Genomic DNA, 110,277 nt, shown 5'->3' on the forward strand with positions numbered 1-110,277 from the left:
CTACTAGAGGATCGCTCTTCGGTCGTTTTGAGAGACGCCTTGTACGCCCTGTCGCTCGATCGCCAGCTGATTTCAGGCCCTATTGCACCGCCCTTCTCGGGGTGCTTTTCAGCGTTCGCTCACGCTACTTGTTCGCTATCGGTCTCGAGGAGTGTTTAGCCTTTCCAGGGGATGCCTGGAATGTTCACAGAGGATATCCGACCCCTGCTACTCTGGATTTGACGCCATCCGTACTGACCCATCGTACGGGGTTGTCACCCTGTTTCACGCTCCGTTCCAGGAGACTTCAGATGAGTTGTCGAGATTTGGTTGTCAACCCGAACACCACATTGGTCCGAAGACCTTCGGTTTGGGCTGTGTCGCGTTTACTCGCGGTTACTGACGACATCGCTGTTGCGTTCTTTTCCTGCCCTTACTGAGATGTTTCAATTCAGGGCGTTCCCTATTGCGCGTGGCAATTGTTGAACGGATTCCGATTGGGAGATCTCGTGTTCGTACCCTCCATGCGGGTCCCACGAGCTTTTCGCAGCTTGGCACGTCCGTCGTCGGCTCTCGAGCCGAGCCATTCACCAGCTGGCACAGTAGCCAGTAGTGTGTCAGCCAACTCTCCGAAGAGAGTGCTGACGGTGTCAGAAATACTCGTCAGAGTATTCCGACTGTATATGGTTCACTGACGTTCCACGAACTCGGATGAGTTCAGTGGACGTCTGGATCGCACGTATACACGGTTGTCATTGAATCGCCCCGGGTGTGACGGGGCGTTCGTCGAACCCTTCCCATCCGCGGTTTCCCGGGATGGTGCATCGGTCGTCGTGTTCGATCCGAGTCGCGTCTCCCATATAAGGGGACGGATTCGGACCGAACGGACATGGACTCACTGGGATTCGAACCCAGGGCATCCTCCTTGCAAGGGAGGCACTCTACCGCTGAGCTATGAGCCCACCTTCCCGCGTGGGGAAGGTCTGGTGTGTTGTGTGAGCCGTGGTCGTTCTGCGGTGTCCAAGCCGGTGGGTGGACGGACGGGACACAGACCAGTGCGAATGAGTAGTGACCGTCGTGGTGACGGTCGTAAGGTGAGCCTCCCGTGTGGGAGGTCTCGGGTCGGTGGAGGTGATCCAGCCGCAGATTCCCCTACGGCTACCTTGTTACGACTTAAGCCCCCTTGCGAAGCCCAGATTCGACGTGCGTGGCACGCCTCATCCGGACCTCACTCGGGTGCTTTGACGGGCGGTGTGTGCAAGGAGCAGGGACGTATTCACCGCGCGCTTATGACACGCGATTACTACCGAATCCAGCTTCATGTGGGCGAGTTGCAGCCCACAATCCGAACTACGATCGAGTTTCTGAGATTACCGTCTCCTTTCGGAGTAGGAACCCTTTGTCTCGACCATTGTAGCCCGCGTGTTGCCCAGCACATTCGGGGCATACTGACCTACCGTTGCCCGTTCCTTCCTCCGTGTTAGCCACGGCGGTCCCCCTACTGTCCCCAGCTACCTCGCGGTACTGCTGGCAAGTAAGGGTGCGGGTCTCGCTCGTTGCCTGACTTAACAGGACGCCTCACGGTACGAGCTGACGGCGGCCATGCACCTCCTCTCTGAGGCTCGGATAAGGTCATCAACCTGATCGTCATTACCACAGTCGATGCTGGTGAGATGTCCGGCGTTGAGTCCAATTAAACCGCAGGCTCCTCCGGTTGTAGTGCTCCCCCGCCAATTCCTTTAAGTTTCATCCTTGCGGACGTACTTCCCAGGCGGTCTGCTTAGCGGCTTCCCTACGGCACAGCACCCACTCGTAGTGGGAGCCACACCTAGCAGACATTGTTTACGGCCAGGACTACCCGGGTATCTAATCCGGTTCGAGACCCTGGCTTTCGTCCCTCACTGTCGGATCCGTTCTCGCGACGTGCTTTCGCCATCGGCGGTCCGTCCAGGATTACGGGATTTCACTCCTACCCCGGACGTACCCGTCGCGCCTTCCGGTCCCAAGCCACGCAGTTTCTACCGGGCGCCCACCTGTTGAGCAGGTGGATTTCCCGATGGACTTGCGCGGCCAGCTACGGACGCTTTAGGCCCAATAAGATCGGCCATCACTTGGGCTGCCGGTATTACCGCGGCGGCTGGCACCGGTCTTGCCCAGCCCTTATTCTGGCACCGCCTTAGGGTGCCGAAAAGCACAGGCGCTATGCCTGTGCACTTGGGATCCCCCTATCGCACTGTCGTGCAGTGTAAAGGTTTCGCGCCTGCTGCGCCCCGTAGGGCCCGGAATCTTGTCTCAGATTCCGTCTCCGGGTTCTCACTCTCATGACCCGTACCGATTATTGGCACGGTGGGCCGTTACCCCACCGTCTACCTAATCGGCCGCAGCCACATCCTTCGGCGCCGGAGCGTTTGGCATACCACTCATTCCAGTGGTGGTATGGGATACACTATTAGCCTCAGTTTCCCGAGGGTATTGTGTTCCGAAGGGTAGTTTGGCCACGTGTTACTGAGCTATTCGCCACGAGTGTGAACTCGTGCGACTAGCATGGCTAAATCGGATCCCAATAGCAATGGCCTCCGGCAGGATCAACCGGAATGAATATCCTTCAGGCCTGATTCCCGGCCTGAAGGGGGTGTTGGCGGGTGTCAACGTAGTGTTGACACACCATTGCATTGGTCTGTGTGGTGTCCGGGCCAGCCAGCGACTTGGATGACACCGAACGACCACGGCTCACATCAGATCACCGCTTACGCCGGAGCGCAGGGGGCGTGATCCTCATCTCTCGCGGACCTGAACGTACCGGGCGACGGGTCATAAACCCATCGGAACGGTACGGGTCCAGCGAAACCGGGCCGGGTTGAACGGCCCGAGTCCGCGATGCGTTCTTCGCATTTCTTCGAATGCCTGGGTTGTACTTAACCCCGTCGAACTACCGGCGCCACGTCATGCGATTTCATGCCGGAAGAGGCGGGATAACTGACCGGATCGATCCGGAACGGAGAGGGATCTGTCTGAGACAGCGTCTGTGGGTCGACACGGTGATCATGTCCGGGGCGTTCCGGTCACTCGGCGTCGAAAACGAGAGATCTGGATCGGAGCGCCCGGAGAGCTACTCCTCGTCGATGTACTCGATACCCTGCTTCGAGACGTTGGCCTTGGTGATGTCGTCGAGGTCGTTGAGCCAGAACTCGTCGTCCGCCTCGTCGACTTCGGGGGCGCTGTCCTTCCAGGCCCACCCCTCGTACTCGTGGACCTTCTGGGTCCCCTTCTCTCGGAGGCGGAGCGTCGTTCGCTGCGCCTCCTCCTCAGAGGGCGCCGGTTCGAGGGTTCGAGCCGCTTTGAGCGCCGCCTGACGCGGCATGTTTCCCGAGAACTCGCTCGGTTCCGATCCGTCTTCCTCTCGAAGGGCAAAGTTTCGCTTACCGTCTTCACGTACCATGGTTTTGCCTCCGTGTGACACCAGCACACAGTGTGTAATAAATATATCGGGGAAATGAAAGCTGTGAGCCACAATTTTTATATACTACCTCGGCGGCGGCTGGCGGTTTGGGGCCCAGCGCGGGAGGGAGACGGTCGATCGACGGCGATTCGCAGGAGCGTTCGGCGCGCGCGACAGGCCAGTTCGGGGTTCGGGCGGGGATTTTCGAGGCACGCGCGCGACTCGCCGGAGCCCGAGTACGCGTAAACAACACTTATGTGTCTGCTATGGCGAAGGGCGACAAGCACACCCGCGATGGTCCGCAAAAAGAAGCTCAGCCCCAGTGGCGCCAAGGACGACGACGGGGAGTACCACAACGTCCACGTGAACCTCCATGAAGACGAACTCGCCGTCGCCGGCATGGAGATCGGCGACGAGGTGTTCGTCCGGGTCCGAGACGGGAAGATAATCATTCAGAAGGCGGACGCCAATCCCGACCAGCTCGAACACGACTTCTGACGCGGACCGCGGGAGTTCGATACGGTTTTACCGCCGAGCGACCGCCACGCGGACCGCTGTCGGCGGATTAATTGTCGCTCGTGACGAGGGTCAGACGATGGGCGCGTACGACCTGTTGAAACCGGCGCTGTTCCGGCTTCCGCCGGAGACCGCACACGGACTGATTCATCGACTGCTCGGCGGCGTTCAGGGGACGCCCGTCGGCTCCGCGCTCGCTGATCGATACGTCGTCGACGACGAGCGGCTCACGGTCGACGCGGTCGGGTCGTCCTTCCCGAATCCGGTCGGTGTCGCCGCCGGGTTCGACAAGAACGCGCGCGTCCCGCGGGCGCTGGCGTCGCTCGGCTTCGGCCACGTCGAGGTGGGCGGCGTCACCGCCGAGCGACAGCCCGGAAACCCGCGCCCGCGACTGTTCCGACTGCCCGAAGACGAGGCGCTCGTCAACCGGATGGGGTTCAACAACGAGGGGGCCGACAGGGTCGGTGAGCGCCTCGACCGCGACCCCCTCCCGGAGGTGCCCGTCGGGATCAACATCGGGAAGTCGAAGTCGACGCCCCTCGACGAGGCCCCGGACGACTACCTGTACACGTACGAGCGCGTCGCGGACGCGGGCGACTACTTCGTCGTCAACGTCTCCAGCCCGAACACCCCGGGGCTCCGCGAGCTACAGAACCGCGAGGCCTTGGAGCGAATCCTCGGGACGCTCGACGACGCCGGCGCGGATCCGCTGCTCGTGAAACTCTCCCCCGACCTCCCGGAGCCGGCCGTCGAGGACGCGCTGGGAGTCGTCGACGACCTCGGCCTCGACGGAGTCATCGCCACCAACACGACGACGTCGCGGCCGGACTCGCTTCGGAGCCACAATCGGGCCGAACGCGGCGGCCTCTCGGGGAAGCCGATCGAGTCGCTCGCCACGGAGCGGGTCCGGTTTGTGGCGGAGCGCACCGACGTGCCGGTGATCGGCGTGGGCGGGGTCTCCGACGCCGCGGGCGCCTACGAGAAGATACGGGCGGGCGCCTCGCTGGTCCAGGTGTACACCGGACTCGTCTACGAGGGACCGGGACTCGCGCGCGACGTCAACGAGGGACTCGTCGAACTGCTCGAACGCGACGGGTTCGACTCCGTCGAGGACGCCGTCGGCGCGGACCTGTGACCGAGGGAGAAACCGAAGAGAAGGGGGGGGGGATCTTACGCGTCGTTGCGGACGATGACGACGACGTCGTCCGCCTGAAGCAGCTCGCCCTCGCCCCGGTACTGCCGCTCTTCCTCGACCGCGAACTCGTCGTCGACGAGCGTGACGCCCGCAACGTGAAGCTCGTCGCCGTCGATCTCGTACTCCCCCTGCGCTAAGGCGGCCTCGATGTCACCGACCTGGTCGCCGTACTTCGGCCCCACGGTGGCGTAGTCGAGGTCGATGCCCGTGATCACCGTCTCGACGGGCGCGTCGCCGTCGGGGTGGACCGCGAGGTCGTCGACGTGCATCACGCCGGTGATGTCGTCCTCGAACCCGCGCACGTCGGCGTACACCTCCACCGCGTCGAGCGCGGCGGTGAGCGGGAGCTGGTTCTCGCTCTTGTACTTCCGGAGCGCGCCCACGACGGCCGTGGCGGCAGTCCCCGCGTCGCGGTCGGCCTCGATCCCGAGCGGCTCGGGCCAGTCCGTAAGGTGGATCGACTCGCTCGCGCCGTCGGCGAGGGCGGTTGGGTCGGCGTCCGCGGCGGTCGCGTCCGCGGCGGTCGCGTCCGCGACGGCGTCGGCGTACATGTCGTGCCACAGCTCCTCGGTGACGTGCGCGAGGAGGGGGGCGAACAGCTTCAGGAACCGGCGGTGGGCGGTCCGGAGCGCGTACGCCGCGGCGTCGTCCTCGCGCTGTTTCGCGATCTCGAGGTAGTCGTCGCAGAACGTGTTCCAGAAGAAGCTCCGGAGCTCGTCGCGCGCCTTCGAGAACGCGCGGTCGTCGAGCAGCTCGGTGAGCCGCTCGACCTCGGCGTCGAGCTCGGCGAGCAGCCAGCGGTCGAGCTCGCGGAGCCCGTCGTCGGGCTCCTCGGGGAACGGCTCCGGCGCGAGCGACTCGACGAGCTTCGAGGCGTTCCACAGCTTCCGGATCAGCTTCTCGCCCGCGCGGAGGTCCTTCTCCTTGAACGGGAAGTCGTCGCCGACGGCGGTGCCGGCCGCCCAGTAGCGCGTGGCGTCGACCGGGAACTCATCGAGGACTTCCTCCGGCTCGACGACGTTGCCGACGGACTTCGACATCTTCTCGCGGTTCTCGTCGAGGACGTGCCCGTTGATCATCGTCTCCTCGAACGGGACCTCCCCGGTGTGCTCGTAGCACTTGACGAGGGTGTGGAACAGCCAGAAGCTGATGATGTCGTGGCCCTGCGGCCGGAGGTCGAACCGGTACAGCTCGGGGCGCTCCATCGCGAACTCCTCCGCTTCCTCGTCCCAGTCCCAGCCGGCGTTGATGAGCGGGGTGAGACTGGAGGTGGCCCACGTGTCGAGCACGTCGTCCTCCGGCTCGAACGCCTCGTGTCCGCACTCGGGACACGCGTCGACCGGCGGGTCGTCCGAGAGCGGGTCGACCGGCAGGTCCGCCTTCTCCGCGATGATCTCCTCGCCGCAGTCCTCGCAGTACCACACGGGGAACGGGATGCCCGAGGAGCGCTGGCGGGAGATGAGCCAGTCCCACTGGAGCCCCTCGACCCAGTGTTCGTACCGGGTGAACATCTTCTCGGGGGACCACTCCATCTCCCGGCCGACCTCGAGGTACTCGTCCGTCTTGTCGAGCATCTCGACGTACCACTGCTCGGTGACGAGGAACTCGACGCTCGTCCCGCAGCGCTCGTGGACGTTGACGGTGTGGGTGATGTCGCGGCGGTCTAACAGCGCGCCCGCCTCTTCGAGGTCCTCGACGATCGCCTCGCCGGCCTCCGAGGAGTGTAGTCCCTCGTACCCCTCGGCGACGTCGGTCATGTGCCCGGACTCGTCGATGGCGACCCGGAGGTCTAAGTCGTGGACCTGGTACCACTCGATGTCGTTCTGGTCGCCGAACGTACAGCACATCACGACCCCGGAGCCCGTCTCCATGTCGACGCGTTCGTCGGCGATGATCGGGACTTCGTGGCCGAACAGCGGGACCTCGGCGGACTCCCCGACGAGGCCCTGATTCTCGTCGTCGTCCGGGTGGACGAACACGGCGACGCAGGCCGGGAGGAGCTCGGGGCGCGTCGTCGAGATGGTGAACTCCTCGTCGCTGCCGGACACGCCGAAGGCGATGTCGTTGAAGTGGCTGCCCTGCTCGTCGTCCTCGGTCTCGACCTGCGAGATGGCGGTCTCGCACTCGGGACACCAGATCGCGGGGGCCTTCTCGCGGTACTCGCGGCCCTGATCGTAGAGGTCGACGAACGACAGCTGGGAGACGCGCTGGACGCGCGGCTCGATGGTCTGGTACGTGTGGTTCCAGTCGACGGAGACCCCGAGCGACTGGACGTTCTCGGTGAACTGCTCCTCGTACCCCGCGCAGACCTCCCGGCACTTCGCCTGGAACTCGCGCCGCTCGAACTCCTGGTGGCGAATGTCGAGTTCGTCCTCGGTGAGCCGTTCGGAGGCGATGCCGTTGTCGTCGTAGCCGAACGGGAAGAACGTCGAGCCGCCGTTCATCCGCTCGAAGCGGGCGACGAAGTCCTGGAGGGTGAACCCGTACAGGTGGCCCATGTGGAGGCTCCCCGATACCGTCGGCGGCGGGGTGTCGATGGAGAAGACGGTGTTCGGATCGGTCGGATCGTCGTCGTCGTAGGCGTACGTCTCCTCGTCGACCCACCGCCGCTGCCAGCGCGGCTCGACGGCGTCGGGGTCGTACTCACCACTGGGCATTTCACGCACACGTTCCGCCGGTTCCCCCTTAACGGACTCGGTTGTGTGGGGCGGCTTTGCGCGGTCAGGCGCGGCGAGGTGCGGTGAGGTGCGTGGAAAGCCGGTCAGACCGTGTCGTCGAGGTCGTGTTCGGCCGCCATCTTCGACGCCTCGGACGCGAACCGCTCGACCTCGTCCGCCGGGCTCTCGCCCAGCGCGCTCTCCTCGACCTCGCGGCCCGCGGTGATCCCGTCGCCCGTGACGAGCCGCTGCTCGGCCAGCTCCTTCGTGTGCATCCGCTCGCCGTCCTCCGTGGCGTAGGTGAGCCGCACGAGCCCCTTCGAGTCGAACTGCCGGTCGACGAGCCAGACGGTGGGCATGGGCGAGGATCGGTCCCTGCGAGATTTAAAAAGGGCGGTCGACGCGCGCGAGACCGGTAGTACGTCTCGCGATTGACTGACAAACCGAATGCGGTGGCGCGTGCCTGCGAGCGGCCGGAGCGAAGCGGAGGCCGTGAGTCGCACGCGCGAGGGACGCGGTGAGTGAGGGGCGACCGGAGGGAGCCCCGAGCGAGCCGCGAGGCTGGGGAGGCGTGAGGTGCGGTGTGGGGCGGGACTCAAAGGGGCGGTTCTCCGGTGGCCTGTCAGCGAATCCAAATCGACCGGACTTTCGCCCCTCTCGTCGCCACCGCTTTGTATCGGCTCGCCGAACCGGTGGTCATGTACGTCGAGTTCGACCGCGACACCTGCGTCGGGATGTTCCAGTGCGTCGCCGAGTGGGACGCCTTCGAGAAGGACCTGAACGACGGGAAGGCCGACCTGAAGGGGAGCACCGAGGAGGAGGAGGACCTGTTCGTCGTCGAGGTGCCCGACGGCGAGGAGTTCGACGCGAAGTTCGCGGCGCGCGTCTGCCCGGTCGACGCCATCGAAGTGTACGACGACGACGGCGAACAGGTGGTGTAGAGGGTTCGAGATCCGAGAGGTTGCTGTGTGTCGAGGGAGAACACTTCCAAAGCCCCAGCCACGACGGCTCGCGCGGCTCGGTGTCGTTCGAAAGGCGCTCCGCGCCTTTCGTGATGTCGTCAGAACGCGGAGCGTTCTGACTGCTAGCCAGAAATCTCCGATTTCTGGCGATGACGAGACGCCTTCGGCGTCTCGAACCACGCTCCTCGGTCGCTCGGTCGCTGACGCTCCCTCGCTGCGGTGCTTCCGTCGCCGTGCTTCGCCCTCGCGGCTGCCCCTTTGAGTCCCGCCCCGCGCCGCTCCGCACAGCACCTCACCCCTCCCCAGCCTCGCGGCTCACGCTTCGCGGCTTCGCCGCTCGCGTTCGCCGCGTCCCTCGCACGCGCTGCTTCGCGGCCTCCGCTTCGCTCCGGCCGCTCGCAGGCGCGCGCCGGGGTGAATGATTGAGGAAGCGTGTCGCCCTTACTCGGCTCTATTTACAAGTGATCGGCCACGTCCTCGGCGAAGTACGTGACGATCAGGTCCGCGCCCGCGCGCTTGAGCGCGGTGAGCGACTCAAGCGCGGTCGCCTCCAAGTCGAGCCACCCCTTCTCCGCGGCGGCGTGGAGCATCGCGTACTCGCCCGAGACGTTGTACGCGGCGATGGGGCGGTCGAACTCCCGCCGGAGGTCGCCGACGACGTCGAGGTACGGCAGCCCGGGCTTCACCATCAACACGTCGGCCCCCTGCTCGGCGTCGAGCCGCGCCTCCCGGAGCGCCTCGCGGCGGTTCGCGGGATCCATCTGGTAGTGTCGGCGGTCACCGAACGCGGGCGCGCCGTCGGCCGCGTCGCGGAACGGGCCGTAGAAGGCGGACTCGTACTTCGCGGCGTAGCTCAGGACGGCGACGTCCTCGTGGCCCGCGGCGTCGAGCGCCTCGCGGATCGCTCTCACCTGTCCGTCGGTCATCGACGAGGGAGCGACCACGTCCGCGCCCGCGTCGGCCTGCGAGACGGCGGTGCGCGCGAGGAGGTCGAGCGTCTCGTCGTTCTTGACGGTGAGCGTCGGGTCCGACTCGGCGGTCTCCTCGATCACGCCGCAGTGACCGTGGTCGGTGTACTCGCAGAGGCAGACGTCGCCGATCACGGTGACGTCCGTCTCGGCGGAGAGACGGCGTGTCGCGCGCTGGACGACGCCGTCGTCGGCGTACGCGCGGCTCCCGGACGCGTCCTTCGACTCCGGGACGCCGAAGAGGATCACGGCCTCGACGCCGGTCTCGCGGATCTCCGCGACGCGGTCGACCGCCTCGTCGACCGGGACGCGCTCGTGGCCGGGCATCGTCTCGATGGGCACGCGCTCGTCGGTCGTCGCGTCGACGAAGACGGGCGCGACCAGGTCCGACGCCGAGAGGTCGGTCTCGGCGACGAGCGGGCGAACGCCGTCGGTTCGAAGGCGGCGCGGCCGGTCCGTGAGGTCCATACCGACCGGTTGGTCCCGCGCGGCCTTTTAGCGTTCGTCTCGGCTCCGGTCGGCTCGGACTCGGCCGGCTCGGCGGTTGCTCGACGGTGAGAGGGGTCGCTCGACGGGGAGGGGATCCGGGCGCCGCGGCTACTCGGACGACTCGATGTCGATCCGGTCGCGGAGCGCCGTGAGCTCGTCCGACTCCGCGAGCTCCTCGACGCGCTGTTTGAAGTGGGACTCGCAGAGGCCGACGACCACGCCGCGCTGCTCCGCTTCGTACGTGGCCTCCCGGTCGCAGTAGTGACACCGCATACGCGCCACTCCGTTCGGGGCGGGCTTAATCCTGTTCGTCGGAGGCGGCCGGGGCGGGAGGGTCTCCGGCCGCGAGCTCCTCGACCGAGACCGGCTCGGGCAGTCGCTCGCGGACGGGGTCGAACGCAGAGACCGTCAGGCCGGCGACGCCGAGCGTCCGCTCGTGCGCGTCGGTCCCGCCGGTTCTGAGCAGATCGTTCTCAGCGGCGAGGCGGTCGATCCGCGCGTCGTCGACCGCGCGGTCGTACGGGTAGAAGCGCTCGACCGCCTCGACCGCGTCGCGGTCGCGGGCGACGCCGAGCGCCTCGTCGACGCGGTCGTACCGGAACGGGTGCGCGAGCCCGACGAGGGCGCAGGCGTCCGCGAGCAGGTCGAGCCCCTCGTCGAGCGGCGTCACGTCGCGGGCGACGTAGCAGGGACCGTCGTTCCCGATCAGCTCGTCGAACGCCTCGGCGTAGTCGTAGGGCGCGTCGGACGCGTCGATGGCCCGGGCGATGTGCGGTCGTCCCAGTCCGGCGCGGGGCTCGACGTCGAGGTCGACGCCGAGACGGTCCTCGACCGACTCGAGGATCGCGGCGCCGCGCTCCCGGCGGTCGCGCTGGAGGCGGTCGATCTCCGCGTCGAGCGCGTCGGTGTGCTCGACGCCGTACCCGAGGAGGTCCAGGCGCTCGAAGCCGGCGTCGACGCGGAGTTCGATCCCACGGGCGATCCGGACGCCGTCGCGCTCGACGACCGGCGCGTCGAGACCGGGGTGGATCCGGTCGTGGTCGGTGACGGCGACCCAGTCCACGCCCGCCTCGCGGGCGGCCGCGGGCACCTCGTCGAGGGTCAGAGTCCCGTCCGAGACGGTCGTGTGCGCGTGAAGGTCGGCGACGACGGGATCGCCGGGGGCGTCGGAATCGACGGAATCGACGGGCATGAAGGCGAATAGCCGCGCCCGACACTAAGCGGCGGCGGTCCCGACCGCGGCCGGGAAAGATCGAATATAAGGCAGTATAAGGTATTCCCTCCGACTAAGGTCGTACATGGACAATCATTAAGAACCGTCGGCGGTTTCCGTCCGTTGATGCGCTTGAACGGCGTCGACGACCGACTCGAACGGCACCAGTACCCGACCACCTCTGAGGAGATCATCGCGGCTCACGGCAACGCGACCGTAGAGCTCGCGAACGGGTCCGAGCGGCTCGGCGACGTCTTGGAGCGGTTCGGCGATCAGACGTTCGAGGACGCGGAGGACGTGTTCACCGCGATCCGCGCCGGCGTCTGTCACCGCGGCGTCGGTCGCCGGTTCTACTCGGACCGCGACCCGACCACCGACGCGGAGGAGGGGCCCTCGCCGGTCTCGTTCTGACGCGCCGAACCGACCGGAGTCCGTACCCCCGTTTTCGAAGGCCGATCGCGGAGCGTCCCGTCCCGCAGAGCGACGCGGCTACGGGTCGAGGTCGACGGCCCCGGAGAGGTCGAGCGGGACCGACCCCTGCTGATACCCTTCTATCGAGCCGCCGGGGTCGGCGCGGTAGACGACCGCTGGCTTGTGACGGACCGCGGGCTCGGCCTCGCGCACGGCCGCCCACTCGTCGGCCGGGAACGACGAGCAGTCGACGAACAGCGTGACGCCGCCCGCGTGGGCCGCGAGCTGCCCGCTCGTCTTCGTCTCGACGGTGTCGCGGACGGCGGCGACGGGGTCGCTCGCGGAGCGCCCGGCGGTCGGCTGCGGGCGCGTCACCTCGACGAGCCGGCCGGCGCCCGTCTCGGGGTCCGTCGCGCGGAAGTCGAGCGAGTGGCCCGTCGTCACCTCGATCTCCGGGGTGACCTCGTAGCTCGCCTCGGTGAGGATCCGGGCCGCGGTGAACTCGGCTATCGCCGCGCTCATCCGGACGAGGTCCCGCGAGGCGGAGGTGCCGAGCTTCCCGGCCATGACCTCGCGGTAGTCGTCGAGCGTCCCCGGCCGGAGGGTCTCCTCGACGAATCCGGTCCCCGACTCGCGGGTCGCGTCCGGGAACCCTGCCGCGTGCTCGCGGAAGAACGCACGGCTCGTCTCCGCGCCGTCCTTCGAGCAGAACACGGGCAGGAAGTACCACGAGACGTGCGGGTAGTCGGCAAGCCACGGCTCGTCGTCGTGGAGCCCGGCGAGCAGCTCCCGCTGGGCCCACCGCGAGACCGGGTACGGAACCTCGTCGAAGCCGTACTTGTCCGTCCGCCAGAGTTCGCTCGGCGTCTCCGTGTTACCGAGCCAGTACCCCGTCGGCCCTCCGTCGGCGTCGGGCGGGGGGTCCGCGTCGTCGCCGGTCCAGCAGAACAGCGCGAACGACCCGTCGTCCATGTCGAACCGGCGCGCCTCGTAATCGGGGGGCGGCGCGAACCACGGGGCGCCGGCGGTCGCTCCGAGGCTCTCGTCGAGCGGTCGGCCGATCTGCGAACGGACTCGGTCCGGACCCCACCGACCGGGCGAACGCCTGAAACGGAGCGGTTGTGCCACGGACGTGTGGTATCACGCCCCGAGGTTAATCGATTCCGGTGGGCGGACCCGGACGTTCACGGTTTATGATGCTTTTGGCGACAGGTATATTACAGGAAACGGCCAAGTGTGACTGTACCATGTCAATAGGTGCCTATGATGAGGCGGAACACGAGCGTCGCGAGAAGAAGACCAGCGAAGTCGACGCCGACTTCGACGCGGAGCGGCCCGAGTACTCCGGGTCCCTGACATACGATTCGGGCGACTCGACGGAGGCACTCCTCGACAAGTTCGAAGAGCTTCAAGAGAAGTGACGCGGCCGCTGGGGCGCCGCGCCTTCTGATTCCGTTCTCGAACGCCGCTAGCGACGACTCGACTCTCGATAGCGATCGATAGCGATCGGTCGAACGCCGCCGGTCCCGACGCTCGCGAGCGACGTCGTGATGCTCACGAGAGGAGGATGGCCGCCGTACAGACGACCGCGACCGCGACGACGTGACCCACCACCGCGCCGAGCAGCACCGGTTCGGTGAGCAGGAACGGCACGAGCGCGAGTTGGACGGCCGAGAAGCCGATATTCTCGGCGTCGAGTCGACGGACCGTCGACCGCTCGTCGGCCGGGAGGTCGACGTGGACCGCGCGCCACAGCGCGACGACAGCGCTCCACCACGAGGTGCCGATACGGTACGTGAGATCCCAGAGGACGAGCAGCGTGAGGTAGACGACCGGAATCGGCGGATCCGGGCCGAAGAGCCGATCGATGAGTGTGCCGTCCCACGCGAACAGGTACGTCACCAGCGCGATGAACGCCAGCACGCCCAACACGATCTCGATGCTCGACCCGAACAGCAGCCGCTTGTGTTCGGGGGGCGTCCCGAGCAGCCGGTTTTTCGCGCCCAGTCGGTGCATCTCGACGCTCCCGACGGCGGCGACGACGACGGCGACCGTCCCGGCGGCGACGGCGTTCCAGGTCCCGTAGTACCAGCCGAGCGTCACCACCCCCAGTTCGAAGAGGGCAAACTGGATCGCGACCGCCAGCGTCCGGGAGATCCCCAGGCCGGGGATCCCGCCGACGAGGCTCTCGTACACCCACGTCTCGCCGTAGTTGCGGCTCACGAGGAGACCCCGGGGAGCGCGCTCAGTCGGGATCGCTCGGAACCTCGCGACTCGGTCAGCGCCCGCGCGACCGCGAGTTCGAAGGGGGTCCGCTCCACGGCGACGAACTCGCGGATCCGATCGTCTTCGACGATCACGGTGTTGCGGAGCCCCTCGACCAGCGAGCGGGCGAGGTACGGGTTCACGTCGGTGACGAGTCGAAGCCACCGGGCGGACAGCCCCGGGCTCAACACCGGCACCCTGACGATCCGGAGCCCGCCCCCGAGCTGTCGCCTGGTCCGGCGGAGGATCTCGGCGTACGTCAACACCTCCGGCCCGCCGATCTCGAAGGTCTCGCCCGCGGTCTCGGGGACGCCGAGGACGCCGGCGAGGTACGCTATCACGTCCGCGACCGCGATCGGCTGACACAGCGTGTCGACCCACTTCGGGGTGACCATCACCGGGAGCCGTCGCGCGAGCCCGGCGATCACCTCGAAGCTGGCGCTGCCGGCGCCGATGATGATCGCGGCCCGGAGCGTCGTGAGCGCCGGGTCGCCCTCGGCGAGGATCCGCTCCACTTCGCGGCGCGACCGGAGGTGCTCGGAGAGCTCCTCGCGGTCCTCCCCGAGCCCGCCGAGGTAGACGATCCGGTCGATCCCCGCCTCGGACGCGGCCGCGGCGAAGTTGGTCGCGCAGTTGCGGTCGCGCTCCTCGTACCCGGGGCCGCCGTCCATCGAGTGGACGAGGTAGTACGCGGCGTCGACCGCCTCGCCGTCGAGTTCGAAGGCGGGCGGGAGCGTCTCCGGTTCCAGGAGGTCGCCCTCGACGACCGAGACGCCCTCGGGCGCGTCGTAGCCGTCGGCGTCGCGGACGAGCGCGACCACGTCGTGGCCGCGCGCCAGAAGCGTCGGGACCAGTCGGCTCCCGACGAATCCGGTCGCGCCGGTGACGAGCACTCGCATACCGTCTCGTGGGGCGGAACGACCATAAGCCCCGGCCCGCGCGGAGGGCGGTCGGAGCCACACGCGTCGGGAGGCGAGACGCGAGGCGGAACCCCCTGTGGACCGGACCGCGGACCGATCGCTAGAAGTGCCCCCGGGTTCCTCGTCCGGTATGCGCGCAGGCGAGTTCGAACCGGTCCGGGGCGTCGAGGACCTGTACGTCCACGACACCGGCATGTTCGACACCGACGAGTACGGCGCCGTCTACGTGTACGACGCCGAGCGACCGATCGTGATAGACACCGGGACGGGGGCGAACCGGGAGGCCCTCTTCGAGAGCATCGAGGCGATCGGGATCGACCGCGAGGAGCTCGCGTGGATCCTGCCGACTCACGCCCACCTCGACCACGCCGGGGGGGCGGGTTACCTCGCGGCGCGGTACCCGAACGCGGCGGTCCGGGTGCCCGAGAAGGGCGTCCGGCACCTCGTCGACCCGGGGGCGCTCGTCGACGGCACCAAGTCGGCGGTCGGAGACCAGTGGGAGTACTACGCGGAGCCGAAACCGATCCCCGACGATCGGATCGAAGGGGTGAGCGGGGGCGACCGGATCGACCTCGGCGACCGCGAGCTCGTCGTTCACGACGCGCCCGGTCACGCGCCCCACCACGCGATCTATCACGACCCCGACGCCGGCGTCGTGTTCGCCGCCGACGCCGCCGGCATCTACGTCCCCGAGGTCGACGCGGTGACCCCGACGACGCCGCCGCCGCAGTTCGACTTCGAGGAGTGCCTCGACGACATCCGACTGATCGAGGAGATCGACCCGAACACGCTCTGTTTCGGCCACTTCGGCCCGCGGGACTGCGACGCGGACCTGATCGGCGAGGCGAAGCGGGCGTACGTCGAGTGGGTCGAGCGCGTCCGCGAGAAGCGCGCCGAACTCGGTGACGACGAGGCGGTCGTCGACCACTTCGAGGCGGCGAGCCGCGACGTCGACTACTGGAACCCCGAGCGCGCCAGGGCGAACACGAGCCTGAACGCGCGCGGCGTGTTGACGTATCTCGATCGGGTCGACGGCGAGGAGTGACTCGCCGGGGAGACGCGACGGAGATTCGACTACCGCCGAGACGCGACGCGGACCCGCCGAGAGAAACGCCCTAAACCCCGCCGTCCGTAGTCCAGACCAGATGGGCATCTTCGACACGATCCGGGCCGTGCTCGGGACGAGCGCCGAGACCGACGCGACCCGCGACGCGGACCCCGAGGACCTCTTCGGGATGTCGACCGCGTACATGACGATGGAGGCTGACCTCCGGTACGACCACTGCGGGGAGGCCGCGCTCTGCTTCTCCGGGATGGACAGCACCCGCTTCGACGAGGCGGTCGAGACCGTCGAGGCCATTCTGGACGCCGGCGAGATAGAGACCGGAACCGGCTTTCACCGCCACGAGGACGACCACGGCTACCAGTGGTTCGTCTTAGAGGACGACGACCCGGAAGACCTGGTGACCAGCGTCCACTTCGCCGCCGACCAGTTCATCGAGGAGGGGTTCGGGTCGCGGCTGCTCGCGGCCGTGTTCGGCTTCGAGAACGACGACGGTCCGGCCTACTGGATCTACTCGTTCCGGCGCGGCGCGTACTACCCGTTCGCGCCGCGGGGGACGAACGACCGGAACCAGCGGATAGAGTTCAAACTCCAGTCGGTCCTCGACGGGGAGCTCGGCTTAGAGGACGACGAGTCCTACTGGTACCCCCTCTGGCCCGACGCGCCCGGGAACCACCCGTGGGAGTGAGCGCCGATTCGACGGGGGTGACCAGATGAGCGACGAGCGCGACCCGAGCCCCGAGCCGGACCCCGTGGGCGGAACTGACGCAAGAGGGCGAAACACCCCGAAGAAGCGACTGCTGCGCGGGATCGCCGTCCAGGCCACGGTCGTCGCCGCGGCGGTCCACCTGCTGTGGGCGTGGCCGCGGCTGGGATCGCCGCCGGACGCGCGTCCCTACTTCTTCCTCGCGGGGAGCGCGCTCGCGGCCGCGGTCGCCGTCGCGACCCTCCGGGGCGGGGAGTACCGGCGGCTGTACGCGCTCGGCGCGGGGACGCTCGGGGCGTTCCTCGGCGGGTTCCTCGCATGGCACGGGGGCGACGCGGCCGCGGCGCTGGCGGCGGAGCCGCTGGCGGTCGTCGCGGTGATCGTCGAGATCGTCGGCGTCGGCGCCTACCTCGCGCTCTACCGCCTCGCGCCGCCGACGAGCGTCGCCGTCGAGCGGCGGCGAGGAGAGGAGCCGGACGAGAGGGAAAAGAAGGAAGCCGAGGAGGAGCCGTCGTGACCGGCGCGTATCGGACGGTGGCCGAGCGCGCGACCGCGCGGTTCGAGGTCCGCGGCTCGGAGTTCCTCGGGCACGTCGCCCCCGTCGACACGGTCGACGCGGCGGAGTCGTTCGTCGCGGACATCCGCGAGGAGTACGGCGACGCGACCCACAACGTGCCCGCGTACCGGGTGCCCGCGGGCGAGCCCTCGGAGCGCGCACCGGGCTCGGAGCCGATGCTCAGGGAGTACTCGTCGGACGACGGCGAGCCGACCGGCTCCGCGGGCAAGCCCGCGCTGAACGTCCTCCAGCAGCGCGAGGTCCGGAACGTCGCCGCGGTGGTGACGCGGTACTACGGCGGGACGAACCTCGGGGTCGGCGGGCTCGCGCGCGCCTACTCGCGAGCGGTGAAGGAAGGGATCGACGGCGCCGGCGTGATCGAGGAGCGGCCCCACCGCACTCTCGTCGTCGAGACCGAGTACGACGACTCCGGGACGGTCAGGGGCGTGATCGAGTCGACCGGCGTCGAGTTCGACGCCGACTACGGCGAGCGCGTCCGGTTCGACCTTCGGGTGCCGGTCGCGGAGGTCGACCCGCTTCGCGAGCGCCTCAACGACGCGACGAGCGGGCGGGTAGAGATCGACCGGTAGCGGTCGCGGGCGGCTCGGAACGCGGCCCGGCGGACGCGCCGCCCTACGAGAACTTACGGACCGTCATGTCGAGGGTGTCGAGGTCGAGGATGGGCGCGTAGCCGGCGTCGGGGTCGATGTTGACGGACTTCTGGAAGTCGGTCTGTGCCTGCCAGCAGCCGGAGTTAACCGCGAGGACGTTGTGGTACTTCCCCCAGCCGAGCTTGTGGACGTGGCCGGTGTGGAACACGTCGGGCACGTCCTCCATGACGAGGTAGTCGCGCTCCTCGGGCGCGACCCGCGTGTGGCCCCCGAACTGCGGCGCGACGTGGCGCTTCTTCAACAGCTGGTACATCGCCTTGTGCGGCTCGTCGTAGCTCGCCTTCTCCTCGGGAAGCTCCGCGATCACCTCGTCGAGCGAGACGCCGTGGTACATTAACACCTCGACGCCCTCGACCGAGACGGTGGCCGGGTTCGAGACAATCTGCGCGTCGTGGACGTCCAAGATCTCTCGGATCTCGTCGTCGAACCCGGGCTGCGGCTCCGCGAGGCGGACCGCGTCGTGGTTGCCCGGGATCATCACGATATCGGTGTCGGCCGGCACCTCCTTGAGGTGTTCCGCGAAGACCTCGTACTGCTCGTAGATGTCGACGATCTCGAGCTCCTCGTCCTGGTCGGGATAGACGCCGACGCCCTCGACCATGTCGCCCGCGAGCAGCAGGTACTCGACCGGGTCGGCCTCGGGCGTGTGGAGCCAGTCGGTGAAGCTGTGCCACGCGTCGGCCAGGAACTCGTCGCTGCCGACGTGGATGTCGGATATCAGCGCGGCCTGGACGTGGCGGTCGGCCCCGCCCGGACGGTGAGTGCGGGGAACGTCAGGGAAGTGGAGCGAGTCCGCGAAGAGGATGCCGGCGTCGTCCGCGAGCGTCCCCTCGACCGCGACGCACTCGTCTAACAGGATCTCGTCGACGACGTCGGCCATGCCCTTGTCCTTCATCACGAGGGCGGGGAACGTCCCGGTCGTGTCCTCTAACTCGATCAGCCAGTGGCCGGACTTCGTGGAGCGCACGTCGTTGACGAGGCCGATCATCGCGGCGTCGCTGCCGCCCGGCATGTCCGCGATCGCCTCCGCGGGCCGGTGGTTGACGCGGCCGCGGAGGATCTTCGAGAGCCGCTCGTAGCGGTCGCGGAACGTCGTGACGAAGTCGGCGTACTCGCCGGTCCCCGTGCTCCGGCCGGTCATGTCGTTGCCGACCTCCAGGTCGCGCAGGTCGGGGTCGCGGGAGCGCTCGGAATCGTCGGTTACGGGATCGGCGGGCGGGGAGTCGGCGGTCGCGGCGTCGGCGGGCGGGGAGTCGGCGGCCGCGGCGTCGATAGCGTTGTTCGTCGCGCCCCCCGGGGCGGCCTCGGTCTCCGGGGATTCGGTCTCCGCAGACCCCCTTGTTTCAACTGGAGATCTTCCGTTTCTGTCGGTGGACGCGGTCGATTCGCCGGTCCCGTCGATCGCATCGCGGACGTGGTCGGCGGTGATCCGGAGAGCGTCGTCCGGGGCGCGGTCGACGGCGGCCGCGACGGCGGCGCTCGGGTCGGCCGCGCCCGCGAGGAGGGTGACCGCCTCGCGCTCGGCGTTGTAGCCGCGCTCGGCGAGGGCTTTCGCGATCCGCGCGTTCGACTCCAGCGGCACGATACCCGAAAGGAGGGTCGCGGGCAAAACCGTTCCGGAGGCGTCGGAGGGGCGAACGCGCGGGGCCGCGAGCGAGGGCGAATCCGCGCGACCCGGAAGCTTATGAACGGAACCCTCCAAAGGCGACGTAATGGACGAAGGGGATCGGCCGACAGACACCGACTGGTCGGCCGGTCGAGACGAGCGGACCGAAGATCACTCGGGGGCGACATCCGATGGGTCGGATGACGGGGTTCCCGACGAATCCGACCGCGCGGTCTCCGGTGGCTCGGGCGACGGTCCCGAGACCGGGCGCGAAGTCGACCTCGGGGACGAGCCCGAATCATCCGGGGGAGCCGTTGTTTCCGGCGAATCCGACATCGGGAGCGAAGCGCAGGGCGCACCGGAATCGGTGGGAGGTCCCGCGTTCGAGACGGAAGAGACGACGACCGCCGACGAGTCGCTTCTACACCGGTTCCGTCACGACCGGGAGGGCGCGCTGATGTGGATCCGGGAGATGTTAGCGAGCGTCGGTGTCGTCCTCCTGATCGGACTGTTGCTGTTCGGCGTCAGCGGCGTGTGGCCGCCAATGGTCGCCGTCGAGTCGGGGAGCATGGAGCCGAACATGCGGGTCGGCGACCTAGTGTTCGTCACCGAGCCCGGCAGGCTCGCGCCGGATGCGGCCGAAAACGGCGTCGGCGTCGTCACCTACCAGGTGGGCCAGGAGGTCGACTACCGCACGTTCGGCTCCTACGGGTCGGTGATGATATACGCGCCTCCGGGGCGGACCGGGTCCCCGATCATCCACCGAGCCATGTTCCACGTTACCGAGGGCGAGAACTGGTACGACCGCGCCGACGAGCGCTACCACGACGCCATCGGCTGCGGATCGCTCGCTAACTGTCCGGCGCCGCACGACGGGTACATCACGCTCGGGGACAACAACGGGGCCTACGACCAGGCCAGCGGTCTCTCGCCGCCGGTCAAAGCGGAATGGATCAAGGGGGTGGCCCGCCTCCGGGTCCCGTATCTCGGATACATCCGGCTGATCGCGACGGGGCAGGTAGAGCTGAACGAGGCGATAACGCGGACGGTCGGGAGCGCCCTCCCGGCGGTGAGACCTGGCCTCACGGCGTCGAGCCCCGCGGCGTAGCGCTCGGTGCGTCGACCGGTGTCAGTTGTCGAACCGGGCCTGAACGAACGGCTGCGCGTTCTCGATGTCGCCGAGCCGCGAGTCCGACAGGAGCACCGCCTCGGTCTCTTCGACCGGCACGGAGAGGCCCATCTCCTTCGTCCGACCGTAGCGTCCCTTCGAGACGACGACGGCGTTGACGATGCCGAGCATGTCGAGTTCGCTGATGAGATCGGTGACGCGCCGCTGGGTCAGGACGTCGGCGTCGATCTCCTCGCAGAGCCGCTTGTAGATGTTGAACACCTCTCCGGTGTTGATGTTGTGGACGCCGTTCTTTTCGAGGAGGATGACGGCGAACAGGACGATCTTGCTCTGGGTGGGGAGGGTGCGGACGACCTCGACGACGCGGTCGAGTTCGATCTTGTCCTGGGCCTGTCGGACGTGTTTCTCCGCGACGATCTCGGCCTGCGAGCGCTCCGCGAGCTCGCCCGCGGTGCGGAGGAGGTCGAGCGCGCGTCGCGCGTCGCCGTGTTCCTGCGCGGCGAAGGCGGCGCAGAGCGGGATCACGTCGTCGGTGAGCGCGTCGGGTTTGAACGCGGTGTCGGCGCGGTGCTGGAGGATGTCGCGGAGCTGGTTCGCGTCGTACGGCGGGAAGACGATCTCCTCCTCGCCGAGGCTCGATTTGACGCGGGGGTCGAGGAAGTCGGTGAACTTCAGGTCGTTGGAGATCCCCATGATCGAGATCCGAGAGCGGTCGAGCTCGGAGTTCATCCGCGAGAGGTTATACAGCGTGTCGTCGCCGCTCTTCTCGACGAGCTTGTCGATCTCGTCGAGCATGATCACGACCACGCGCTCGTGGTAGTCGACCGCCTCGAAGAACGTGGAGTAAACGCGGTCGGTGGGCCACCCGGTCATCGGGACCTCCTCCATCTCGTCGGCGTCGTCTTCGAGGGTTTCGATCCGGTCGTCGAGCTCGTCGACAGAGTCGAACTCCGTGGCGGCGAGGGCGGCGGTGGCGTCGCCGATCGGATTTCCTTCGGCGTCCGTCGCGTCCTCGCGGAGGCCTTCGAGCCGCTCTAAGCGGTCGGCGATCACCGCCTGGTTCTCCTCGATGAACGTGTTCGCGAGCTGGGCGAGGACGCGGTACTGGGTGTCGGTCACCTCGCAGTTGATGTACTCGACCTCGCAGGGAACGTCGTACTTCTGGGAGGTGGACTCGAGCTCTTGGGAAACGAACTTCGCCGAGGCGGTCTTGCCGGTCCCCGTCTTCCCGTAGATGAGGATGTTCGACGGGGTCTCGCCGCGGAGCGCGGAGACGAGGATGGTCGCCATCCGGTTGATCTGGTCGTTGCGGTGCGGGAGCTCGTGCGGGGTGTACGAGGGACGAAGGACCTCCTTGTTCTCGAAGATCGGTTCACCGGAGAGGAGGTCGTCGAACAGGCCCTGACTGTCCTCGTCGTCGTCGAGGACGACGCCGTCGAAGTCGACGTCGGGCGACGACCGGTCGCGACCGCCGTTGTCGAGCCCCGCCGTTTCGGGTCGAGCGTCGCTCGAGGAGTCCGATTGGTCCAGATTGTCGTCTGATTGGTTCAGGTCGGTGCCCGATTGACCGAGTTCCGATCCCGCGTCGGTGTTGCGGTCACCGAGGTCGCGGTCGGATCCCGTCGGATCGTCGGGGTGGAAATCTTCGAGGTCAGGGTCGTCGGTGTCGGAGTTACCGACACCGGAGTCGCCTGGGTCGGAGTCGCTGCTGTGATCCGTCTCGTCGTCGTCCGGATCGGTGCCGCCGTCGGCCCGCGGTGTGTGATCTCCTTCGTCCATGTGAACCCCTCTGTTTCAGGTGGAGACGGTCGAGCAGGACGCTTGAGAGGCCGTCTCCGGTCGGAAATACGCATTCGCGGTCGGATTCGAGACCGACCACGTCCAGTTGATACAGTCGAACCAGATGAAGAGACGGTACAAAAGTGTTCCTCTCTGGAGTTGAAACGTCCCTCTCTCACGAGATGTCGAGGCAGTCGAGAGGCGGTTCGGGTCTACCGAGGGGGCGGTCGAACGGGTCGAGAGGGCGTAGAACTAGAAACGACGAGCGACGAGATCCCGTTCCTCTTTGACTAAGATCACTTGATATAGCGACTTTTAACCCCTGACACGGCTGATTCGAAGATCTTGCGATCGCGTCGTGACCGTTGGTATCCCGACTGCGAGGTCCGCCGATCGGTTTCGACTCCCCGGCTCGGGCCCACAGTCTCCGAGTCCGGCGAGGCGGTTCGATCGGGTACACCCCCACACCCCTTCGTTTCGGGTGGAACGGCAGACGGGTGGGTGGGGGTCCTGAGCTGTGAGTTGTATACCGGTGGTTTTATTACAAATACAATATAACAGTACCCTCGACAAACCCTCTAATATTATATTTGTTGTGGCATAATTGTTTTATTACTAATCTTTCCTTGAATTATCTGGGGCGCCTAGATCCACCGCGAATACCTATCGACCACCCCGTCGCTCTTCGCGGTTCCACTCGAAACGAAGGGGTGGGGGGAGGGCTCCCGATCGGCTTTCGGGAGATCGACGGCCGATCCCTCCTGGCTTCCTGACAACGTCTGACTACTGCGCCTCCGTCCATCGAAGTGGGTCCAACGAATATCACGGTCGACGCCGATAGTTTTACCAATCGGTAAACAAACCGTACACACACCTATGAGACGATTCCGTATCTCGGACGAGGTGGCTCGATGACCGATACCGGCGACACCGACACTGGCGACACCAACACTAGCGACACCGGAGCCGACGACACTGGGGCTAACGACACTGGCGACACCGGAGCCGACGACACTGGGGCCGACGGTCCCACCGGCGGCGGACGGATCCTCGACGGCGTCACCGTTCTCGACCTCTCGACGTTCGTCACCGGTGGCTTCTGTTCGGCGATGCTCGCGAATCAGGGGGCGGAGGTCGTCAAGATCGAACAGCCCGGCTACGGCGACGCCGTCCGCCACTCCGGCCCGCCGTTCATCAAGGGGGAGTCGCCGTACTACTGGACCCTGAGCTACGGGAAGAAGAGCCTCGAACTCGACCTGAAGAACGACGACGCGAAGGAGGCGCTGTACGAACTCGTCGAGGAGGCGGACATCTTCATCCAGAACTTCCGCCCGGGCACCGCAGAGCGACTCGACGTCGACTACGACACGCTCACCGAGCACAACGAGGACCTGATCTACCTCGCGATCTCGGCGTTCGGACAGACCGGACCGTGGCGCGAGCGGTCCGGGTACGACCTCCTCATCCAGGGGATGAGCGGGATCATGAGCGTCACCGGCGAGGCGGACCGCCAGCCGGTGAAGGTCGGCCTCCCGATGACGGACCTGATCACGGCGATGTGGGCGGCCTTCGGCGCGACGACGGCCCTCTACCGCAGAGAGCGGACCGGCGAGGGCGAGTACATCGACCTCGGGATGCTCGAGGCCACCCTCCCGTGGCTCACGAAGCAGGCCGGGATGGTGTTCGCCGGCGAGGAGACGAAGCGGATGGGGACGAAAGACCCCGTCCTCGCGCCGTACCAGACGTTCGAGACGAAAGACGGGTTCATCAACATCTGTATCCTCAACGAGAAGCTCTGGGGCGAGCTCTGCGAGGCGCTCGACCGGCCGGACCTCCCCGAGGACGACCGCTTCGAGCAGAACGCGGACCGCGTGGAACACCTCGACGAGCTCGAAGCCGAGATCGAGGCCACCCTCGCGGACAAGACGACCGACGAGTGGATCGAGGTCATCGCCGAGGACGCGGGCGTCCCCGCCGGCCCGGTGTACAGCGTCGAGGAGGCGCTGAACAGTCCCCAGATCGAGGCCCGCGGCACCATCACCGAGATCGAACACCCCGAACTCGGCGACGTGCCCGTGATCGAACACCCGCTCAAGTTCCGCAACGCCGAGAGCGGCTTCGAACTCCCCCCGCCGCTTTTAGGCGAACACAACCGCGAGGTGTTCCGCGAACGCGGCTACTCCGAGGCCGAGATCGACCGCCTCGCGGAGCTGGGCGTGTTCGGCGACGACGCGGACGACGGCGAGACTCCCGACGACGCAGACAGCGGCGAGACTCCCGACGACGCGGACAGCGGCGAGACTCCCGACGACGCGGACGAGCATGACGACTGAGGTCCGCGTCGGCGGCGTCGGCATGACGCCCTTCGAGAGCGACTCGGGGCGTTCGCTCACCAACCTGGCGGCAACGGCCGCCGAGCGCGCCCTCGACGACGCCGCGGTCGACCTCAACGACGTCGACGCGCTCCACTTCGGCAACGCGCTCGCCGAGGCGCTCGACGAGAGCGCGGGGCTCGCGAACGCGCTCGCGGCCGCCCTCGGCCTCGACGGCGCGTCCGCGGACCGGATCGAGAACACGAGCGCGACCGGCGCGAGCGCCTTCCACCGGGGCGTCGACCGCATTGAAAGGGGCGAGGCCGACGCCGCGCTCGTCGTCGGCGCCGAGAAGATGTCCGCGGGCGACACGCGGAGCGTCACCGAAGCGATCAGCCGCCTCGTCCACCGCCGCGAGTACGCGCAGGGGATCACGCTCCCCTCCTTCGGCGGGCTCGCCGCCGGCGCCTACCTGGACCGCCACGACGCGCCCCGCGAGGCGCTCGCCGCGGTCGCCGCGAAGAACCACGCCAACGCGGTCGACAACCCCGTCGCGCAGTTCCGCAAGTCGATCGACGTCGAGGACGCCCTCGACTCCCCGGTCGTCGCCGCACCGCTCCGGCTGTACGACTGCTGTCCGATGTCGGACGGCGCCGCCGCGGTCGTCCTGACCCGAGCGGGCGACGCCGACGCTGACGCCGCCACCGCCGACACCGGTCACCCGCCCGCGCCCCGCGTCGCCGGCGTCGCAAGCGCGACGGGCACCCACGCCGTCGCCGAGCGGCCGGACCCGCTCTCGATCGACTCCGTCCGGACCGCCGGCGAGCGCGTCTTCGACCGCGCCGGGATCCGTCCCGACGACGTCGACGTCGCCTGTATCCACGACGCGTTCACCGTCCTCGAACTGATCGAACTGGAGGAGCTGGGCTTCTACGACGCCGGCACCGCGTGGGAGGCGACGCTCGACGGCGACACCGCCCTCGACGGCGACCTCCCTGTCAACCCCGGCGGCGGGCTCAAGGCCCGCGGCCATCCGCTCGGGGCGACGGGCCTCTCGCAGATCGTCGAACTCGTGTGGCAGCTGCGGGGCGACCTCCCCGCGGGCCGCCGTGTCGACGGCGCGGAGACGGCGTTCGCGATCAACGTCGCCGGGTTCGGGAACAACAGCGTCTGTACGGTGTTGCGCGCGTGACGGATCCGGACAGCGAAGTCCCGGAGAACGGCGCCCCCGCGGACCGCGACCTCCCCGCGGACGACCTCCCCGCGGACGACCTCCTCGCGGACCGGGAGCTCCCCGCGGACCGCGCCTTCGTCTGCGACGACTGCGGTCGCCGCTGGTACTACGACCGGCGCCGCTGCCCGGACTGCGGCCGCTCGTCGGCGGACGCCTCGACGGTTCGACTCGAAACCGGGGCGGTCATGGCGACGACAACCGTCGAGACCACGCCGCCCGACGTCCGCGCGCCGAACCACCTCGCGCTGGCCCGGTTCGACGAGGTTCAGCTGATCGCACAGGCCGCCGACGGCGACCTGGCCCCCGGGGATACCGTTCGGTTCGACGGTTCCCACCGACTTCGCGACGGACGCGAGCGAACCGATCCGCGGCTCGTCGCGGTCGACGACTCCTGACGCCGGGTCAGACTTCGGCGGGAAACGCCGGGTCAGACTTCGGCGGGAAACGCCGGGTCAGACTTCGACGGGAAACGCCGGGTCAGACTTCGACGGGAAACGCCGGCGGAAAAAGGCGACCCCTCGGCTACTCCGTCCGTTCCAGCGACTCGAAGATGAACTCGTCCATCGCCTTCCGGGCCTCCTCGGGCGCGTCCTCGTGACCGAGCGAGATCCGGCGCCCGCGCGCGGCGTGGATGACGTCGGTCACCAGCTGGCCCATCCGCTCCGCGTCGACGTCGCGGAAGACGCCCTCCTCGATCCCCTCCTCGACGACCTCGACGATGCTGCCGCGGATGCGCTCGTAGTGCTCGTTGAACACCTCGCGGTGGTCGCCGTCGTTTTGCGCCTGCGTGTACAGCTCGTGGTACACCTTCATCCGGTCCCAGTGGCTAAACTCCTCGAACTCGGGGCCGAACAGGCACTGGTCGACGCGGGCGCGGAGCTCGGTCCGCGGGTCCGCGTCCCCGTCGACGACCACGCTCCCCTCGTACTGGTCGATGATGTGTTCGAGGAACGAGGACATCAGGTCGTACTTCCCGTCGAAGTGATAGTGGATCACCTGCCGCGTGAGGTCCATCTCCTCCCCGATGTCGCGCATCCGGAGGTCCTTGTACCCGTGCTTGCTCAGCGCGCGGAACGTCGCCTCCATGATGACCTCCTTCGTGTCCTTCGAGGACACCGTCTCCCCGCCGGACTCGTCGGCGGGGTCCTCTGCGGGAGGGCTCCCCTCGGAGGGCCGCTCCCGGGAGGCGTCGTCGCCGCCGTCGGTCGGGGACTCGACGGATTCGCCCGCCGATCCGCCCTGTGATTCGCTCATACCCACACTCTACGGGTGAGGTACATAATACGATTGGCTCTCACTGCGTTTACCGTCCGGTAAAGTTTTAACCTCTTGGTCAAACCCTATTATCGAACATGACACAGACGATCGTTCGAAACGGGACCGTGGTCTCGCTCGACCCGGACGTGGGGGAGTTCGAGGAGGCCGACGTCCTGATCGAGGACGGCGAAATCGTCGAGGTAGGCACCGGACTTGCGGCGTCGAACGCGGAGGAGATCGACGCTTCCGGGAAGATCGTCGTCCCCGGCTTCGTCGACTCGCACATCCACCTCGCGCAGACGCAGGTACGCGGTATCGCCGGCGACTGGTCGCTCATGGGCGAGTACTTCGACCATATGCTCGGTAACATCACCGGGCTCTATCAGCCCGAGGACATGTACCTCGGCGGTCTCTACGGCGCCTTCGAGAAGCTCTACACCGGGACGACGACGGCGCTCGACTGGTCGTACCCCAACACGCTCGAACACGGCGAACGCGCCGTCGACGCGCTGAAGGACACCGGACTGCGCGCGGTGTACACCTACGGTCCGCCGGGCGACGACGCGGCGAAGTGGTGGTACGAGAGCGACGTGGGCCTCCCCGAGGAGAACATCCGTAGCCTCCACGAGGAGAAGATCCGCGACGACGACCTGCTCACCCTCGCGCTCGGGCTCCGCGGCCCCGACTTCTGCGTCCCCGAGACCGCTCGCGCGGACCTGGAGCTGGCGCGCGACCTCGGCGTCCTCTCGACGATCCACATGGGCGCCGCGCTGTGGCCGTCCTCCGAGTACGGCGACGACTACCAGGGCTTCGGCGCCATCGAGGACATGCTCGGCCCCGACGTCAACGTCGCCCACGGGAACCACTTCACCCAGGAGGACATCGACCACGCCGTCGAGCAGGGGGTCTCCTTCTCGTCGACGCCGGAGGTCGAGATGCAGATGGGCCACGGCATCCCCGTCACCGGAAAGGTGCTCGAGGCCGGCGGCCGCCCGGCGTGGGGCGTCGACGTCTGCTCGAACGTCAGCGGCGACATGGGGAGCCAGATGCGCATCGGGATGCAGCTCCAGCGCATGTTCGACAACCAGGCGGTGTTAGAGGGCGACGAGGAGGTCACCGAGGTGAGCATCTCCGCGCGCGATACCCTCGAAATGGCCACCATCGAGGGCGCGAAGGCGCTCGGCCTCGACGACGAGATCGGGACGATCACGCCCGGCAAGCGCGCCGACCTCGTCCTGTTCGACGCCGACGACTTCATGACCGCCCCCAGCCACAACCCGGTCCAGACCGTCGTGTTCCAGACCGATCCCTCGCACATCGACACCGTCCTCGTCGACGGCGAGGTCGTCAAGCGCGACGGCGAGCTGACGAACCCGAAGGTCGACGAGGAGTTCGACCGGTTCGTCGCCTCCGGCGAGCGCCTCCTCGACGAGGCCGGGATCGACCTGTAACACCGGCCGACGCGCCCGCTTCACCGACCGAACTAACCTCTCGACTCACTACTCACCTCACATGCGAATCGGACAATACCGAACGACGGACGAACAGACACCGTGGCCCGGCGTCGCGACCGACGACGGCGTCGTCGACCTCGCCGAGGCCGGCGCCGCCGCCGGCGTCCACGTGCCCGACCGAACCAGCGACCTCCTCGCCGACTGGGAGTGGCGCCGCAAGGCCGACCTCGCGGTCGAACACGCCGCGGAGACGGGCGTCGGCGTCCGCGACCCTACCGACCTCGAGCGCGCCGCCCCCGTCGACGACCCGCGGAAGGTCGTCTGCGTCGGACTGAACTACCGCGACCACGCCGAGGAGGGCGACAACGAGATCCCGGACGAGCCCGTCCTCTTCTCGAAGTTCCCCACCTCGGTCGTCGGCCCAGACGACGCGGTCCGATGGGACCCCGAGTACACCGAGAAGGTGGACTACGAGGCCGAGCTCGTCGCCGTCATCGGCGAGCGCGCCCGCCGCGTCGACCCCGAGGACGCCCTCGACCACGTCGCCGGCTTCACCGTCGGCAACGACGTCTCCGCGCGCGACCTCCAGCACGGCGACGGCCAGTGGGTCCGCGGGAAGAGCCTCGACACCTTCGCCCCGACCGGCCCCGACCTCGTCACGACCGACGAGATCGACGACCCGCACGACCTCGAGATATTCGCCGAGGTCAACGGCGAACGGCTTCAGGAGTCGTCGACCGAGAACCTGATCTTCGGCGTCGACGAGCTGATAGCCTTCTGTAGCCGGGCGTTCACGCTCGAACCCGGCGACCTGGTGTTCACCGGCACGCCCCCCGGCGTCGGCGTCTACCGCGACCCCCCGGTGCTGCTCGGCGACGGCGATTCGGTCACTATCGGCGTCGAGGGCGTCGGCGAACTCACGAACGAGTTCGAGACGGAGTAGGACCGCCCTGTTGTCGAATATTTATAAGAGATTACCAGCGTCGCGACTTCCGTTGAAATACTACACTCTAGACGCATTCTCGCCGGAAACGGTTGGTCACCAAACGCTGATTTTTGATCCAGTGCGGGAGTACGTGTAGTACGTCGTGAGTGGGATCATTTATAAACCAGAGTGCGGTATTGCTGTCGGCTGTTTATAAATGACTAACGCTGCTGAGATGGCGGTCTCCAAAGCCCCAGTCGCGACGGCTCGCGCGCCTTGCTGCGCTCCTCAGTCGCTCGTTTCACTCGCTCCTTGCGGTGCTTGCTGCGGCGTGCTTCGCCCTCGCGACTGTCCCTTTGAGTCCCGGCCCGCACCGCTCAGTACCGCAGCCTCACGCCTCCCCAGCCTCGCGGTTCGCGCTCTCCGAGCGCTCACCGCGTCCCTCGCGGGCTGGCTCGCGGCCTCCGCTTCGCTCCGGCCGCTCGCAGGCGCGCCACCGCCGGCTATTTCTAAGTGTTTGTCGCCGCCGATAGCGTCTTTTTAAATATCGAATCGCTGCTACCGATCTGCGATACCCACTCCCGTTCTCGCTCGTCGCTGTGTTCGTACAGACCGGAACGACTCGCAATATACCACTTTTTGAGGATAATATGCCTGAAAAATCGGACTCTAACCGTGGCAGTCCGTCCTAATCGACTCATTTCATCGGCAGAGTTTTCAGACCGTTTCTTAATAAGAATAGTATGCCTAATAAGAAAGAGACAATCTCGATCGAACTGCGATATCCGTTTCCGGAGGATCGGGTGTTTCGATACCAAGCGATGGAGGACGTTCTTGCGGTCCTCATCGATCAGCCGTACGCGGCGTACTCGATGAGCGAACTCGCGAGTCTCACGGGAGCGAATCAGGGGACGATCTCGAAGGCGGTGAAGCTGCTTTCCGAGCTTGATGTCGTCGAAACGGCACAGGACGGTCGGACCCGGCAGGTCCGGATCAACCGCGAGCGGCTCACGAAACCGGATCCGATTCTCTCGATCCCGCAGAGCGAGTTTCACCACCCGGTCCGGGCCTTCCTCCAACGAGCTCAAGAGGAGCTGGACGAGGTAGTCGGTGTCGTCCTATTCGGCAGCGTCGCTCGGGGGGAAGCGGATAGGACCAGCGACATCGACCTACTGGTGGTCGTCGACGGGGACCGAACGGCCGCTCGTCGGACCATCCAGTCGATCGTCAGCGACCTCGAGGACCGACGGTTCGAAGGGAACCGCTACACCTACCAGCCGCTCGTCGAATCGACGGACAGCGTCAGCCGAATCGGCGACGAGCTCCGTCCCCAGTTCGACGACGGCATCACGTTGGTCGATTCCGACCGCCTCTCAGAGCTCCGAACTGAGGTGTACAGCGATGAATGACGATATCCGGGATCGATTGGCGGAGGCCGAGCGGAGCTTCGAGGGCAGTCCCGGAACGATCGAAGAGGGTCTGGACGTCGACGACGCGGAGCTGGTCCAACTTCGCCGTGCCTGCCGGCTGTTGGAGGTCGGATCGAACCTCCTCGACCGAGGGTACTACACGGTCGTAATCGAGTCGGCGTTCGTCGCCATCGAGCGCACGATTCAGTTCCGGCTGATCCACGACGGAGCGATGTCGCCCTCGGAGGTCATCAGCAGCCACCGGCGGCTCTACCAACGCGGGGCCGAGATCGGTCTCTACGACGACGCCTTCGGGGACGACCTCGCCGAGCTGTGGAACCGGAACCGAACGGAGACCTACTACAGGCTTGGAATAGCAACGAAGGAACAGGCCGAGGCAATGTCCGGGCTGGCCGGGGGTATCCACCGACACCTCGTCGACGTGACTCGGGTGTCACACGAGTGTCTCTGTCGGGGGTAGCTCCCTCGAACCGCAGTCCTCGTCGCTCTCTTCGTTCGCGACCCGCTCGCACGGTCGTCTCACGGCCGGCTCCCGGGCACACACGGAGGCGTGTCGCGCCTCTTAAAGACGACTCAGAGCCGCCGGCGATGCCACCATACCGTGAACTCATTTAAATAGCCTACTCCGCCAGCCCGAACACGTCTCGCGGGTTCTCGTACACGACGGTCCGGATGTCGTCGACGTCGATGCCGTACCGGTACAGCTCGAACATCGCGCGCTTCACCGCGTACGGGTCCGTGCGCAGCACGTTCGCGGTGTCGGTGTCGATCATGACCCGCTCGGAGCCGTACTCGTCGATGGCGTTCGCCACGTCGGCGGCGTCGACGCCGACCAGCCACGAGTGGCCGATGGTGTAGCTCAGGTAGCAGTCCGTCTCGGTCATCAGGTACTCCGTGTTGTTCGCGTCCGCGTGCGAGGCGACCACGCGCTCCTCGTCGAGGCCGGCGTCCGCGGCCGCCTCGACGTCCCGCTTTACCGCCTCCAGGGCCGGGTTCTCGCCGTCGAGGACCGGCTCGGTACCGAGCCCGGTGTTCTTCTCGTACCCCGGCGTCACGCCGAGGTCGTCGCGGTACTCCCGCTTCGCGTCGGGCGTCGTGTTCGGCGTGTGGAGCAGGACGGGGAGGTCGTGGTCGGCGGCCAGCTCCATCTGCGCCCCGACGACCGCCTGCTGCTCGTCGACGTCCCAGCGCTCGACGTGCTGGCTCGGGACGACGCCGGTCTCTCCGACTGCGACGACCTCGTCGAGCGCGCAGTAGTCGTCCATCGCGGCCAGCAGCTCGTCGGGGTTCTCGATCCGGACGCCGGTGTGGACGCCGAGCCCCAGCTTCGCCTCGAAGAAGTGGTTGCGCTCGATCGCCCGCCGGCGGTTGATCGCGTCGTCCCAGAGGAAGCGGATGTCGCTCGCCTCCACGGGCTTGTAGGGGGTCCAGTGGTACCCCGACGACACCATCACCATCGACCGGCAGCCCGAGAGGGCGTACCGCTCGCGGTCCTCCCACGAGAGCGTGTGCGCGTGGTTGTGCGGGTCGATCCACGGAATGTTCAGCAGTTCGGTCGGGAGGTCCGGGTCCGAGCCGTCGAGGAACGCGGCGTCCGTCGGGCGAACGGTGGCGTGTGGCGCGGTCATGCCTCCACCGTCGTCCCCCGGCCACTTAGCGTTTTACAGATTGGTAAAACTTTATTATGCGTCCGACTGACTTCCGAATATGACACTGTTGATCGGGACAGACTCGGGGCTGTACCGAACGGACGACGTCCCCTTCGAGCGCGACGAGCTCGACCCCGTCCTCGACTGCGGGGTCGTCACCGCGGTGAAGTCGTGGGACCACACCGAGGGCGTGTTCGTCGCCTCCTCGACGGGCGCGTACCGCTCGCTCGACGGCGGGGAGACGTGGACCGACCTGGAGGTCCCCCTCGGCGACCGCTTCTGGCACGCCGGACAGAGCGAGGTGTGGTCGATCCTCGCGACCGCGGACGGCGCGCTGTACGCCGGCACGAACGACCCCTACGTCTTCCGCTCGGTCGACGGCGGCGAGACGTGGACCGAGCAGAAGGGGTTCCGCGAGCTCCCCTCCCGCGGCCACTGGGAGTCGCCGATCGACCCGCACTACGCCCGGCTCCGCGCGCTGGAGGCGGTCCCCGGCCGCCCGGAGCACCTGATCGCCGGGGTCGAAGCGGGCGGGATCCACGTCAGCCGCGACGGCGGCCGCACGTGGTCCGACCACCGGGACGCCATCGTCGACGACGTCCACCAGGTTCTCCCCATCTCGGAGGACGTCTGGCTGGCGGCGACCGGCTACCTCGACCACGACTTAGAGAACCTCGGCCTCGGCCACGCGGTCGGCGAGGGCGGGCTGTGGCGGACGACCGACGCGGGCGAGTCGTGGGACCGGCTCGACGTCGGCAGCGACTTCTCGTACATCCGCCGGGTGTTCGTCCACGACGGTCGGGTGATCTTCTGCGGCGGCGAGGAGGCGCCCCCGGCGTGGGTGAACGACGACCACGAGGTCGCGCTGTTCGAGTCGACGAACTTCGGCCGCGACTTCGAGCGCGTCGACTTCCCCGGCGAGCCCCACGAGATAATCGAGACGTGGGCGGTCCACGACGGCGACGTGGTCTGCGGCTCCGGCCTCTTCGACGTGCCCGACGAGCGCGACGACGTGGCGGGCCGGATCATGCGGCGTCTCGACAGCGAGGGCGACGAGGGGCCGACCTACGAGACGGTCGGTCGCGTCGACGCGAACGTCAGCCGGATCGAGGTGGTCTGAATGGCGGACGAAGCGGAATCGCCGGCCGGACCCGACGACGCCGACCGCGACGCGCCGTCGCTGCTCGGCCGCTCGCTGTACGGCGGCGTCCTCGCGTACATGGCCGTCGACGGCTTCAAGAACAACGACAAGCGGGTCTCGGTCGCCGAGGAGAAGGGCGTCCCGATGCCGGACGTCCTCGTCCCGTTCGTCACCGGGATGCTGCTGGTCGCCAACCTCGGGATCGTCCTCTGGCGCCTCCCGCGGGCGGCCGCGGGCGCGCTCGTCGTCTTCTTCCTCGGGACGACGCCCGCCATCCACGACTTCTGGACGATGGAGGGGAAAGAGCGCCACGGCAACAAGATCAACTTCCTGAAGAACCTCGCGCTTCTCGGCGGGGCTATCGTCTTCCTCGACGCCGCGAGCGAGAGCGACGAGGGAGTCCGAGAGGGCGACGGGGAGTAGTCCCGGTCCCCGAATTTCCGGTTCCTCCGGCGCCGACGCTCCGGATCGGAGATGTCTGACGCAGTTCTTAAGTGAGAGCGGCGAGGAGCCTACCGTAATTCCCCGAACGGGCGTCGAGCGCTCGGATCGAACGGCGCCGCGAAACGACCGCGGTGTTCGGGAAAACCACACGGATTGGAGGTCAGGATGGGACTGCTCACGAACCTCAGAGACAGCATATCGCGGGTCACGGACGGCCTGTTCGCGGCCGACGAGCCCAAGCGGATCGGGATCTACGGACCGCCGAACGCCGGTAAAACGACCCTCGCAAACCGGATCGCACGCGACTGGACGGGTGACGCCGTCGGCCCCGAGAGCCACATCCCCCACGAGACTCGCCGGGCCCGCCGGAAGGAGGGCGTGGAGATCGAACGCAACGGGCGCAAGGTCACCATCGACATCGTCGACACCCCCGGGGTGACGACGAAGGTCGACTACAAGGAGTTCTTGGACCACGACATGGAGAAGGACGACGCCGTCCGCCGGTCGCGCGAGGCGACCGAGGGCGTCGCGGAGGCGATGCATTGGCTCCGCGAGGACGTCGACGGCGTCATCTACGTGCTCGACTCGACGACGGATCCCTTCACCCAGGTGAACACGATGCTGATCGGGATCATCGAGTCGCAGGACCTCCCGGCGCTGATCCTCGCGAACAAGACGGACCTGGAGGGGTCGGACGTCCAGCAGATCGCGAACGCCTTCCCGCAACACGAGACGATCCCGCTGTCCGCGCTGGAGGGCGACAACATGGACGAAGTGTACACCAAAATCGCGGAGTACTTCGGCTAATGGCCGGCCCGAAAGCCAACGTCGACGCCGCGGACGACCCCGACGATCCCGACGACTCCGGCGACGGCGTCCGGATCGACATGATAAGCGGCGCTCGGATGGAGGGGCTCACGACCATGGAGAAGATCCGGCTCATCCTCGACGGCGTCCGCGACGGCAATATCGTCATCCTCGAGGAGGGGCTCTCCCCGGACGAGGAGTCGCGCCTCATCGAGGTGACGATGACCGAGATCAGTCCGGACGACTTCACCGGCATCGAGATCGAGACGTACCCGAAGGCCGAGGCGGGCGACCAGAGCTTTCTCGACAAGCTGATGGGCCGCGAGTCGACGCAGAAGCTCACGGTGATCGGCCCGGCGAACCGCATCGAGACGCTACACAAAGACGAGAACCTCATCAGCACGCTCGTCTCCCGCAAGTAGATGCCCCACCAGTGTACCTCCTGCGGGCGGACGTTCCCCGACGGCTCCAAGGAGATGCTGTCGGGGTGTCCCGACTGCGGCGGGAACAAGTTCCAGTTCAAGCCCGCCGGCGCGACGGACGAGACCGCGTCCGCCGGAAACGACGCCGGCTCCGGCGGCGACGAGGGAGGTCCGGTCGCCGGCAACGAACCCGACCGGTCGCCCTCGACCTCGGACGATCGGCCGACGCCGGACGACGGCGCCGCAGACCCGAACTCGAGCGAGCCCGCGGACGCGACGCCGTCCGAGGCGGCAGCGGCCGACGCGTCGGGGCGGGTCGACCCGTCGTCCGCGAGCGAGGCGTCCGAGAGCGTCGACCCGCCGTCTCCGAGCGACGGCACGGAGCAGATCGCTGACCGGAGCGACGAGGACACCGCGCAGGCGAGCGCGCGTTCCGAGGTGGTCTCGTCGGACGAACTCGACCGCGCGAGCCGCGAGGTCGACCCGGCCGACACCGCGGAGCCGCCGGCGGAGGGGGAACCCCAACCCGGCATCGACGCCCTCCGAGACGAGCTCAACGAGCAGTTCGAGAGCATTCGGATCGTCAGCCCGGGGCAGTACGAGCTCAACCTGATGGAGCTGTACGACAGACAGGAGTACATCATCTCCCTCCAGGAGGACGGCCGGTACGTAATCGAGATGCCCGACGCGTGGGGCATCGAGGACGAGTAGTCCGTCCCCTCGTCCCGACCGACCACGGCGTCCCGCGCTCCTCGCCACCCGGCCCTGTTGTCGGTGATCGATAGTCCGGTTTTCGTGGCCGCTCGGCGGCCGTTTCGGGCGATCCGGCGCTTCGGGCGACCCTTGTCGAAGAAGATACTGTTATCCGGCTTCCTCCGCTACGGGGTCGCATGTTTACCGATCGCTTCCCCCGATCCGGCCGGCGTTCCGGCCTCGATCCGGACCGCGCTGTCCCGACCGCCCCGCGTCGACCTGATGGTGACCGCTCTGATGGAGACCGATCTGAGGGGGACCGACCCGCCGGAGACCGACTCTCACGGGCTCCTGACGAGGTAGCCATATGCGCGTAGTCGCGAAGTTCGGCGGCACGAGCCTCGGCAGCGGCGACCGGATCGAGCGCGCGGCCGACTCGGTGGCGAGCGCGGTCGCGGCCGGCCACGAGATCGCGGTCGTCGCGAGCGCGATGGGGTCGACCACCGACGACCTCCTCGACGACATCACCTTCGAGACGGACGACGCCGACCGCGCCGAGATCGTCTCGATGGGCGAGCGGACCAGCGTCCGAATGCTGAAGGCCGCGCTCTCGGTTCGCGACGTCGACGCCGTCTTCCTCGAGCCCGGGCATCCCGACTGGCCCGTGGTCACGGACGAACTGGGCGAGGTCGACGTCGAGGAGACGAAGAAGCGCGCGCGGAAGATCGCCGCCGAGATGGACGGCGTCGTCCCGATCATCACCGGGTTCCTCGCCGAGGACCACGACGGAAACGTCACCACGCTCGGGCGCGGCGGGTCGGACACGACCGCGGTCATGCTCGGCAACTACATGGACGCCGACGAGGTCGTGATCGTCACTGACGTGGAGGGCGTGATGACCGGCGACCCGCGGGTGGTCGAGGGCGCGCGTAACGTCGGCCAGATAACCGTCGACGAGCTGCGGAACCTCTCCTTCCGCGGTGCCGAGGTGGTCGCGCCCTCCGCGCTCTCGTACAAGCACGAGGGGCTCGCGGTTCGGGTCGTCCACTACCAGCACGGCGACCTCCTCCGCGGCGGCACCCGGATCGAAGGCCAGTTCGAGAGCCTGATCGACATGCGCGAGGAGCCGCTGGCGTGTCTCACCATCGCGGGCCGAGCGATCCGGAACCGCCCCGGGATCCTCTCCGAGCTGTCGAACGCGCTCCGCGCCGAGGAGATCAACATCGACGCGGTCGCCTCGGGGATGGACTCGGTCACTTTCTACGTCGACGTCGACGTCGCCGAGACCGCCGAGGCGCTGCTCCACGAGGCGGTCGTCACCGACGAGGCGCTCTCTTCCGTCACCGTCGCCGATCCCATCGCCGTGATCCGCGTCACGGGCGGCGAACTCCCCAACCAGTCGGGCGTCATCCAGGACATCATCGCGCCCATCGCCGAGGCCGGCATCAACATCATCGACCTGATCACGAGCGCGACCTCCGTCGCGGTGTTCGTCGACTGGAACGACCGCGAGGAGGCGCTCGAAATCGTTCAACAGCGGTTCGACTGATCCGAACGGCCTCGTCCGACGCTCGGACCCCCGGATTCGCCGTCGTCGAAACCTTCCAGCTCCCGTGACAAAAGGCCGCTCAGGACGGCCGTCGTCGCCGCCGAGTCGGGGTTACCGCCTCGCTGTCCTCAGCCCAACGGACGGAGTTCGCTCCGGGACTCACCACCGGTGGCCGCCGATGTCCACGATCGAATGACACCGGGCGCACTCGGAGACGACGAGGGGGTCCGACGAGGACTGGTTCGTCACGTCGTCGTCCGGACCGGTCGGGCCGCCGCACCGCTTACAGACCATCGTACGATTCGCTTCCATCAGGGTCGCTCAGACGCGCCCGGCGGAGATAACTCATGCCATTTGGCATCAACCGGCTCGCCAGTCGAGCGGTCCGTCCGGATTCGACTCCGGCGCCGACGCCGTGAGAGGCGCACGCGCCGTATCCGATATATCCGCGAAACACAGCCCTAACGGCGCATTTCGACGAACCCATGAACCGGATTTTCAGGCCGCTCCGGGCCTCAGCCTTCCGGATCGAACCGGTACCGCGTCGTCGACGCGCCGTCGATCCGCGGCCCCGAGCCGACCGCCTCGAACCCGATCGACTCGGACGCGTCGGCCGCGGTCCCGTCGGTCGGCAGGACGGCCTCGACGGTCATCCCCTCCCGGGTCGCGAACCGCACCGGCTCCTCGAACAGGCGGCGGACCGCGTCCGGGTCGCCCTCGACGTTCGTCACGTGAACGGCCCCGTCGCGCACGTCGAACGAGACGAACCCGCTGACCGCGTCGACGGGAGTGTCTTCGCCGTCGTCGTCCGAATCGCCTTCGGACGCGACTCCGCCCGTCGTCGCGACGCGCACCGATCGGTCGTGGATCATGTTCCGGACGACGCCTTCCGGGCGACCCGTCATCGACGCCAGGGCCGCGGCGTCGGCCTCGACCGCGTCACGGACTCGCATACCGTTGGACTCTCGCCCGCCGACATAAAATCGCCGCACGCTCGCCGCGGACCGGATGATTTTAACGACCGGCGGACGCAGGAACTCGCATGAACAAATCGACCCAGATCGTCGTCGGCACGGTCGGCGTCTCGGCCGTCCTCTCGGTCCTCATCATCCTCTCGTACGTCTTCGCCTGATGTTCTCGCCCCGGCCGCTCGACGACGACCTCGCGGCGGTCCGCGACCGGTACGCACCGGAGTCGCCCGTCCTCGACGTGGACTCCGACTTCGAGACGCTCCCGCCGGCCGCCGCGGAGGACCTAGGTCTCTTCGTCGACGGGCTCGACCCCGCCTCGTACCCCGCCGAGTGGCTCCCCGAGGCGGTGCCGGACCTGCTCCGGAAGCACGCCGGACCCGCGTTCACCGTCGGGCTCCCGGGCGACGGGACGGTCGTCCGGACGACGCAGACCGACCCGCCCGCCGTGCTCGTCAAGCGGCGCGCGGAGGGGACGCCCGACGACTTCCTCGCCTTCCTCGTCGCGGAACGGCTGGTTCAGATCGGCCGCGAGCCGGGGCCCGGCACCGTGGGCGGCGAGAACTCGGGCGGAAGTGACGCGCCCGGCCTCCCGGAGTCGTTCCTCCCGTTCTTCGGCGATCGCTACCGCGACCTCGACGCGGCGATCCGCCGCCCGGACCCGGAGACGGGAGCCTCGACCACGGGCTTCGGCCCGACCGACGTCTTCCAGGTCGCGAACGCGCTGTTCGACGCGTGGGTCGGCCTCCGCGTCCGCGACGCGTTCGCGTCGTGGGAGGGCGAGTACCCCCGGCTGTTCGACGCGTGGATCGACGCGGGCGAGCGGCTCTCCGGCCGGCTCGGCGACCTCTCCGGCGAGGTCGCCCGCGGGGAGACCGACTTCGCGGCCGCGACGGAGTACGCCTGCTCGGCGGTGAAACACGACCTCGACCTCCCGGCGCCGTACGGCGCGCTCGACACGACCGCCTACCGGGATCGCGGGGCGGACTACGCCGTCGCGTGGGCGGAGAAGACGTTCGCAGCGCTCGTCGACGACGAGGAGTGAAACGGCGACCGCGGCCGAAATCGCGCTTCTCAGCCGTCGAAGGTGACGTTCCCCTCCCCGTCGAGCCCGATGACGCCGTCGAACAGCTCGCGGAACCGGTCGAGCGTCGCGACCTCGTGGACCTCCTCCGAGAGGTGGAAGATGCCGACCGCGTCGTGCTCGTCGAGGAGGGAGAGGATCTCGGCGGCGGCCTCGTACACCGCGTCGTCGTCGGCGTAGTAGGCCATCTCGGTGAGCGAGTCGACCGAGACGCGGCGCTTCCCCTCGTTTTCGGTGAGGAACCGCTCGACGCGGTCGACGACGCCGTCGAGGTCGTCGGGCGCGGAGACGTAGTACACGTCGTCGCTGGAGCGCCGCGAGTACCCGCGCTCGACGGAGAGCGTGTCGAGGATGGTCGCCTTCGTCTCGTCGACGTCGTAGTACTCCAGCTTCTGTTCGACCTCTCGGGCGGTGGTTCGCGTCGAGACGACGAGGAACGCGTCGGTGTCGGTCTTGAGGAAGTCGGTGTCGATCCGGTCCGTCTCGCCGATGCTCGGGTGGACGAGCAGGAGTCCGGTCCCGCCCGGTATCGTCTCCGGCCCGTTCTCGACGGCGAGGGAGTAGTCCATGGGATCGGAACTCGCCCGACTGACTTAACGGTACGGTCGACGGGGTCCAGACCGGCGGACGCGAACGGCTCCCTCGCCCCGCGTCGGGTCGCGGGCGCACTCCGCCCCGTCGCTACTCCCCCACCGTTTCATCTGGAGATCGCGACACGTACGCGCCCGGACTCGGTGAATCGACGCCGCCCGCGGACGCGGCGGTCGGTTTTTTTGCCCCGCCCGCCGTCGGTGCGTTCGATGCCCGGGCACGACACCGCGCGCGACATCTACCGGCAGGCGCTCCCGGTGATCGCGGTCAGCCTGATCGCGGGGCTGTTCGCGGGGACGATACTCGGCTCGGAGACCATGCGCGCGAACATCGAACAGGTCCCCGGACTGCTCCTGTTGCTGCCGGCGTTCCTCGCCACCCGCGGCGGGGTGTACGGCTCGCTCGGCGCCCGGCTCTCGACCGGGCTCCACCAGGGGATCATCGAACCCCGGTTCCGGCCGGACCGCCGGCTCACGAACGCGGTCGTCGCCTCCTTTATCAACGGGATGAGCGTCTCCGTGTTCATCGCGGTCGTCACCTACCTCACGCTCGTCCTGTTCGGTGACGGCGGGAGCCTCTTCCAGTTGGTCGGCGTGATGGTCGTCGCCGGCTTCCTCTCGGCGGTGCTCATGATCACGGTGTTGATCTCGGTCATCTTCGTCGGCTACCGGCGCGGGCTCGACCCCGACAACGTCATCGGCCCGGTCGTCACGACGCTCGGCGACGTGTTCGGGGTGTTCTTCCTCCTGGTCGGAGTGGCCGTCGTGGGGGCGGTGTCGTGACCGATCCCGCGCCGACCGGGATCGACGAGTGGTCGGTCCGGCGGATCGTCCGGACGATGATCCCGCTTCTGGCCGCGCTGTCGGTGCTCCAGCTCGTCTCCGGGACGGTGTTGGAGAGTTACGAGGAGATTCTGCTGCGGTATCCGGCGCTCCTGGTCCTCGTGCCCGTCCAGATCGGGACGGCCGGCAACCTCGCGTCGATAACCTGCTCGCGGCTCACGACCCAGCTCTACCTCGGGACCTACGAGCTCAGCCCGTCGAACCCCGCCCTCCGGGCGAACGCGGGCGCGGTGTTCGGACTCGCGGCGACCGTCTTCGGCGCGGTGGGGATCGCCGCGTGGGGCATCGGGCTCGCGCTCGGCGGGTCGCTCGCGCTCGGCCGGGTGCTGCTGATCTCGCTGGTCTCCGGCATGGCGCTCGCCGCGCTCGTCGTCGTCGCCAGCGTCGCCGCCGTCGAGGTGTCCTACCGCGTCGGGCTCAACCCCGACGACACGACGATCCCCGTGGTGACGAACCTCTGTGACGTCGCCGGCGTGTTGATCCTCTTCGCGGTCGTCTCGGTGGTGTTGTGAATCGATTTCCGGGAGCGTGGGCGCGCCGACCTCAGAACACGCTGTCAGCGGTCGCGGCGCCGACGACGCTGAACACGGCGCCGACCGCGACGGCCTTCGCGGTCGTCGCCACTACCGCGCCGTCGCCGATCCCGCCCTCGACGAGGAACGTGTGGGGCGCGTCGAAGATCAGCGCCAGCAGGAGCACGGAGCCGAACGCCACCGTCATCAGCGAGACGAAGCGGGTCGGGACCCCGACGAGGTCCGGCTCCTCGTCGACGTCGCGGCCGGTGTCGGCCCGGTACAGCGCGGCGTACCCGATCAGCGCCACGAGCCCGGCGGTCACGGCGGCCTGGACCCAGTTCATCCCCGCGGCGAGTTCCCACACCTCCGCGGTGACGACGAACGGCCCCGCGAGCAGGAAGCCGCCGACCGACTGCTGGGCCATGTCGGCCACCCGGAAGTTCGGGCGGCGGAGCGCTCGCGGGCGTTTCATGTCCCCCGTGGGGGGCGGAGCCGGTAAAACACCGCCGTTTTTCACCGCTCTCCCCGTCCGGCCGGTATGAGCGTTCGCGAGGAGTTCGACGAGTGGGCGGCGAGCGGGAAGGACCGCGGGATGGAGGACCGCCACTGGCACACCGCGAAACACGTCTTGGCGCGGATGCCGGTCGAGGACGGCGACGCCGTCCTCGATCTGGGCACCGGCTCGGGCTACGTGCTCCGCGCGCTCCGCGAGCGCGGCATCGGCCGCGGCTACGGCCTCGACGGCGCGCCCGAGATGGCGAACAACGCCCGCGGGTACACCGACGACGGCGCGGTCGGGTTCCTGGTCGGCGACTTCGACGAACTCCCCTTCGCCGACGACGCCCTCGACCACGTCTTCTCGATGGAGGCGTTCTACTACGCGAGCGATCCCGTCCACACGCTCGAAGAGGTTCGTCGGGTGCTGCGCCCGGGCGGCACCTTCTACTGCGCCGTCAACTACTTCGCGGAGAGCGAGACGACCCACGCGTGGCAGGAGAACATCTCCGTCGACATGACGCTGTGGTCGCGCGAGGCGTATCGGGCGGCGTTCCGCGAGGCCGGGCTGTACGTCGCCGAGCAGGACGCGATCCCGGACCGCGAGACCGAGATTCCCGACGCTTCGGAGTTCCCGACCGACGGCTACGAGACGCGCGAGGCGATGATCGATCGGTATCGGACGTGGGGGACGCTGTTGACGGTCGGCGTCGCTCCCTGACGTAATTGATGGGTTATTTATTTATATCCGCTCAGTAGAAACGTTCGCGTAATCCTACGCATCAGATAATTTAAAAATTAGCACTCTCAGATGAGAGCTGAGACAAAAGTATGAACACTAACATTAATTTATACACACGTAATGAACTCAAGCAAGCAGCTCCCGGCAGTCCATTTATCTATCCAGGATTTGAAAAACATCCAGGAATTACTGAGAGAAAACACGACTAATTGCCAGATAACAGTTAATCTGTCACTTCCTGGTGGGGTGGAGAAAGAATATCACTCACACAATGAAATCAACACCACTACATTAGACAACATCGGTGGATCGAACTCTTACGTTCTGTCTGTTATCGGCGAAGAAGGAGAATGTACAATAGCCGGTGAGAGTGATGGAACGGAATCTCACGTACTGTACTGTGACGGGGATCCTGATTGGGTGGAAATGGTCCTGTCTGAGATATCTGAATATATCAAATCAATTCAAACAGCAAAGAGTCATCTCAGAGATCAGTTGGTGGGAGAAAAAGTGGCAGTGCTGGCAACGCTGGCTGCGTTATTTGCTGGATGGGCACTGCCTAGCATAGCCCCACAGCCTGTTGTACACTACTTCCCAACTTTATCAGACGGATTTACATTTGCCATTGGACTGTTCGGTCTGTCTGTTTTGCGGTTTCGTAACTGGATACACCCATACGTCCGAATCAGTTCTAGTCACTCCCATCCAACTGAACGAAGACTAACATCGCTGATATTCTGTGTACTCGCATTCACAGTCTTTGTCTTGCTGGTGAGGTTCCTGTTGGGTCCGGGACCGCTTTTGAACTAGTATCAAAGACTGGAACCGACTGGTGAGAACACCCCCGAAGCCCCGGCCGCGAGGCGGGCGGACACTCGCTGTGCTCCTCGGTCGCTCGCTTCGCTCGCTCCCTGCGGTGCTTACGTCGTCTCCGCCCGCCTCGCACCCGCCCCTTCGAGTCCCGCCCCGCACAGCGACCGCACCTCACGCCTCCCCAGCCTCGTCGGCCGGCCTCCGCTGCGCTCCGGCCGGCCGACTCCCTCGCGCGTGCTCCTCGCGGCCGCCGGTGGCGGCCGCTCGCAGGCACGCGCCACCGCGGATCTATTTATATATAAGCGTCGCCGTCGGCGGTCGCGGTCGTGCCTCCCGTCTCCCGCCATAGCGCTCTTCCGACGGTTTAAATCGCGTGGGGACCCCACGGATGTGTAATGGAACCGAGTTCGCTCTCCGGGCTCCCCGCGGGCGTCGGCGAGGCGCTCGAAGCGGAGGGCGTCGCGGAGCTGTACCCGCCTCAGGAGGCGGCCGTCGAGGCGGGCGTCGTCGACGGCGAGAGCCTCGTCGCGGCCGTGCCGACCGCGTCGGGGAAGACGCTGATCGCGGAACTGGCGATGCTGTCGTCGATCGAGCGCGGCGGGAAGGCGCTGTACATCGTCCCGCTGCGCGCGCTCGCCAGCGAGAAGAAGGCCGAGTTCGAGCGCTGGGAGGAGTTCGGCGTCACGGTCGGCGTCTCCACGGGCAACTACGACTCCGACGGCGAGTGGCTCGCGAGCCGCGATATCATCGTCGCCACCTCGGAGAAGGTGGACTCGCTGATCCGCAACGGCGCGCCGTGGATCGACGACCTCACCTGCGTCGTCAGCGACGAGGTCCACCTCGTCGACGACTCCCACCGCGGCCCCACCCTCGAAGTGACGCTCGCGAAGCTCCGGAGGGTGAACCCGGGGCTCCAGACGGTCGCGCTCTCCGCGACCGTCGGCAACGCCGACGTCATCGCCGACTGGCTCGACGCCGAGCTCGTCGAGTCCGACTGGCGCCCCATCGAGCTGCGGACGGGGGTCCACTTCGGCAACGCGATCGAGTTCGACGACGGCAGCCGGCGCGAGGTGCCCGTCGAGCGCGGCGCAGACCAGACCGCGGAACTCGTCGCGGACGCCCTCGACACCGAGGAGGACGGGCAGGGCGGCTCCTCGCTCGTCTTCGTCAACTCCCGGCGCAACGCGGAGTCGTCGGCCCGCAAGCTCACGGACGTGACCGGCCCGCGGCTCACCGGCGACGAGCGCGACCGCCTCCGCGAGCTGGCCGAGGAGATCCGCGGCGTCTCGGACACCGACACCTCCGAGGACCTCGCGGACGCGGTCGAGGAGGGCTCGGCGTTCCACCACGCCGGGCTCGCGAGCGAGCACCGGAGCCTGGTCGAGGACGCGTTCCGCGACCGCCTGATCAAGTGCGTCTCCGCGACCCCGACGCTCGCCGCCGGCGTCAACACCCCCGCCCGCCGGGTGATCGTCCGCGACTGGCGCCGCTACGACGGCGAGTTCGGCGGGATGCAACCCCTCGACGTCCTCGAAGTCCACCAGATGTGCGGCCGCGCGGGCCGTCCCGGGCTCGATCCGTACGGCGAGGCGGTGCTGCTCGCGAGCGACGCCGACACCCGCGAGGAGCTGTTCGACCGGTACGTCTGGGCCGAGGCCGAGCCGGTCCGCTCGAAGCTGGCGGCCGAGCCCGCCCTCCGGACCCACGTCCTCGCGACGGTCGCGTCCGGCTTCGCCGCCACCCGCGAGGGGCTGCTCTCGTTCCTCGATAACACCCTCTACGCGACCCAGACCGACGACGAGGGGCGCCTGGCAGCGGTCACCGACACCGTCCTCGACTACCTCGACGTCAACGGGTTCGTTGAGCGCGACCGCGACGGCGGGAGCGAGGGCCTCGCGGCGACGGGGATCGGCCACACCGTCTCCCGGCTCTACCTCGACCCGATGAGCGCGGCCGAGATACTTGACGGGCTCCGGACCGTGGCGGACGGCGCGGACGACGAGGGCGCCGCCGGCGACTTCGTCCCCGCCGACGGCGCCGGTCCCGCCCCCGACGCGGGCGCCGAGGCCGACGCGGACGACTCCGGGTTCACGACGTACACGCGAGCGGACGAGGAGGGAGGCGACCCCGCCGCCGAGGCGGGGGAGCCGGACGCCGCCGCCGCCCCCGCCGTCACCCCCCTCGGCCTCTATCACCTCGTCAGCCGGACGCCCGACACCTACGAGCTGTACCTCAAGTCCGGCGACCGCGAGGAGTACACCGAGGTCTGCTACGAGCGCGAGACGGAGTTCCTCGGCGACGTCCCCTCCGAGTACGAGGACGTGCGGTTCGAGGACTGGCTCGCCGCGCTGAAGACGGCCCGCCTGCTGGAGGACTGGGCGAACGAGGTGGACGAGGACCGGATCGCGGAGCGCTACGGCGTCGGCCCGGGCGACATCCGCGGGAAGGTCGACACCGCCGAGTGGCTCCTCCGCGCCGCCGAGACGCTCGCGCGCGACGTCGAGGGGGTCGACGGCGACACGGTCGTTCGGGTGCGCGAGGCCCGCAAGCGGCTGGAGTACGGCGTCCGCGAGGAGCTGCTCGACCTCGCGGGCGTCCGCAACGTCGGCCGCAAGCGCGCCCGCCGCCTCTACGAGGCCGGCATCGAGAGCCGCGCCGACCTCCGCGAGGCGGACAAGGCGGTGGTGCTCGGCGCGCTCCGCGGCCGCGAGCGCACCGCCGAGCGGATCCTGGAGAACGCCGGCCGGGAGGACCCCTCGCTCGACGGCGTCGACCCGGACCGGTCGGCCTCCGCGGCGGCGACCGCGGGGGCGGACGCCGACGGCGACGGCGACGGACAGGCCAGCCTGGGTGATTTCGGATGACGGAGCCGTCGGGGGGCTCGTCCCGCGGGCCGTCAGCGACCTCGCCCCGACCGCCGGCGCCAGATCCCGCCGTCAGGCTCGTCGCCGGAACCTTCGCGATCGACGACCTCGACGCGTTCCTCAGCGACCTCGACGACGTCGGCCGGGAGACCGGCGCGGTCGTTCAGGCGTTCGACGCCGACCTCGTCGTCTCGACCGCTCACCTCCGGGAAGCGGTCCGGCTCGCCGCGCGAGCGATCGCCCGCGGCGAGGCGGTTGCGCGCGACCCCGGCGTCGAGGTCCTGCTGTACGCGGCCGGGCGGCGACAGATCGACCGCGCCCTCGAACTCGGCGTCTCCGAGGGAAGGCGGCCCGCGGTCGTCCTCCTCGCGGACTTCGGCGGCGTCCCCAGCGTCGACCGTCCGACCGCTGATCTGGACCGGGCCGTCGAGTCGATCCGAGCGCTCGCGGTCGATTCGATCGCGAGTCCGGACGGCGACGGGCTCCCCGTCGCCTTCGACGAGAATCGCGTCCGGGAGTTCTACGGCGTTACCGATCGCGAACTCGCCGCGACGAACGGCGACCTCGTCGACGTGGTTCGCGAACGCGTCGCGCTGCTCGACGTCGAGAAGTGACAGCGGGTCGAGAACCGCCGGATCGTACCCCTTCGTTTCCACTGGAAACCGCTGGACGTGGATCCCTCTGGGTTCCAGTTGAAACGGCACGGAGCAGAAGTAGTCCATCCTGGATTCGAACCAGGGTCGAAGCCCCCAGAAGGCTTCAGGATTGGCCACTACCCCAATGGACTGCGCACTTATCGGTAGCCAGTACGTCTTTGTAAGCGTTGCGCGTTGCGGTCGCCGTGCGATCGGTTGACGCTCCCCGTCCGCGTCGGCGCCCCTCGCCGGCGTCGCGGTCGCGACGGCGGCGATCGCTTCCCGCTGTCGGATCGCGTTCGTGGACATATCGACGCGTTTTACACGACCGAATCCGCACGAAGCTGTATGTACGTCGGACGATTCGTCGTCGTCGCGCCGGGAGTCGGCGGCTACCGCGTCTCCTCGCGCTCGTTCCCGAACCGTCGCGTCCGCGACCGGGGCCGGACGCTCACTGTCGGTCCGACGCCGGACGCGCCGGAGACCGACAACCCATACGTCTCGTACAACTGCGCGCGCGCCGTCGAGGCCCCGACCGGGGCGCCGCTGGCGGCCCTCGGAAACGGCTCGCACGTCGACCCGATCGCGGAGAAACTGGAGCGCGGCTACCCGCCCCGCGACGCGCTCGCGTCGGCGCTGCTCGCGCTCGACTACGAGAGGGACGACTACGACACGCCTCGCGTCGCCGGGATCGTCGGCGCTGCGTCCGCGACCATCGGGGTCGTCCGCCGCGACGCGCTCCTCGTCGAGGCCGTCGACGAGCCGACGGTCGTCGCGACCTACGAGACGGACTCCCCCGAGCCGTACGACCTGACCGCGACCGACGCGGGGTCGGTCGCGACCGAACTGCTGGAGTCCGACCTCGAACACCCGGTCTGTGCCGCGGGCGCGACCGTCGACGACGGCGGCGTCTCGCTGGCGTTCGACAACGGCGACGACTGACCGCTGAGGGACTCGGAGCGCGGAGGCGCTCGTCCGCCTTTCCGGCTCCCGACGGCTTTTGAGCCCCCCGTCCGAGTGACTTCCATGGAGCGCGTCACCGCGGCCGACTACCACGACATCGCGGTCCCGTCCGATCCCCGGATCTCGCCGGACGGCGACCGCGTCGCCTTCGTGCGCCGACAGCCGAACGACGACGACAGCTACGAGGCGACGGTGTACCTCGTCGACGTCGCGGGCGACGACGACCCCCGACGGCTCACCCTTCCCGAGGGATCCGACGCCGAACCGCGCTGGAGCCCCTCCGGCGACCGGATCGCGTTCACCTCCACTCGCGGCGCCGACGACGACCGCCAGCAGCTGTGGGTCCTCCCGGTCGGCGGGGGCGAGGCCCGCCGCGTCACCGACGTCGTCGGCGGCGTCTCGTCCATCGCGTGGTCGCCAGACGGGGAGCGGATCGCGTTCGTCCAGTCGGTGACCGCCGACGACCGCGAGGCCGACCGCGACCTCGCCGTGCCGGACGGCTACGAACCGGACGAGCATCCCGACCCGCGCGTCATCGACCGGACCGTCTACCGGGCGGCCGAGCGCTACTTCGACGGGCGGCGCCCCGGCGTCTACGTCGTCGACGCCGACGCGACCGTCGGGGGCGTCACGGATCCGGACCCGGCCGAGTCCCGATCGATCGAACGGGTCACCGACGGGGACGCCGACTTCGCCGCCCCGTCGTGGGGCGACGCCGACACGCTGTACTACACCGAGGCGATCGGAGACGACCCCGACGACTCGGTCGAGATCGCGATCCGCGCCCACGACTTCGCGGCCGGCGAGGCCGAGCGCGTCCACACCACGACCGGGTGGGGCGCCGACCTCGCGGCGACCGCCGACGGCCGCGTCGCCTTCACGCACGCCGAGCCGGAGCGGGTGTCGATGCAGCCGACGGACCTCCGCGTCCTCGACGCCGAGTCGGGGGCCGTCACCGACCTGACCGGCGGCCTCGACCGCGGGCTCGGCCGGGGGACGACGCCGCAGTGGGGCCCGGACGAGGCGACGCTGTACTTCGCGACGCCCGACGAGGGGAAGACGGCGCTGTGGCACGTCCCCGCCGACGGGAGCGCCGACCCCGAGCGCCTGCTCCGGCCGGGAACCGTCTCGGCCGCGACGGTCGGCGGCGAGGCCGGTACCGGACCCGAGTCGGTCACCGTCGCGTACGCCGCCAGCGAGTGGGACCACCCGGGCGACGCGTTCGCCTACGACGCCGACTCCGACGCGCCGACCCGCCTGACCGAACTGAACGCCGACTACCTCGCCGGGCGGGCGATCGGGGAGCCGGAGGAGCTCCGGTTCGAGTCCGACGGGGTGGAGATCCAGGGGTGGCTGTTGACGCCGCCGGCGGGGACCGGCGGCGACGCGGCCGAGTCCGCTGACGCCGACGAGCCGTACCCGCTCGCGGTCGAGATCCACGGCGGGCCGCACGCGATGTGGTCGACCGCGGGGACGATGTGGCACGAGTTCCAGACGCTCGCAGCCCGCGGCTACGCCGTCTTCTGGTCGAACCCGCGGGGCTCGACCGGCTACGGCGAGGCGTTCATGAAAGCGATCGAGCGGGACTGGGGCGCGGTCACCCTCCGCGACGTGATGGCCGGCGTGGAGACGGTCGCCGACCGCCCGGAGATCGACGCGTCGAACGCCTTCGTCACCGGCGGCTCGTTCGGCGGCTTCATGACCGCGTGGGCGGTCGGACAGACCGACTACTTCCGCGCGGCGGTCTCCCAGCGCGGCGTCTACGACCTCACCGGCTTCTACGGCTCGACCGACGCCGCCTACAAGCTCGTCGAGGGCGACTTCGACGCGGTCCCCTCCGAGGAGCCCGAGTGGCTCTGGGAGCAGTCCCCGACCGGCCACGCCGACGCGGTCGACACGCCGACCCTCCTCGTCCACTCCGAGGACGACACGCGCACCCCGATCTGTACGGCGGAGCTGTACCACCGGATCCTCCGGAAGAACGGCGTCGACACGCGGTTCGTCAGGTACCCCCGCGAGGGCCACGAGCTCTCGCGGTCCGGCGAGCCCGCGCACGTCGTCGACCGCATCGAGCGGATCGCCCGCTGGTTCGACGGCTACTCCGCGCACCACGACGCGGACCGCGCGCTCGACCGCCCCGAGGACGACGGGCTGACCGCGGGCGAGGGAGACGACGAGGCCGAGGAGTAGGCCCCTCGCCCCGCGAAACGCTCAGCGCTCGTCGGGCTCGAACGCGTCGATGGCGTCGTGGACGTCCGTCACCCACTCGTCGAGGGCGTCGTGGAGGCGCCGCTTGGCCTCCGGGACCGGGATCGCAGTGTACTGGTAGACGTAGCCGCCGGAGTCGAGCAGCCGCCGCCGGCGCTCGACGAGCCCCTTCTCGCGCAGCGTCGACAGCGACCGGTTCACGTTCGATCGGTCCCGGTCGAGGGCGTCGGCGAGCTCCGAAACGGTGCTGCCCGGATGCTCGAGCAGCGCGAGGTACGCGCGGCTCTCGTGGTCGCGTACGCCGAAGACGCAGGAGAGGACGTGTTCGAAGGACGGGGAGGCGTCGCCGACGAGGTCCTCGATCTCGGGGTCGCTCATACGACCCGATTCACGCGCGGCGACGTTAAATGTCGGTTTCGCCGCTCGGCGGTCTCACTCCTCGGCCGCGTAGCCCATCTGGTCGATACAGCCTCGCATCCCCGACTCGTCCGCGTGTCGATGGAGGTTCGTCGGCGTGTCGCAGTGGTACGTCTCGCCGTCGTAGCGGAGGGCGACCTCGTGGGTGGCGCCCGCGACCTCGACGTCGACGAGGATCCGCCGCCCGTCGTTGAGCGCGTCGATCAGTTCGTCGACGGCCAACTCGCCCGCCTCGACCCGGAGTACCTCGCTCATGGGTTCGATTCGGCCGTCGGTGAGTTAAAAGCGACCGATGCGTCTCGGCCCGCGGTGCCCGCGTGTCCGGTGCGGCCGCGGTCGGCGGCCTCGGCGGTCGCGTCGCGCCCGCTCACGTCTTGGTCGAATCCGGTCCGCCCTCCTCGGCGGGCGGCTCGACGCCCTCGGCGGCCGCGACGTCCTCGGTCCGCTTCTCCGCCTCGACGTGCCAGCGGTCTATCTCGGACTCGTAGTCGTCGAGGACCGCCGACACCTCGGCCTTCAGTTCGTCGTCGTTGACGTTCACCTCGAAGACGAACGTCTCGCCGTCCTCGGCGCGGGCGACCTCCTGGATGTTGGCGCTGACGAGCTCGTTGTCGAAGTAGTACGGCGCCATCTGGGTCATCACGTTCCGGTAGACCGCGTCTTCCACCTTCCGGAGCGCCTTCCGGCTGGCCGAGTCGGCCGCGCGGGCGACGTGTCCGATCGACTCGCCCCAGCTCTCGCGGGCGCTCTCGGTGTCGTTCTCCTCGACCTTCTCGTAGGACTCGGTGAGCTTCTCGCCGGCCGTCTGGAGGTCGTCGCCCGGCGACTTCCCCGCGCGCTCGCCTTTCCCCTCGTCGACGGAGGCCTGCGCCGCGGTCTTCTCCGAGACGTCCTCGTCGATGCGCTCGTGGGTCTTCGGGCGCCACTCGTCGAACTCGTAGTAGGCGTCGCCGTCGACCCCCACCTCCCGGAGCGCCAAGGCGATCCGCTCGCCGTGCTCGACGACGTCGCCCCAGTCGCCGCGCATCTTGAAGCCGGAGATGCTCTCTTCCATCGGTTGCCCCCGTTACGGAGCGAACGCGTATAAGTCTCTCCGCATTGGCGCGACTCGCCGGGGGCGGCTCGGCCATCGGGCCCGCGGTGGGGGACTACTTCCCGTACGCGACTCGGCGCGCGAACGCGTCGAGCCGCTCCTTGAGGTCGCCGAGGTAGCCGGCGGGGGAAACACGCCGGACCGACGACTCGTCGACCTCGATCCGATCGCCCCGGAACGGATCGCGCTCGGCCCGCTCCTCCGGCGTCTGGTCTTTCGCCACCGCTCCCACGACGGTCGACATCGAACAGCGCCCGCACGCCTCCGCCTCGACGGGCTCGTCGGCGTCCGTCCGGTCGGCCTCTTCTGTCATGATCGTTCACCGTGGGATACGGCGTCGCGGGACTTAAATCCGCGCCTCACGCGCGAGCGACGCGGGTTCGCCCCGACAGCCCGAAAATCCACGCCCCGAGCGGCGTCGCGGTGTGGTCCCTCGAGCCGGTCGCCGACGCCCTTTTTACCCGCTCCGTGGAATGTGCTCGCATGGGATATCGCGTCGTGGACGTCGACGCCGTCGAACCGGAACCGGACCGCCCCTGCGAGTGTCGAAAGCTGTCCGAACCGGGAGGGCTCGACGCCGCGGCGATCAACCGGTTCCGGGCGGCGCCCGGCGAGCAGCTGCCGCTCGCGTACCACCACCACGAGACCCAACAGGAGGCGTTCTACGTGCTCGATGGAACGCTCGCCGTCGAGACGCCGGAGCGAACCTACGAGGTCCCGGCGGACGACCTGTTCGTCGTCGACCCCGAGAGCCCGCAGCGCGCGTACAACCCCGCCGACGCCAACGGCCCGGTGACGGTGCTGGCCGTCGGTGCGCCGCCCGCCTCGGGAGACGCCGTGCCGTACGACCCGGACGACGCCGGAGCCGACGACGATGAGTGAGAACGCGACCCCCGGCGAGGCACCTCGCCGCGACCCCGAGGAGCTGCCGGCGGCGATCCGCGAGGCGGTGCCCGACTACGACGACGAGTACCTCGACCGCGTCTCCGACCGGCTGATGTACAGCTACGACCTCGACCGCGACGTCGTCGTCGACGGCGAGCGGTTCGAGATGACCGCGGAGATGCGGGTGCGCAACCAGAAGCAGTTCCTCCACCCGGCGCTGAGCTACGCGGACCACGACCTGATGGAGTACGTCTTCGCCCGTCGCGTGTCGACGCCGAGCGTCGCGGCGGTGGAGCGGCTCGTCGAGTTCGCTCACGACGTCGCCGACGAGCGGGTCGACGCCCACGAGGAGCACTACGGCACCGACGTCACCGTCGTCCTCGTCGCCGACCGGATCCCGGACGACGTCGCCGCGTTCGTCGACGGGTTCCGCGACCGCACCCTGTTGAAGTTCGGCTACTACGGCCACTACGAGGTGAACCTCGTCGTCGTCGCCCCGGAGCGAGAGGCGCTCGTCGCCAGCGAGAGCGCCGACACCGCCGCCGCCTTCCGCCTGTGGGAGCGGGTCGAGCAGCCGGACGAGGGGTTCTTCTCGCGGTTCGCGAAGCGCTTCTGGCGGTGAGGAGTCACCCGGGCAGCGGCGCTCTCGGATCGAGCGCGGTCGAAAAAAGCGGAACGCGGAGTCAGTCGTCGCTCGGTTCGGCCGCCGGCTCGCCGCCGCTCCGCACGCTCGTGATGTTGCCGTAACCGATCCACACGAGCGACAGCGCGAGGTAGATGAGGACGAACGCGAGCCCCATCTGAACGACGGCGGATATCTGTCCGCCGAGTCCCGTGACGCCGCCCTGGATGAGCTTCTGATAGAGGTTGTCCCACAGCGCGACCCACGACAGCCCGAGCACGGTGATCGTCACCATGATCGTCATCGGCACGCCGGTCGAGACGAGCTGCTTGGACTCGTCCCAGTTGGCGAGCCAGACGGTCGCGGCGAGCAGCGCCAGCGCCGCGAGCAGCTGGTTCGCGCCGCCGAACAGCGCCCACAGCGTCACCCACTCGCCGGAGATGACGAGCAGGTACGCGACGAGCGACTGGACGATCGGGTTCGTGTACCGCCCCTTCGCGAGGCTGCTGAGGTCGGTCGAGAAGCCGGTCGTCGTCCCGCTTCCTCGGGTCCCGACGATCTCCTCCATCATGTACCGCCCGAGCCGCGCGGCGGTGTCGGTCGAGGTGAGCAGGAAGCTCACCAAGACGAGCGCCATGAACGGCGCACCGAAGCTCTGCGGGATCCCGAGGCTGGTGAGGATGATCCCGCCGCCGGTCGCGAAGTTGGGCAGCGCGCCGCCGATGCCGCCGCCGGCCGCCGCCGTGGTCGCGCCGGCCACCGCGAGCGTCGAGATCGCGACGGACGCGAGCAGGCCCTCACCGAGCATGCCGCCATAGCCGATGAGGCGGGCGTCGCTCTCCTTGTTCAGCTGCTTGGCCGTCGTCCCCGACGACACCAGCGAGTGGAAGCCGCTGATCGTCCCGCAGGCGATCGTGACGAACAACAGGGGGAACAGCGGCGTTATCCCTCTGGTCTCGATCGCGAGGTCGCTGCCGAAAAAGCCCATGTACGCCCCGATCGAGGGGTCGATGGTCAGCGGCTGGGCCGAGGTGCCCAGCAGCGTCCCGACGATGATCGCCAGCAGCGCCCCGCCGACGCCCGAGTACAGCAGGAACGACGACAGGTAGTCCCGCGGCTGGAGCAGGACCCACACCGGGAGCGCGCTCGCGAGCGTCGCGTACACGAGGATCACCGGCACCCACGCGGCGACGTTCGGCTGGAGGATGGCGCTGGTGCTCACCACCGCGCCGGGCAGCCAGGCGCCGTTCCCGAGGAACTCGAAGAGGACGATGGTCCCGGCGGGGTAGACCCCGGTCTCGACCGCCGGGAACAGCGCGAGCGGGTACTGGATCCCGAGCCAGACGCCCGCGAACACCCCGGCGACGAACACGACCGTCCCCGGGAGGAACGGGCCGTCGAGCTGGTAGAGGTAGACGCCGAACGCGAACGCCAGCGCGATGTACACCAGGCTCGCGGTCGCGGCCGACGGGAACGCGTTCAACACGATCCCGACGACCAGGGCGAACACCGCCACCACGAGGATGATGGTGAGGAACGCGAACCACAGAAGCATGTTCTTGCCGCGCTCACCGACGTACTCGCCGATGATGTAGCCGATCGACTTCCCCTCGTGTCGCATCGAGCCCGAAAGCGAGATGAAGTCGTGAACGGCCCCCATCAGCGGGTTGCCGATGGCGACCCACAGAAGCGCCGGAACCCAGCCCCAGATGGCTCCGGCGGTGATCGGGCCGACGATCGGCGCGCCGCCCGCGATGCTTGAGAAGTGATGCCCCAGTAACACCGGCTTCTTCGCCGGTACGTACTCCTGGCCGTCCTCGTACTTGTGTGCCGGCGTCTCCCGGTCGTCGTCTATCTCGACGAACCGAGAGAGGTACCGCGAGTACCCCACGTATCCCACGGTGAACGTACTGAGCACGGCGACGACGATCCAAATTACACTTGTCATAAGTCCCTGCCTCGTGGTATCGATTCACCATGTCAGACTTAAACGTTACTTTCGTTCATGATATTCGAGGTGTATACGGGGAGACCGACCGAACTCACCGCCGGAACACAGTTTTTTTCTCCACACTCCCCGGTAAAATTCGCACTAATCGGTCGCCGATACCCCTCGCGCGCGCTCATGACGGGGCGCGCTCCGGATTCGAGCCCCTACGGCTCCACGTCCAGCGACGCGGCGACGTCGGCTAGCACGTCCCCGCGGACCTCGGTGGTGCGCGACTCTATCTCGGCGACGAGCGGTGGGTCGAACCCCTCGCGGACCTGCGAGAGGCGGTCGCGCTCGGTCTCGACCTTCTCGCGGAGGTAGCGTGCGCCGCGTCCCGTCTCGTCGTCGTCGGGCGACGGCGTGAGCTTGTTCGCCACGAGCCCGCGGACGCGCAGGTCGCGGTCGGTGAACTCCTCGATCGCTCGCGCCGTCTCGTTGACGGAGAGCTGGTCGGGGTTGAACACGAGGAAGAAGGCGGCGTCCGACCGCATCGTCTCGCCGGCGAACTCGAAGAACTCCTTGCGCTCCCGGAGCCGCTCGATCACGGGGTCGCCCTCCAACAGGCGCCGCGGCTCCGCGTCGCCGATCGCGGCCTTCTCGAACAGGTCTATCGACTGCTTCCGCTTGTACAGCAGGCGGTCGATCCAATCGCCGAGGAACTCGGGCAGCCCGAGCAGCCGCAGCGTCGACCCCGTGGGAGCGGTGTCGAACACGACGCGGTCGTACGGCTCGCTCTCCGTGCGCATCACGTCGACGAACGCGTCGAACAGCGCCGACTCGTACGCGCCCGGCGTCCCGTGGGACATCTCCAGCTGGCGGTTGATCTCGGAGACCATCGCCGCCGACACCTGCTCGGAGAGCGACTCGCGGATCTCGTCGAGGTGCCGCTGCATCTCGTCTTCCGGGTCGATCTCCATCGCGTCCAGCCCGTCGACGCCGTCGACCGACTCGGGCTCGTCGCCGAACCGCTGGTCGAACACGTCCGACACCGAGTGGGCCGGGTCGGTGGAGACGACGAGCGTCCGGGCGCCGTCGCGCGCGCAGCGGTAGGCGTACGCACACGAGACGGTGGTCTTCCCGACCCCGCCCTTCCCGCCGAAGAAGACGAACTGCTCCCCGTCGGCGGAGGCGTGAAGCTCCGTCATCAGAAGTGGTACTGCTGGCCCTTCCGCTCGATGAGACTGTCGCGGTCCCACAGCCGCCGCTCCCACGCCTCGAACTCGTCTTCGAGGTACGGCAGCAGCTCGGCGGTGTAGTACGACACCGGCGACGGGACCCCGAACGCGTCCGGGAAACACGCCAGCATGAACTCGTCTTCGGTGTCCTCGGCCTCCTTCTCGATCTTCTCGTAGGCCGGGTGCGTGATCATCCCGTGGTACAGGCCTCGGAGCCACTCCTCGAGCGCGGCTCGGAACGCCTCGATCCGGTCGGCTACTGTCATTATTCCTCATGACGACGCTCCGGCGTTAAAAGCTATCGCGGCCGGGTCGTCGAGACGCCGATCCGCTGTCAGTCGCCGGGGCGCCGATCCGCGGGCGGGTCGCGCGCGGAGCGCGGGGCGTCAGGCGAAGCTCCCTCCGAGTTGGGCGTCAGGCGAAGCTCGCTTGTAGTTGTGCGTCAGGCGGAGCTCCCTTCGGTGAGCTCCCCCGACGCGTCGTCGGTCTCGGCCTCCTCGGCGTCGCCCAGCTCCGGTCGGTCTCCGTCGTCGGGACTCGGGCTGTGGACGTCGCTGCCGAGCGCTCCCCAGACCAGGTACAGCATCGCGGCGACCATCAGCACCGTCATCGTGACGCTGACCAGCGACACGGCGGAGGCGGACAGAACCATGTCCCGAGTTCGACGACCGCAGCCTATCAACGTATCGGCTCGGGCCGGCCCGGGGCGGGTCCGAGGGGTCGCTCGCTCCGGCGCGCCGCCCGGGGGTTGAATAGCGTCGTGTCCGATCCGGCCGTATGGACGACCGCATCCCGGTGACCGTGCTCTCGGGGGGCCTCGGCGCGGGCAAGACGACGCTCCTGAACCACCTCCTGCGGAACGCCGGCGACCGCGACCTCGCGGTCCTCGTCAACGACATGGGCGACGTCAACGTCGACGCGGAGCTGATCGCCGAGGAGTCCGAGGTCGGCGTCGGCGGCGTCACGGAGCTGTCGAACGGCTGTATCTGCTGCGAGCTACAGGACGACCTGGAGTCCGCCGTGGTCCGTCTCGCCGAGAACCGGTCGTTCGACGCGCTCGTCGTCGAGTCGTCCGGCATCTCCGAGCCGGCGCCGGTCGCGCGGCTGTTCACCGCCGAGTCGCGCGCGGCGGCCCGCTACCGGGTCGACGCGCTGGTGACCGTGATCGACACGCGGCAGTTCCTCGACGCGTTCGCTGGCGACGGGGCTCCGGAGCGGCGCGTCGACCCGGACGCCGGCGACGCGAACGGCGGGGACGCCGACCGCCCGCTCTCGGACCTCCTCGTCGAGCAGGTCGAGGTGTCGAACCTCGTGGTGTGTAACAAGGCGGACCTCTGCACCGACGCGGAGGTCGACGAGGCGGTCGAGCTCGTGGGGGCGCTCCAGCCCGGCGCGGAGACTGTCGTCACGGAGTTCTCCGCGGTCGATCCCGACCGGCTCCTCGACGTCGGGCTGTTCGACGAGGGCGAACTCGGCGACCTCCCGGGCTGGAAGCGCGCGCTCGCGGACGACCACCACGGGGACGGAGAAGACGACCACCACGGGGACGGAGAAGACGACCACGCCGACCACCGCCACCCCGACGAGGTGTACGGCGTCACCTCCTTCACCTACCGCCGCCGCCGCCCGTTCCACCCCGACCGGATCGCCGCCGTCCTCCGCGACCTCCCGTCGGGCGTGGTCCGCTCGAAGGGGACGCTGTGGGTCGCCGGTACGGAGCAGCGCCAGCAGGTCGGGCAGGCGGGCCGGTCGGTCCGGGTCACCGCGCTCGGTCCGTGGATCGCCGGCGTCCCGTCGGTCGAGCGCGACATGCTCCGCTCGAACCGCCCCGGCCTCGACTGGGACGACGAGCGCGGCGACCGCCGGACGGAGTACGTCGTCATCGGCACCGAGGTCGACGAGGATGCCCTCGTCTCGCGGCTCGACGACGCGCTGTTGACCGACGCCGAACTCGCGGAGCTCGGCGACCCGGGCGTCGGGGACGACCCGGCCGACGCCGACCCCGCGCCGTTCCCGACCGAACAGGGGAGCGAGGTCGCGCTCCGGGAGCCGTAGGGCCGTTGCGAAAAGGAATCGGTCCGCCGTTCAGCAGGCGCAGCCGCTCCCGGCCGCGCGCTCGAAGCGCATCGCGTCGCCGCAGTCGGGGCAGGTCGGCGTCCCCTCGTCGTCGCGATCGAGCCCCTCGTCGTCGACGTCGACGTCGCGGACGCGGACGCCGCAGTCGTCGCACCAGTACGCCCCCTCGGAGCCGTCGTTCCCCGCGGTGCCGGGCGCCTTCTGCGTCGAGCTCGCCAGCGCGTCGGTCACCGTGTCGAAGATGCCCATACCGTAATTATCCGCATCGATCATCTTAGTCTCTCGGTGTCGTGCGATCGATTCGCACAGCCGCCTCGCGGCCCCGAGTCGCCCGCGCCGCTCGGCTCCTCACAGCAGCGGGAGCGTGAGCGCGACGAAGACGATCCCCAGCCCGATACCGGCGTACAGCAGCCGCTCGAACCGGAGGCCGACCGGGAGCGTCCCGGCGTCGGCGGGCGGCGCCGACCGGACGAGCTGTCGGTACGCGAGCCACGCGACGCCCGCGAACCCACCCGCCGACGCCGCGAGCGCGACGGGCAGCGACAGCCCGTACGCGAGCCCGTAGAGCGGCCCGAACGAGAAGACGAGCGTGAACGTCAGCCCCGCGGTCACGAGGAAGGGGACCGGGTCGATCGGCTCGCCGCGGCGGTTGCGGAGGCGGGGCGCTCCGACCATGACCGCCGTACGTCCCGAACGGACAAGAGCTAAGTGGCGCACACCCGCCAGTCGGCGTATGAGCGCCGAGGGGAGCGGTGAGGAGAGCGGCGAGGGGGACGGCCCGGGAGTCCGCGAGGGCGTCGAGCGCTCCTCCGGGGACCCCAAGGTGTTGCTCGCGATGAACGCCGTGCTCTCGACGTGGTTCGCCTGGATGGTCGTCTGGGGACTCGACTTCCTCGGCGCGGCGTCGCTCACCGCGGTCAACGTCGCGACGCTGGCGATAATTCTCTTCGGCGTGACGTACGTCGTCGCGCTCCGGTAACGGTCCACCCGCGTCGCGTCGGTCTCTCGCCCGCCGACCGTGCGATTCGCCACATTTTAAGCCCGTTCCGGTCGGGATTCCGGACAATGACGATCGAAGACCGAGACGACGCGTACCTCATCACGCACGCGCTGGCGACGGACACCCTCTCGCGGCTGCGCGACGTCGAGACCGAGCAGGTCGCGTTCCGAAAGGGCCTGGTGAAGCTCGGCCGCATCTGCGGCTACGAGATCATCGACGGCGCCATGGAGACCGAGTACGTCCCGGTTCAGACCCCGCTCGAGGAGACGACGGGCGAGCGCGTGAAGGGGCTCGACGACGTGGTGATCATCAACGTCCTCCGCGCCGCGACCCCGTTCGTCGAGGGGCTGTTGAAGGCGTTCCCCCGCGCGAAGCAGGGCGTCATCTCCGCCGGGCGCGACGAGGCGGCCGGGATGACCGCGGACGGCGAGTTCCCGATCAGCATCGACTACGTGAAGCTCCCCGAAATCCGACCCCGAGACACCGTGATCGTCGCGGACCCGATGCTCGCGACGGGGTCGACGATGGTCGCCGTCCTCGACCACGTCCTCGACGAGGCCGACGACTTCGAGGACCTGTTCGTGCTCTCCGCGGTCTCGGCGCCCGCCGGCCTCGTCCGCGTGAGCGAGGCGGTCCCCGAGGCGGACCTGCTGACCGTCGCCATCGACGACCACCTCGACGACGACGGGTTCATCGTCCCCGGCCTCGGCGACGCCGGCGACCGGGCGTTCCGGACGGTCTAAGCGGCCGCGTCCCCGCCCGGGCGCCCCGACTCCGTCGACGTACTTTTAAGAGCCGTCGCCGCGACCGGTACGACATGAGCGACGCGCCGACGACCGAGCCGTGCGACGCCTGCGGCGACGCCACGACGGACGCGCTCGCGCGCACCGTCCGGCTGAGCGTCGACCGGGCGAACATCGACACCCAGCGCCTCTGCCCCGACTGCTTCGCCGACTGGATCCAGCGCTACCAGGACCGCCTCGGCTCCGGCGGCGACGAGGGCGACGAGAGCTCGGAGATCATCGTCGACTGAGGCCCCCGGCCGGACCGGGGAGATCCCGCGACCGGCCGAACACCTTCGTTTCGGGCGGCAACGTCCGTTCCGACCGCCCGTCTTAAGCCGCGGCGGAACGGAGTTCGACGTAATGGACCTCGCCATCGACGCCGCGGCCCCGGCGGCGCCAGACTGCGCCGCCGACGGGACGTGGCTCGCGTGTATCGAGTGCGACGAGACGTTCGCCCCGTTCGACGACGTCCGGTACACCTGCGACGACTGCGGCGGCCTGCTGGAAGTCCGGTACGCCGACCCGCCGACGTTCGACGAGTTCGGCGCGGGCGCGCCCTCCGACGGCCCCGACCGCGGCGTCTGGCGCTACCGCGAGGCGCTCCCCTTCGACCTCGGGGTCACCCTCCCCGAGGGCGACACCCCGCTCCACCGCGTCCCGCGCATCGAGGAGGCGGTCGGCGTCGACGCGCTCCGGATCAAACACGAGGGGATGAACCCCACCGGCTCGTTCAAGGACCGCGGGATGACCGTCGGCGTCCGCGTCGCGAAGGAGCTCGGCGTCGGCGCGCTCGCGTGCGCCTCGACCGGCAACACGTCGGCCGCGCTCGCCGCGTACGGCGGGCGCGGCGACATGCAGACGCTCGTCCTCCTCCCGGCCGGGAAGGTCGCCGCCGGGAAGGTCGCGCAGGCGAGCCTCCACGGCGCGCGCATCCTGGAGGTCGACGGCAACTTCGACGCCTGTCTCGACATCGTCCAGGAGCTCGCCGCGCGCGGCGAGGCGTACCTGCTCAACTCGCTGAACCCGTTCCGCCTGGAGGGCCAGAAGACGATCGGCTTCGAGGTCTTAGAGGAGTTCTACGCCGATTACGGCGCGTTCCCGGACCGGATCGTCCTCCCCGTCGGCAACGCGGGCAACACCTCGGCGCTGTACAAGGGGTTCCGCGAGCTCGTCCAGTCGGGCGCGCTCGCCGTCGACGAGGTCCCCAAGCTCACCGGGGTCCAGGCCGAGGGCGCCGCGCCGATGGTCGAGGCGATCGAAGAGGGGAACGACGAGATCCGGCGCTGGGAGGACGTCGAGACGCGCGCGACCGCGATCCGCATCGGCAACCCGGTCAACGCTCCGAAGGCGATCCCCGGCATCCGCAACACGAACGGCACCGCCGTCGCCGTGAGCGACGACGAGATAACCGCCGCGCAGCGCCACCTCGCCAGCGAGGGCGTCGGCGTCGAGCCCGCGTCCGCGGCGAGCCTCGCCGGCCTGAAGAAGCTCCGGCGCTCCGGCGTCGTCGACGACGACGAGCGGGTCGTCTGCCTCACCACCGGCCACCTCCTCAAGGACCCCGACGCCGCCTACGAGGCCGGCGGCGATCCCGAGCCCGTCCCGAACGACGCCGACGCGGTCCTCGACCACATCAGAGGGTAACCGCCGACTGCGGCTTCGGATTCGGATCCGGACTCCGATTCGTGCTCGGCGCCCACGCTTGACGCTCGACGTTCGACCCTTGACCCTCGACGCTCGGGCGTCCCACCGCGCCGGGCCAGCTATCATATACACAAGCACATACACAAACACGAGATGCCAACGAAAACGATCGGCGTCCGCGAGGAGGTGTACGAGCGGCTTCGCGCCCGGAAGCGCGACGACGAGAGCGAGGGGGACTGGCGCGACGGGTTCGGGTCGCTGTCGACCGCGGAGACCGACTCGCTCCGCGAGGCCGCGAGGCGGTCGCGGGAGCGGTTCGACGAGTCGGCGGGCACCCGACAGGCCGCGGCGATCGATCGGATGGCGGACGCGGGCGACGACGAGCCTCCGGACGGCGGCGCTGCCGCCGACACGAGCGACGACGGCACCGACGCGAACGACGTCGATTCCGATGAGACGAACGACGCCGACGGAGGATCGGCATGACCCGGTACCTGCTCGACACCACGTTCCTGATCGACTACCTCGCCGGTACCGACGCCGTTCGGGAGTTCCTCGAAGCCCACGAGGACGGCGAGTTCGCGACGACCGCGATGAACTACAAGGAGGTCGCGGTCGGGCGGCGCCTCGACGGCGACTTCGACCCCGAGCGGCTCGCAGCCGCGTTCGCGTGGCTTGACGTGGTGCCGATCACGGGCGAGCACGCCCTCGCGGCGAGCGCGTTCGAGGCGGACCCGTACCGCTCCGACGACCACACGAGGCGGGCCGTCGACGCGGCGACCGCGGACCTGCTCATCGCCGGAGTCGCCGACGCGGAGGGAATGACCGTCGTCGCGCGGACCGTCGACGACTTCGAGCCGTTCGTCCCGGTCGCCGCGTACTGACCCCGACTACTCGTCGGGCCGCTCGTCGGCGCCGTCCAGCGTGATCTCGGTGATCTCCACGATCCGGTCGTCCGCGAGCAGCGTCTCGATCGCGGCGTCGGGGACCGCCGAGTCGAGGTTGTAGACGGTGAGCGCCTCGCCGCCCTGCGTCTCGCGGCCGTTGAACATCCCGGCGATGTTCACGTCGTGGTCGCCGAGGACGGTCCCGATCAGCCCGATGACGCCCGGCTCGTCGGTGTTGCGCGCGACGAGCATGTGGCCGTAGGGGACCGCGTCGACGCGGAACCCGTCGATCCGGACGATGCGGGCGTCCTCGCCCGCGAACAGCGTCCCCTCGACCGCGATCTCGTCGTCGCCGTTGCGGACGGTGACGCGGACGAGGCTCTGGAAGTCCTCGGTCTGTCGGGTCTTCGACTCGGTCACCTCGATGCCGCGCTCCTCGGCGAGCCGCGGCGCGTTGACGGCGTTCACCTGCCACTCCAACGGCTCGAAGACGCCCTTCAGGGCGCTCGCGGTGACGAGGTCGACGTCCTCCGCGGCGATGTCGCCCTCGTAGGTCGCCTCGACCTCGGTGATCCGGCCGTCGAGCAGCTGCGCGGCCACCTTCCCGGCGGTCTCGGCCACGTCGATGTACGGTTCGATCCGCGGGAACGCGCTCTCGTCGACGGAGGGGGCGTTGAGCGCCGTCAGGACCGGCTCGTCGTTGAACGCTGCCAGCACCGCCTCCGCGGTGTCGACCGAGACGTTCTCCTGGGCGGCCTCCGTCGAGGCGCCGAGGTGCGGGGTCAAGACGATGTCATCGACGTCGAGCAGCGGTGAGTCCTCGGGGAGCGGCTCCTCCGCGAAGGAGTCGAGCGCGGCGCCCGCGAGGACGCCGTCGTCGACCGCCGCGGCGAGCGCGTCCTCTTCGACGATGCCGCCGCGGGCGCAGTTGATCAGGTAGCCGCCTTCGAGTTGAGCCAGCTCGGCCTCGCCGATCATCCCCTCCGTCTCGGGGAGGAGCGGGGTGTGGATCGTCGCGAAGTCGCCGGCCGCGAGCGCGTCGTGGAGGTCCTCGACGAGCTCGGCGCCCATGCGGTCGGCGCGCTCCTCGGAGATGTACGGGTCGTAGACGACGAGGTCCATCCCGAGCGAGTCGAGCCGCTTCGCGACCTCCTGGCCGACGCGGCCGAGGCCGACGATGGTGAGCGTCTTGTTGTTCACCTCGGTGCCGAGGAACTCGCCTTTCGCCCACTCGCCGTCGACGAGTCGCCCGTGCGCCTGCGGGATCGAGCGCGCGACGGCGAACGTCATCGCGACGGTGTGTTCGGCGGCGGCCCTGACGTTGCCGTCGGGCGCGTTCGCGACGATGACGCCGTGGTCGGTGGCGGCCTCGATGTCGATGTTGTCGACGCCGATGCCGGCGCGGCCGACGATGACGAGGTCGGAAGCCGCCTCGAAGACGGCCTCGTTCACGTCGGTTCCGGACCGCACGATCAGCGCGTTGGCGTCGGCAACGGCGTCGAGCAGCGCGTCGCCCTCGGCCTCGTAGTCGGTAACGACCTCGTGGCCGGCGTCTCGGAGTCGGTCCAACCCCGGATCCGCGATGGGGTCGGTCACGAGTACCTTCATGTCGAAACGGACCCGCGGCGCGGGGTTAACGCTTTCCGAATCGCGCCGTTTTGCCGCCCGGTCGGATCCGCGCTCGTGAGTATCGATCCCCCTTTCGTCGACGGAGAATGCGCGTTCGTGGGTACCCTCGCCGGTGGTGGCCCTTTTATACCCGCCGCACGTGACGGCACGGAGTTCACGATCGCGGTCGCCGGCGCCGAGAGGCACGCGCTCCGCGGCTCCCGGATCGGCGTCCCGACCGACGCCCGCGGTGACCGCACACACATAACCCAACATACATGAGCCTCGGACGGGTCCCACGAGGTACGTTTCCGATCATGATGAGCCGTTGGACGTGTGGCCGGTGTGGGTTCGTCGCGTGGACGCGGGACCGCTCCGAGATGCGCGAGGTGACGGGATCACACCTGATCGCGCACCACTCGGACGCGCTCTCCACGTCCGACTTCCGCGTCAGCTGGGACTGCCCGTACTGCGCCACCGCCAAGACCGCCTACGACACGGACGGCGCGGTGGCCGAGTTCGAGGCGCACCTCCACGACCACGTGACCGACCGCGTCGCGGACGGCGTTCACGTCGCCGATCACGTCGACTGGAACGGCGTCGTCCGGGTCGACGCCTCGGCCGTCGGCGACGAGGCCGACGCGCTCAGGGCGCACTTCCACGGCGCCGCCGGGCTCGTCGTCGCCGTGACGCCCACGCCGGAGCGGCTGGTCCGCGCGCTCGACGAGCGACTCTCCGCGTGGCCCCGCCGGACGGTGATCGTCAGCACCGGCGAGTACGACTTCGAGGCGACGCCGGACGTCGACTTCGCGGGCGTCGACGTCGAAATCGTCGAACTCGATCCCCGGCTCTCTCCCGACGACGTCGGTGAGACCGTCTCGCGCATCCTCGACGCCAACCACGAGCCGGGCGAGCGCGTCTCGCTGGAGGTGAGCGTCTTCGGCCAGATCGTCGCCGCCTTCGACGTCGAGCGCGCGGTCGCGTTCGTCCGCATGCTCGCCGCACGCCTCGTCGACGCGGGAGGCGTGCTGCAGCTGTACGTCGACGCCGACGCGGACCGGAACGTCGCCACGGTCCTCAACTTCCTCGACGAGACGATCGACCTGACGGTCGCGGTCGACGACGACCGGTTCGTCCGTCGGTCGTAGTCGCGGCGCCCGACGCCCCCCGCTGACCCGTCTCCGCTACCCCTCGTTACGCTCCGTGTAGTCCGCCGGCCAGCGGACGTACACGTACTCGACGTGCCGGTCCGCGGCCGTCTCGACGACCGCGCGCTTGAACCGTCGCAGCACCGCTCGAGCGCGCTCGCGGGCGTCCTCGGCGGCGGTCTCGTCGCTCGCGAGCTCCCGGAGCCTCCGCTCGACGTCGACGCCGAGGGCCGATCGGTTGTCGTCCGTCGCGTCGCTCTCCGCCCCGACTCCCTCGTCTGACTCGTTCGCGACGATCCGCGGCAGGTACGCCGCCGCGAGGTCCGCCACCAGCCGGTCGCGGTGGTCGAGCGCGTCGATCAGCCACTCGACCGAGGCCGACCGGTCGGTCGCGGTCGGGTCCGCGGCCTCGAGCAGTTCGCAGCACAGCCACGCCGCGTACCGCCGCGTTTCGGCGTCGATGCTCGCTCCCGCCTCGGCCGATGCGCTTCCGCCCGCCCCGCTCCGGTCCGCTCCGCTCTCCTCGGCCCCGATCTCGTCCGGTCCGGGTCGCTCGCTCGCCGTTCGCTCGGCGGCGACCGCGCGGAACGCGGCGAGCGGGCCGTCGCCATCGAAGGGGCGCTCCGTCAGGAGCCGGTCGCGCACGTCGCCCGCCGACACCGCGCCCGCCCTCGCGATCACCGTCGTAATCGACGCCGCGGCGGCCCGACGAACCCGCTCCGCGGGGTCCCGCAGCGACCCGATCAACACGCCGGCGGCGTCCCGCCGGTCGAGCGCTCCGAGCCGGCGGACGACCGTGAGCCGGAGCCGCTCGTTCCCTCGCCGCGCCGCGAGCGCGAGCAGCTCCGTCGCGTCGTCGCTGTCCATCGCGACGAGCGCGTCGGCCGCGGCGCCGCGAACGAGGTCGTTCGGCGCGTCCACCAGCGGGCGGACGGCGTCGACCCGCTCGCCGCCGACGCGGGCGTATCCCCTGACGGCTCGGGCTCGGACCCGCGCGTCGCCGTCGTCGAACGCCTCTCGGAATCGGGGCGCGTCGCCCTCGTCCCCGACGACGGCCAGCCCGGTCGCCCCGACCATCCGGTACGCGGCCCGGTCGTGCTCTACCCACCGGGCGAACGCCTCGGCGACCCGCCCCCGCGTCGCCCGTCTGCCGTCCCCCGTGCCGCCGGCGCTCCGCCGTTCGGCGATCCGCCGCGCCAGCCGGTCGACGTGGTCGTCATCGTGGAAGTACAGCGACTCGATCGCCGCCGCACGGACCGCCTCGTCGGGGTCGTCGAGGGCGGTCCCGAACAGCGCCTCGACGATCCGATCCTGCTCGGCGCTCATCGAGCCGGAGGGGTTGCCGAGCGCCTCGGCCGCCTCGCGACGCGTCGACGCGTCGAACCGCCGGCCGAGTCGCGCCAGCATCGGGGGGCCGTCGCCGCGGTCGCTCCGCTCGGCGGCGCTGGCGCTGCGATCGCCGCGTTCGGCGCCGCCGGCGCTCCCCGCCGACTCCGCGGTCTCCTCGGTTCCCGGCCCGTCGTCCATCTGTGAATCGCTCACCGATCCGGTACGTTAAACGTACGCCCGCGGCTATCACCGGTGAGAATTCGCCCCGTCCCGCGAGCCGGAGCCCGTCACTCGAGTTCGAACTCCCGCACGGTCTCGTACTCCGGGCCGGACGCGGTCAGCGTCGATTTCATCAGTCGGACCTCGTCGACCGAGCACGACCCGACCTCGACCTCCCCGTCGTCGAGCGCGTCCCGGACCGCCTCCGCCCCGGCCGCGTTCTCCACTCTGGCCAGCGTGACGTGCGGCGTGAACGCGTGGTCGGCGGGATCGACGCCGAGCGCGGTCGTCTCCGCCTCGAGGGCGCGGTGAAGCGCGGTGAGGTCGTCCCCGCCGCGCTCGATCCCCGCCCAGACGACGGACACGTAGTCTCGGTTCGGGAAGACGCCGAGACCGCCGACCGCGCAGTCGAACGGCGCGACGCCCGCGCGGTCGACCGCCCGCTCGCCGGCGGCGATCACGTCGTCGAGGGCGGAGTCGTTCGGGGTGCCGTCCTCGTTGCCCCTTACGACGTCGCCGAGGAACTTCAGCGTCACGTGCGCCTGCTCGGGATCGACCGGGTTCACGCCGTGGGCGTCCGCGAACGGGGCCTGTGCCGCCGCGACGCCGGCCGCGAGGGACTCCGGGAGGTCGACGGCGAAGAACGCGCGCATCTCGATTGCGGGGTCGGCCCAGCGACGGATACGGCTTGGGGTGGCCGAGCCGGCAAGCCATACGTAAATACTCCCGTATCAGTCCGGCACCAAACCCACCACGGGCGCGGTCGTAGTCACCGTCGATGGCCCCCACCGACTCCGCGCGGCCGGAATCGACTCCGGAGCGTCGGACCCCGGAGCGTCGAGCACCGAGCGTCGTCCGCCTGGACGACGGCCGCCGGATCGCGTACGCGACGTACGGCCCTCCGACCGGCGATCCGCTCGTCTTCTTCCACGGGACACCCGGGTCCCGCCGACTGGGGGCGCTCCTCGAACCGGCGGCGCAAGCGAACGACGTCCGCGTCATCGCGCCCGACAGGCCCGGCTACGGTCGGTCCTCGCCGCACCCGGGCCGGACCGTCGCCGACGCCGCCGCGTCCGTGCGGCCCGTCTTGGACGACGCGGGCGTCGAGAGTGCGCCTCTCGTCGCGTTCTCCGGCGGGGCTCCCTACGCCCTCTCGACGGCGGCGACGGCGGGCGAGCGGGTCACCGGCGTCGACCTCGTCGCCGGGGCGACGCCGCCATCTTTCACCGACGACACGCCGGCGGTACAGCGGTTGCTGACCGGCCTCGCGTCCGCGACGCCCTCGGTCCTCGGGGCGCTGTTCCGCGGACAGGCGTGGGTCGCGGACCGGGCGGACCCGTCGTTCGTGGTCGGGCAGTACGCCGCGGACGCGGACGCCGTCCCCGACGACGTCGCGGCGACGGTGAAAGCGGACTTCCTCGCGGCGTTCGAGCGTCACCGGAGCGGCGCGGTCACCGAGTTCCGCGACGCGGGGGCCGACTGGGGGATCGACCTCGACGCGGTCGACATCCCGGTGCGCCTGTGGCACGGGACGGCCGACGCCAACGTCCCGATAGCCGGGGCGGAACGACTGGCCGAGGCGCTCCCGACCGCCGACCTCCGCGCCCTCGACGGCGCGGACCACCTCGGGACGCTCCTCCGGGCCGCTCCCGAGGCGCTGGCGCGTCCCGGTTGACCGCTCCGGCCCGCTCCCCCTCCCCGTCCCCGCTGACCGCTCCGGCCCGCTCCCCCTCCCCGTCCCCGCTGACCGCTCCGGCCCGCTCTCCCTCCCCGTCCCCGCTGACCGCTCCGGCCCGCCCCACGTCTCGAACCCGTGCCGAACCCGCGCCGAACCATGCGGATTGATGTGTGGGAGGGTCGAACGGCGAGCGACCGCCGAATGAAACGGATCAGGTTCTCGGCCGCCTACCCGGAGCGGCTCCGCCACCCCCTCCACCGATCGATCGTCGGCGAGTCCCCGATTTCGCGCGCGGAGCTGCTGATGTGGAGTCCGACGGCGGACGCGACGACGCTGCTCTGGTTCGACGGCGACCGCGACGCGACGACCGCCGCCGTCGAGGCGCTCGACTCGCTGGTCGCGAGCAGCCTCGTGAGCGACGCGGACGGGACCTACGCCTTCCTCCGACAGGACGAGTACGAGTTCCCGGCGGCCCTCCTCGACACCGTCGCGGCGTCGCGGGTGATCTTCCTCCCGCCGGTCGTCTTCCGCGAGTCGGGCGACGTGCGGTTCGAGGCGGCGGGCGCGACCGCGGCGCTCAGCGCGTTCCACGACGACCTCGCGGCCCTCGCGGACCTCACCATCGAGCGGGTCCACGAGTTCGAGCGCCGGCGGACGCCGTCGCGGCTGACCGACCGACAGCGCGCGGCGCTTGAGACGGCGGTCTCGGTGGGGTACTACGAGGTGCCCCGCGAGGGGACCGTCGCGGACGTCGCGGCCGCGCTCGACTGCGCGACGAGCACCGCCGGCGAACTGCTCCGCAAGGCGGAGGCGGCGGTCGTCGAACGCGCCGTCGAGTCGGCGTGACGGCGTCCGCCGCGAGGGAGCAAACCGCGGCTACAGCCGTTCCCGAAGCGTGTCGGCGGTCGCGTCGCCCACGCCGTCGACGTCGGTGAGGTCGTCCCGGGAGGCCTCGCGAACGCTCTCGACCGACCCGAACCGCCGGAGGAGCCGGCGGCGAGTCTCGGGGCCGACGCCGGGCACGTCGTCGAGGACCGTCGCCACCTCGTCGCGGACGGTCTGGTGGTAGGAGACCGCGAAGCGGTGCGCCTCGTCGCGCACGCGCTGGAGCAGGTGGAGCTCGGGGGCGTCGTCGTCCCAGCGGCGGGTGCCCGTCGGGGTGACGACCAGCTCCTCGGCCTTCGCGAGCGCGACGACGGGGGGGTCCCACCCGGTCTCCGCGAGCGCGTCGCGGGCGGCCCCCAGCTGCCCTTCGCCCCCGTCGATCAGGAGGAGGTCGGGGTCGGGTCGGTCGTCCTCGCCGGCGAGCGCGCGCTCCGCGCGCCAGCGGATCAGCTCGCGCATGTTGGCGTAGTCGTCGTTGCGCTCGGTGAGCTTCTTCCGGCGGTAGTCCGCGGTCTCGGCGCTCCCGTCGACGAAACAGATGTCGGAACCGACCACGGCGGTCCCCTGCGCGTGGCTCACGTCGAACCCCTCGATCCGCTCGGGGCGGGCGATCCCGAGCCGGTCCCCGAGCGCGCCCACCGGGTCGTCGCGGCCGCCGCGCTTCCGGGCGTTCTTCAGCGCGAGCTCGACGAGTTTCGCCTCGCGGCCGGCGCCCGGGACCCGGACCGCGACGCCCTCGGCCTCCAGCCAGTCGACCACGTCCGAGTCGGACGGTCGCTCCGCCAAGAGGACCGCGTCGGGGAACTCGCGCTCGGCGTAGTACTGCGCGAGGAACGCGGCGAGGACGGCGGCGGGGGTGTTGGCGTCGGCGGAGTCGCCGCGGCCGTCGTCGCCGGTCGATCCCCCGTCCACCGCCGCCGCGTCGAGCCGGTGTCGGCTCCGGTCGACGAGCTGGCCGCGCTCGCTGTGGAGCCGGGCCACGCGGGCCGTGTCGCCCTCGACCGCGGCCGCCAGCACGTCGACGGTGCGGTCGTCGGTGCGGTCGCTGACGGCCTCGCCGCCCTCGCCGTGGAACGCCTCGACGGCTTCGAGCCGGTCGCGGAGGTTCGCGGCGCGCTCGAACTCGTTCGCCTCGGCCGCCGCCTCCATCCGCCGCCGCAGCGGGTCCGCGAGCGCGCCCGTCTCCCCCTCGAAGAAGCGCCGCGCGGCGGCGACGTCCTCGGCGTAGTCCTCGGGCGATATCTCGCCGGTGCACGGCGCCGAGCAGATGCCCATCTCGTAGTCGAGGCAGGGGCGGTCGCGCCCGTCGTACTTGTGGTCCGAGCAGCCGCGGAGGCCGTACACCTCCCGCACCGCCTTCACCACGGTCTCGACGCGCCCCACGTCGGTGAACGGACCGTACGCGACCGCGCCCGCCTCCGGATCTCGAGTCACCTCGATCCGGGGCACCTCGTGGTCGGAGAAGGCGACCAAGGGGTACGACTTGTCGTCCTTCAGCCGGACGTTGTACCGGGGACGGAGCCGCTTGATGAGGTTCGCCTCCAGCAGCAGCGCCTGCGTCTCCGTGTCGGTGACCGCGAACTCGATCCGGTCGGCGCGCTCGACCATCCCGCGGATCCGCCCCGAGCGGGGGTCCGCGTACGACCGCACCCGGTCCCGGAGGTCGAGCGCCTTCCCGACGTACAGCGTCGTCTCGCCCGCCCGGAACTGGTAGACCCCCGGCTCGGTCGGGAGGTCTCGGGCCCGCTCGCGCACCGCGTCGGCGTCCATCGCTCTCGGACCGACGTAACCGCCGAACGCGTTTGAACGCTGCGGGCCGCGGCCTCCCTCCGGCTCACCGTCCCCCGAGACCCGCCGTCACCCCCGATTATCAGTTCCGAACACTGGGGCGCGCCGTTTATAATCCAGGTTCAGAGAGTTGAAGTAGACTATGACGGGACTTCGCGAGCGTCTGCGGAGCGTGTTCGGGCGGGGGGGCGACTCCCGGTCGGTTCCCGACGGCGGCGTCGTCGTCGAGGACTCGCCGGGAGCGGACGCCGTGACGGCCGCGGCCGACGAGTCCGGCGCCCCGGCCGACGGGGCGCACAGCGTCACGGAGGCGGACGGCGCGGACCGGAGCGGCACCCTGGCCGGCGCCGGCTTCGCCGAGGCGTTCAACGCCACGGGGGTCCCGACGTTCATCCTCGACACCGAGGGGAACGTCGCCGAGTGGAACGAGTCGATCGCGGCGCTCACGGGCGTCGACCGCGGGGACGCCCTCGGTCACGGCTACGCCTCGGAGCTGTTCTACCCCGACGGTCGGCGCGCCGACACCCTCGCGGACAAGGTGCTCGACGCGCCCGAGACCGCCGACGAGGCCTACGACCTCGAACGGTGCGGGAGCGCCCGGACCCGCTATCGCGACACGAGTACGATGGTCGACCGACACGGCGACGAGAAGCACATCGAGTTCACCGCGACGCCGATGTACGACGGCGACGAGCTCGTCGGCGTGACGGAGGTCGTTATCGACCGGACCGAGAACGTCAACGAGCGGGAGGCGACGGCGGAGCTGGTCGCCGAGATCCGCACCACGGCCGAGGCGATCGGGGAGGGGGACTTGGAGGCCCGCGCCGTCTGCCGCGAGGAGTGCGAGATCCTCGACGAGGAGCTGTTGAGCGTCATCGACGTCGTCAACCGGATGGCCGAGAACCTCGAGGACCTCTCCGAGAGCGTTCACGAGAAGGCGCGCGACCTCGACGCGACGGTCGAGGAGGCGAGCGCCGCGGCCGCCGACATCGCCGAGAACGTCGACGAGCAGAACGAGCTCTTAGAGGAGAGCGTCTCGGAGATGCAGTCCTTCTCCGCCGGGATGGAGGAGGTGGCCGCGACGGCCGACGAGGTGGACACCGCCGCGGTCGCGGCCGCCGACGCCGCCGACGAGGGGCTCGACGCCAGCGAGGACGCCCGCGAGGCGACCGAGGACGTCGTCGAGATCGGCGACGAGCTCGTCGAGAGCGTCGGCGCGCTCTCCGAGCGCATGGACGACATCGAGGAGGTGATCGAGGTCATCTCCGACGTGGCCGAGCAGACGAACCTGCTCGCGCTCAACGCCAACATCGAGGCCGCCCGCGCCGGCGAGGGCGGCGACGGCTTCGCGGTCGTCGCCGAGGAGGTGAAGAAGCTCGCGGACGAGACCCGCGGCTACACCGAGGAGATCACGGAGAGCCTCGACAAGCTACAGGCGCAGTCCGCGGAGACCACGACCGCCGTCGAGCGCTCTCACGAGCGGATCGAGGACGCGGGCACCGAGATCGAGACGGTTCTCGACTCGCTCGAGGAGATCGCCGACGCGGTCGACGAGGCGGCCGCGGGCGTCGCGGAGGTCGCGCGCACCACCGACGACCAGGCCGCGACCGTCGAGGAGCTCACCTCCTCGCTGGAGGCGGTCCGCGAGCGCTCCGACCGCACGGAGGACGCGACCGATCGCATCGTCGACGCCACCGACGACCAGGAGGCGGCCGTCGACGAGCTGATCGCCCGCGTCGAACGGCTCGACGCGCGGTAACTCCGTCCCGTTCTGGTCCGTCCCGTCCCGTTCTGGTCCGTCCCGTCCCGTCCCGTCCCGAACCCCGACGCGTTTCGCCCCTGTTCTCCCGTCCTCGGCCGTCCGCTTCTCCTGTCCCGCCGAACGTTTAACCCCGCTCAACCCCCAGAAATCGTATGTCCGTTACGCCGCCAGGACCGCTCGGCGACCCCCTGTTCGGGAACGGTCGCCAGTTCGCGGACGACCCGTTCGGCTTCCTGCGCGCCTGCGCCGACAGCTACGGCGACGTGGTGCGACTGAACCTCGGCCCGAGAGAGACCTACCTGCTCACGAACCCCGCCGACGTCGAGCGCGTCCTCGTCGCGGACGCCGAACGCTACCGCAAGCCGCAGTTCGACGACGCGATGGACACGCTGCTCGGCGACGGTCTCCTCATGAGCGAGGGGGAGACGTGGAAACGCCAGCGGAAGCTGGCGAACCCCGCCTTCCACAACCGCCGGATCGGCGCGCTCGCCGGCGTGATGGCCGACCACGCCGAGTCGCACGTCGCCGACTGGGACGGCGGCGACGTCGTCGACCTCCAACTGGAGCTGGCCCGGCTCACCGTGAAGATCATCGTCACGGCGATGTTCGGCGCCGACATCTCCGACGAGGAGGTGAAGACGGTCCAGGAGAACCTCGAACCCCTCGGCGCGCGCTTCGAGCCCGACCCCCGCCGGTACCTGATCCCGGACTGGCTGCCGACCCGCGAGAACCGCGAGTTCGACGCCGCCATCGACACGCTCGAATCGGTGATCGACGACATCGTCGCCCGCCGCCGCGGCACGGAGCGCGACCCGAGCGTCGACCCCGCCGGCCCCGACGGGACCGGCGTCCGCGGGCCGCCCGGCGACCCCGACGCCGACCTCCCGATGGACCTGCTCTCCGTCCTGCTCCGCGCCCGCGACCGCGGCGAGCAGACCGACGAGAACCTCCGCGACGAGCTGGTGACGATGCTCCTGGCCGGCCACGACACCACCGCGCTCGCGCTCACCTACGCCTTCTACCTCCTCTCGAACCACCCGGCGGCCCGCGAGCGGGTCGCCGGCGAGGCCGAGGCGGCCGTGAGCAGCGGCCCCCTGACCGCGGGCGCCGTCCGCGACATGGAGTACACCGAGCGCGTCCTCAACGAGTCGATGCGCCTCTACCCGCCCGTCTACACCCTGTTCCGCGAGCCGAAGCTCGACGTGAAGCTGGGGGGATACCGGGTCCCCGAGGGCTCCGCGCTGATGGTCTCTCAGTGGGTGATCCACCGGTCCGACCGCTGGTACGACGACCCCGAGGCGTTCGACCCGGACCGCTGGACCCCGGAGCGCCGGAGCGAGCGACCGCGGTTCGCCTTCTTCCCGTTCGGCGGCGGCCCGCGCCACTGTATCGGGAAGGCGTTCTCGCTACTGGAGGCGAAGATCATCCTCGCGACGGTCTGCTCGCGGTTCGACCTGGACTACGAGGGGCCGAGCCTCGCCCTGCGCGGGTCGCTGACGATGCACCCGGACCACCCGGTGCCGATGCGGATCCGCGAGCGCTGAGGGATGACCGACGACGAGGCGGCGTCGTACTGCGCCCGCTGTGGCGAACCGCTCTCGCTGGGCCTCGTCGCGGGCCAGCAGCGCGCCTGCTGTCTCAACGCGACTCCCATCGCCGGCGTTTGTCCGACGCACGGCCCGGTGGGGCCGCACCACGCGGTCGACGAGCTGAGTGAGAGCGACGGGACGTAGGCGGCCTCGACCGTCGCTCATTTATAAACTACCACCCTTGTGGTCGGCGCGTGCCTCCGAGCGCCCCACGGGCGCGAGGAGCACGCGCGAGGGAGTCAGCCGGCCGGAGCGAAGCGGAGGCCGGCTGACGAGGCTGGGGAGGTGTGAGGCTGTAGTGGCGTGCGGTCGGGCGGGATCCAAAGGGGCAGCCTCCCGGCTGGGGCTTTGGAGATGTTCACCGCCGATCTACGATTTCTCATTTATAAATAAGCGGCTGGCGTTTTGAAACACGCACCGTCGATCGGCCGTCTGCCGGTTATCTGTCGCCCCCGATATCGAAAACGAGTGAGATGCGGTCGTCGGCGTAACTGTTATTCGTACACAATTTCAACACAGACGTATGTCAGAAGCGAGTTCGTCGCCGGAGAAGACGACGGTCAACATCCGAATGACGGAGTCGTTCCTCGCCGACGTCGACGCGACGTGGAAGGACCTCGGATACAATAGTCGGAGCGAGTTCGTGCGCGACGTGCTCCGCGACGCGGTGAAACACCCGGAGTTCGATCGCGCCGACCTCAAGGCGGTCGCCGCGAGCGAAGTCGACATCCAGCAGGGCCGCACCCGCGACAGCGACGCGATCAAAGCCGAGTACGGTAGCGACGGCGACGGCGATCGATGAGCGACGGGTGGGACTGGCGGTTCACCGACCGGTCGGAGCGACAGCTTGCGGCGCTCGACGACCACGCCCGCGACCGGATCCTCTCGAAGCTCGACGAGGTCGTCACCGACCAGTGGCGGGACCCGACCGATCACCTCGAACCGCTCGCCGGCGCTCCGCACCAGAAACTCCGGATCGGTCAGTTTCGGCTCGCGTGTCGGGCAGACCGCGACCGAGAGATACTGTTCGTTGTCGCCATCCGGAAGCGCGGCGGCGACGCGTACCGAGACGACGATTGAACGTCCGGCGCGATCGCCACGAGCGAGGCATCTAGATTTATAACTTTACGCTCGCCGCGACCTCCCGGAACTCCGGGTCCCAGGCGTCGAGCGCGTGGACGCGCCACCGGATCGGGTCGAACTCGGCGCCGACGAGGCCGGCGACCGCGCCCGGCTCGGGATTCCCGCCGCGAGCCAGCGTGATGTGGGGTACGTACTCGTCGCCCTCGATCCCCTCGACCGCGCCGAACGCGTCACAGAGCCGCCGGTGAACCCGGACCAACTCGTCGCTCTCGACGGCCAGGTACACGACCGGCCGCGACCCCGACCGCGGCGCGTCGAAGACGTCGACGCCGGTGACGGCGACCTCGAAGGGGTCGACCCCGGCGAGCGGCCGGCGAAGCCGCTCGCGCAGGCGGTCGACGGCGGCCTCTCTGTCCGGGACCTCTGGCCTCTCCGCTCCCTCACCCTCCTCGCTCCGCACGTCCGCGACGCCGAACCGCTTACAGACGAGCGTGTGGCGCTCGCGCACGCGGTCGAACCCCGACAGTTTCGGGTGGAGATCGGCCGCCAGCCGCTCCACCGCGGTCGGGAGCGGGACGTTGAGGCTGAACACGTCGACCGTCGCCTCAGATCCGGTCAGTCAGGTGTAACGCGATCAGGACGACGAGCGCGATCCCGATCAGCGTCGGCAGCGCGTCGAGCAGCCAGAAGGCGACCTCGAGGACGGCCCCGACGATCTCCACCAGAAGCCACACGACGACGAGCAGCAACACGACTTTCAGGAGGTCGTCGGTGTCGATCTCGGCACGGTTCATGCTCGGACGAGGGCGCGGCAGCGGTAAAAAGTCGGTGGGTAGCGAAGCGTCCGTTACGCGATCTTCTCGTACTGCTCGGAGAGCTTCTCGGCGGCCTCGTCGAGCAGCTCGGTCTCGTACTCGTCGAGGTCCCACTCGACGACCTCCTCGACGCCGTCCGAGCCCAGCTTCGCGGGCACGCCGAGCGCGGTGTCCTCGTAGCCGTACTCGCCGTCGAGCACGACCGAACAGGGGAGCACCTCGCCGGTGTCGTTCAGGATCGCTTCGACGGTGTGCGCGACGCCGGTGGCGGGCCCCCACTGCGTGGCGCCCTTCCGGCTGATGACGTCCATCGCGGACTCCTGAAGATCCGCGAGGATCTGCTCTTTCTCGTCGGCGTCGAACGACGGGTCGCGGCCGTTCACGCGGACCTTCGAGAAGACGGGCGCCTGCGCGTCGCCGTGTTCGCCCAGGATCGTCGCCTCGACGTTCTTCACGGGCGCGTCGAAGCGTTCGGAGAGGACGTAGCGGAAGCGCGCGGAGTCGAGCCGCCCGCCGAAGCCGACCACCTCGTGCCGGTCGCGGTCGCCCGCCTCGTAGAGGTGGCGGTTCAGTAGGTCGACCGGGTTGGAGGTGGTGACGGTGACGAAGTCGTCGTTGTGCTCGGCCAGCGACGAGCCGATGTCCTCCATGATGGGGGCGTTGTCGCCGGCCAGGTCGATGCGGGTCTGGCCCTCCTGTCGCGGGATGCCGGCGGTGATGACGACGACGTCCGAGCCGGCGGTGTCCTCGTACTCGCCCTGCCGGACGGTCGTGTTCGAGTCGTAGGCGACGCCGTGGTTCGCGTCGGCGGCCTGTCCGATCGTCGTCTCGCGCTGGTCCGGAATGTCGACGAAGACGAGCTCGTCGACCACGTCGCGCAGCGCGAGGTTGTAGCCGGCCGCGGCCCCGACGGTCCCCGCCGCACCGATAACGCTGACCTTTGTCATACCGTGTACACTCGCGTCCGGGCGGCGAGTAAACGTTTCGGAACCTCAGCAACGTCCGTGGCGGTCGTCGCGAAACCCCTAACTCCCGCCGCGCCGAAGCGTCGCCTCGTGCCGACGTTCCGCTACCCGTGTCCGGGCTGTCGGACGACGAACAGCCTCCACGACGCCGACTGCGAGTTCGAGGGCGTGAGCTGGCCCACCGTCGAGAAGGCGTACACGGACCTCCTCTCGGTCCTCACGGCGGAGCCCGAGGGCCTCTCGGAGGCGGCGCTGCGAGACGCGATTCCGGCGGAGTGGGGCGGGCTCCACAAAGCGGCGCTCGGCGCGCTCCGTCGCGACCAGCGCGTCGTCGAGGACGGCGACCGCCTCCGACTCCTCACCGCCGCCGAGTTCAAGGAGCGCGTCTCCGAGCCCACCCGCGACCCGATGCGGACCGTCTACGAGCACGGCTCCGTCCCCGGCTGTCACGACAACGCCGTCTTCGCGATGGTGGCGTGGTACGAGATGGTCGGCCTTTCGTGGCCCGAGACCCGCGAGAACGTGATCGAGTGGCTCCGCGAGTCGGGCGCGTGGGACCGCGGCGGCTTCGAGGAGTCGACGCCGGGAGAGCTCGTCGACGCCAAGCGCCACGTGTACGACGAGGGGTACGGCTGGAAGGAGAAGGGCCAGGCCGCGAAGCGCGTCATCGAACGGCATCTGTAGCGCGGTCCGCTTCGGATCTCCTCTCAGGTCGGCGGTCCGTCCTCACGACCGCGGCGTTCGGACGCCGAACCGGACGACGGACCGGCGGACCGCGTGAGCAACTGGCGGCCCGTCGTCGCGCGACAGTTTTACGCCCGCCGTCGCCGTCGTTCCCACGTATGGCTCTCGACCTCGTCCCGGCGTGGCCCGCCGTCGGCTCGCTCGCGGGCGGGGCGGGAGCGCTCGCGCTCGCGTGGGCGATCCGCGAACACCGCGGCCGTCCCGGGGTCGACTGGTTCCTCGGGGTGTTCGCCGCACAGGCGACGTGGTGTTGCTCCTACGGGGTCGGGCTGCTCGTCACCGACCCGACGCTCCGCGCCGCACTGGAGGCGACGATGTGGCTTGGCGTGATCTGGACCGGGATCGCCTTCCTCGGCTTCGCGTTGGAGTACACCGGTCGGAGCGACGTGGTCCGGAGCCGCCTGTTCGGCGCGATCGTCGGGTTCGGCCTCCTCTCGTCCGCGCTCGTCGCCACGAACCCGCTCCACGGCGCCTTCTGGACCGGCCTCGCGCCCGACCCCGCCTTCGGCGTCGAGACCGTCTCGTACGCGTTCGGGCCGTGGGCGTACCTCACCGTCGCCGCGGAGACGGTCCTCGTCGCCAGCGCCGTCTTCCTCCTCGTCGACACGCTCCTCAGCTACGGGCCGCTGTACCGCCGCGAGAGCGCCGCGGTCGCCCTGAGCTCGCTGCCGCCGGGGTTCGCCTTGGTCGCGTGGACGCTCCAGATCGGCCCGGTCCCGCAGCTCCAGCTCGCGCCGCTGATGTTCGTTCCGCACATGATCCTCGACGCGTACGCGTTCGACCGCGCGGAGATGTTCGACCGGAACCCGACGACCAGCCGCGCCGCCGAGCGCACCGCGATCGACGACCTCCGGGACCCCATTCTCGCGCTCGCGCTCGACCGCCGCGTCGTCCGGCTCAACCCCGCCGCCGAGACGGTGCTCGGCGTCGACGCCGAGACCGCTCGCGACCGCCCGCTCGCCGAGTTCCTGGAGCTGCCGGTCGCCGTCGGTGACGGCGCCGACGCCGCCCTCGTGACCGGTGGGAGCGATCCGGACGACGGCCCCGGCGACGAGACCGATTCCGCCGGTTCCGAGCCCGGGGACGGCGGCTCCCGCGAGACGGTCGAGATCGACTCCGCGGCCGGAACGGGGCGGCGAACCTACGCGGTGTCGGTCTCCCGACTGACCGACCCGAACGGGACCCACGTCGGCTACACGGTCGTCCTCTCCGACGTCACCGAACGCGAGCGCCGCCGCCAGCAGCTGGAGGTTCTCAACCGAATCCTCCGCCACAACCTCCGCAATGACGCCGGCGTCGTCCACGGCTACGGCGAGATCCTCCGCGACCGCCTAGAGGACCCGGAACTGGTCCGGATGGCCGACGCCGTCGAGCGCCGTGCGGGCGCGCTGGCCGCGCTCGGCGAGAAGGCGGGCACCGTCGAGCGCCTCCTCGCTGACAACGATCCCGTCGCTACCGACGTCCGCGAGCTCGTCGACTCGGTCGTCGCCGACGCCCGCGAGCGCGACGACGCGGCGCCCGTCGAACTCGCCGTCGAGGGCGACGACGCCGCGGAGAGCGACGACGCCGGAGACGGCGACTGGACCACGCGGGTCAGGCCGGACGCGCTCCGCGCGGTCGTCGAGAACACCGTGGAAAACGCGATCGACCACCACGACGGCGAGGGGGCCGAGCGCGAGGACGGCGAGGCGTGGGTGCGGGTCGCGCTCCGCCGGGAGGGGGGCGACGGCGAGGGAACGACCGCGGGCGACGCCCGCTTCGTCCTCACCGTCGAGGACGACGGCCCCGGAATCCCGGACCACGAGGTCGAGGCGGTCGAGTCGGGCCGCGAGACGGCCCTCGAACACGGGTCGGGGCTGGGGCTGTGGGTCGTCGCATGGGGCGCCGCCGCGGTCGGCGCCGATGTCGAGTACGCCGACCGGGAGCCGCGCGGGACGCGGGTGACGGTGTCGATTCCGGTCGTAGACGATTTATAAAGCGTGTGCCTCGCCGTACGCCTGTGCCTTCAGGCGATCGTAGCGCTCTCGCGAGTCGAGCACCCACTTGTACTCGAACCCGGGCGGCGGGTTGCCCATCCAGTCGAGGAACGAGCGGGTCTCTTCGACTCCAAAGCGGATCGTTTCGCGGTTGTACGTTGGAGAGAGATCGACCTCCTCAAACAGATTCAAAAGGAATTCCTGACGCTCGTCTCGGTTCCGTATCCGTATCGCGGCTCTAGGCTCACCGTTCTCTTGAACGTCGAGACACCCGTCACAGACGTACCACATCTTCGCGATCCGTGGCGTGAGCGATAGGCTCTCTGGGAACCGCTTCTCGCCGGATCGGTACCATTGACGAAGTGACCGCATGAACGGGTGGGAGCGCGATATGACGGTGTACATATCGTGATAGTTCTCAGCCCTCGCATTTGGGCTGAACCCCGATTCACGGTTATTCTGCGCCAGTTCCGCTGCCGTCTTTTTAAGCGAGACACCGGTACTCAATATCCCTATCTCGTGGTCGAACCACTCCAAGAATTGCTTGTTAACCATCGGGAGACGGAACAGGCCGTGAGAACCGTCGTTCGTCTTCGGGACGGATCCGTCACCCATGAGACAGCCGATGAGGATCTCGCGAAGGTACGTGGGAATCTCGGGGTAGTAACAGCTTCCGCGTGCCCAGTGACTACCGACCCGCTTGAACGACTTTCCGCATCCTAGACACGTTTCCCTCGGCAATTTACTCGCTCTGAATGCGGGGGGCTAGCATATACGTTGCGTTCCCCAGCCCCTCCGCGAAGCCGTAGTGGAGCTTGACGGGGAACTCCTCGCCGAGCTCGACGGTGACCTCTGCGTCGGAGGGGATCGCCTTGTTCATGTCCTTCAGGTAGTCGAGGCTGAACAGCGAGTCGGCGGGGCCGGCGGTGAGCGCGATGAGGTCCTCGCGGTCGAGCTTGAGGTTCACGTCGTCGGTGTCGCCCTCGGCCTCGATGAAGAACGCCTCGTCGGTCTCGTCGACGCGGAGGCGGATGTGGTCGGAGACCATGTCGGCGGCCTTGATCCCGCGGTCGAGCTGGGCGCCCTCGACGACGATCTCGGAGGCGAGGTCGAGGTCCGGGATGTCCGGCTCCTGGCGGATCGAGTCGGGGTCGATGAGCGCGAGGGTGTAGGATAGGCCGTCGATCTCGATGTGGAGCTTGCGGGTCTCCTCGTCGAGTTCGAGGTGGATCAGGTCGCCCGAGTTGGCCATGCCGGCGATGTCCTCCAGTCGGGCGAGGTTGACCCCGATGACGCCGCCGTCGGCGTCGTAGGATTCGAACGCGGCCGCCTCCAGCGTGAGGTCGACCATGCCGACGTTGGCGGGGTCGACGGCCCGGATGGAGAGCTCCTCCTCGTTCAGGCGGATCTTACACTCGTCGACCAACACGCTCACCGAATCGAGCGCGTCCTGAAACGTCGACGCGCCCACGATGGCCTTGAACATATACGTTCAACTTGGGCGGTATCACCTAAAAAGGCACCCGATCGGAACGGCGACCGACCGCTCAGAGCGACCGGACGAGGCGGGCGACGACGACCGCGAGCGTGACGACGGTCCGCCACAGTCGGAGCCGTTCGAGCCGGTATTCGCCCGCGTCGGATCCGTCCGCCTCGTCGCCTTCGTCGTCCGGTCCGCGGTCGCGTTCACAGGTCGCGTCGCCGTCGGGCCGGTCGGGCGGCGGGTCGGTGGCTCGGTCCGGTTCCTCCCGCGGGTCCCGGCCGGACGCCGCCGGCTCACGGGACGGATCAGCCGCGTCGCGGTCGGGTGCCTTTCGATCGGTCGCGTCGTGACCGCCCGCGTCACCGCTCGCGATCTCGTCGGCTGAGTTCGATTCCGCGTCGATGCCCTCGGCCGCTGGCAGTGGCTCGTCGATCATGTGGGCTTTCGGCCGGGGTAGGCCGTACGTGACGATACGAGGTTAATTTATAAATAAACGAGCCGAACGCAAGGCGAAACTGAAACTCGTCCGGGCGGACGGTCCCGGCCGGTCACCGCCCGCCGTTCGGGTCCGGCCTCAGATGAGCGGTTCGACGAGGTCGCGCCCCTCGGCGAGCAGGTCGCCGACGGCGCCCTCGGAGTCGGCCTCCGCGTACACGCGCAGCTTCGGCTCGGTGCCGGAGGGGCGGACGAGCAGCCACGAGCCGTTCTCCAAGAGGAGCTTGAACCCGTCGAGGGTGACGACCTTCGCGACGGGGGAGCCGCGGACGGACTCCGGGATGTGGTCTTCGAGCTCGTCGAGGACGCCTTCCTTCCGGTCGTCGGGGCAGTCGAGCGACACCTTCCCGGCCGCGATGCGGCCGTGCTCGTCGAGCAGGCGGTCGACGCGCGCGTCGAACGGCTCGGCGGCGTGGGTCGCGGCCGCGAGCAGCGCCATCAGCACGCCGTCCTTCTCGCGGACGTGGCCGCGGAGGGTGAACCCGCCCGACTCCTCGCCGCCGAACAGCGCGTCGTGCTCGCCCATCGCCTCGGCGACCCACTTGAAGCCGACCGGCGTCTCGTACACGTCCTCGCCGTGCGCCTCCGCGATGCGGTCGACGAGGAACGTCGTCGAGACGGTGCGGACCGCGGGCCCGGAGTCGGCCTCCAGGAGCCGGTCGTAGCAGGCCGAATAGAAGAGGTTGGCGTCGAGGACGCCGCGCTCGGGCGTGACGACCGCGATCCGGTCGGCGTCGCCGTCGTTGGCGACCCCGAGGTCGACGTCGCTTTGGGGGTCGGTCACGCGCTCGGCCAGTTCTCCGAGGTGTTCGGCCGACGGCTCGGGGGAGTCGCCGCCGAAGGTCACGTCGCGCTCGCAGCGCAGGCGGACGACCTCCGCGCCGGCCGACTCGAGGAGGGCGTCCGTGACGCCGCGTCCGCTCCCGTGCATCGCGTCGTACGCGACCGTGAGCCCGGAGAGGTCGACCGCGTCGCCCCCGTTCCCGCTCCCGGCGACGCGCCCGACGACCTCGCGGGCGGCGTCGGCGTGATCGCTCACGAGGTCGACGCGCTCGATCGCCCCGCGTTCGCTTTCGGGGAGCAGGTCCGGCTCCGCGAGCCGCTCGACGACGTCCTCGGTCACGTCGGGGAGCGCGGGCGCCCCGTCGTGCGGGATGAACTTCACGCCGTTGTACTCGGGCGGGTTGTGCGAGGCCGTGACCATACACGCGCCGGCCAGGCCGCGGGAGACGATCGCGTGAGCGATGACGGGCGTCGGCGCGTCGCGCTCTGGGAGCAGTACGTCGAAGCCGTTGCCGGCGAGCACCTCGGCGAGGCTCTCGGCGAACCCCTCCGAGGTCTCGCGGGCGTCGTACCCCACGGCGACCGGCTCGTCGCGCCCCGCCGCGTCGAGGTGGTCCGCGACCGCCTGCCCGACGATCCGCACGCGCTCGTCGGTGAAGGTGTCGAGCGTCGCGCGCCAGCCGTCCGTGCCGAAGGCAATCTGGTCCATGTCGCCCACGTCGGCGGCGGGGACAATAATGCCCGGTGTCGGTCGCGAGGCTTGCGCGAGTGAGCCGCCACTCGCTATTTATAAACGAACGGCGGTGGCGCGTGCCGACGAGCGCCCACAGGGCGCGAGTCGCACGCGCGAGGTCGTCGGGCTTCGCCCGACTGCCAGAGGCGCGTCGCGCCTCGCTGTCGCCGGCGCTACGCGCCGGCTGCCAGAGGGACCTTCGGTCCCTCGCTGGAGTCAGTCGCCGGAGCGAAGCGGAGGCGACTGACGAGGCTGGGGAGGCGTGAGGTGCGGTCCCGTGAGCGACCGGAGGGAGCGAACGGGAGCACGGAAGTCGTAGCCCCGCAGCGAACGCAGTGAGCGAGCAGGACCGTCTTCCGGCGGTCGCTGTGCGAGGCGGGACTCAAAGCCCCAGCCGTGAGGACGACGCAGGCGACGTAAGCACCGCAGTGAGGGAGCGGTAGCGACCGAGTGAGGAGCGCAACGAGCGTGCGTCGTCCTCACGGCTGGGGCTTTGGAGATGTTCGCCGTCGGTCCGTAGTCGGTTAGTTATAAATAGCCGACTGGGTTTAAAAAAGCGAAACGCTCCCCCCAGAGCCGTGGACGAACCGTCGGCAACTGTGATCTCGTTTCTGGACCGCTTCGATCGCCTCCGTTTTTTTATTACTCGCCCCAGAACCCGGATTATGACCCGAATCGCGGCCGTCTCCGGCAGTCGGAGCGCGGACAGCACCACGCGGGCCGCGCTCCGCGTCGCGCTCGACGCCGCGGCCGACGCCGGTGCCGACACCGACCTGATCGATCTGGCCGCCGCCGACCTCCCGCTGTACCACCCTGAGGAGGACGCGCAGGGGGACAGCGAGGAACTGAAGCGCCGCGTTCGCGAGGCCGACGGCGTCCTCGCCGGCACGCCCGTCTACCGCGGCTCCTACTCGTCGACGTTCAAGAACTTCCACGACTTCTGCGGCTCCGACGAGTACGCGAACACGGCCGTGGGGCTGCTCGCGACCGCGGGCGGTGGGTCGTACGGCGGCACGCTCGAACACCTCCGGTCGACGTTCCGCAACGTCCACGCGTGGACGGTGCCCCACGAGGTCGGGATTCAGGGCGCCTCCTCGAAGGTCGAGACGGTCGCGGCCAGCCCCGACGGCGAGCCGCGGATCACCGACGAGGACCTCCGCGGCCGCACCGAGCGACTCGGGCGAGTCGTCGTCGAACACGCCGAGCGGATGCGGGAGTGACGCGCCCGCGGTCGCGCCCGCTCCCGGCGCCCCGCGAGCCGTCGGGCTTTTGCCCCGCTCGCCGCTACGACGCACATGACCGAACCGGGTGACGACGACCGTGTCCGCTAACCGGAAGGGGGACCGCCGCGAGCGCGAACTGGTGAACGCCCTGGACGAGGCCGGGTTCGCCGTGATGCGCGCGCCGGCCAGCGGCTCCGCCACGGAGCGGGAGCTGCCCGACGTGCTCGCGGGCGACGGCGAGACGTTCTACGCCATCGAGGCGAAGTCGAGCGCGGGCGACCCCATCTATCTCACCGGCGAGGAGGTGGAGGCGCTGCTGTTCTTCGCGCGGAACTTCGGCGCGAAGGCCCGGATCGCGGTGCGGTTCGACCGCGAGGACTGGTTCTTCTTCCACCCGGGCGACCTCTACACCACCGACGCCGGCTCGTATCGGGTGAAGAAGGAGAAAGCGCTCGCGGACGGCACCGACTTCCCGGAGTTCGTCGGCGAGACGGAGAAAGTGACGCTCTCGGAGGTCGGCGAGGGCGACGAGGGCGGCGACGACGCGACCGACCCGGAGACCGAGGAGCGCCGGACGATCCTGGAGGCCGTTCGGGACGGCCACATGCCGGTCGAGGACGCGCTCGACGTGTTGTAGCCGGACGGAGCGGCTCTCAGTCGGACTCCTCCCTCGCGTCCGCGGCGTATTCGTTCAGGTCGTCGGCCAGCGTCTCCGCCTGCTCGGGGGTCAACCGAACCCGGTCGGCGTGCGGCGGCACCGCGTCGACGCCGACGGTGTCCAGTTCGACGCTCAGTACGACGCGGTCCGGCGACTCGTCACCCACGGCGACGTCCACGACCCCGTCGAGCGACAGGGCGGTCTCGTGGGTCTCGACCTCCGCGGCGACGAGGTCGAGCGTCGTGTACGCGTTCACGGTCGTGATTCTGTTTGACATAGGGTTGGTGCTGTGGCGGCTCCGTCCTCAGTCGTCGGCGGTCGGCTTGGTCCGGTTCGGCTCCTCGGCGCCGACCTCGTCGGCGACCGGCGCAAGCGCGACCGCGCACTGCTTGTAGTTCGGTTCGTTCGACCGCGGGTCGGTGGCCGAAAGCGTCAGCTCGTTCGTCTCGGCGCGGTGGATCGGCAGCCAGACCGTCCCGGTCGGGACGGCCGCGTCGGCGGTCACGCGGACGCGGATCGATCCGCGCCGCGAGGAGAGGCGCGCGGTCTCGTCGGGTTCGATTTCCGCCTCGTCGGCCGACGCCCTCCCGTCGTTCACCGCCGCGACCGTGTCCGGGTTGACGCGCGCGCCGACCGGGGAGTCCGCGTCCCCGTCCCGCGACCGGATCCCGGTGTTGTACCCGTCGGGCTCGCGGCCGGTCGTCAGCGTGAGCGGATACGACTCGTCGACCGGCTCCGGCACCTCGGCGTGGGTCCCGGTCGAGAACCGCGCGCGGCCGGAGGGCGTCCGAAACGACCAGTCGCCGTCGTCGCGGTAGCGGTAGCCGCCCTCCGACTTCGCCGACGGAGCAGGCCAGCGGACCGCGCGCTCCTCTCGGAGTCGGTCGTAGGAGATCCCGGAGCAGTCGGCGTCCGTCCCGGCGGTCAGCGCGGCGAACTCGTCGAACACGGCCTCGGGCTCCGTCGCCGGGAACAGCCCGGGAACGAGCGCCTCGCCGACCGACGCGACGATGTCGAGGTCGGTCCGCACGGCCGGCGCGAGCTCCGAGGCGGGCCGGACGCGCGAGACCTGTCGCTCCATGTTCATCGCCGTGCCGTCGGACTCCCCCCACGTCGCGGCCGGGAGGACGACGTCCGCCAGCTCGGTGGTGTCGGTGTGGAAGGCGTCCTGGACGACGAGGAACGCGTCCCGGAGGCGTTCGCGGGCGGCCGACGCGTCCGGGAGCCCCGCGGCCGGGTTCGTCGCGACGGCCCAGACGGCCTCGACGGGCCCGTCGTCGATCGCTTCCGCGATCCCCACCGGTCCCGGGCCGGCGTCGTCGGGGAGGCGCTCGACGGGCACGTACCACGCCTCGGCGATCGTCCGCCGCTCGTCCGGGTCCTCGAAGGCGCGCATCCCCGGCCACGACCCCTTCGACGAGCAGACGCGCGTGCCCATCGAGTTGGCCTGTCCGGTCAGCGAGAACGGGCCGCTTCCCGGGCCCATGTTGCCGGTCGCGAGGCAGAGGTCGATCAGCGCGCCGGCGGTGGCGGTCCCCTGCGCGCTCTGGTTGACCCCCATGCCCCAGTAGACGAGCGTCGGGTCCCGGAGCGCATCGGCGAGCGCGTCCACGGCCGCGAGCGGGACTCCTGCGGTCGCCGCGGCCTCCGCCGGGTCGGGGAGCTCGGCGCGGAGCGCATCGAAGCCGGTCGTCGCTCTCTCGACGAACGCCCCGTCCACCTCGTCGCGCTCGACGACGCGGGCGAGGACGGCCCGAGCCAGCGCGAGGTCTGTGCCAGGCTCGGGCGCAACGTGTCGATCGCCCTCCGCCGCGGTCTGCGTCTCGACGGGGTCGACGACGATCAGGCGGCTCCCGTCCTCCGTCGCGCTCTCGACTATCCAGCGGAACAGCACGGGGTGGGCCACCGCCGGGTTCGCGCCCCAGACGACGTGGGTCGTCGCGCCCTCGATATCGTCGTACGTCGGCGGGGGCGCGTCGCTCCCGAACGCGTCGTCGTACGCGGTCACGGCGCTCGCCATACACAGCGTCGTGTTCGCGTCGTAGTGGCGCGTCCCGAAGCCGCCCCGGGCCAGCTTCCCGAGCGCGTAGGCGGCCTCGTTCGTCTGCTGTCCGCTCCCGAGCACCGCCAGCCCGTCGCGGTCCCGCTCCAGCACGTCGCGGAACTCGTCGACGACCCGCGAGAGCGCGACGTCCCACGTGGTGCGGCGGAGCTCGCCGCCGGCCCGGACGTACGGCCTCGTCAGCCACTCGCCGTCGGGGTTCTGCGTCTCGTCGATGCCGCGGGCGCAGGCGAGGCCGCGGTTCGTCGGGTGGGCCACGTCGCCCCGGACGCCGTCGATCCCGTACCCCGAGTCGACCCGCCCCGTGAGGTGGCCGCAGCCGACCGCGCAGCGCATACAGGTGGTCGGGACGGGGTCGTTCACTCCGCACCCCGCTCCGTCTCGTCGCCGGTCGGCTCCGCCGGGAACAGCTCCGGCGCGACGTCCATCGACGCCACCGGGACGGTCGCGTCGCCGCGACCGCGCGACCGCTCCGGCGTCGCCTCGCCGGCGCGGTCGCGGGCGCGCTCGGCGGGCCTCTCGGCGCTCCGGTCAGTCATCGCTCTCCGTCGCCGTCGGCGTCCCGTCGGCGTCGGTCGGCGCGGGCCCCTCCCCGTCGGCGAACGGGTACCACGACCGCTTCGCGTCGTGGAGGCAGGGGTCCTCGTAGTCGGTCTCCTCGGGCTCGGCCAGCTCGACGAGCGCCGCCTCGCCGGTCACCTCGACCCACTCCCGGAACGTCTGTCCCGCCTCGCGGTCGGCCGCGAACGCGTTCAGGAGGTTCCGCAGCAGGCCCGGCACCTCGTCGGCCGGGACGCGCTGCCTGATCCACTCGACGAAGGAGGGCTCGGGGCCGATCCCGCCGCCGACGCCGACGTCGATGGCCTCCACCATCTCGCCGTCCTTCCGCGCCCGCATCCCCTGGAAGCCGATGTCGGCGGTCATCGCCTGCCCGCAGTCGGCCGTGCAGCCCGAGTAGTGGATCTTGATCTGCTCGACGTCGTCCGGGAGCTCCACGTTGGCGCGCAGCCACCGGAGCATCGCCGCCGTCCGGGCCTTCGTCTCCGTCAGCGCCAGCGAGCAGAACTCCGTGCCCGTACACGCCATCGCCCCGCGGGTGAACACGCTCGGTTCGGGGCTGTGGGTGTCGAGCAGCTCGGCGTCGAGCAGGTCGTCGAGCTCCGACTCGGGCACGTCCAAGATCAGCGGGTTCTGCCGCCGCGTCAGCCGCATCTCGCCCGAGCCGTGCGCCGCGGCGAGGTCGGCCAACCGGACCGTCTCGGCGGCGGTCAGGCGTCCGATCGGTACCGCGAGGCCGACGTAGTAGCGCCCGTCCGTCTGCTCGTGGACGCCGACGTGGTCGTGTTTCCCCTCGGACGGCGCCTTCCCCGCGTTGTACGTGTACTCGTCGCGGAGGTCATCGCCCGCGCGCCGGAGGTCGAAGTCGACGTACGACGCCTGGAGGCGCTCGCGGATCGCGTCCGTGCCCCGCTCGTCGACGAAGAAGCGGCTCCGGTTCTTCTGGCGGTTCTCCCGGTCGCCGTGCTCGAAGTACAGCTCGACGAACCCCCGCACCACGTCGTACGCGTTCTCGGGCGTGACGAACACGTCGAGGCTCCGCGCCCGCCGGGGCTCGCGGCCGCCGAGGCCGCCGCCGACGCGGACGTTGAACCCCCGCACCGCCTCGCCGTCGACCGTCTTCTCGGCCGGTTCGAGGCCGATCCCGTTGATCGAGTCCTGCGCGCACCCCTCCCGGCAGCCGGTGACGCTGATGTTGAACTTCCGGGGCATGTTCGCGAGGTCGTCGTCGGCGCGGAGCTTCGCCGTGATCTCGTCGAGCACCGGCTGCGCGTCGACGAACTCGTGTTCGTCGCGACCGGCCACCGGACAGCCCGAGATGTTCCGCATCGTGTCGCCCCCCGACGAGCGCGACGAGAGGCCGACGCCTTCGAGCTTCTCCCAGATCGCCGGGACGTCCTCCAGCTTGAGCCAGTGGAGCTGGATCGACTGGCGGGTGGTGAGGTCGATCCACGCGTCGCCGAACTCCGGGTTCGAGGCCGGCCCCCGCGCGTACTCCGCGGCGACCTCGCCGACGGCGCGCAGCTGTTCGGCGGTGAGCTGGCCGTTCGCGTTCGCCAGCCGCAGCATGAAGTAGCTCTCCTGGCCGGAGCGCTGGTGGAAGACGCCCCAGAACTTGAACCGGGAGAACCACATGTCGCGCTCGTCCTCCGGGATCGACTCCCACCCGGCCTCGGCGAACTCCAGGATCTTCTCCCGGACCTCGTCCCCGTACATCCCCTCCTTCCACGTCTCCTTCTTGTTCGTCACGCGGTCCCACCCGAGTTACCGGTCCGAGCCATTGACGACGAATTTCCAATTATCTTCGTCATTTGTCTGAATATCGCATAGGTATCGCCGCATAAAGTGTTGTATCTTTAATAAAAACGAAAAATACGCGCGCTCTCTTCAGAGTGCGGCACTTCGTCCGTTCGCGACGGATAATTGCGGAGTAAGAGGTACGAATTTATAATTCTCGGAATTATTTGGGTTAGAAGAACTCGGATCGGAAATCCGAGATCGAACGCCGATATTGGGTAAGGACATCTAATCGATAGGGAGACCTTCCATCTTTGTCGCGTAGAACCCACCAGAAACGCGATACAACGCGGTCTTTGATGACAGACAACAGTTATCCGTCGCACAGGCCATCGTGTATCCAGTCGAAATGATTCCCGACGACGACGCCAATGGAAACGACGATCGATCAGTTCCGCCGCCCGCATTATGACCGAGCGGCGACCGACCACTTGTATGCGCTGCGCGGTCGGCTGCGGCTACCGCCAGGAGGCGGCGGACGACGACCGGCGCGTCGTCGACGTCTCCGGGGACCCGGCCCACCCGGCCACCGGCGGCCGCACCTGTCAGCGCGGGGTCAGCGAGACCGTCGACCCCGGCGCGGACCGGCTGACGCGGCCGCTGATCCGTCGCGGCGGGTCGCTCCGACCGACGGACTGGGACACCGCCCTCGGCGTCGTCGCGACCCGGCTCATCGAGGCGATCCGGGAGAGCCCGGACAACGTCGCCGTGCTGGGGAGCGGGCAGCAGACGAACGAGGCCGCCTACGCGCTGGGGAAGGTCACCCGCGGCGCGTTCGGGACGCGGTACTACGACGCGAACACGACGCTGTGTATGGCCTCGGCGGTCATGGCGTACCATCAGGCGTTCGGCAGCGACGGGCCGCCGCCGACGTACGACGACGTCCCGGCGGCGGACACCCACGTCGTCTGGGGCGCGAACCCCGCCGTCGCCCACCCGGTCCTCCACTCGTGGATCGAGAACAGCGCCGCCGCGGGCGACGGCGACCTGATCGTCGTCGACCCGGTGGAGACGCGGACGGCGGCGGCCGCCGACCGCCACATCGCGCCCGAGCCGGGCACCGACCTCGCGCTGGCCCGGGCCGTCCTTGCCCGCGTCGTCGAGCGCGGTGCGGTCGACGAGCGGTTCGTCGAGCGACACACCGAGGGGTACGCCGAGGCCGTCGAGTCGCTCCCGGCCGCCGCCGACGCCGCGGCGACCGCGGACGTCCCGCTCGAACGGGTCGACGAGATTGCCGGCGCGCTGGCCGCGGACTCGCTGATCTACTGGGGGATGGGCGTCAACCAGAGCATCCAGGGCACGGGGACGGCGCGGGCGATCATCGACCTCTGTCTCGCGACGGGCAACATGGGGCCGGGGAGCGGCCCGTTCTCGCTCACGGGACAGGCCAACTCGATGGGGAACCGCGTCTGCGCCTCGAAGCGGACGTGGCCGGGCCACCGGCCGTTCGACGACCCGGACGCCCGACGCGACGTCGCGGACGCGTGGGACGTGCCGCTCGGGCGCCTCCCCGACGATCCCGGGCCGGGGTTCGTGCGCATCGTCGACGAGCTCGCCCGCGGCAACGTCGACGTCTGCTGGACGGTCGCGACGAACCCGGCCGCCGGGATGCCCGACGCCGGCCACGTCGAGCGCGCGCTCGACGAGGCGTTCCTGATCGTCCAGGACGCGTTCCGGTCGGACACCGTCGCCCACGCCGACGTGGTGTTGCCCGCGGCCACGTGGGGGGAGTCCGAGGGAACGACGACGAACATGGAGCGCCGCGTCTCGCGGGTCACCGCGGCCGCCGATCCCCCGGGGAAGGCCAGGCAGGACCTCGACGTCATCGCGGCGATCGGCAACCGGATCCACCCCGGCCTGTTCGACGACCCGCCGCTTGACCCGGGCGCGGTGTTCGACGAGATGCGCGCCCTCACCGCCGGCACGACGGCCGACCTGTCCGGGATCTCCTACGATCGGCTCGCCGACGAACTGGCGGTCCGCTGGCCCGCCCCGAGCGCGGACGCCGAGGGCGGCTACCGGTACCGCGACGGCGGCGACTGGTCGTTCGAGACGCCGTCGGGCCGCGCCCGGTTCTCGACGGCCGCGCACGCCGAGGTGCCGGAGCCGGTCGACGGCGAGTACCCGCTCACGCTGACGACGGGCCGGGCCGACGGCGTCTACAACACCGGCGTCCGGACGCGCGACGGCGCGGACGGGGCCCCCACGGCCCGGATCCACCCCGAGACGATCGCTCGCCACTTGGAGGCGTTCGACCGGGGGGAGACGGTGATCGCGTCCCGGCGGGGCGACGTGCGCGTCGCGGTGAGCGCGAACGACGACGTGCCGCCCGGAATGATCTGGCTGCCGATCCACAACGGGGCGATCAACGAACTCACGCTGTCAGCGGTCGACCCGGACTCCGCCGAACCGAATCTCAAGCAGTGCGCGGTGCGGATCGCGGCGCCGGAGCGACGCGGGCGCCGGGACCCCGAACCGGTCGCCTCCGAGTGATCTCCGGGCGCGCCGTTCCGGTAGTACGCGCCTCGTTGCCGGAGACGCGCTCCGCCGTTCTCGCTATTCTGTCCATGTAATGAACGATCATACGGTAGATAAATTTAAATCATGGCTTTTGACGGCGCTTATTTCTCACTAAGAAAAATTCTCTTTCTAAAATAAAGAATAAAATGGGCTCGAAGCGTGGGAGTTTGCTATTACTCATTCTATCAACTATCGACGTACATATGTCCATCAGTTATCTTATTAACGTCGGGTTCATGCCCTTTCAACGTGAATTACCGTACGTTCGAATGCTTCGAGGCGCAGACGGATGAGAAACCGACAGTCAGCGAGGGCGATCCGCACGGGCGGGCGCCGACCGGCGAGGGGTGGTGCGCGTGAACAGCCCGATCGAGATGACGAAGTACCGGACGCTGCTGCTCGCGACGGTCGGGTTCAACTTCTCCTTTTTAATCTGGTTCTCGTTCGCGCCGTTCACGGGGCCGATGGCCGAGGAGTTCGGGCTGTCGCTGGCCGAGATCGGGGTCTTGGCGAGCGCGGCGATCTGGCTGGCGCCGTTCGGACGGGTCCTCACGGGGTGGCTCTCGGACCGGTTCGGGGCGCCGACGATCTTCGCCATCGTGCTGGCGTACGTCGGGGTCTTCTCGATCTGGAGCGCGTTCGCCGAGTCGTACGCGACGTTCTTCGCCGCGCGACTGATCGTGGCCACGGCGGGGATCACGTTCGTAATCGGGATCCAGCACGTCTCCGAGTGGTTCGAAGCCGAGGAGCTCGGCACCGCTGAGGGGATCTACGCGGGGATCGGCAACGCCGGCGCGGCGGGCGGGGCGCTCGTGCTCCCTCGGGTGTTCTCGACCGGGTGGGAGGGACCGATCTTCGCCACGAACTGGCGCGCCGCGTTCTTCTACACCGGCGTGGTGTCGATCCTGCTCGCGGGCGTCTACTACGCGTTCGGCGAGGCCGCGAAGAGCAGCGAGAAGCGCGCGGCGACGAGAGAGAGCGCGAGACTTCGAGAGTGGCTCTTCACCGCGACCCGGTACGGCACGGTCGTGTTGGCGCTCGCGTACGTAATGACGTTCGGGCTCGAACTGTCGATGAACGGGTGGCTCGCCACCTACTACCGCGAGGGATTCGGCACGCGGAACCTCGTGCTCGCGTCGACGTTCGCCGCGACGTTCTCCGTCGCCGCCGGACTGCTGCGCCCGATCGGCGGCTACGTCAGCGACCGGCTGGCGCGGGCCGAGCGGAACATCATCCCGCTGTTCCCGGGCCGCTACCGCGAGCAGTGGACGTTCGTCTCGCTGTGTTTCGTCGTGCTCGCGATGTTCGGGATGACGCTCGCGGGGCTCTCCGGCCGGGTGCTCGTCGCCGTCGGCGCCGGGTTCCTCGTCGGCATGGGCTGTGCGTTCTCCGAAGGGGCGATCTTCGCGCAGGTGCCCGCCATGTTCCCGGACAGCTCCGGCGCCGTGGCGGGCGTCGTCGGCGGCGTCGGCACCGTCGGCGGGATCGTCTACCCCCTCGTGTACGCCGCCCCGCTGCTTCCGAACCTCCACGTCGGGTACGCGGTCGTCGGCGCGTCGATGATCCCGATCGTGGCGCTGGCGGCGTGGGTGTTCCAGCCCCGGATCGCCGAGCGGGCGACGGACGACGGGTTCGTGAGCGAGGGCGAGGCGGCGCCCGTCGCCGACGACTGACGGCGCGCGGGGGGACGCCGCCGCCGACCCCCTCGCTTATCCCTCGCGGCGCCGAACCCTGCCACGAATGAGCGAGGACTTCGGCCTGCTCGAACCCGCGGACCAGCCCGGCGACGAGTGGGAGCAGCTCGACGTCTCCGACACCGAGGCCGACCGGATCGCCCGGCGGCAGGACCGCGAGTTCGACGAGTTCCGCAAGCGGATCAAGGACACGGAGCAGTTCAAGCTCCAGGAGTCGGTGTTCGACGACGCCACGCTGGCCGCGGTGTACAAGCTGGTCCAGGACGGCTACGTCGACGCGTTCGGCGGGCCGGTGTCGACCGGGAAGGAGGCGAGCGTCTTCGAGGCGCTCGGCGGGCAGGCCGGCGAGCGTCCCGAGCCGGGTTCGGAGGCGGCGGGCGGCGGGCCGGAGGGCGTCACCCCCGAGCGCGAGGTCGCGGTGAAGGTGTACCGGATCAACTCCTCGAACTTCCGACAGATGCGCGACTACCTGGAGGGCGACCCGCGGTTCGAAGGGATCGCGAGCGACAAGAAGGCGGTCGTGCTGGCGTGGACCCGCAAGGAGTTCGCGAACCTCGAACGCGCGCGCAAGGCCGGCGTCCGGGTGCCAGAGCCGATCGCGGTCCAGCGCAACGTCCTCGTGATGGAGCTGGTCGGCCACGCCGAGGACCGCGCCCGGCGGCTGAGCGAGGTCGACGTGGAGAACCCCGAGACCGCCTACGAGGTCGTCCGCGAGTACATGCGTCGGCTGTACGGCGCCGGGCTGATCCACGGCGACCTCTCCGAGTACAACATGATCATCCACGAGGGCGAGCTGGTGATCATCGATCTGGGACAGGCCGTGACGGTTCACCATCCCAACGCCGGGGAGTTCCTGAGGCGCGACTGCGAGAACGTGTCGGCCTTTTTCACCCGGCAGGGGATCGACGTCGACCCCGACGACCTCCGCGCGTACGTGACGGAGCCGGAGCCGGACCCGAACGGGGAGCCGGGAGAAGACCGAGGGCCGGGGTCGGGCGGACGGGACGACTCCGGAGAGGGGTCCGACGAGTAGATCGCGGCGACACGGCCCTCAAGAGGCTGGAGACCACCGTCACGCGGCCACACACCGCCCGCGGCGGAACACCCTTAAAAGGCTCCGCCGGGTACTCCGTGATATGCAACACGTGACGGTTCCGCAGGACCGGATCGGCGTCGTCATCGGCGCCGGCGGCGAGACGATGCGGGAGATCGAAGAGCGGGCGAACGTGCGGCTCGACATCGACTCGGAGTCGGGGAGCGTCGCCATCGAGGAGCGCGACGACCCCGTCGCGGCGATGGTGGCTCCCGACATCATCAAGGCGATCGGCCGCGGCTTCAAGCCGGAGACGGCGCTGTCGATCCTCGACCACGACCTCCGGACGCTCGACCTGATCGACCTGTCGGAGCACACCCGCAACGACAACGACCTCCAGCGCAAGAAGGGCCGGATCATCGGCGAGAACGGTCGCACGCGAGAGCTGTTAGAGGAGCTGTCGGGCGCCAACGTCGTCGTCTACGGGTCGACCGTGGGCGCGGTGGGCCAGCCCGAGGAGCTCGAAGTGGTCCGGCGGGCGGTCGGGATGCTGCTCGACGGGGCACCGCACGGCGCGGTGTACTCGTACTTGGAGCGCATGTCGAACGAACTCGACGACGACGTGAGCTTCAACGCGCCGCAATAATCGGCAGAATTTCTCGGAGTCGCGGGCGGCGTCGCTGTTTGTCTATAAACTGCTGTTATTGGTGATGTGGAGAACTCCTCCAAAGCCCCAGTCGCTCGCTTATAAGCACCTGACCACAGATCGACGGCGAACATCTCCAAAGCCCCAGCCGGGAGGCGGGCGCACGCTCGCTGTCGTTCGAGACGCCGACGGCGTCTCGTGATGACGAGAGTGCTTCGCTCTCTCGAACCACGCTCCTCGGTCACTCACTTCGTTCGCTCCCTGTGGTGCTTGCGTCGTCATCAGAACGCTTCACGTTCTGATTGGCTCGCGAGAGCTTCGCTCTCGTGAACGCCTGCGCCCGCCTCTCGGCAGCGTGGCGGTACGCGCCACGGGCAACCGGCGGCGGAGCCGCCGGTGACTGCCCCTTTGCGTCCCACCCCCACAGCAACCGCACCGCACCGCGACCGCAGCCTCACACCTCCCCAGCCTCGTCGCTGGCACCCTCCGCTTCGCTCCGGGAGCCAGCGACTCCCTCGCGCGTGCGGTTCGCGCCGCGGTGCGGCGCTCACCGGCACGCGCCACCGCAGTCCGTTTATAACCTATTTGCGTCCAGCAGTTGATCTGGAGTTCTATAAAAAGGGCCGTGTGAACGCACCGCATACCGGTCGATACTCCCCCACCGTGTTGCGGTTTCGCACGATACGAGCGAAGGATTTATATAGAATCACAAACAATCAATGGTCGTAATGTCACAGCGTCAGCGGATGGGCAATCAGCCCATGATCGTACTTTCTGAAGAGTCGCAGCGTACCTCCGGAAAGGACGCGCAGAACATGAATATCACGGCCGGCAAAGCGGTCGCGGAGTCGGTCCGCACCACGCTCGGCCCGAAAGGGATGGACAAGATGCTCGTCGACTCCGGCGGGTCCGTCGTCGTCACGAACGACGGCGTCACCATCCTGAAGGAGATGGACATCGACCACCCGGCGGCCAACATGATCGTCGAGGTAAGCGAGACGCAGGAGGAGGAGGTCGGCGACGGCACTACCTCCGCGGTCGTGGTCGCCGGTGAGCTCCTCGATCAGGCCGAGGAGCTCCTCGATCAGGACATCCACGCGACGACCCTCGCACAGGGGTACCGCCAGGCCGCCGAGGAGGCCAAGTCGATCCTCGAAGACGAGGCCATCGACGTCTCCGCGGACGACCGCGACACGCTCGTCGAGATCGCCGAGACGGCGATGACGGGCAAGGGCGCGGAGAACTCCAAGGACCTCCTCGCCGAGCTCGTCGTCGACGCCGTCCTCGCGGTTCAGGACGACGACGGCATCGACACGGAGAACGTCTCCGTCGAGAAGGTCGTCGGCAGCTCCATCGACGAGTCCGAGCTCGTCGAGGGCGTCATCGTCGACAAGGAGCGCGTCGACGAGAACATGCCCTTCGCGGTCGAGGACGCCGACGTGGCGCTGTTCGACGGCGCCATCGAGGTGAAGGAGACCGAGATCGACGCCGAGGTCAACGTCACCGACCCCGACCAGCTCCAGCAGTTCCTCGACCAGGAGGAGGCCCAGCTCCGCGAGATGGTCGACCACCTCGTCGACATCGGCGCCGACGTCGTCTTCGTCGGTGACGGCATCGACGACATGGCCCAGCACTACCTCGCGCAGGAGGGCATCCTCGCCGTCCGCCGCGCGAAGTCCGACGACCTCAAGCGCCTCGCCCGCGCGACCGGCGGCCGCGTCGTCTCCAACCTCGACGACATCGAGACGGACGACCTCGGCTTCGCCGGCTCCGTCGCCCAGAAGGACATCGGCGGCGACGAGCGCATCTTCGTCGAGGATGTCGAGGAGGCGAAGTCCGTCACGCTCATCCTCCGCGGCGGCACCGAACACGTCGTCGACGAGGTCGAGCGCGCCATCGACGACTCGCTCGGCGTCGTCCGCACGACGCTGCTCGACGGGAAGGTGCTGCCCGGCGGCGGCGCCCCCGAGGCCGAGCTCGCCCTCCAGCTCCGCGACTTCGCCGACTCCGTCGGCGGCCGCGAGCAGCTCGCCGTCGAGGCGTTCGCCGACGCCTTAGAGGTCGTCCCGCGCACCCTCGCCGAGAACGCGGGCCTCGACCCCATCGACTCGCTGGTCGACCTCCGCTCCCGCCACGACGGCGGCGAGTTCGGCGCCGGTCTCGACGCCTACACGGGCGACGTGATCGACATGGAGGCCGAGGGCGTCGTGGAGCCGCTCCGCGTCAAGACCCAGGCCATCGAGTCCGCCACCGAGGCGGCCGTCATGATCCTCCGCATCGACGACGTCATCGCGGCCGGCGACCTCAAGGGCGGCGGCACCGACGACGGCGGCGACGAGGGCGGCCCCGGCGGCGCGCCCGGCGGAATGGGCGGCGGCATGGGCGGCATGGGCGGTATGGGCGGCGCGATGTGAGCTTCGCGTAGGCCACACCACCCACACCGACCGCAGCCGCTTCGCCGAACCGTCCGCAGACCGACCGTCGCGCGCCCCCTACGGGCCCCGACGACACGCGACTTTTATCGACGACCGACCGCGTAGCGGTCCGCTCGTCGCTCGCCCGCGTCTCCCTTCGCCTCACCGCGCACCGCGCTACCGACCCTCACATTCGGCTCGTGAGACACGAGGGTAACACCGGCGTAACCACCGGACGGCGGTGTCCGCGAGCGGTTAAGTGACTCCCGGCCCTCCGATCTATCGACGAGGTTCTCACGTTCACCATGCCACAGCAGAAAGCCGACTACGCAGACGAGACGGAGATCGACGCGGAACTGGACGGGCTTCCCGACGACGAGACCGTCGAGGAGACGGTCGCCAATCTGGAGGAACGCGGCTTCGACGTGATCGTCGTCGACGACGCCGACGAGGCGCTGGCAACCGTGAAATCTCAGATCCCCGCCGGCGTCTCCGTGATGAACGGGCACTCGACGACGCTCGAAGAGATCGGGTTCGACGAGTTCCTGAGCGAGGGCGACCACGAGTGGGAGAGCCTCCCGGACCAGATCTGGGGCATCGACGACGACGCGGAGCGACAGACCGCGCGGCGCGAGTCGCAGACGGCCGACTACTTCCTCGGCGGTATCAACGCCATCGCCCAGACGGGCGAGCTCGTCGCCGCCGACCTCTCCGGCAGCCGGATCGGCGCGTACCCGTTCGCGGCGGGGAACGTCGTCATCGTCACCGGGATCAACAAGATCGTCCCGACGCTCGACGACGCGTTCGACCGGCTGGAGTCGGTCGCGTACCCGCTGGAGAACGAGCGCGCGCAGGAGGCGTACGGCGTCGAGTCCGCCGTCGCCAAGCAGCTGATCTACCGCCGCGAGACCGAGGAGGGTCGGACGACGGTCGTCCTCGTGCGCGAGCAGCTCGGGTACTGAGCGGTTCGATTCGACGCGTCACACTCTCTCCCCCTTTTGACGTTCGTGAGCGCGGGTCAGTCGCACCCGTTGGGTGCGACGAGATTTGAATCACGCCCAGACGTGCTCGTTCGCTCCGCTCACTGCGCGCGACTGGCTGCTTCGAATCCCTCCTGACCGGTTCACTCGACGGTTCGCGTTGCTCACCGTCTCGTTGTACGGGCCGGGAGGGATTCGAACCACAGTCACTCCGCTTCGCTCCGTTCCTTGATTCGAATCCCTCCCTTTTCGACGGCCTCGCGGCTCGCGGAGTGCTCGCCGCGAGGAGTACGGGCCGGGAGGGATTCGAACCCCCGACCGTCCGGTTAAAAGCCGGACGCTCTCCCTAACTGAGCTACCGGCCCAGACGAATCGCTGTACGGCCAGCCGACGGATAAACGTTTAGAACCGCGATAGCGGGACGATCGACACCCGAAACGGTTTCCGACCCCCCGCCCTCGCCGCGAACATGGAGTTCGACATGCGCGCGTTCGCCGCCGACTGCTGCCGGCACCGCTCGACCGCCGGCGAGGAGGCGCCCGCGGCCGCGTTCGTCGCGGAGCGACTCGCTGACCTCGGCTTCGAGACGCACGCCTGGGACGCCGATCCCGCCCTCCTCGCGGACCACCCCTCCTTTCCGGACGACCTCGACGCGACGGCCGTCGAGGGACGGCGCAGCGTCGCGGGCGTCCTCGAACTCGGCGGCGCGAGCGACGCGGGTAACGGTGACGGCGCGGGCGGCGCGGTCGGCGAAGACGACGACGATCCGGTCCCCACCCTCGTCCTGAACGGACACCTCGACGTCGTCCCCGCAGAGCCGTCCGAGTGGTCGAGCGACCCCTTCGAGCCGGTTTGGCGCGACGCCGAGGGACGACTTATCGATGACGCCGCCGGCGGGGACGGGGTCGGAGAGACCCTCACCGCCCGCGGCGCGGCCGACATGAAGTCCGGACTCGCCGCCTGCGTCGGCGCCGCGGTGGACGTGCGGGCGGGCGTCGCGGACGGGTCGATCGACCTCCCGCCGTCCGGGCTTCGGCTCGTGGTCGAGGCCGTCGCGGGCGAGGAGGACGGCGGCTACGGCGCGGCGACGGCCGCGCTCGCGACCCCGTACCCCTTCGAGCGCGACGCGGCGATCGTCGCGGAGCCGACGGAGCTCCGACCCGTCGTCGCCTGCGAAGGGTCGCTCATGGCTCGGCTGGAGATCGACGGGCGCAGCGCCCACGCGGCCACTCGCTGGCGGGGCGAGGACGTGCTGCCGCGGTTCGAGGCGATCCGGGAGGCGTTCATGGAGCTGGAGGCGGAGCGCGGCGAGTCGGTCGACCATCCCCTGTACGAGCGGTTCCCGGTCCCCTGGCCCGTCGTCTGCGGCCGGGTCGAGGCGGGCTCGTGGGCGTCGACGGTCCCGGCGACGCTCGGCGCGGAGTTCCGGATCGGCGTTGCGCCGGGCGAGACGGTGAGCGAGGTCGAGGCCGCGTTCCGCGATCGACTGGAGCGCGTCGCGGCCGACGACCCCTGGCTGCGCGAGCGCCCGCCTCGGTTCGAGCGGTTCTCCGTCCAGTTCGAACCGGCCGAGATCGCGGTCGACGAGCCCGTCGTCGAGGCGGTCCGCGCCGGACTCGTCGCGACCGGGCTCCCGGACGTCGAACCGCGGGGCGCGACGTACGGCGCCGATTCGCGCCACTTCGTCGCGGCCGGGATCCCGGCGGTGCTGTTCGGTCCCGGCACCATCGACGAGGCGCACTACCCGGACGAGACGATCGCGTGGGGGCAGGTCGTGCGGGCGAGAGAGGCGATCGCGGCCGCCGCGGAGCGGTTCGCGAACGACGCCGCGGCGTAGCCGTCGGCGGGTCGAGAGCGACCCGCCGGAGTCGGTCGGGGCCCGCCGTTCGCTACTCCGAGAGGTACTCGTCGAGCGCGTCCGCGACGAGCGCCCCCGGCTCGACGTTCTCCATCGAGGCGCGGCGGCGCAGTTCGACGTACGTCTCGGGCGGAAGTCGGAGCTGGAGGCGACCGAGCTCGACGCCGGCGTCCCGGACCGCGGTCTCGATGTCGGCGCCGTCGTTGACCGCGGACGCGACCGCGCGCACCTCCCGGACCGTGAGGTCCCCGTCGACCGCCGCCCACGCGAGCAGGTAGCGGTCCCGACCGCCGAGCCGCGCGACGTGCTTCGCGGCGCTCGGCGCGATCCGCCCGTTCGCGACCTGTCGCCGGACCGCCTGCGGGAGGTCGTGAACCCTCGCCCACTTGCGGATGAACGCGACGGAGACGCCCTCGCCGGCCCGCTCGGCCGCCTCCTTGTACGACCCCACGCCGCGGACGAGCGCCGCGCAGGCGGCGGCGCCGCGCAGCATCAACACGTTGTCGTCGTCGCCGACGTCGCCGGCCGCGAAGCGGGCCACCGTCTCCGCGGCCTCGGCGACGCTGTCCGGATCGCTCGGGTCGAACCCCACCGCGTCGGCGGCCCGGTCGCCCGTCACCGCCGGGTCGGCCCGGACCACCGGCTCGCCGACGGGGGAGCGTCGGTCCGCGCGTGACTCCTCGGTCATACACGTCTCTTCGGGGCCGCGGGTATAAACGCCGGGCACCGGGGCGGAACTCGCCAGCGCGTCGGAGTGCCGACGCGTCGACGGGCCGTCGGCGCCCGACCTACTTCGCGGTCCGGGCCGCCGCGTCGTCGTCCCCCTCGCTCGCCCCTCTCGCGTACAGGACGTACGAGTACCCGACGGTGATCGCGGCGGTCGCGAGCGCCGGCCCGACGAGGAAGTACACCGCGTACTCGCCGGAGAAGAGGCCCACGACCGCGACCGCGGCCGAGAGCTTGAACAGTCGGGCGCCGAGCGCGTGGGTGCGGTCCCACACCGCGTCGTCGCTGAGCGTCCACGGCGTTCGGATCCCGACGAACCAGTTCGGCTCGACGTGGGGGAGCAGCGTTCCGACGTAGTAGAACAGCGCGGCCGCGCCGGCCACCGCGATCGTCGTCACGTCGACCGCGTAGCCGAGGTTGACGGCGAGTACCGCGAGGTGGACGGCGACGAGGAACGCGGTGATCACGACGACGAACCGGTCGTAGTGGACCCGGAACGCGGCGACGTTCTCGCGGAGGGGATCGATCCGCGGGAGCAGCGCGAAGAGGCCGATCAGCCCGGCGGCGAGGCCCGGAACGAGCCACATCCCGGCGGTCCGCGGGAGCGTTCCGGTCGGGTCGCCGGCGGCGTTCCACCGCGTCACCATCCGTTCGGGGAGGCTCGGTGCGACCGCGAGGCTGGCGAGGGCGCCGACGGCGACGAGGAGGGCCGCGACGCCGAATCGAAGCCGCGTGGACAGTCGGGACTCGGAGGGCATACGCGTCGAGACGACGCCCGCGGCAATAAAAGACTCCCGGCCGTGGGAATCGCCCTCGAAGCGCCCGGTGCGACGCAACCCTTACGCGTCGCGGCAGCCAATCAGGGGGTATGACCGACGAACGCGACGACGACGGCCACGAGTTCTCCTCGGGGCAGGGCGTCGACGCCGACTACGACGCGTTCACGCTGGACCCGCCGGAGCTCGGCGAGGACCCGAGCCGCGTCGACCCGGTCGACTCCCGCGTGTTGACCGAGGAGCTCGACCGCCGGAACATCGGCAGCGAGGACGTCGATGTCAAGCAGCTGATCGACGTCGGCCTCTCGTACATGGGGATCAACCGCTTCGAGGAGGCGACGGAGACGTTCGAGCGCGCCGCCCGTTTCGCCGAGGAGGACTCCCTGGAGGCCCAGGAGGCGTGGGTGAACAAGGGCGCCGCCCACGCACAGCTGGAGGAGTTCGACCAGGCGATCGGCGCGTACCAGGAGGCGCTGCGGATCGACGAGGAGTCCGAGCACGCCGCGACCGCCGAGACGAACCTCGCGTACGCCCTCTGGGAGTCCGGCCGGAGCGAGCAGGCGCTCGAGCACGCCGAGCGCGCCGTCGAGACCGACCCGCGCTTCGCCGAAGCGTGGTACAACCGCGGGTTCCTCCTGGTCGAGCGCGGGCTCGCAGAGGACGCGGTCAAGTGCTTCGACAACGCGATCCGCCTCGGCTACCGCGACGCGGGCGTCTTAGAGGAGAAGGCGCGGGCGCTCGAGGAGGCCGGCGAACACGAGCAGGCCGAGGAGGTCGCGGACCAGGCCGAGGAGCTCCGCCGCGAGACGGAAGAACAGCTGATCGAAGAGCAGACCGGCCAGGCCCCGGGTCCGGGCGGTCGCGGCGGTCAGCCCGGTTCGGGCGGTCGCGGCGGGCAGGGCGGTCAGCCCGGTCCGGGCGGTCGCGGCGGGCAGGGCGGCGGTCGAAGCGGGCAGGACGGCGAACGCGAGGGACCGGAGCGAGAGCTCCAGGGCGAAGGGCCAGAGGGCTTCTGAATGCTCCTTCGCGAGCGCGAGACCCCCGAGGGGCGGCTCGTCTCCGTCTGCGACGCCGACTGCCTCGGTGAGACGTACGAGGACGGTCCGGTGACGCTCACCGTGAGCGAGGAGTTCTACGGCGGCGACGGCGCCGTCGAGGCGACCGAAGCGGAGGTGATCGCCGGGCTCCGGCGCGCGCAGGTCGCGAACATCGTCGGCACCGAAGCGGTCGGCGTCGCCGTCGAGGCGGGCCTCGTCGACGAGGAGACGGTCCTGGAGTTCGAGGAGACGCGGCACGCGCAGCTGCTCTGGCTGTGAGGGCGGTGCGGCGTCCGCGGCCGTCTCGTCGGGATCCGATCCGGCTAAGGGCGCGCGCGACGAGGCGAATCCGATGAGACGACTCACGCGGAGCGAGTTGGCGTCGCGGGTGGGGCCGCGACCCCCTTCGGACGCCTTCTGGCGGCGCGCGATCGACCGGGGCGAGGCCGCGCTCGGCGTCGGCGCGGACGCCGTCGGGGGAGCGCGCGACAGAGACGCGGAGCCGACCGAACCGCTCGACACGGGCGATATCGTCGACGTCGACGACCACGCCTTCGTCGTCGTCGGAGCCGAACGGACCGAGGCCGGCGGTCGGATCTACCGGATCGAACTGGTCACCGATTCCGACGCGGAGTGAGACGGGAGGGACTGGGGCCGGCGTGGGGCCCGAGACCCCGATCAGAGCCCGGCGACGTCCTCGATGGCGTCGGTGAGCTCCGTCACGCTCTCGACGGTGTGCTCGCCCATGTGGCCGATCCGGAACGTCTCCTCGCCGAGGTCGCCGTACCCGTTCGAGAAGGCCATGTCGTACCTCTCGTTCACCGCTTCGATGGTCGCGGCCACGTCGATCCCCCGCGTGTTCTCGATGCAGGCGACCGTCTGCGACTCGTACCCTTCCTCGGGGAACATCGCGAAGTGCTCGGCGGCCCAGTCGTGGACGTACTCGGTCATCTCGCGGTGGCGCTCGTCGCGGGCGCGGTGGCCCTCCTCGAGCATGCGCTTCATCTGCTTGCGGTACGCCAACATGATCGGGATCGCGGGCGTCGAGTGGGTCTGGCCCTTCCGGTCGTAGTAGTCGATGGTGCGGCGGAACCCGCCGTACCACGAGGAGTCGCCCTTCTCGACCTCGCGGTCGTAGGCGTCGTCGCTGACGACGCAGACCGCCAGGCCCGGCGGCATCGCGAACGCCTTCTGCGTGGACGCGAAGATCGCGTCGATACCGTGCGCGTCGATGTCGACGTAGTCGCCGCCGAGCGAGGAGACGGCGTCGACGGCGAAGTAGGTGTCCGGGTACTCGGTGAGCACGTCGCCGATCTCCTCGATCGGATTGCGGACGCCGGTCGAGGACTCGTTCATCACGCCCGCGACCATGTCGTACTGGACGTCGGCGGTCTCGATCGCCTCGCGGACGTCCTCGGGCTTGACCGCCTCGCCCCACTCGTACTCCAGTCGGTCGACGTCCTTCCCGAGTCGTTCGGCGACGTTGGCGTAGCGCTCGCTGAACGCGCCGCAGGTCGGCACGAGGACGTGCTCGTCGACGAGGTTGAGCGTCGTCGCCTCCCAGAACGCCGTGCCGGAGCCGGTGAGGATGACGACCTCGTTGTCGGTGCCGAGGAACTCCTTCGTGTCCTCCACGATGGTGGTGTACAGGTCGGTCATCCGGTCCATCCGGTGGCCGAACGTCGACTCGGTCATCGCCTCGATCACGTCGTCGGGGACCTCGGTCGGGCCGGGGATGTACAGCGTCTTGTCGTCGTAGTCGTCGCGGTATTCGCGTTTCTTCGTCACGGGATCCACCTGTTGGATCGTACCGCGTCGCGAGACGGTATGGTCCTTGTGATACGCTCAAAAACGAGACCGGCGGCGTTGCCCGGATCAATCGGGTTTATACGAACGGAGAAACGAAAGAACGTATGATACACGCCCGGAGAGTTACAACCGCCCGAGGTGGGCCGCCGTGAGCGGCGACGAGGAACTCGCGAAGGACCTCGGCCCGCTCGCGGCGCTCACGATCGGGATCGGGACGATGATCGGCGCCGGCATCTTCGTCCTCCCCGGCACCGCGGTCGCCCGCGCCGGGCCGCTCGCGGCGTTCACCTTCGTCCTCGGCGGCGTGATCGCCCTGTTCACCGCGCTGTCGGCCTCCGAACTCGGGACCGCGATGCCGAAGTCCGGCGGGGCGTACTTCTACGTCAACCGCGCGCTCGGCCCGATGTTCGGCTCCGTCGCGGGCTGGGCGAACTGGCTCGGGCTCGCGTTCGCCTCCGCCTTCTACATGTACGGCTTCGGCGAGTACGTCAACGCGCTCGTCGGGCTCGAACCGGTCGGACTCGGGATAGTGACGCTGGAGGCGGCACAGGTGATCGGCCTCGCCGGCGCGCTGCTCTTCATCGCGGTCAACTACTTCGGCGCGAAGGAGACGGGCGGGCTTCAGATCGTCATCGTGATGTCGCTTCTGGGTATCCTCGCCGTCTTCACCGTCGTCGGCCTGCTGAACGCCGAGATGTCGTCGCTGCGTCCCCTCGCGCCGCCGGGCACGACGAGCCAGGTGTTACCGGTGACCGGGATCATCTTCGTCTCGTACCTGGGATTCGTCCAGATCACCTCCGTCGCCGAGGAGATCAAGAACCCCGGGCGGAACCTCCCGCTCGCGGTCCTCGGCTCGGTCGTCATCGTCACGGTCGTCTACGCGCTGTTCCTGCTCGTGCTGCTCGCGGCGGTGCCGAACGAACTCGTCGCGAACAACGAGACTGCGGTCGTCGACGCCGCCCGCCTCCTGTTCGGTCGGTACGAGGTGTTCGGCTTCTCGCTGGGCGCCGTCGGCGCCGGCATGCTGCTGATCGGCGGGCTGCTCGCGACCGCCTCCTCCGCGAACGCCTCGATCCTCTCGTCGTCGCGGATCAACTTCGCGATGGGCCGCGAGAAGATCGTCACCCCGTCGCTCAACCAGATCCACGAGCGGTTCGGCACGCCGTACAAGTCGATCGCGCTCACCGGCGCGCTCATCGTCGTGTTCCTCCTCGCCGGGAGCGTCGAGTCGCTGTCAACGATGGGGTCGGTGTTACACCTAGTGGTGTACGGCCTCCTCAACCTCGCGCTCATCGTGATGCGCGAGTCGGCGGTCGAGGGGTACGACCCGGACTTCGAGGTGCCGTTCTACCCGGCCGTCCCGATCATCGGCACCGTGTCGTCGTTCGCGCTGATCTACTACATCGACCCGACGATCATCCTGCTGTCCGCCGGGCTCGTCGTCTTCGCGCTGCTCTGGTACCTGCTGTACGCCCGCGGGAAGGTCGAGGCGCGCGGCGTGCTCGGGACGTGGATCCTCGACCGGTCCGACGAGCTGCCGAAGGCGGCCGTGTCGGCGGCCACGTCGGTCCAGCCGAGCGGCGACGACTACCGGGTGATGGTACCGCTCGCGAACCCCAAGACCGAAGAGCACCTGATCACCCTCGCGTCCGCAATCGCCAAGCAGCGGAACGGGACGGTCGTCGCGGTCAACATCGCGAACGTCCCCGACCAGACCTCGCTGGAGGCCGCGCGCGACCGCGGCGCCCACGAGGCGGCCCACGGCCTCCTCGACCGGGCTCGCGAGGACGCGGAGACGTTCGGCGTCGACGTGGAGACCCACGTCGTGCTCTCGCACCGCGTGTTCGAGGAGGTGTTCGACGCCGCGCGCACCTACGGCGCCGACATGACCGTGATGGGCTGGGGCGAGGACTCCCACGGGGCGCCGGGGCGCGCCGAGTCCGCCGTCGACGAGCTGGCGTACTCGCTCCCCTCGGACTTCCTCGTGTTCCGCGACCGCGGGTTCGACGCCTCGCGCATCCTCGTGCCGACCGCCGGCGGCCCGGCCTCGGACCTCTCGGGCGCCGTCGCGAAGATGCTCCAGGTCGAGTTCGACGGCGAGGTCACGCTGCTCCACGTCACCGAGGCCGGCGAGGAGGAGGCGGGCCGGACGTTCCTCTCCGAGTGGGCCGACGCGCACGACCTCTCGGACGCGGCGCTGCGGATCGAGACGGGCGACGTCGAGACCAGCATCGAGCGCGCCGCCCGCGACGCGTCGATGCTCATCATCGGCGCGACCCAGAAGGGGCTGCTCTCGCGGCTGGTCCGCGGATCGCTCGTCTTGGACGTGCTCGGCGAGGTGGAGTGCTCCGTGCTGCTCGCGGAGCCGAAGAGCGACCGCGGCATCCTCGCCCGGCTGTTCGGCAGCGGCGCGCGGTCGAACGACGTCACCGACGCGACGGAGACGGCCGCCGACACCGGCGTCGAGCCGGAGCCGTCGACGCCCGAGATCGACGGGGGATCGGACGCGGGCGAGGAGTCGCAGGCGGACTGACGCGACGCGTTTCCTCCTCGGTCGCCGCGGGCGCGGACTCGAAGTCGAGCCGTGTCAGCCCCAGTGCCAGAAGTGGTTGCCGTCCGTTTCGACCGGGTCGGTGCGCTCGCGGAGGTCGGCGACGTCCTCGGCGGTCGGCTCGTGGTCGTCGGGGAGCCGCTCCATGCACTCGAAACAGAGGAAGAACTCCGAGTCGTCGGTGAGTTCGAGCGTGAGTCCCTGCGTCGACTCGAACGCGAAGTTCCACAGATCGCCGATCCCGCCGGCGATCCGCACGGACCGCTCGCAGACGTCGCACGCCTCGGAGGCCATATGTGAACACAACGAGGTCCGCGGGGTAAGGCGTGTCGCCTCGATACGTTTACTGGTACGTCCGTCGTCCCTCGGTGAACGCCGCCAAAGTCCCAATCGTTCGCTTATAAATGACTGTCTATAGATCGACGGACGATACCTCCAAAGCCCCAGCCGGCGAGGCGGGCGCACGCTCGCTGTGCGCCTCACTCGGTCGCTATCGCTCCCTCGTTCGGTGCTTACGTCGCCTGCGCCCGCCTCGCCGGCTGCCCCTTTGAGTCCCGCCCGACTGCGACCGCACGGCAACCTCACGCCTCCCCAGCCTCGCCGCTCGCTCGGGGCTCCCTTCGGTCGCCCGCGTCGCTCGCGGCGTCCCTCGCGCGATGCTGCTCGGCCGCAAAGCGGCCTCGCAGGCACGCGCCACCGCACTCCATTTATAAGCGTTCGTCGTTCACCGATTCTTGACTTCGATCACATGCGCGTCTTCGGGGTCGAACCCGACCGCGACCGCGCCGTCGATCGGGTCGACGACGCGGACGACGAGGTCGCGGTTCTCCCAGTCCAACGTGACCCGCGTCGTCTCGCCGAGGAACTCCGCGCTGGCGACGGTCGCGCTCAGCGCGTTCTCGCCCGCGGGAGCCGCGTCGTCTCCGGAATTTCCGTCCGCGCCCGCGACGCGGAGGTTCTCCGGCCGGACACAGAAGGAGATCCGGTCGCCGACACTCGGCGAGTCGACGTCGCGCCCGTCGCCGACCCCGACGCGCAGGGTGGCGTCCCCGCCGTCGACGTCGACCGCGAGTTCTCCCGCGGCGGGCGCGTCGATCACCTCCCCGGCGAACACGTTGTTGTCGCCGACGAACGCCGCGACGAACCGCGTGGCGGGCTCGCGGTAGACGGTCCGCGGGGCCGCGACCTGCTCGGGCGTCCCGTCGTTCATCACCGCGACGCGGTCGGAGACGGCCAGCGCCTCCTCCTGGTCGTGGGTGACGTATATCGTGGTGATTCCCAGTTCGGACTGGATCTCCTTCACCTGCGCGCGAAGCCGCTCCCGGAGCCGCGCGTCGAGCGCGCTCATCGGCTCGTCCAAGAGGAGCACGTCGGGGCCGGGCGCGAGCGCCCGCGCCATCGCGATCCGCTGCTGTTGCCCGCCAGAGAGGCTCTCGGGTTCGCGGTCGGCGGCGTCGGGGAGGTCGACCAGTTCGAGCAGCTCCGCGACGCGCTCGTCGCGGGTCATTCCCCCGGGCGGCTCGGCGAAGTTGAGCCCGTACGCGACGTTCTCCCCGACGGTCATGTGCGGGAACAGCGCGTAGCTCTGGAACACGACGCCGACGTCGCGGTCCTCGGGCGGGACGCCCGCCATCGACTCCCCGCCGAACCGAACCGTCCCGCGCGTCGGCTCTTCGAACCCCGCGATCAGCCGGAGCGTGGTCGTCTTCCCGCAGCC

Annotated in this window: 112 protein-coding genes, 2 tRNA genes and 2 rRNA genes (1 of these 116 only partly in view); 65 read left to right on the plus strand and 51 right to left on the minus strand. The window is 69.3% G+C overall.

Annotated elements, in window-relative coordinates; translation table 11 throughout:
* The 4 genes from BM286_RS15765 to BM286_RS00020 all read right to left on the minus strand — a co-directional run.
* Positions 1-594, minus strand: a 23S ribosomal RNA gene (locus BM286_RS15765); the annotation flags it as partial.
* Between the two features lie 275 nt (positions 595-869).
* Positions 870-941, minus strand: a tRNA-Ala gene (locus BM286_RS00005).
* A gap of 164 nt (positions 942-1,105) precedes the next feature.
* Positions 1,106-2,575: ribosomal RNA gene (locus BM286_RS00010) — 16S ribosomal RNA — on the minus strand.
* A 513-nt stretch (positions 2,576-3,088) separates the two neighbouring features.
* Entirely contained in the window at positions 3,089-3,418 is a 330-nt protein-coding gene (locus BM286_RS00020) for a non-histone chromosomal MC1 family protein (protein ID WP_092919197.1), read from the minus strand.
* Positions 3,419-3,712: 294 nt separating this feature from the next.
* On the opposite strand from BM286_RS00020, the gene BM286_RS00025 reads away from it, so the two are divergent.
* Together BM286_RS00025 and BM286_RS00030 are read left to right on the plus strand one after the other, a co-directional pair.
* On the plus strand, positions 3,713-3,916 hold the full coding sequence (locus BM286_RS00025) for a hypothetical protein (protein ID WP_092919199.1): 204 nt from the start codon (positions 3,713-3,715) through the stop codon (positions 3,914-3,916).
* A 97-nt stretch (positions 3,917-4,013) separates the two neighbouring features.
* The gene (locus BM286_RS00030) at positions 4,014-5,069 is read left to right on the plus strand and encodes a quinone-dependent dihydroorotate dehydrogenase (RefSeq protein WP_092919201.1); all 1,056 of its coding nucleotides are present in this window, start codon (positions 4,014-4,016) and stop codon (positions 5,067-5,069) included.
* Between the two features lie 35 nt (positions 5,070-5,104).
* Here the strand turns inward: BM286_RS00030 and BM286_RS00035 are convergent, their stop codons facing one another.
* A complete protein-coding gene (locus tag BM286_RS00035; protein ID WP_092919203.1) occupies positions 5,105-7,786 on the minus strand; it encodes a valine--tRNA ligase in 2,682 nt (893 codons plus the stop codon).
* Between the two features lie 104 nt (positions 7,787-7,890).
* Positions 7,891-8,145 carry a hypothetical protein gene (locus BM286_RS00040; RefSeq protein ID WP_092919205.1) on the minus strand — a complete coding sequence of 85 codons (255 nt, stop codon included), beginning with the start codon at positions 8,143-8,145 and terminating at the stop codon, positions 7,891-7,893.
* 339 nt (positions 8,146-8,484) lie between these two features.
* On the opposite strand from BM286_RS00040, the gene BM286_RS00045 reads away from it, so the two are divergent.
* Entirely contained in the window at positions 8,485-8,727 is a 243-nt protein-coding gene (locus BM286_RS00045) for a ferredoxin (protein WP_092919208.1), read from the plus strand.
* Between the two features lie 476 nt (positions 8,728-9,203).
* On the opposite strand, the gene hemB is transcribed toward BM286_RS00045, so the two are convergent.
* The 3 genes from hemB to BM286_RS00055 form a co-directional block, all read right to left on the minus strand.
* Positions 9,204-10,184 (minus strand): porphobilinogen synthase, encoded by a 981-nt coding sequence (gene hemB / locus BM286_RS00050; protein ID WP_092919210.1) that lies wholly within the window; start codon positions 10,182-10,184, stop codon positions 9,204-9,206.
* Positions 10,185-10,313: 129 nt separating this feature from the next.
* Positions 10,314-10,478 carry a DUF6757 family protein gene (locus BM286_RS15360; protein WP_167603279.1) on the minus strand — a complete coding sequence of 55 codons (165 nt, stop codon included), beginning with the start codon at positions 10,476-10,478 and terminating at the stop codon, positions 10,314-10,316.
* Between the two features lie 25 nt (positions 10,479-10,503).
* Complete coding sequence (locus BM286_RS00055) at positions 10,504-11,397, minus strand: PHP domain-containing protein (RefSeq protein WP_092919212.1); 894 nt, start codon at positions 11,395-11,397, stop codon at positions 10,504-10,506.
* A gap of 147 nt (positions 11,398-11,544) precedes the next feature.
* On the opposite strand from BM286_RS00055, the gene BM286_RS00060 reads away from it, so the two are divergent.
* The gene (locus BM286_RS00060; RefSeq protein WP_092919214.1) at positions 11,545-11,829 is read left to right on the plus strand and encodes a DUF5789 family protein; all 285 of its coding nucleotides are present in this window, start codon (positions 11,545-11,547) and stop codon (positions 11,827-11,829) included.
* 78 nt (positions 11,830-11,907) lie between these two features.
* Here the strand turns inward: BM286_RS00060 and BM286_RS00065 are convergent, their stop codons facing one another.
* A complete protein-coding gene (locus BM286_RS00065; protein ID WP_092919216.1) occupies positions 11,908-12,957 on the minus strand; it encodes a DUF5784 family protein in 1,050 nt (349 codons plus the stop codon).
* Between the two features lie 119 nt (positions 12,958-13,076).
* On the opposite strand from BM286_RS00065, the gene BM286_RS15365 reads away from it, so the two are divergent.
* Positions 13,077-13,250 (plus strand): DUF5786 family protein, encoded by a 174-nt coding sequence (locus BM286_RS15365; protein WP_167603275.1) that lies wholly within the window; start codon positions 13,077-13,079, stop codon positions 13,248-13,250.
* A gap of 133 nt (positions 13,251-13,383) precedes the next feature.
* Here BM286_RS15365 and BM286_RS00070 read toward each other — a convergent pair whose 3' ends face one another.
* Both BM286_RS00070 and BM286_RS00075 read right to left on the minus strand, forming a co-directional pair.
* Positions 13,384-14,052 (minus strand): DUF7530 family protein, encoded by a 669-nt coding sequence (locus BM286_RS00070; RefSeq protein ID WP_092919218.1) that lies wholly within the window; start codon positions 14,050-14,052, stop codon positions 13,384-13,386.
* A complete protein-coding gene (locus BM286_RS00075; protein WP_092919220.1) occupies positions 14,049-14,993 on the minus strand; it encodes an NAD(P)H-binding protein in 945 nt (314 codons plus the stop codon). Before BM286_RS00075 ends, BM286_RS00070 begins: the two co-directional genes overlap by 4 nt.
* 151 nt (positions 14,994-15,144) lie before the next feature.
* Between BM286_RS00075 and BM286_RS00080 the strand changes: the two genes are divergently transcribed.
* The 4 genes from BM286_RS00080 (at position 15,145) to BM286_RS00095 (ending at position 17,929) form a co-directional block, all read left to right on the plus strand.
* Complete coding sequence (locus tag BM286_RS00080) at positions 15,145-16,059, plus strand: MBL fold metallo-hydrolase (RefSeq protein WP_092919222.1); 915 nt, start codon at positions 15,145-15,147, stop codon at positions 16,057-16,059.
* Positions 16,060-16,159: 100 nt separating this feature from the next.
* Positions 16,160-16,765 carry a PspA-associated protein PspAB gene (gene pspAB / locus BM286_RS00085; protein WP_092919224.1) on the plus strand — a complete coding sequence of 202 codons (606 nt, stop codon included), beginning with the start codon at positions 16,160-16,162 and terminating at the stop codon, positions 16,763-16,765.
* A gap of 25 nt (positions 16,766-16,790) precedes the next feature.
* Positions 16,791-17,300 carry a hypothetical protein gene (locus tag BM286_RS00090; protein WP_092919226.1) on the plus strand — a complete coding sequence of 170 codons (510 nt, stop codon included), beginning with the start codon at positions 16,791-16,793 and terminating at the stop codon, positions 17,298-17,300.
* The gene (locus BM286_RS00095) at positions 17,297-17,929 is read left to right on the plus strand and encodes an IMPACT family protein (protein ID WP_092919228.1); all 633 of its coding nucleotides are present in this window, start codon (positions 17,297-17,299) and stop codon (positions 17,927-17,929) included. Before BM286_RS00090 ends, BM286_RS00095 begins: the two co-directional genes overlap by 4 nt.
* A gap of 43 nt (positions 17,930-17,972) precedes the next feature.
* Here the strand turns inward: BM286_RS00095 and BM286_RS00100 are convergent, their stop codons facing one another.
* Entirely contained in the window at positions 17,973-19,592 is a 1,620-nt protein-coding gene (locus BM286_RS00100; protein WP_092919230.1) for a DNA-directed DNA polymerase II small subunit, read from the minus strand.
* A gap of 130 nt (positions 19,593-19,722) precedes the next feature.
* On the opposite strand from BM286_RS00100, the gene BM286_RS00105 reads away from it, so the two are divergent.
* Complete coding sequence (locus BM286_RS00105; protein ID WP_092919232.1) at positions 19,723-20,724, plus strand: S26 family signal peptidase; 1,002 nt, start codon at positions 19,723-19,725, stop codon at positions 20,722-20,724.
* 21 nt (positions 20,725-20,745) lie between these two features.
* Here the strand turns inward: BM286_RS00105 and BM286_RS00110 are convergent, their stop codons facing one another.
* Positions 20,746-22,524 carry a Cdc6/Cdc18 family protein gene (locus tag BM286_RS00110; RefSeq protein ID WP_092919234.1) on the minus strand — a complete coding sequence of 593 codons (1,779 nt, stop codon included), beginning with the start codon at positions 22,522-22,524 and terminating at the stop codon, positions 20,746-20,748.
* Between the two features lie 911 nt (positions 22,525-23,435).
* Here BM286_RS00110 and BM286_RS00115 point away from each other — a divergent pair.
* Genes BM286_RS00115 through BM286_RS00125 form a run of 3 tightly spaced genes read left to right on the plus strand, consistent with a single transcriptional unit; the run spans position 23,436 to position 26,465 of the window.
* Positions 23,436-24,857 (plus strand): CaiB/BaiF CoA transferase family protein, encoded by a 1,422-nt coding sequence (locus BM286_RS00115; protein WP_174548971.1) that lies wholly within the window; start codon positions 23,436-23,438, stop codon positions 24,855-24,857.
* Positions 24,847-26,028 carry a thiolase C-terminal domain-containing protein gene (locus BM286_RS00120; RefSeq protein ID WP_092919236.1) on the plus strand — a complete coding sequence of 394 codons (1,182 nt, stop codon included), beginning with the start codon at positions 24,847-24,849 and terminating at the stop codon, positions 26,026-26,028. The genes BM286_RS00115 and BM286_RS00120 overlap by 11 nt, the downstream gene beginning before the upstream one ends.
* Entirely contained in the window at positions 26,025-26,465 is a 441-nt protein-coding gene (locus BM286_RS00125; protein WP_092919238.1) for a Zn-ribbon domain-containing OB-fold protein, read from the plus strand. The genes BM286_RS00120 and BM286_RS00125 overlap by 4 nt, the downstream gene beginning before the upstream one ends.
* A 127-nt stretch (positions 26,466-26,592) precedes the next feature.
* Here BM286_RS00125 and BM286_RS00130 read toward each other — a convergent pair whose 3' ends face one another.
* Positions 26,593-27,324, minus strand: a complete 732-nt coding sequence (locus tag BM286_RS00130; RefSeq protein WP_092919240.1) for a TetR/AcrR family transcriptional regulator — start codon at positions 27,322-27,324, stop codon at positions 26,593-26,595.
* A gap of 98 nt (positions 27,325-27,422) precedes the next feature.
* Here BM286_RS00130 and BM286_RS00135 point away from each other — a divergent pair, with 98 nt between their 5' ends.
* The 4 genes from BM286_RS00135 (at position 27,423) to BM286_RS00150 (ending at position 31,596) form a co-directional block, all read left to right on the plus strand.
* A complete protein-coding gene (locus tag BM286_RS00135; protein ID WP_092919242.1) occupies positions 27,423-28,778 on the plus strand; it encodes an amidohydrolase family protein in 1,356 nt (451 codons plus the stop codon).
* A gap of 61 nt (positions 28,779-28,839) precedes the next feature.
* Positions 28,840-29,724 carry a fumarylacetoacetate hydrolase family protein gene (locus tag BM286_RS00140; protein ID WP_092919244.1) on the plus strand — a complete coding sequence of 295 codons (885 nt, stop codon included), beginning with the start codon at positions 28,840-28,842 and terminating at the stop codon, positions 29,722-29,724.
* A gap of 803 nt (positions 29,725-30,527) precedes the next feature.
* Positions 30,528-31,115: a nucleotidyltransferase domain-containing protein gene (locus tag BM286_RS00145; protein ID WP_092919247.1), complete on the plus strand. Its 588-nt coding sequence runs from the start codon at positions 30,528-30,530 to the stop codon at positions 31,113-31,115.
* Entirely contained in the window at positions 31,108-31,596 is a 489-nt protein-coding gene (locus tag BM286_RS00150) for a hypothetical protein (RefSeq protein ID WP_092919249.1), read from the plus strand. The genes BM286_RS00145 and BM286_RS00150 overlap by 8 nt, the downstream gene beginning before the upstream one ends.
* A gap of 160 nt (positions 31,597-31,756) precedes the next feature.
* On the opposite strand, the gene BM286_RS00155 is transcribed toward BM286_RS00150, so the two are convergent.
* Positions 31,757-32,764, minus strand: coding sequence for a TatD family hydrolase (locus tag BM286_RS00155; protein ID WP_092919251.1), 1,008 nt, complete (start codon positions 32,762-32,764; stop codon positions 31,757-31,759).
* A gap of 79 nt (positions 32,765-32,843) precedes the next feature.
* On the opposite strand from BM286_RS00155, the gene BM286_RS00160 reads away from it, so the two are divergent.
* The 6 genes from BM286_RS00160 (at position 32,844) to BM286_RS00190 (ending at position 37,841) form a co-directional block, all read left to right on the plus strand.
* Positions 32,844-33,905, plus strand: coding sequence for a WD40/YVTN/BNR-like repeat-containing protein (locus BM286_RS00160; RefSeq protein ID WP_092919253.1), 1,062 nt, complete (start codon positions 32,844-32,846; stop codon positions 33,903-33,905).
* Positions 33,906-34,349: a DoxX family protein gene (locus tag BM286_RS00165; RefSeq protein ID WP_092919255.1), complete on the plus strand. Its 444-nt coding sequence runs from the start codon at positions 33,906-33,908 to the stop codon at positions 34,347-34,349.
* A 186-nt stretch (positions 34,350-34,535) separates the two neighbouring features.
* The gene (locus BM286_RS00170; protein ID WP_092919257.1) at positions 34,536-35,177 is read left to right on the plus strand and encodes an Era-like GTP-binding protein; all 642 of its coding nucleotides are present in this window, start codon (positions 34,536-34,538) and stop codon (positions 35,175-35,177) included.
* Positions 35,177-35,599 carry a DUF2073 domain-containing protein gene (locus BM286_RS00175; protein ID WP_092919259.1) on the plus strand — a complete coding sequence of 141 codons (423 nt, stop codon included), beginning with the start codon at positions 35,177-35,179 and terminating at the stop codon, positions 35,597-35,599. Before BM286_RS00170 ends, BM286_RS00175 begins: the two co-directional genes overlap by 1 nt.
* The gene (locus BM286_RS00180; protein ID WP_092919261.1) at positions 35,600-36,310 is read left to right on the plus strand and encodes an OapC/ArvC family zinc-ribbon domain-containing protein; all 711 of its coding nucleotides are present in this window, start codon (positions 35,600-35,602) and stop codon (positions 36,308-36,310) included.
* A 349-nt stretch (positions 36,311-36,659) separates the two neighbouring features.
* Positions 36,660-37,841, plus strand: a complete 1,182-nt coding sequence (locus BM286_RS00190) for an aspartate kinase (protein WP_092919264.1) — start codon at positions 36,660-36,662, stop codon at positions 37,839-37,841.
* 159 nt (positions 37,842-38,000) lie between these two features.
* Here the strand turns inward: BM286_RS00190 and BM286_RS15370 are convergent, their stop codons facing one another.
* Both BM286_RS15370 and BM286_RS00195 read right to left on the minus strand, forming a co-directional pair.
* Positions 38,001-38,153 (minus strand): hypothetical protein, encoded by a 153-nt coding sequence (locus BM286_RS15370; RefSeq protein WP_158293703.1) that lies wholly within the window; start codon positions 38,151-38,153, stop codon positions 38,001-38,003.
* A gap of 203 nt (positions 38,154-38,356) precedes the next feature.
* Positions 38,357-38,794 carry a hypothetical protein gene (locus BM286_RS00195; RefSeq protein WP_092919265.1) on the minus strand — a complete coding sequence of 146 codons (438 nt, stop codon included), beginning with the start codon at positions 38,792-38,794 and terminating at the stop codon, positions 38,357-38,359.
* Between the two features lie 89 nt (positions 38,795-38,883).
* Between BM286_RS00195 and BM286_RS16015 the strand changes: the two genes are divergently transcribed.
* Both BM286_RS16015 and BM286_RS00200 read left to right on the plus strand, forming a co-directional pair.
* Entirely contained in the window at positions 38,884-38,973 is a 90-nt protein-coding gene (locus BM286_RS16015; RefSeq protein ID WP_449272172.1) for a hypothetical protein, read from the plus strand.
* Positions 38,973-39,854, plus strand: coding sequence for a DUF7089 family protein (locus tag BM286_RS00200; RefSeq protein WP_092919266.1), 882 nt, complete (start codon positions 38,973-38,975; stop codon positions 39,852-39,854). The genes BM286_RS16015 and BM286_RS00200 overlap by 1 nt, the downstream gene beginning before the upstream one ends.
* A gap of 29 nt (positions 39,855-39,883) precedes the next feature.
* On the opposite strand, the gene BM286_RS00205 is transcribed toward BM286_RS00200, so the two are convergent.
* A complete protein-coding gene (locus BM286_RS00205; RefSeq protein ID WP_092919268.1) occupies positions 39,884-40,462 on the minus strand; it encodes a DUF7090 family protein in 579 nt (192 codons plus the stop codon).
* A 231-nt stretch (positions 40,463-40,693) separates the two neighbouring features.
* Between BM286_RS00205 and BM286_RS00210 the strand changes: the two genes are divergently transcribed.
* Positions 40,694-41,266, plus strand: a complete 573-nt coding sequence (locus tag BM286_RS00210; RefSeq protein ID WP_092919271.1) for a magnesium transporter — start codon at positions 40,694-40,696, stop codon at positions 41,264-41,266.
* A 56-nt stretch (positions 41,267-41,322) separates the two neighbouring features.
* Complete coding sequence (locus tag BM286_RS00215) at positions 41,323-41,838, plus strand: magnesium transporter (RefSeq protein ID WP_394327271.1); 516 nt, start codon at positions 41,323-41,325, stop codon at positions 41,836-41,838.
* Between the two features lie 31 nt (positions 41,839-41,869).
* On the opposite strand, the gene BM286_RS00220 is transcribed toward BM286_RS00215, so the two are convergent.
* Positions 41,870-42,313 carry a DUF2391 domain-containing protein gene (locus tag BM286_RS00220; protein WP_092919276.1) on the minus strand — a complete coding sequence of 148 codons (444 nt, stop codon included), beginning with the start codon at positions 42,311-42,313 and terminating at the stop codon, positions 41,870-41,872.
* Positions 42,314-42,379: 66 nt separating this feature from the next.
* Between BM286_RS00220 and BM286_RS00225 the strand changes: the two genes are divergently transcribed.
* From BM286_RS00225 to BM286_RS00250, 6 genes are all read left to right on the plus strand, one after another.
* Complete coding sequence (locus BM286_RS00225) at positions 42,380-43,057, plus strand: class I SAM-dependent methyltransferase (RefSeq protein WP_092919278.1); 678 nt, start codon at positions 42,380-42,382, stop codon at positions 43,055-43,057.
* Positions 43,058-43,198: 141 nt separating this feature from the next.
* Positions 43,199-43,888: a hypothetical protein gene (locus BM286_RS15070; RefSeq protein WP_143103845.1), complete on the plus strand. Its 690-nt coding sequence runs from the start codon at positions 43,199-43,201 to the stop codon at positions 43,886-43,888.
* A gap of 398 nt (positions 43,889-44,286) precedes the next feature.
* On the plus strand, positions 44,287-46,755 hold the full coding sequence (locus tag BM286_RS00230) for an ATP-dependent DNA helicase (protein ID WP_092919280.1): 2,469 nt from the start codon (positions 44,287-44,289) through the stop codon (positions 46,753-46,755).
* Complete coding sequence (gene cgi121 / locus BM286_RS00235) at positions 46,752-47,369, plus strand: KEOPS complex subunit Cgi121 (RefSeq protein ID WP_092919282.1); 618 nt, start codon at positions 46,752-46,754, stop codon at positions 47,367-47,369. Before BM286_RS00230 ends, cgi121 begins: the two co-directional genes overlap by 4 nt.
* Before the next feature lie 369 nt (positions 47,370-47,738).
* Positions 47,739-48,332, plus strand: a complete 594-nt coding sequence (locus tag BM286_RS00245; RefSeq protein WP_092919284.1) for an IMP cyclohydrolase — start codon at positions 47,739-47,741, stop codon at positions 48,330-48,332.
* Between the two features lie 84 nt (positions 48,333-48,416).
* On the plus strand, positions 48,417-50,543 hold the full coding sequence (locus tag BM286_RS00250; protein WP_092919286.1) for a S9 family peptidase: 2,127 nt from the start codon (positions 48,417-48,419) through the stop codon (positions 50,541-50,543).
* A 21-nt stretch (positions 50,544-50,564) separates the two neighbouring features.
* Here the strand turns inward: BM286_RS00250 and BM286_RS00255 are convergent, their stop codons facing one another.
* The 4 genes from BM286_RS00255 to BM286_RS00270 form a co-directional block, all read right to left on the minus strand.
* Positions 50,565-50,939 carry a helix-turn-helix domain-containing protein gene (locus BM286_RS00255; RefSeq protein WP_092919288.1) on the minus strand — a complete coding sequence of 125 codons (375 nt, stop codon included), beginning with the start codon at positions 50,937-50,939 and terminating at the stop codon, positions 50,565-50,567.
* A 54-nt stretch (positions 50,940-50,993) separates the two neighbouring features.
* Positions 50,994-51,233, minus strand: a complete 240-nt coding sequence (locus BM286_RS00260) for a hypothetical protein (RefSeq protein ID WP_092919290.1) — start codon at positions 51,231-51,233, stop codon at positions 50,994-50,996.
* Positions 51,234-51,345: 112 nt separating this feature from the next.
* A complete protein-coding gene (locus BM286_RS00265) occupies positions 51,346-52,032 on the minus strand; it encodes a DUF5828 family protein (protein ID WP_092919292.1) in 687 nt (228 codons plus the stop codon).
* Between the two features lie 94 nt (positions 52,033-52,126).
* Positions 52,127-52,384 carry a hypothetical protein gene (locus tag BM286_RS00270; RefSeq protein ID WP_092919294.1) on the minus strand — a complete coding sequence of 86 codons (258 nt, stop codon included), beginning with the start codon at positions 52,382-52,384 and terminating at the stop codon, positions 52,127-52,129.
* Positions 52,385-52,554: 170 nt separating this feature from the next.
* On the opposite strand from BM286_RS00270, the gene BM286_RS00275 reads away from it, so the two are divergent.
* Both BM286_RS00275 and BM286_RS00280 read left to right on the plus strand, forming a co-directional pair.
* Complete coding sequence (locus tag BM286_RS00275; protein WP_092919296.1) at positions 52,555-52,953, plus strand: cupin domain-containing protein; 399 nt, start codon at positions 52,555-52,557, stop codon at positions 52,951-52,953.
* Positions 52,946-53,578, plus strand: coding sequence for a hypothetical protein (locus tag BM286_RS00280; RefSeq protein ID WP_092919298.1), 633 nt, complete (start codon positions 52,946-52,948; stop codon positions 53,576-53,578). Before BM286_RS00275 ends, BM286_RS00280 begins: the two co-directional genes overlap by 8 nt.
* Positions 53,579-53,639: 61 nt before the next feature.
* Here BM286_RS00280 and BM286_RS00285 read toward each other — a convergent pair whose 3' ends face one another.
* The 4 genes from BM286_RS00285 to BM286_RS00300 form a co-directional block, all read right to left on the minus strand.
* On the minus strand, positions 53,640-55,526 hold the full coding sequence (locus BM286_RS00285) for a carbon starvation CstA family protein (protein WP_092919300.1): 1,887 nt from the start codon (positions 55,524-55,526) through the stop codon (positions 53,640-53,642).
* 206 nt (positions 55,527-55,732) lie between these two features.
* The gene (locus BM286_RS00290; protein WP_092919302.1) at positions 55,733-56,713 is read right to left on the minus strand and encodes an ArsA family ATPase; all 981 of its coding nucleotides are present in this window, start codon (positions 56,711-56,713) and stop codon (positions 55,733-55,735) included.
* Positions 56,713-57,009, minus strand: coding sequence for a hypothetical protein (locus BM286_RS00295; RefSeq protein WP_092919304.1), 297 nt, complete (start codon positions 57,007-57,009; stop codon positions 56,713-56,715). Before BM286_RS00295 ends, BM286_RS00290 begins: the two co-directional genes overlap by 1 nt.
* A gap of 176 nt (positions 57,010-57,185) precedes the next feature.
* Complete coding sequence (locus BM286_RS00300) at positions 57,186-57,395, minus strand: hypothetical protein (RefSeq protein ID WP_092919306.1); 210 nt, start codon at positions 57,393-57,395, stop codon at positions 57,186-57,188.
* Between the two features lie 125 nt (positions 57,396-57,520).
* Here BM286_RS00300 and BM286_RS00305 point away from each other — a divergent pair, with 125 nt between their 5' ends.
* Positions 57,521-58,798: a CobW family GTP-binding protein gene (locus BM286_RS00305; protein ID WP_092919308.1), complete on the plus strand. Its 1,278-nt coding sequence runs from the start codon at positions 57,521-57,523 to the stop codon at positions 58,796-58,798.
* Positions 58,799-58,828: 30 nt separating this feature from the next.
* Here the strand turns inward: BM286_RS00305 and BM286_RS00310 are convergent, their stop codons facing one another.
* Both BM286_RS00310 and BM286_RS00315 read right to left on the minus strand, forming a co-directional pair.
* Positions 58,829-59,068: a hypothetical protein gene (locus BM286_RS00310; protein WP_092919310.1), complete on the minus strand. Its 240-nt coding sequence runs from the start codon at positions 59,066-59,068 to the stop codon at positions 58,829-58,831.
* 99 nt (positions 59,069-59,167) lie between these two features.
* Positions 59,168-59,494: a hypothetical protein gene (locus BM286_RS00315; RefSeq protein WP_092919312.1), complete on the minus strand. Its 327-nt coding sequence runs from the start codon at positions 59,492-59,494 to the stop codon at positions 59,168-59,170.
* 58 nt (positions 59,495-59,552) lie between these two features.
* Here BM286_RS00315 and BM286_RS00320 point away from each other — a divergent pair, with 58 nt between their 5' ends.
* The 6 genes from BM286_RS00320 (at position 59,553) to BM286_RS00345 (ending at position 63,132) form a co-directional block, all read left to right on the plus strand.
* A complete protein-coding gene (locus tag BM286_RS00320; protein ID WP_092919314.1) occupies positions 59,553-59,798 on the plus strand; it encodes a hypothetical protein in 246 nt (81 codons plus the stop codon).
* 86 nt (positions 59,799-59,884) lie between these two features.
* Positions 59,885-60,562: a uracil phosphoribosyltransferase gene (gene upp, locus BM286_RS00325; RefSeq protein ID WP_092919316.1), complete on the plus strand. Its 678-nt coding sequence runs from the start codon at positions 59,885-59,887 to the stop codon at positions 60,560-60,562.
* A 74-nt stretch (positions 60,563-60,636) separates the two neighbouring features.
* Positions 60,637-60,852, plus strand: coding sequence for a DUF7569 family protein (locus tag BM286_RS00330; RefSeq protein ID WP_092919318.1), 216 nt, complete (start codon positions 60,637-60,639; stop codon positions 60,850-60,852).
* 112 nt (positions 60,853-60,964) lie between these two features.
* Positions 60,965-62,248, plus strand: coding sequence for a threonine synthase (gene thrC, locus BM286_RS00335; protein WP_092919320.1), 1,284 nt, complete (start codon positions 60,965-60,967; stop codon positions 62,246-62,248).
* Positions 62,249-62,401: 153 nt separating this feature from the next.
* On the plus strand, positions 62,402-62,734 hold the full coding sequence (locus tag BM286_RS00340) for an antitoxin VapB family protein (protein ID WP_092919322.1): 333 nt from the start codon (positions 62,402-62,404) through the stop codon (positions 62,732-62,734).
* The gene (locus BM286_RS00345) at positions 62,731-63,132 is read left to right on the plus strand and encodes a type II toxin-antitoxin system VapC family toxin (RefSeq protein ID WP_092919324.1); all 402 of its coding nucleotides are present in this window, start codon (positions 62,731-62,733) and stop codon (positions 63,130-63,132) included. The genes BM286_RS00340 and BM286_RS00345 overlap by 4 nt, the downstream gene beginning before the upstream one ends.
* Before the next feature lie 6 nt (positions 63,133-63,138).
* Here the strand turns inward: BM286_RS00345 and serA are convergent, their stop codons facing one another.
* A complete protein-coding gene (serA, locus tag BM286_RS00350; RefSeq protein WP_092919326.1) occupies positions 63,139-64,743 on the minus strand; it encodes a phosphoglycerate dehydrogenase in 1,605 nt (534 codons plus the stop codon).
* Between the two features lie 317 nt (positions 64,744-65,060).
* Here serA and BM286_RS00360 point away from each other — a divergent pair, with 317 nt between their 5' ends.
* The gene (locus tag BM286_RS00360) at positions 65,061-65,891 is read left to right on the plus strand and encodes a hypothetical protein (RefSeq protein ID WP_092919330.1); all 831 of its coding nucleotides are present in this window, start codon (positions 65,061-65,063) and stop codon (positions 65,889-65,891) included.
* Positions 65,892-65,927: 36 nt separating this feature from the next.
* On the opposite strand, the gene BM286_RS00365 is transcribed toward BM286_RS00360, so the two are convergent.
* Positions 65,928-67,418 carry a HEAT repeat domain-containing protein gene (locus BM286_RS00365; RefSeq protein ID WP_092919332.1) on the minus strand — a complete coding sequence of 497 codons (1,491 nt, stop codon included), beginning with the start codon at positions 67,416-67,418 and terminating at the stop codon, positions 65,928-65,930.
* Between the two features lie 89 nt (positions 67,419-67,507).
* Positions 67,508-68,092, minus strand: coding sequence for an RNA 2',3'-cyclic phosphodiesterase (gene thpR, locus BM286_RS00370; RefSeq protein WP_092919334.1), 585 nt, complete (start codon positions 68,090-68,092; stop codon positions 67,508-67,510).
* Between the two features lie 125 nt (positions 68,093-68,217).
* On the opposite strand from thpR, the gene BM286_RS00375 reads away from it, so the two are divergent.
* A complete protein-coding gene (locus BM286_RS00375) occupies positions 68,218-69,114 on the plus strand; it encodes an alpha/beta fold hydrolase (protein ID WP_092919336.1) in 897 nt (298 codons plus the stop codon).
* Positions 69,115-69,318: 204 nt separating this feature from the next.
* Positions 69,319-69,963, plus strand: a complete 645-nt coding sequence (locus tag BM286_RS00380; protein WP_092919338.1) for a helix-turn-helix domain-containing protein — start codon at positions 69,319-69,321, stop codon at positions 69,961-69,963.
* Positions 69,964-69,993: 30 nt separating this feature from the next.
* Here the strand turns inward: BM286_RS00380 and BM286_RS00385 are convergent, their stop codons facing one another.
* Positions 69,994-71,772: an excinuclease ABC subunit C gene (locus tag BM286_RS00385; RefSeq protein WP_092919340.1), complete on the minus strand. Its 1,779-nt coding sequence runs from the start codon at positions 71,770-71,772 to the stop codon at positions 69,994-69,996.
* Between the two features lie 160 nt (positions 71,773-71,932).
* Here BM286_RS00385 and BM286_RS00390 point away from each other — a divergent pair, with 160 nt between their 5' ends.
* From BM286_RS00390 to BM286_RS00410, 5 genes are all read left to right on the plus strand, one after another.
* Positions 71,933-73,549, plus strand: coding sequence for a methyl-accepting chemotaxis protein (locus tag BM286_RS00390; protein WP_092919342.1), 1,617 nt, complete (start codon positions 71,933-71,935; stop codon positions 73,547-73,549).
* Positions 73,550-73,704: 155 nt separating this feature from the next.
* Positions 73,705-75,096 (plus strand): cytochrome P450, encoded by a 1,392-nt coding sequence (locus tag BM286_RS00395; protein WP_092919344.1) that lies wholly within the window; start codon positions 73,705-73,707, stop codon positions 75,094-75,096.
* 3 nt (positions 75,097-75,099) lie between these two features.
* Positions 75,100-75,285, plus strand: coding sequence for a hypothetical protein (locus BM286_RS00400; RefSeq protein WP_092919346.1), 186 nt, complete (start codon positions 75,100-75,102; stop codon positions 75,283-75,285).
* A 379-nt stretch (positions 75,286-75,664) separates the two neighbouring features.
* Positions 75,665-75,943 (plus strand): ribbon-helix-helix domain-containing protein, encoded by a 279-nt coding sequence (locus tag BM286_RS00405; protein ID WP_092919348.1) that lies wholly within the window; start codon positions 75,665-75,667, stop codon positions 75,941-75,943.
* Positions 75,940-76,221, plus strand: coding sequence for a type II toxin-antitoxin system RelE family toxin (locus BM286_RS00410; RefSeq protein WP_092919350.1), 282 nt, complete (start codon positions 75,940-75,942; stop codon positions 76,219-76,221). Before BM286_RS00405 ends, BM286_RS00410 begins: the two co-directional genes overlap by 4 nt.
* 37 nt (positions 76,222-76,258) lie before the next feature.
* Here BM286_RS00410 and BM286_RS00415 read toward each other — a convergent pair whose 3' ends face one another.
* From BM286_RS00415 to mdh, 3 genes are read right to left on the minus strand one after another with little or no spacing between them, the layout of a single operon-like run.
* Positions 76,259-76,816, minus strand: coding sequence for a 2'-5' RNA ligase family protein (locus BM286_RS00415; RefSeq protein WP_092919352.1), 558 nt, complete (start codon positions 76,814-76,816; stop codon positions 76,259-76,261).
* A gap of 13 nt (positions 76,817-76,829) precedes the next feature.
* Positions 76,830-77,018, minus strand: a complete 189-nt coding sequence (locus tag BM286_RS00420; RefSeq protein ID WP_092919354.1) for a DUF7554 family protein — start codon at positions 77,016-77,018, stop codon at positions 76,830-76,832.
* A gap of 53 nt (positions 77,019-77,071) precedes the next feature.
* Entirely contained in the window at positions 77,072-77,986 is a 915-nt protein-coding gene (gene mdh / locus BM286_RS00425; RefSeq protein ID WP_092919356.1) for a malate dehydrogenase, read from the minus strand.
* 108 nt (positions 77,987-78,094) lie between these two features.
* Between mdh and BM286_RS00430 the strand changes: the two genes are divergently transcribed.
* Together BM286_RS00430 and BM286_RS00435 are read left to right on the plus strand one after the other, a co-directional pair.
* Entirely contained in the window at positions 78,095-78,688 is a 594-nt protein-coding gene (locus BM286_RS00430; RefSeq protein ID WP_092920463.1) for a DUF7474 family protein, read from the plus strand.
* A gap of 158 nt (positions 78,689-78,846) precedes the next feature.
* The gene (locus tag BM286_RS00435; RefSeq protein WP_092919358.1) at positions 78,847-80,724 is read left to right on the plus strand and encodes a sensor histidine kinase; all 1,878 of its coding nucleotides are present in this window, start codon (positions 78,847-78,849) and stop codon (positions 80,722-80,724) included.
* Here the strand turns inward: BM286_RS00435 and BM286_RS00440 are convergent.
* The 4 genes from BM286_RS00440 to BM286_RS00455 form a co-directional block, all read right to left on the minus strand.
* Complete coding sequence (locus BM286_RS00440) at positions 80,719-81,465, minus strand: hypothetical protein (RefSeq protein WP_137717991.1); 747 nt, start codon at positions 81,463-81,465, stop codon at positions 80,719-80,721. The two genes, BM286_RS00435 and BM286_RS00440, sit on opposite strands and share 6 nt — an antisense overlap.
* A gap of 1 nt (position 81,466) precedes the next feature.
* Entirely contained in the window at positions 81,467-82,210 is a 744-nt protein-coding gene (locus BM286_RS00445; RefSeq protein WP_092919362.1) for a DNA polymerase sliding clamp, read from the minus strand.
* 61 nt (positions 82,211-82,271) lie between these two features.
* Positions 82,272-82,643: a hypothetical protein gene (locus BM286_RS00450; RefSeq protein ID WP_092919364.1), complete on the minus strand. Its 372-nt coding sequence runs from the start codon at positions 82,641-82,643 to the stop codon at positions 82,272-82,274.
* A 138-nt stretch (positions 82,644-82,781) separates the two neighbouring features.
* Positions 82,782-84,194 carry a phosphoglucomutase/phosphomannomutase family protein gene (locus BM286_RS00455; RefSeq protein WP_092919366.1) on the minus strand — a complete coding sequence of 471 codons (1,413 nt, stop codon included), beginning with the start codon at positions 84,192-84,194 and terminating at the stop codon, positions 82,782-82,784.
* A gap of 689 nt (positions 84,195-84,883) precedes the next feature.
* Here BM286_RS00455 and BM286_RS00460 point away from each other — a divergent pair.
* Together BM286_RS00460 and hjc are read left to right on the plus strand one after the other, a co-directional pair.
* Complete coding sequence (locus BM286_RS00460) at positions 84,884-85,438, plus strand: NADPH-dependent FMN reductase (protein WP_092919368.1); 555 nt, start codon at positions 84,884-84,886, stop codon at positions 85,436-85,438.
* An 88-nt stretch (positions 85,439-85,526) separates the two neighbouring features.
* Positions 85,527-86,078: a Holliday junction resolvase Hjc gene (gene hjc, locus BM286_RS00465; RefSeq protein ID WP_092919370.1), complete on the plus strand. Its 552-nt coding sequence runs from the start codon at positions 85,527-85,529 to the stop codon at positions 86,076-86,078.
* A gap of 16 nt (positions 86,079-86,094) precedes the next feature.
* Here the strand turns inward: hjc and BM286_RS00470 are convergent, their stop codons facing one another.
* Genes BM286_RS00470 through BM286_RS00485 form a run of 4 tightly spaced genes read right to left on the minus strand, consistent with a single transcriptional unit; the run spans position 86,095 to position 90,468 of the window.
* Positions 86,095-86,376, minus strand: coding sequence for a DUF6360 family protein (locus tag BM286_RS00470; protein ID WP_092919372.1), 282 nt, complete (start codon positions 86,374-86,376; stop codon positions 86,095-86,097).
* 27 nt (positions 86,377-86,403) lie between these two features.
* On the minus strand, positions 86,404-88,524 hold the full coding sequence (nasA, locus tag BM286_RS00475) for an assimilatory nitrate reductase NasA (RefSeq protein WP_092919374.1): 2,121 nt from the start codon (positions 88,522-88,524) through the stop codon (positions 86,404-86,406).
* A complete protein-coding gene (locus tag BM286_RS00480) occupies positions 88,521-88,700 on the minus strand; it encodes a hypothetical protein (protein WP_092919376.1) in 180 nt (59 codons plus the stop codon). Before BM286_RS00480 ends, nasA (BM286_RS00475) begins: the two co-directional genes overlap by 4 nt.
* A complete protein-coding gene (locus tag BM286_RS00485; protein ID WP_092919378.1) occupies positions 88,693-90,468 on the minus strand; it encodes a nitrite/sulfite reductase in 1,776 nt (591 codons plus the stop codon). Before BM286_RS00485 ends, BM286_RS00480 begins: the two co-directional genes overlap by 8 nt.
* A gap of 456 nt (positions 90,469-90,924) precedes the next feature.
* Here BM286_RS00485 and nasA (BM286_RS00490) point away from each other — a divergent pair, with 456 nt between their 5' ends.
* From nasA (BM286_RS00490) to BM286_RS00515, 6 genes are all read left to right on the plus strand, one after another.
* Positions 90,925-93,009 (plus strand): assimilatory nitrate reductase NasA, encoded by a 2,085-nt coding sequence (nasA, locus tag BM286_RS00490; protein WP_092919380.1) that lies wholly within the window; start codon positions 90,925-90,927, stop codon positions 93,007-93,009.
* Between the two features lie 401 nt (positions 93,010-93,410).
* Positions 93,411-94,709 carry an MFS transporter gene (locus tag BM286_RS00495; RefSeq protein WP_092920464.1) on the plus strand — a complete coding sequence of 433 codons (1,299 nt, stop codon included), beginning with the start codon at positions 93,411-93,413 and terminating at the stop codon, positions 94,707-94,709.
* Positions 94,710-94,776: 67 nt separating this feature from the next.
* Positions 94,777-95,763, plus strand: a complete 987-nt coding sequence (rio1, locus tag BM286_RS00500) for a serine/threonine-protein kinase Rio1 (RefSeq protein WP_092919382.1) — start codon at positions 94,777-94,779, stop codon at positions 95,761-95,763.
* A 103-nt stretch (positions 95,764-95,866) separates the two neighbouring features.
* A complete protein-coding gene (locus BM286_RS00505) occupies positions 95,867-96,409 on the plus strand; it encodes a KH domain-containing protein (protein ID WP_008444741.1) in 543 nt (180 codons plus the stop codon).
* Between the two features lie 761 nt (positions 96,410-97,170).
* Positions 97,171-98,823, plus strand: a complete 1,653-nt coding sequence (gene thsA, locus BM286_RS00510) for a thermosome subunit alpha (RefSeq protein WP_092919384.1) — start codon at positions 97,171-97,173, stop codon at positions 98,821-98,823.
* A gap of 305 nt (positions 98,824-99,128) precedes the next feature.
* Complete coding sequence (locus tag BM286_RS00515; RefSeq protein ID WP_092919386.1) at positions 99,129-99,785, plus strand: lactate utilization protein; 657 nt, start codon at positions 99,129-99,131, stop codon at positions 99,783-99,785.
* A gap of 309 nt (positions 99,786-100,094) precedes the next feature.
* Here the strand turns inward: BM286_RS00515 and BM286_RS00520 are convergent.
* Positions 100,095-100,168 (minus strand) — tRNA-Lys (locus BM286_RS00520).
* A gap of 104 nt (positions 100,169-100,272) precedes the next feature.
* Here BM286_RS00520 and BM286_RS00525 point away from each other — a divergent pair.
* On the plus strand, positions 100,273-101,640 hold the full coding sequence (locus BM286_RS00525; protein ID WP_092919388.1) for a M20/M25/M40 family metallo-hydrolase: 1,368 nt from the start codon (positions 100,273-100,275) through the stop codon (positions 101,638-101,640).
* 52 nt (positions 101,641-101,692) lie between these two features.
* Here BM286_RS00525 and BM286_RS00530 read toward each other — a convergent pair whose 3' ends face one another.
* Complete coding sequence (locus tag BM286_RS00530; RefSeq protein ID WP_092919390.1) at positions 101,693-102,349, minus strand: DUF7119 family protein; 657 nt, start codon at positions 102,347-102,349, stop codon at positions 101,693-101,695.
* Positions 102,350-102,449: 100 nt separating this feature from the next.
* Positions 102,450-103,145: an SdpI family protein gene (locus BM286_RS00535; RefSeq protein WP_092919392.1), complete on the minus strand. Its 696-nt coding sequence runs from the start codon at positions 103,143-103,145 to the stop codon at positions 102,450-102,452.
* A 110-nt stretch (positions 103,146-103,255) separates the two neighbouring features.
* On the opposite strand from BM286_RS00535, the gene BM286_RS00540 reads away from it, so the two are divergent.
* The 3 genes from BM286_RS00540 to BM286_RS00550 all read left to right on the plus strand — a co-directional run bounded on the left by BM286_RS00540 (position 103,256) and on the right by BM286_RS00550 (position 104,837).
* The gene (locus BM286_RS00540) at positions 103,256-104,179 is read left to right on the plus strand and encodes a tetratricopeptide repeat protein (protein WP_092919394.1); all 924 of its coding nucleotides are present in this window, start codon (positions 103,256-103,258) and stop codon (positions 104,177-104,179) included.
* Positions 104,180-104,479 (plus strand): DUF424 domain-containing protein, encoded by a 300-nt coding sequence (locus BM286_RS00545; RefSeq protein WP_092919396.1) that lies wholly within the window; start codon positions 104,180-104,182, stop codon positions 104,477-104,479.
* Between the two features lie 73 nt (positions 104,480-104,552).
* Complete coding sequence (locus BM286_RS00550) at positions 104,553-104,837, plus strand: hypothetical protein (RefSeq protein WP_092919398.1); 285 nt, start codon at positions 104,553-104,555, stop codon at positions 104,835-104,837.
* Positions 104,838-104,878: 41 nt separating this feature from the next.
* Here the strand turns inward: BM286_RS00550 and BM286_RS00555 are convergent, their stop codons facing one another.
* Positions 104,879-105,988: a pyridoxal-phosphate-dependent aminotransferase family protein gene (locus BM286_RS00555; RefSeq protein ID WP_092920465.1), complete on the minus strand. Its 1,110-nt coding sequence runs from the start codon at positions 105,986-105,988 to the stop codon at positions 104,879-104,881.
* Between the two features lie 169 nt (positions 105,989-106,157).
* Between BM286_RS00555 and BM286_RS00560 the strand changes: the two genes are divergently transcribed.
* Positions 106,158-108,542 (plus strand): amino acid permease, encoded by a 2,385-nt coding sequence (locus BM286_RS00560; protein ID WP_092919400.1) that lies wholly within the window; start codon positions 106,158-106,160, stop codon positions 108,540-108,542.
* Positions 108,543-108,596: 54 nt separating this feature from the next.
* Here BM286_RS00560 and BM286_RS00565 read toward each other — a convergent pair whose 3' ends face one another.
* A complete protein-coding gene (locus BM286_RS00565) occupies positions 108,597-108,854 on the minus strand; it encodes a DUF7561 family protein (RefSeq protein WP_092919402.1) in 258 nt (85 codons plus the stop codon).
* 430 nt (positions 108,855-109,284) lie between these two features.
* Positions 109,285-110,277 carry the 3' portion of an ABC transporter ATP-binding protein gene (locus BM286_RS00570; protein ID WP_092919404.1) on the minus strand. The gene runs 153 nt beyond the window's last position, so only the last 993 of its 1,146 coding nucleotides appear in the window; its start codon lies beyond the right edge, outside the window; it ends in the stop codon at positions 109,285-109,287.

The sequence above is a fragment of the Halorubrum sodomense genome (genome assembly GCF_900111935.1).
Lineage (GTDB): Archaea > Halobacteriota > Halobacteria > Halobacteriales > Haloferacaceae > Halorubrum > Halorubrum sodomense.

Excerpts from the sequence above, each read along its gene's own strand:
- BM286_RS00020 (WP_092919197.1), bottom strand. The coding sequence starts at position 3,418 with ATGGTACGTGAAGACGGTAAGCGAAACTTTGCCCTTCGAGAGGAAGAC.
- BM286_RS00025 (WP_092919199.1), top strand. The coding sequence starts at position 3,713 with ATGGTCCGCAAAAAGAAGCTCAGCCCCAGTGGCGCCAAGGACGACGAC.
- BM286_RS00030 (WP_092919201.1), top strand. The coding sequence starts at position 4,014 with ATGGGCGCGTACGACCTGTTGAAACCGGCGCTGTTCCGGCTTCCGCCG.
- BM286_RS00035 (WP_092919203.1), bottom strand. The coding sequence starts at position 7,786 with ATGCCCAGTGGTGAGTACGACCCCGACGCCGTCGAGCCGCGCTGGCAG.
- BM286_RS00040 (WP_092919205.1), bottom strand. The coding sequence starts at position 8,145 with ATGCCCACCGTCTGGCTCGTCGACCGGCAGTTCGACTCGAAGGGGCTC.
- BM286_RS00045 (WP_092919208.1), top strand. The coding sequence starts at position 8,485 with ATGTACGTCGAGTTCGACCGCGACACCTGCGTCGGGATGTTCCAGTGC.
- hemB (WP_092919210.1), bottom strand. The coding sequence starts at position 10,184 with ATGGACCTCACGGACCGGCCGCGCCGCCTTCGAACCGACGGCGTTCGC.
- BM286_RS15360 (WP_167603279.1), bottom strand. The coding sequence starts at position 10,478 with ATGCGGTGTCACTACTGCGACCGGGAGGCCACGTACGAAGCGGAGCAG.
- BM286_RS00055 (WP_092919212.1), bottom strand. The coding sequence starts at position 11,397 with ATGCCCGTCGATTCCGTCGATTCCGACGCCCCCGGCGATCCCGTCGTC.
- BM286_RS00060 (WP_092919214.1), top strand. The coding sequence starts at position 11,545 with ATGCGCTTGAACGGCGTCGACGACCGACTCGAACGGCACCAGTACCCG.
- BM286_RS15365 (WP_167603275.1), top strand. The coding sequence starts at position 13,077 with ATGTCAATAGGTGCCTATGATGAGGCGGAACACGAGCGTCGCGAGAAG.
- BM286_RS00075 (WP_092919220.1), bottom strand. The coding sequence starts at position 14,993 with ATGCGAGTGCTCGTCACCGGCGCGACCGGATTCGTCGGGAGCCGACTG.
- BM286_RS00080 (WP_092919222.1), top strand. The coding sequence starts at position 15,145 with ATGCGCGCAGGCGAGTTCGAACCGGTCCGGGGCGTCGAGGACCTGTAC.
- pspAB (WP_092919224.1), top strand. The coding sequence starts at position 16,160 with ATGGGCATCTTCGACACGATCCGGGCCGTGCTCGGGACGAGCGCCGAG.
- BM286_RS00090 (WP_092919226.1), top strand. The coding sequence starts at position 16,791 with ATGAGCGACGAGCGCGACCCGAGCCCCGAGCCGGACCCCGTGGGCGGA.
- BM286_RS00105 (WP_092919232.1), top strand. The coding sequence starts at position 19,723 with ATGGACGAAGGGGATCGGCCGACAGACACCGACTGGTCGGCCGGTCGA.
- BM286_RS00110 (WP_092919234.1), bottom strand. The coding sequence starts at position 22,524 with ATGGACGAAGGAGATCACACACCGCGGGCCGACGGCGGCACCGATCCG.
- BM286_RS00115 (WP_174548971.1), top strand. The coding sequence starts at position 23,436 with ATGACCGATACCGGCGACACCGACACTGGCGACACCAACACTAGCGAC.
- BM286_RS00120 (WP_092919236.1), top strand. The coding sequence starts at position 24,847 with ATGACGACTGAGGTCCGCGTCGGCGGCGTCGGCATGACGCCCTTCGAG.
- BM286_RS00130 (WP_092919240.1), bottom strand. The coding sequence starts at position 27,324 with ATGAGCGAATCACAGGGCGGATCGGCGGGCGAATCCGTCGAGTCCCCG.
- BM286_RS00135 (WP_092919242.1), top strand. The coding sequence starts at position 27,423 with ATGACACAGACGATCGTTCGAAACGGGACCGTGGTCTCGCTCGACCCG.
- BM286_RS00140 (WP_092919244.1), top strand. The coding sequence starts at position 28,840 with ATGCGAATCGGACAATACCGAACGACGGACGAACAGACACCGTGGCCC.
- BM286_RS00145 (WP_092919247.1), top strand. The coding sequence starts at position 30,528 with ATGGAGGACGTTCTTGCGGTCCTCATCGATCAGCCGTACGCGGCGTAC.
- BM286_RS00150 (WP_092919249.1), top strand. The coding sequence starts at position 31,108 with ATGAATGACGATATCCGGGATCGATTGGCGGAGGCCGAGCGGAGCTTC.
- BM286_RS00155 (WP_092919251.1), bottom strand. The coding sequence starts at position 32,764 with ATGACCGCGCCACACGCCACCGTTCGCCCGACGGACGCCGCGTTCCTC.
- BM286_RS00160 (WP_092919253.1), top strand. The coding sequence starts at position 32,844 with ATGACACTGTTGATCGGGACAGACTCGGGGCTGTACCGAACGGACGAC.
- BM286_RS00165 (WP_092919255.1), top strand. The coding sequence starts at position 33,906 with ATGGCGGACGAAGCGGAATCGCCGGCCGGACCCGACGACGCCGACCGC.
- BM286_RS00170 (WP_092919257.1), top strand. The coding sequence starts at position 34,536 with ATGGGACTGCTCACGAACCTCAGAGACAGCATATCGCGGGTCACGGAC.
- BM286_RS00175 (WP_092919259.1), top strand. The coding sequence starts at position 35,177 with ATGGCCGGCCCGAAAGCCAACGTCGACGCCGCGGACGACCCCGACGAT.
- BM286_RS00180 (WP_092919261.1), top strand. The coding sequence starts at position 35,600 with ATGCCCCACCAGTGTACCTCCTGCGGGCGGACGTTCCCCGACGGCTCC.
- BM286_RS00190 (WP_092919264.1), top strand. The coding sequence starts at position 36,660 with ATGCGCGTAGTCGCGAAGTTCGGCGGCACGAGCCTCGGCAGCGGCGAC.
- BM286_RS15370 (WP_158293703.1), bottom strand. The coding sequence starts at position 38,153 with ATGGAAGCGAATCGTACGATGGTCTGTAAGCGGTGCGGCGGCCCGACC.
- BM286_RS00195 (WP_092919265.1), bottom strand. The coding sequence starts at position 38,794 with ATGCGAGTCCGTGACGCGGTCGAGGCCGACGCCGCGGCCCTGGCGTCG.
- BM286_RS16015 (WP_449272172.1), top strand. The coding sequence starts at position 38,884 with ATGAACAAATCGACCCAGATCGTCGTCGGCACGGTCGGCGTCTCGGCC.
- BM286_RS00200 (WP_092919266.1), top strand. The coding sequence starts at position 38,973 with ATGTTCTCGCCCCGGCCGCTCGACGACGACCTCGCGGCGGTCCGCGAC.
- BM286_RS00205 (WP_092919268.1), bottom strand. The coding sequence starts at position 40,462 with ATGGACTACTCCCTCGCCGTCGAGAACGGGCCGGAGACGATACCGGGC.
- BM286_RS00210 (WP_092919271.1), top strand. The coding sequence starts at position 40,694 with ATGCCCGGGCACGACACCGCGCGCGACATCTACCGGCAGGCGCTCCCG.
- BM286_RS00215 (WP_394327271.1), top strand. The coding sequence starts at position 41,323 with ATGATCCCGCTTCTGGCCGCGCTGTCGGTGCTCCAGCTCGTCTCCGGG.
- BM286_RS00220 (WP_092919276.1), bottom strand. The coding sequence starts at position 42,313 with ATGAAACGCCCGCGAGCGCTCCGCCGCCCGAACTTCCGGGTGGCCGAC.
- BM286_RS00225 (WP_092919278.1), top strand. The coding sequence starts at position 42,380 with ATGAGCGTTCGCGAGGAGTTCGACGAGTGGGCGGCGAGCGGGAAGGAC.
- BM286_RS15070 (WP_143103845.1), top strand. The coding sequence starts at position 43,199 with ATGAACTCAAGCAAGCAGCTCCCGGCAGTCCATTTATCTATCCAGGAT.
- BM286_RS00230 (WP_092919280.1), top strand. The coding sequence starts at position 44,287 with ATGGAACCGAGTTCGCTCTCCGGGCTCCCCGCGGGCGTCGGCGAGGCG.
- cgi121 (WP_092919282.1), top strand. The coding sequence starts at position 46,752 with ATGACGGAGCCGTCGGGGGGCTCGTCCCGCGGGCCGTCAGCGACCTCG.
- BM286_RS00245 (WP_092919284.1), top strand. The coding sequence starts at position 47,739 with ATGTACGTCGGACGATTCGTCGTCGTCGCGCCGGGAGTCGGCGGCTAC.
- BM286_RS00250 (WP_092919286.1), top strand. The coding sequence starts at position 48,417 with ATGGAGCGCGTCACCGCGGCCGACTACCACGACATCGCGGTCCCGTCC.
- BM286_RS00255 (WP_092919288.1), bottom strand. The coding sequence starts at position 50,939 with ATGAGCGACCCCGAGATCGAGGACCTCGTCGGCGACGCCTCCCCGTCC.
- BM286_RS00260 (WP_092919290.1), bottom strand. The coding sequence starts at position 51,233 with ATGAGCGAGGTACTCCGGGTCGAGGCGGGCGAGTTGGCCGTCGACGAA.
- BM286_RS00265 (WP_092919292.1), bottom strand. The coding sequence starts at position 52,032 with ATGGAAGAGAGCATCTCCGGCTTCAAGATGCGCGGCGACTGGGGCGAC.
- BM286_RS00270 (WP_092919294.1), bottom strand. The coding sequence starts at position 52,384 with ATGACAGAAGAGGCCGACCGGACGGACGCCGACGAGCCCGTCGAGGCG.
- BM286_RS00275 (WP_092919296.1), top strand. The coding sequence starts at position 52,555 with ATGGGATATCGCGTCGTGGACGTCGACGCCGTCGAACCGGAACCGGAC.
- BM286_RS00280 (WP_092919298.1), top strand. The coding sequence starts at position 52,946 with ATGAGTGAGAACGCGACCCCCGGCGAGGCACCTCGCCGCGACCCCGAG.
- BM286_RS00285 (WP_092919300.1), bottom strand. The coding sequence starts at position 55,526 with ATGACAAGTGTAATTTGGATCGTCGTCGCCGTGCTCAGTACGTTCACC.
- BM286_RS00290 (WP_092919302.1), bottom strand. The coding sequence starts at position 56,713 with ATGACGGAGCTTCACGCCTCCGCCGACGGGGAGCAGTTCGTCTTCTTC.
- BM286_RS00295 (WP_092919304.1), bottom strand. The coding sequence starts at position 57,009 with ATGACAGTAGCCGACCGGATCGAGGCGTTCCGAGCCGCGCTCGAGGAG.
- BM286_RS00300 (WP_092919306.1), bottom strand. The coding sequence starts at position 57,395 with ATGGTTCTGTCCGCCTCCGCCGTGTCGCTGGTCAGCGTCACGATGACG.
- BM286_RS00305 (WP_092919308.1), top strand. The coding sequence starts at position 57,521 with ATGGACGACCGCATCCCGGTGACCGTGCTCTCGGGGGGCCTCGGCGCG.
- BM286_RS00310 (WP_092919310.1), bottom strand. The coding sequence starts at position 59,068 with ATGGGCATCTTCGACACGGTGACCGACGCGCTGGCGAGCTCGACGCAG.
- BM286_RS00315 (WP_092919312.1), bottom strand. The coding sequence starts at position 59,494 with ATGGTCGGAGCGCCCCGCCTCCGCAACCGCCGCGGCGAGCCGATCGAC.
- BM286_RS00320 (WP_092919314.1), top strand. The coding sequence starts at position 59,553 with ATGAGCGCCGAGGGGAGCGGTGAGGAGAGCGGCGAGGGGGACGGCCCG.
- upp (WP_092919316.1), top strand. The coding sequence starts at position 59,885 with ATGACGATCGAAGACCGAGACGACGCGTACCTCATCACGCACGCGCTG.
- BM286_RS00330 (WP_092919318.1), top strand. The coding sequence starts at position 60,637 with ATGAGCGACGCGCCGACGACCGAGCCGTGCGACGCCTGCGGCGACGCC.
- thrC (WP_092919320.1), top strand. The coding sequence starts at position 60,965 with ATGGACCTCGCCATCGACGCCGCGGCCCCGGCGGCGCCAGACTGCGCC.
- BM286_RS00340 (WP_092919322.1), top strand. The coding sequence starts at position 62,402 with ATGCCAACGAAAACGATCGGCGTCCGCGAGGAGGTGTACGAGCGGCTT.
- BM286_RS00345 (WP_092919324.1), top strand. The coding sequence starts at position 62,731 with ATGACCCGGTACCTGCTCGACACCACGTTCCTGATCGACTACCTCGCC.
- serA (WP_092919326.1), bottom strand. The coding sequence starts at position 64,743 with ATGAAGGTACTCGTGACCGACCCCATCGCGGATCCGGGGTTGGACCGA.
- BM286_RS00360 (WP_092919330.1), top strand. The coding sequence starts at position 65,061 with ATGATGAGCCGTTGGACGTGTGGCCGGTGTGGGTTCGTCGCGTGGACG.
- BM286_RS00365 (WP_092919332.1), bottom strand. The coding sequence starts at position 67,418 with ATGGACGACGGGCCGGGAACCGAGGAGACCGCGGAGTCGGCGGGGAGC.
- thpR (WP_092919334.1), bottom strand. The coding sequence starts at position 68,092 with ATGCGCGCGTTCTTCGCCGTCGACCTCCCGGAGTCCCTCGCGGCCGGC.
- BM286_RS00375 (WP_092919336.1), top strand. The coding sequence starts at position 68,218 with ATGGCCCCCACCGACTCCGCGCGGCCGGAATCGACTCCGGAGCGTCGG.
- BM286_RS00380 (WP_092919338.1), top strand. The coding sequence starts at position 69,319 with ATGAAACGGATCAGGTTCTCGGCCGCCTACCCGGAGCGGCTCCGCCAC.
- BM286_RS00385 (WP_092919340.1), bottom strand. The coding sequence starts at position 71,772 with ATGGACGCCGACGCGGTGCGCGAGCGGGCCCGAGACCTCCCGACCGAG.
- BM286_RS00390 (WP_092919342.1), top strand. The coding sequence starts at position 71,933 with ATGACGGGACTTCGCGAGCGTCTGCGGAGCGTGTTCGGGCGGGGGGGC.
- BM286_RS00395 (WP_092919344.1), top strand. The coding sequence starts at position 73,705 with ATGTCCGTTACGCCGCCAGGACCGCTCGGCGACCCCCTGTTCGGGAAC.
- BM286_RS00400 (WP_092919346.1), top strand. The coding sequence starts at position 75,100 with ATGACCGACGACGAGGCGGCGTCGTACTGCGCCCGCTGTGGCGAACCG.
- BM286_RS00405 (WP_092919348.1), top strand. The coding sequence starts at position 75,665 with ATGTCAGAAGCGAGTTCGTCGCCGGAGAAGACGACGGTCAACATCCGA.
- BM286_RS00410 (WP_092919350.1), top strand. The coding sequence starts at position 75,940 with ATGAGCGACGGGTGGGACTGGCGGTTCACCGACCGGTCGGAGCGACAG.
- BM286_RS00420 (WP_092919354.1), bottom strand. The coding sequence starts at position 77,018 with ATGAACCGTGCCGAGATCGACACCGACGACCTCCTGAAAGTCGTGTTG.
- mdh (WP_092919356.1), bottom strand. The coding sequence starts at position 77,986 with ATGACAAAGGTCAGCGTTATCGGTGCGGCGGGGACCGTCGGGGCCGCG.
- BM286_RS00435 (WP_092919358.1), top strand. The coding sequence starts at position 78,847 with ATGGCTCTCGACCTCGTCCCGGCGTGGCCCGCCGTCGGCTCGCTCGCG.
- BM286_RS00445 (WP_092919362.1), bottom strand. The coding sequence starts at position 82,210 with ATGTTCAAGGCCATCGTGGGCGCGTCGACGTTTCAGGACGCGCTCGAT.
- BM286_RS00450 (WP_092919364.1), bottom strand. The coding sequence starts at position 82,643 with ATGATCGACGAGCCACTGCCAGCGGCCGAGGGCATCGACGCGGAATCG.
- BM286_RS00455 (WP_092919366.1), bottom strand. The coding sequence starts at position 84,194 with ATGGACCAGATTGCCTTCGGCACGGACGGCTGGCGCGCGACGCTCGAC.
- BM286_RS00460 (WP_092919368.1), top strand. The coding sequence starts at position 84,884 with ATGACCCGAATCGCGGCCGTCTCCGGCAGTCGGAGCGCGGACAGCACC.
- BM286_RS00470 (WP_092919372.1), bottom strand. The coding sequence starts at position 86,376 with ATGTCAAACAGAATCACGACCGTGAACGCGTACACGACGCTCGACCTC.
- BM286_RS00480 (WP_092919376.1), bottom strand. The coding sequence starts at position 88,700 with ATGACTGACCGGAGCGCCGAGAGGCCCGCCGAGCGCGCCCGCGACCGC.
- nasA (WP_092919380.1), top strand. The coding sequence starts at position 90,925 with ATGACCGAGCGGCGACCGACCACTTGTATGCGCTGCGCGGTCGGCTGC.
- BM286_RS00495 (WP_092920464.1), top strand. The coding sequence starts at position 93,411 with ATGACGAAGTACCGGACGCTGCTGCTCGCGACGGTCGGGTTCAACTTC.
- rio1 (WP_092919382.1), top strand. The coding sequence starts at position 94,777 with ATGAGCGAGGACTTCGGCCTGCTCGAACCCGCGGACCAGCCCGGCGAC.
- BM286_RS00505 (WP_008444741.1), top strand. The coding sequence starts at position 95,867 with ATGCAACACGTGACGGTTCCGCAGGACCGGATCGGCGTCGTCATCGGC.
- thsA (WP_092919384.1), top strand. The coding sequence starts at position 97,171 with ATGATCGTACTTTCTGAAGAGTCGCAGCGTACCTCCGGAAAGGACGCG.
- BM286_RS00515 (WP_092919386.1), top strand. The coding sequence starts at position 99,129 with ATGCCACAGCAGAAAGCCGACTACGCAGACGAGACGGAGATCGACGCG.
- BM286_RS00525 (WP_092919388.1), top strand. The coding sequence starts at position 100,273 with ATGGAGTTCGACATGCGCGCGTTCGCCGCCGACTGCTGCCGGCACCGC.
- BM286_RS00530 (WP_092919390.1), bottom strand. The coding sequence starts at position 102,349 with ATGACCGAGGAGTCACGCGCGGACCGACGCTCCCCCGTCGGCGAGCCG.
- BM286_RS00535 (WP_092919392.1), bottom strand. The coding sequence starts at position 103,145 with ATGCCCTCCGAGTCCCGACTGTCCACGCGGCTTCGATTCGGCGTCGCG.
- BM286_RS00540 (WP_092919394.1), top strand. The coding sequence starts at position 103,256 with ATGACCGACGAACGCGACGACGACGGCCACGAGTTCTCCTCGGGGCAG.
- BM286_RS00545 (WP_092919396.1), top strand. The coding sequence starts at position 104,180 with ATGCTCCTTCGCGAGCGCGAGACCCCCGAGGGGCGGCTCGTCTCCGTC.
- BM286_RS00550 (WP_092919398.1), top strand. The coding sequence starts at position 104,553 with ATGAGACGACTCACGCGGAGCGAGTTGGCGTCGCGGGTGGGGCCGCGA.
- BM286_RS00565 (WP_092919402.1), bottom strand. The coding sequence starts at position 108,854 with ATGGCCTCCGAGGCGTGCGACGTCTGCGAGCGGTCCGTGCGGATCGCC.